Origin of the sequence: secondary endosymbiont of Heteropsylla cubana (assembly GCF_000287355.1) — a bacterium.
Lineage (GTDB): Bacteria > Pseudomonadota > Gammaproteobacteria > Enterobacterales > Enterobacteriaceae.
This window is the reverse complement of the sequence record NC_018420.1, coordinates 749,726-865,068: the sequence shown is the minus strand read 5'-3', so window position 1 is coordinate 865,068 and position 115,343 is coordinate 749,726. Positions and strand designations below refer to the sequence as shown.

The following is a 115,343-nucleotide window of genomic DNA, read 5'->3' as shown; positions in this document are numbered from 1 at the left end:
AATAGCTGACGCTTTAGCTCCGACGTTGAAGAAAAAAGGACTTATCTTTGTTGGACTAGATATAATAGGGCAGCACCTAACTGAAATTAATGTCACTAGTCCTACTTGCGTGTGCGAAATCGAGGCTGCCTTTCCTATTTCTATTAATGGAATACTATTAGATGCAATTGAAAAACGCATAATTTTAAAAAAACGCTAATTTCCGTAAATATGACAGTTCAGTTGTACAATATTACTGATTTGCGCGAATTTCTTTAATATTGAAAGCGCCTACTACATATCGTCTCAAAGTATAAAAATATCAATATATCCTAATAAAAACATCAATTGACAGTATTATTTTCTTATTGCAATGCTGTCACTAGATGACTTATTATTTACACGCTCGATTATTTATGTTTTTAAACATGATAATAAAAGAGCAATAGGACTTATAATAAATAAATCTGTTAAGTATTACTTGTTAAAAATTTTCCTAAAAAAATCAATATTATCCTAAACAATCGAGAGATCGATGTTAACTCAAATGAACCTATATTTTTTTGGTGACTCCTTAGCAGAGGATCGTGGTTCTATTTTACATATGCACCGTGATAAATTGAATGCCAGTATCAACTTTTCTGCTAAAATAATGCTCACTACATCAAAAGATGTTTTAGAAACGCTAGGAGCATCCAAGCAACCCGATGATATTTTAGTGGCATTGGAAATGCTAGTTGGGACAAAAATCAACCTGAGAAAGAATTAATCAATAATGCCTGGTTTACTAGTCCTTCTAAAAAAAACGAGAGTCTATTTAAGACTCCTATTTCAAATTAATGGCAAGCTGCAGCTAAAATCTTGGGAGTTGGTATCCACAATATTACTAATCAAGCTGTTCATGCTTGATTAAAAAAATTGTGATAAAATCTAGTAGTAGTGTTGTGGCATTTGATTTTGGTATGAGTAGTATCGGTGTTGCTGTTGGTCAGCGCATAACCTGTACAGCGCAACCACTAAAAGCATTGAAAGCTTGTCACGGTGTTCCTGATTGGAAAAAAATAGAAAACATATTGAATGAATGGCTTCCAGATACTATAGTTGTAGGGTTACCTCTAAACATGAACAACAGCGAACAACCAATAACTAAATTTGCTCGAAAGTTTTCTAAAGAAATACAAAGTCGATTTTCTATTCAAGTGGTGTTGCACGATGAGCGTTTAAGCACCATAGAAGCTCGAGCGATCTTGTTTAGAGCAGGCGGTTATCGCGCTTTAAAAAAAAGTAACATTGATGCAAAAGCAGCTGTAATTATACTAGAAAGTTGGCTAAAAAAATTTATCTAATAATTAAGATAATACTTTTTAATGGTATATTTTAAATGTTGTAGTACAACATACTCGGAAAGTGGTGCTTTGTTAACATAAAAAATCATAGATATAAAACTAATAACTTGTAATCAATAAAAGCATATGAAACTAAAAAAACAACATTATTACTCACAGATGCATTCATGAAAAAAATTTTCTTATCTTCTCTTAAGTAAAGAACAACTTAGTCAATCCCACCTAATAAATTTATTATACAATTATCATATATATTTAATCTATTCACTCACCATGATTCCAAGCCGTTTTCCGCCTAGAAGATGCATATGAAAATGATAAATTTCTTGTTCGCCATTTTGATTACAATTCACAATTAACCGGTAGCCCTCTTTGTCAATCCCTTCTTGTTGAGCCATCTTTACTGCAACGCTAAATAAGTGCCCTAACATATTTTCATGGTCAATAGTGATATCATTAACAGTGGGAATTTCTATATTAGTAACTATTAAGATATGGATTGGAGCTTGAGGGTTAATATCGCGAAAAGCTGTAACTAAAGAATCCTGATATAAGATATCAGCAGGAATTTCCCGAGAAATAATTTTACTAAAAATAGTTTTTTTACACATGATGATATTTTTTTTATTTTATAAATGAAATATAGAGAATGTGATTGTTAAATCGATATTTCAAACAAATTAATGTTTTTCATGTCTTAAATTAAAATTACTATGCTCATAATTTTATTATTGGCACAAATTTAAAATTAATACATTTAATTGAAAATCGAGAATTCTACTCTCAAAATCCTTTAAAAAGAATATTTTTAATAATTTAGTGCTGATAATACATTATGTTTATATTATTATATACGTCTGCATTGCTAATAAAAATAATATCGAATAATTTGTAATTATATTACTATATATTTGATAATACAAGTATTTTTATACTAAATAATAATTTTTTGAAAATATTAAAAATATTAATTGAAACTTTAATTTTTAATACTCAATTTTAAACATAATCAGAAGTCTTCTTGAGAGCTATTTAAGATATTAAGAGGTAATTCAAAAAGAAATATTTTTTAACTTTTTTTAATGTGTATTAATATTAAGCGATGCTTATTATAATGAACTCATTTTTTATCAAAAATCGATATTATTCTCACATGCAACCTAGCAACTATTAAGTTTAATTATATTAATAATAAAAATTTTCATTTTTATCAAAAAAAATGATTTATATTAAGTTGAGCTGTATTTTACATGTTTTTCAGATTCTGATATAAAATTTTTTTGATAAAAGCATATTCAACAAACAATAACTTTGTTATTAAACACAAACATTAAATTTACCAATAAAATAAACAATTTATAATCATAATACTGAAAATAACTATATCTGCAATGATATATATATTTACTGATTCTTAATATTTTTACCTAAATTAGTAATTTACTAATTAATACGTTAACATCATAGAAACCAGAGATATTTATTCAACTTCACTCTAATAACTGAAAATATGATTTTAATTTTTATATAAAATTTTTTATAAAAAAACAACTACATTGCTAGGGTCAAGTCTGTCAATATATTAAAAATATTACATGAAGAATTTAATAAATATTTATTAATATAATACTGTAAAACAAATATTTTTATTTAAATTGTTTTTAAAAATAAAACATTTAAAAAACATAGTAATAGGATATTTGTTACTAATGTGAAATTCAAATACTTTTTAACATTTGTTGATTTAAATTTAATAGATATCATGTAAATTTCATAAATCAGGGAAATTCTTATTTTAAAGTATATATTACAACAATTATATTTATTATAAATAAGAAATCCTATTAGGAGTGAATATGAATAATATGTGATTTTGTCACTTCGCCATAAAATTTTAAGTCATTTAATATACCTCCTCAGTATTATCTTACCATGTAACTTAAAAGAACTATTAAATAAATTAAATTCATATTTTAAATAGTGATTAATTATACAAAACAATAATCTAGTGATTTTATAAATATTTCAAGCAACGTGAATATCGGTGGCATCCAGAGGAAATAATGAAAAAATATCTGGTGGGTGGAGCAGTGCGTGATAGTTTATTAAAACTCCCAATTAAAGAGAGAGATTGGGTAGTAGTAGGCTCAACACCAGAAGAAATGCAAAAACGAGGTTATCAGCAAGTCGGAAAAGATTTTCCAGTTTTTCTACATCCCAAAAGCCGCGAAGAGCATGCATTAGCCCGTACTGAGCGAAAAATTGGTCAAGGATATACTGGATTTATTTGCCATGCTTCTCAACAAGTAACTCTAGAAGAAGATCTTCATCGTCGAGATCTTACTATTAATGCAATTGCTTGCGACGATAAAGGTCAACTTATTGATCCCTATCATGGAGAAAAGGATCTTCATCATCGTTGGTTGCGTCATATCTCTGATGCTTTTGGAGAAGACCCTCTTCGAGTGCTTCGAGTTGCCAGATTTGCTGCACGTTTCGCTTATTTAAATTTTCGAATCGCTCCAGAAACAATGAAATTAATGTTAAAGATGACCAATGAGCTGCAATTTTTATCTCCTGAACGAGTCTGGAAAGAAACAGAGCAAGCACTTTCAACGTACAATCCAGAGATTTATTTTCAGATTTTGCGTGAATGCAATGCTTTAAAAGTGTTGTTTCCAGAGTTGGATGCACTATTTGACATTCCGGGGTCAACGAAGCGGAATCCAAAAATTAGTGCTGGAATCCATACTTTAATGACAGCATCAATTGCAGCTCGGTTAACGGACGATATTGCTGTGCGATTTTCTGCATTTTGCCATGACTTAGGTAAAACACTTACATCTCAAGAGATCTGGCCAAAACGCCCCATTCATAATTTAGCGGGAGTGAAAGTAGTTGAATCGCTATGTCAACGACTTAAAGTTCCACATTCGATTCGAAATTTAGCTAAGATTGTGGTTCGTTATCACGATTTATTGCATACTGCTAAAATCTTTAGCTCAAAAACACTGATCGCCTTCTTTAGTGAAATTGATGCTTGGCGTCGACCGGTGCGCCTTGAACAAATAATTTTGTCTAGCAAAGCTAATGCTCTTGTCCGTTGCAAATATAACGATCATGGATATTTCCAAGAAGAATTTCTTCGCAAAGCTTTTCGTATAGCGCATTCAGTTAAGGTTCAAGAGATATTAAAGGAAGGATTTATAGGTAAGAAAATTGGAGAAGAGCTTAATCGCCGACGACAACAAGCGATCAAGCGCTGGCAACTCAGGGTGACAACAAGGAACAAGAAGTATTAGATTTTGTATAAAACTTTAAAATTATAATAAAATTAAGTGTATGAATTTATAGCTAATATATTTAATATAATAAAATAACCAATTAAGTTAATCTATTTAATTCAGCATATTCTTAAGATATGTTTAAGTTACAAAATTGAATTAACTCTTTCTAAGAGAGCGGAACAGTTAATAACTATTTTTTTATTAACTGATTGCATAATAAAAGCAAACATTCAATTTTTAAAATCAAATACCTGACAAAAAAATGTAATCGAAAGATTGATGAATCTATCAAAATTCACTTAAAAACATATTAATTACAATACGATTTAATCGTACGTAAAAATTCTTCTCGGGTATTTTGGTTAGATTTAAATAACCCACCACATGAAATAGTTGTTGTTGTGCTAGTGGCATCACATATTCCTCGTCCCTTAACACAATAATGTATAGCATCGATAGAGACAGCAACATTATTTGTTTCAAGTAAGGTCTGCAATGCTAGTAAGATTTGCTTGGTTAGTCGTTCTTGTATTTGAGGTCGTTGAGAAAAAAAATGTACGATACGATTTATTTTTGATAATCCAATAATACTATATTCTGGTATATATGAAACAGAAGCCTTGCCATCAATTAAAATAAAATGGTGTTCACAGGTGCTGGTTAGGGTAATATTGCATATAGTAACCATTTCATGTATCTGCATCTTATTTTCGATAAGAGTAATTTTGGGAAAATTAGCATAATTCAAACCTAAAAAAATTTCTTCAATATACATTTTAGCAATACGGTGCGGTGTTTTTTTTAAACTATCATCACTTAAATCGAGGTTAAGTATAGCCATGATTTCCATCATATGTCCTGCAATGAGTTCTTGTCTGACTATATTAGTGAGCGCTATATCTTGCGGTAATGATTCCAAACCAGCGGCTACTAAAGCTTCACGTACCTGAGATGCTTCTTTTGTCAATGTTAGCATATTGATTTTTCTCCAGGAGGTTAATGTTAAATAACTAGACTTTATATGGTTATCTGGTTTGTGATTAAAGTTACGCGTGTTGTAAGATTAGTTTTTAATAAAAAGAAAGATGTTTAAAATAGTAAGTAGTTTACTTACAAAATAATTATATAGTATTTTCTTTAAAAGATATGATATGATTTATATACAGCTAATTTAGATAATTTAGTTAAGTTATGTAAAATATAAAACACTCCTCTAATGTGTAGTAAAGTACTATACCGGGGTATCTAGAATTTACACTACTTACAATGTAATTAAATATATTAAAATATATACAAACATCAAGTGATGGCAGTTATGTGCTTAATGATGTTTATCAAAAACTTAATGAGATTAAACAAAAAAAAGAGGAGGTAGTATTACTTCTTCCTTAAAGAAGTATTCGGGGAGGAATGATAAATATAATGCAAATTAGTCTGTATGCGCAACTAGATAAGTAAAAAGTAGAATGGAGAAATGATAAAGATAAAGTACCTTTAATATTTAAACATTGATTTTTTAATTAGATATAATTCAATGAAAATTGATATATTTCTTGGATTTCAAAATATTTTTTCGAAAATCATACTGTCGTTATAAGTATTTCAATCTAAAAATATAGTTTTAGAAAGAGAAAATAAATATATTTGTGGTGTATATCGGATTTCTCTTGTCTAGTTTGAGAGGATTACTTGATTATATTTTAAACTTAGGATTAGCAAGAGTTACTAACTCATACATATAGTAACTTCATAGTACAAATTAAAAAATGATATTTAACAAATTAACAATTTTCATTATGATGAAATATTTAAATTTGTTTTATAAAACAAATTTTCTCTCTCGCGGAAAAACATATATCACATAATTCTACGAACACGTCGTAGCTTTTTAGCTATTTAGTTACATCATAAAAGGCAATTTTTAATACTATATTATGTGAAGGTATACTTCATACCATTCTCTGTTGTGATTATCCAGGTATTTATTAAAAATAAACATGTTTTCCTTTCTATAAAATATTTTGATATTAATAAGTGGATAAAAAGATTATTTAAAGTAACGTGCTACTAAATAGCAACTAAATAACACTAAAATTATATATCAGAAAAGATAACTGATCGAAAATTCTAAATTAATGCATACAAGATACAATTTAGAGTAAATAAAAAATAATCCTTCTCTTTACACTTAATAATTACCTTTAATTCTCTTAAAAAACCAAAAGATTTTTTAAGAGTTTATTTTTTTCTCTAGTGTTTTAGTGCCTATGATTCATATATCAAAAAAAAATAGTGTTAGTTATCATAGGCAAAAAAACATGTTATTTTAATTATCATGCTCTCATGGGATTAAGAGTAATGATTTACTAGTTTTTCTTGCCTCCAATGCTTGATGCGCCTGTTTCACTGAAGATAGAGGAAAAATTTGTTCTTTGGGTACGTCAACTTTTATTAAACCTTTGGCAATCATACTGAATAATTTATCAGCAGCATATTTTAGGCTGGCATAATTCGAAATATAGCTATTAATCGATGGACGTGTGACGAACAGAGAACCTTTTTCATTCAATATACTTAAATTCACACCTGTAACAGGTCCTGACGAATTACCAAAACTAACCATTAACCCACGAGGACTCAGACAGTCAAGAGAGGATTCCCAGGTCTTTTGACCGACTGAATCGTATACTACATTCACTTTACTTCCATTTGTCAAGTTTAAAACACGTTCAAATACGTCTTCTTTCCGGTAATTAATTGTTTCCCATGCCCCCGCTTCTTTTGCTAAAGTAGCTTTTGACTCGCTACCGACGGTAGCAATCATCTTTGCTTCTAGCAATTTCGACCATTGACAAGCAATATATCCCACACCGCCGGCAGCGGCATGGAATAAAAAAACCTCATTTGGCTTAACTTTATAAGTTTGATAAAGTAAATAAAATACCGTTAATCCCTTTAAAAAAACAGCAGCTGCCTCTTGAAAAGAAATAGTGTTAGGTAAGTGAACTAATTTATTCGCAGGCACATTATGTATGCTGCTATATGCTCCTAATGGAGCTTGAGCGTACACTACCCTATCTCCTGGAAAAAAAAAATCTACACCGGGCCCAACTTTTTTAACTACACCTGCCGCTTCTGTTCCGAGACCAGAGGGAAGGTTTGTAGAATACAAGCCTTTTCGGGTATAAATGTCGATATAATTAACACCAATAGCTTTATTTTCTATCTGCACTTCTCCCCAACTCGGATTTAAGATCATGAAATCTATGCACTCCATGACTTCTGGTCCGCCGTATTCTCTAAACTGTATACGTTTAGTCATTACATGTCTTCTCCTTAAAAGATCTTTAATATATCATAAAATCTGGCGTGTAATGTGCAAAACACATATGATATCTTCTCGATAGATAATACAAATAGATAATACAAACAACTTTATTAATTTAAAAGAACCTATACTCTAGGCAGAGTACCTTATATATATGTCAGAAAAAAAAATGTTTAAGAAATCACACTTTTTCCGAGATTACCAAATTGAAGGTTTAAAAATACCGCCACATTCGCTAGAAGCAGAGCAATCTGTTCTCGGGGGTTTAATGCTAGATAATGAACGATGGGATAATGTTGTCGAACGACTAACAGGAAATGATTTCTTTAATATTCCGCACCGACTGATTTTTAGCGAAATGCAACGATTATTTGAAATGAAACAACCGATTGATTTAATCACACTAGCAGAATCCTTAGAACAAAAAAAGGAATTAAAAACAGTTGGTGGATTTGCTTACCTAGCAGAACTCTCAAAAAATACTCCTAGTGTTGCCAATATTTTTGCATACGCAGATATTGTTCGCGAACGCGCAATCATAAGAGAAATGATTAGTGTAGCTCATGAAATCGCTGATGCCGGTTATAACCCTCAAGGTCGCAGTAGCGAGGACCTCCTAGATCTAGCAGAATCACGGGTTTTTCAGATAGCAGAGAATCGTGCAAATAAAAATGAAGGGCCGAAAAGTATAGATCGTGTTCTTGAAGAGACGGTAGCACGTATAGAACAACTATACCAAAAACCACATGACGGAGTAATAGGTGTTTCTACTGGGTATCTAGATCTTGACAAGAAAACTGCGGGCCTACAAAAATCTGATTTAATCATTGTTGCTGCTCGCCCTTCTATGGGAAAAACCACTTTTGCTATGAATTTATGTGAACATGCCGCTATGACTGAGACAAAACCCGTATTAATCTTTAGCCTGGAGATGCCTGGTGAACACATTATGATGCGTATGTTAGCATCTTTGTCGCGCGTTGATCAAACGCGCATTCGTACTGGTCAGCTAGACGATGAAGATTGGGCAAGAATTTCCAGCACAATGGGGATTTTACTAGGAAAACGGAATATGTATATTGATGACTCTTCAGCTCTTACTCCAACAGAAGTCCGTTCTCGCTCACGACGTATATTCCGAGAAAATAATGGTTTAAGTTTAATAATGATTGATTATTTACAGTTAATGAGGGTTCCGTCGCTTTCAGATAATCGCACACTGGAAATCGCTGAAATATCTCGCTCTCTAAAAGGGTTGGCTAAAGAATTACAAGTTCCCGTAGTAGCATTATCGCAATTAAACCGTAGTTTAGAACAACGTGCAGATAAACGCCCCGTTAACTCTGATTTACGCGAATCTGGTTCCATTGAGCAAGACGCAGATCTCATTATGTTTGTGTATCGTGATGAGGTTTATCATGAAAATAGTGATATGCGAGGTATAGCTGAAATTATTCTTGGAAAACAACGAAATGGGCCTATTGGCACTGTGCGGCTAAAATTTAATGGACAGTGGTCACGATTTGATAATTATACTGATCCGAAATATTAAACATCAATTATTTTAATTAAAAGGTTCGTTTCTTTAATTGCTTATATATTTTTCGAAATGATTTCAAATCACATTCGTGAATGATCATAAATCTAATCTTTTTTAAGTTAAAAAAATTAAATACGTGATTCTATTTGCATAGAACTATCATTATTTTCAGTTTTTTTGTAGAAGAAACGAAGTTTAAAATAAACAACTAATTGTTTCAATTATATCTTATAAACAAGATAACTCTCTTTGACTAGATCGTTAAAAATAACTAGATATTTTTTTTATTCAACTAGCTTAATAAACTTATTGTAAGTAATTAATCATTTTTCCCTTATCAATCTGCTATAAATCACGTAGATTGCTAATCTATAATTATCGATATTTTTTTAAAAAAATATTATTTTATAAATTAATACGACTTAAGTATACTATTAGTGTAACCCGTTACCGATAAATCATTAAATAGACTTAAAACCTTCGCAACAATAACATTTCACTAAACACTGAATAATTAGGTGTTAATAACAATTACAGTTCCCTGTTTCAACATATTTTTAATTGATCTTGTTTTATATTTAGGATTACCGAATAAATAGTTTTATATTGTTTTTTATTATTATCCATCATAGGTCTTAAGAATGTAAAACAAAAACAAGTTGACAGAGATACACTTCTCTTATGGATACGTAGACTTTTTTCAATATAAAGGATTTTTTTTATAATACATACGCTTATATGACTATTATTTATTTATATGAATATTATTTAATTTATTACTAAATTAATCTTAATTAATAATTTATCGTCATCTTATTTCCGTAAATTTAAGTACATAATATTCTCAAGACTTTATAGCAGATTTAAGTTTAAAAAAAACAAAATACAACATGTATTAGATTAAAATATTAGTAATCTCTATATATCGGTAATTTATTATAATAAAGTTATTGTTTATATGTTTTTAATTCGTGACGCTTATCAATAATCAATATATCTAGAAACGTTCTGAAAGAAACAAAGTACATTACAAAGTGTTTTTTTAATAAACAGTAATTTTTATTTTAGATAAAAACTTATCTGATGAGTAAAAAGATATTAAAAAAAAGACAGTTAAAGAACCATATAAGTTGTATAACAATACAAATTTTAGAATAAAATATAAAGTGGATACGATCTTTACATCATTAAAGGAATTAACATTTTAGACTTGTTTGTGTTCTTAAACTGTTCGAGATAAACACATAACTCTTTAGCGCCGTGAAAGAGTAAGTTTTTGAACTTAAAATTAAATAAATTTTAATATAATATTTATCTATATAATGTTAAAAATTGAATTTGCAAATGATCCCCCAGGAAGGGATATAACGGATGTAACCCCCCTTTCTCCTTATCTAATTGTTAAGATCTTTAGAGGCCTCTATGGAGCTAATTCGCGGTATACATAATTTGCATGCACGCCATCATGGTTGCGTGTTAACTATCGGTAATTTTGATGGTTTTCATCGTGGACACCAGGCTCTCATTTCAGAGTTACGGAGTGAAGGCCAGCGTCGTAATTTGCCAGTAATGGCAATAATTTTTGAACCACAACCGCAAGAATATTTCTCTAAATCTGCTGCGCCGGCACGTTTAACTTTGTTACGCGATAAAGTAAAATACTTGGCAACTGCTAAGGTAGATATAATAGTGTGCGTTCATTTTAATAAAAGATTTTCTTCAATTAACGCATATAGATTCTTAACTGATTATCTAGTAAAAAAAATAGGTGTTCGTCTCATCAGTATTGGTTGTGATTTTCGATTTGGTTCTGGTCGGCAAGGAGATTTTATGCTTCTTCAACAAGTGGGAAAAGAGACCGGATTTGAGGTTATGAAAAGTACTACCCATATAGTAGGTAATCAACGTGTTAGTAGCACTAGAGTGCGTAACGCGTTATCTCAAGATCAGTTAGAAGAAGCAGAGATACTTTTAGGACATCCATATCAGTTATCAGGACGAGTAGTATATGGCGATGCACTTGGACGGACTATTGGTTTTCCAACTGCTAATCTTTCCCTTAATGGAAGAAGAGTAGCCCTTAATGGTGTGTATGTGGTAGAAGTCCTAGGATTAACTAATAAACCGGTTCCTGGTATTGCAAATATTGGCAATCGTCCTACAGTGTCTGGTCTGAATCAGAAAATAGAAGTACATTTATTGGATATTAATAAAAATATATACGGTTATCATCTTGATATAATAATCAAGAAAAAAGTAAGACAAGAAAAGCGTTTTCCTTCACTAGAATCATTAAAACAGCAAATTGCTAATGATGTAATTAGTGCTCGTCACTATTTTGAATTTGAAAAACCTCAAAATTCTATACATTAATAATAAAAAAGAGAATGACATGACTAATTATAAAGATACCCTTAACTTGCCGAATACAGGGTTTCCCATGCGAGGTAATTTACCTAAAAACGAATGTGTCATACTCAACCATTGGTATCAAAAAGATTTATATGGAATTATTCGTCAAGCAAAAAAAGGAAAGAAAACTTTTATATTGCATGATGGACCACCCTACGCAAATGGTAGAATTCATATTGGTCATGCAGTTAATAAAGTTCTTAAAGACATTATCATCAAATCTAAAGGATTGATGGGATACGATTCGCCTTATGTTCCTGGATGGGATTGCCATGGTCTACCAATTGAATTAAAAGTAGAACAACTTATTGGAAAGCCTGTAGACAAAATTGGCGAAACGGAATTTCGAAAAGCTTGTCGTGTTTATGCTGCTAAACAGATAGAACAACAGAAAGAAGATTTTATTCGCTTGGGTGTTCTTGGAGATTGGAATCATCCTTATTTAACAATGAATTTTATTACTGAAGCAAACATCATCCGCGCATTTAGTAAAATCGTTTCTAACGGACACGTATATAAAGGTATTAAACCAGTAAACTGTTGTATTGACTGTCGTTCTTCTCTAGCAGAGGCAGAGATAGAATATCACGATCATATTTCAACTTCCATATATGTTGCTTTTTTAGCTAATGACACCCGCGAACTTGCCCTTAAATTTACTTCCGTAAAATTTCCTAGACAGATTTTTCTATTAATCTGGACTACCACACCTTGGACACTGCCTGCTAATCGAGCAATTTCTGTACATCCAGACGCTGAATATCAATTAATTGAATTTAAAGGAAACGGCTATATTTTAGCTGCTGATTTAGTAGCTACTACAATGGCTCGTGCCGATATTACTACTTGGAGGCTCCTTGGTAGGATAACTGGTAAAACTCTTGAATTTCTACGTTTTCGCCATCCCTTCATGAATTTAGAGGTTCCGGTTATCCTTAGTCGGAATATAACGTTATCAGTAGGTACCGGCGCAGTACATATTGCTCCTGACCATGGGCAAGAAGACTATCTTCTAGCTAAAAAATACGGATTAAAAATGGCTAATCTTGTTGGATTAGATGGTTGCTACTTAAAAGGAACTCTACCTGCATTAGATGGTGTACAAGTTTTTAAAGCTAATGACGTGATCATTGACCTTTTACGCGACAGGCAATCTTTACTGCACACAGAAACACTATCTCACAGTTATCCACATTGTTGGCGACATAAAACACCAATTATTTTCTGTTCTACACCACAGTGGTTTCTTAGCATGGAACAACGTGAACTGCGAAAAAAATCAATGGCAGAGATAAAAAAAGTTCAATGGATTCCAGAGTGGGGACAAGCATGCATCGAAAAGATGATAACTAATCGTCCTGATTGGTGCATTTCTCGCCAACGCGCTTGGGGCGTCCCTATAACGTTGTTTTTACATAACGAAACTGAGTTGCTACATCCAGAAACTATTGAGTTAATGGAAATAGTAGCAAAAAAGGTTGAAAAAAAAGGCGTTCAAGCTTGGTGGGATCTGGATCCCGAAACCATTCTTGGAAATGATGCTGCTCATTATCATAAAGTGATGGATACGCTAGATGTTTGGTTTGATTCGGGATCTACTCACGCTTCCGTAATAGCGACCCGAGCAGAATCTAAAGGTCATACACCTGATCTGTATCTGGAAGGTTCTGACCAACATCGTGGTTGGTTTATGTCATCTCTCATGATTGCTACTGCAATGGGATCTAAAGCACCATATAATCAAGTTCTTACTCATAGTTTTACAGTCGATGGGCAGGGACGCAAAATGTCTAAATCGATAGGTAATGTGGTTACCCCAAATCAAATTATAGAAAAATTTGGCGCAGATGTTCTACGTCTTTGGGTAGCTTCTAATGATTATACTAGTGAAATAACAGTATCTGACGAGATCCTCAAGCGTTCCGCTGATATCTATCGGCGAATTCGCAATACTGCCAGATTTCTTCTAGGCAACCTGGATGGTTTTGATCCGGAACATGACATCGTAACATCAGAAAAAATGGTATTACTAGATCGATGGGCGGTAGAACACACATACGCGACACAAGTAGAGATTATATCCTATTATAATAATTATGATTTCCATAATATCATATCACGTATTATGCGGTTTTGTTCTGTACAAATGGGCTCGTTTTATTTAGAAATTATCAAAGATCGTCAGTATACTAGTAAAGCCAATGGTCTTGCCCGCCGTAGTTGTCAAACTGCTCTATATCATATTATTGAAGCTCTTGTACGTTGGATAGCACCAATTATGTCATTTACTGCAGATGAACTTTGGAAGTTTATACCAGGAAAAAGATCACAATATGTTTTTACTGAAGAGTGGTATAATGGTTTATTTGGATTAGATAATAGGCAAGCTTTGAAAGATGATGATTGGAAAACATTACTTCAAATACGTAACGAGACTAATAAAATAATTGAACAAGCTCGCATAGAAAAATGTCTTGGTGGCTCATTGGAGGCCAGTGTTACACTGTATGCAGAACCTGCGCTTGCTTCATTATTAAAAAAACTTGGAGATGAACTGTCTTTTGCGTTGATCACTTCCGATGCTGTAGTCGAAAACTATCTAAATGCAAGTAACGATGCAGTCCAATGTGACGGACTCCAAGGACTAAAAATATCTTTAGTAAAAGCAAAAGGAAAGAAATGTCCAAGATGTTGGCGTTATGATACAAACATAGGGAAACATTATGAATATCAAGAAATTTGTAGTCGCTGTATTATGAACATCTATGGTGTTGGCGAAGAGCGTAAATTCGTTTGATGTATAACACAATATTTTCTACGGGATTAAGGTGGCTTTGGATTACACCGATTGTTCTACTATTAGATTTAGGCACCAAGCACTGGATAATGACTTGTTTCTGGCTTGGTGAATCGATTAGATTTATTCCCTATATTAATATTACCTATACTTATAATTTAGGTAGTGCATTTAGTTTTCTTGCAAACGGTGGAGGATGGCAGTGCTGGGTATTTTCTGCAATTGCGATCCTGACTACCTCAATATTATTAATAATAATGTATTATTCCTCTCATCAGTCCAGGTTATCTAATATAGCTTATGCTATGATTATTGGTGGGGCATTAGGTAATTTGTGGAACCGTATGGCATATGGTGTCGTAATCGATTTTATAGATTTTTATATTGGTAACTGGCATTGGCCAACATTTAACTTAGCAGATACAAGTATTTGTATTGGAACACTATTAATCTCATTAAAGGAACGTCACTATTCTGCATTTCAATCATTAAAAAAATAAGGCTCAACATTTAATGCATAGTAATCAATAATAATTAATTAACTTATAGTAATATTATATTAATCGTGGGTAAAAGAGAAAAAATCAAGTAAAATTGATTGCTTATAATTTTTGTCAAGACAGATCAGACTTTAAATAGATACCGAATAAACTGGAAACATATTTTATTAAAATAATAATAAAACACTTAAAGACCGTATTTGAATTTGTTATTACTGTTAATTATAGATGGTATTTTTTTTAAAAATTTTTCAAGCTTATTTTCAGATTTTTTATAAATTTATTAAAATATTTACTTTTATGATATATTACATAATAATACAAATATATCTATCAAGCAACAATGTCACTAAAGAATACTCAAATATTCAATTTTGACAAAAACTATATAACACACGATTAGATCAAAAAAATTTAAAGATTATTAATAAGAAATAAATAGAAATTACATTAATATAATTTAATAATGTTTATTAGAATAAAAAATAGATCGACAAAAATATAACTTATAGAGTTGTTTGTATAATTTGCAAGAAGCATTTTACTTTATCTAAAGATAGAATATTTGTGATCACAGTTAAGGATCATAGCGTTATTATGATGTAGAGTACTTATTCTCGTTGATTCACTTATAATATTTTTGACTACAATATTTATATTGTATAGAGTATGACTGAAAAATATACCTATTTCTTAAAAATAAAAAGCATTAGAGATGTGATTATTATCAACCCTGTAAAGCATTCTTGTTAAGAATAGAAGATATGTACTGTAATATTAAATATAATAAGTATTTTTTTTCAGATCAAACTAAGTGTTATTATTCTTTTATCTTTATCTGAAGACACAATATGTCTCTCATACATACATTTTCTTTTTTTTATAAAAAAATCTCATTCGGTAAAATAACCACTCTTTTGGCAAATATACTTTTAGCTATTGTATCGTTTTTCTTTTCTATTTTCAATCTAATGAATCAATATTTTAATATCAATTTGTCAAGATTATATTTTCAGAAAATATTATTTTAATTAGTAAGTTTTAATTACTCTAATAATTAAGAGTCTTTATAAGAATCATGCTATAAATGCTAGTGCTATTAATTAAGTTTTAAGAGGAGGTAAACGAATGTATATACTATTAGCTAATCCACGTGGCTTTTGCGCCGGAGTAAAGCGAGCAATTAGTATTGTAGAATCTGCTCTTAAAATTTATAGAGCACCAATCTATGTTTACCATGAAATAGTCCATAACCGTTACGTCGTTAACATGTTATGCCAACAAGGCGTAATCTTTATTGAAAATATAAATAAGGTTCCTGAAGGTTCTGTTCTTATTTTTTCTGCTCACGGTGTTTCTCAGTCAGTAAGAAAAGAAGCGAATAATCGAAATCTAACTATATTTGACGCTACTTGTCCATTAGTAAATAAAGTACACATGGAGGTAATCCGTGCTAGTCGTGAAGGAAGGGAAGCTATTCTCATAGGTCATAATGGACATCCTGAAGTTAAAGGAACTATGGGACAATACAACAACCTTTCTGCTGGAATATATTTAGTAGAATCAGAGAAGGACGTTTGGGAACTAAAGGTTAAAAGAGTTGATAAATTGAGCTTTATGTTACAAACAACACTGTCATTAGATGACAGTGCAATCATCGTAGATGCATTACGCTTACGTTTTCCTTCTATTATAGGACCCCGAAAAGAAAATATTTGCTATGCCACTAGAAACCGTCAGGAAGCGGTACGCATTCTGGCTGCAAAGTCTGATGTAGTCCTTGTTGTTGGTTCAAAAAATTCTTCAAATTCCAATCGTTTAACTGAATTAGTAAAACGTTCCGGAAAACCGGCTTATCTTATTGATAGAGCAGATGACATTCAAAGTAGCTGGTTTTATAAAAAAGAAAACATCGGGGTAACTGCTGGTGCATCAGCACCGGATATTCTAGTAGAACATGTGATAACACGCCTTCGTTTATTAGGTGCACAAGAACCTATAGAGCTTATTGGTCACAAAGAAAATGTTGTATTTCAAATACCAAAAGAACTTCGTTTACAAGTTAAAATACCTGAATAACTAAATTCTAGTTTAGAATCATAATGTATTTATTTGCTTTATTTATAATATTAAGTATAAGTATTCTTTTCATAAAAAATATTATCTAATAATTGACGCGGATATTTATTTTTTATAAATCAAGAATTTTAGTTATCCTAAATCATAATTGTATTACAATAATTATACAATTTTATTCCATTTACATAGAAACTAACCTTATTAAATTTTAAATGATATTCATAGTAAGCATTTCTTATCTTTTTAGTAAGAAATGCATAATTTGTTAATTATTGTATAATATTTTTACTTTTTGTTGATCTAAAAAGATATGATATAATTTCATTCATAAATTTGATAAATAAAAATAGTATATTTATGTCATATGTTATTATATGTCTATTTTTTTTCTCACTACAATAAATTATTAAATATTTTAAATAAGTGTCCAGGCAATGCTACGATGACAATTTATAGAGATACTAGTATTATAGTAATCTTTGTGAATTACAGTATAACAAATATGTAAATCATTATACTTTAATTAATAGTCAAATTTTTAAAAGATGTTTTAATTCTATTATATAGACTAATTTTCAATTAATATTAAATTCAATTGTGATATTTTTTATTTTTTTTAGCAACAATGAAACAAGATTCTATGTTTTTATTGACTTATACTAACAAGATTAAGTAATTATATGTATATAATAAAAATATAGCGGTTATTACGTTGTCTATTGACTGTGTTTTAATGAGTGATACCAAAAGTTTGGTATTAGTATGCTAAATTAAATACATGAATCTAAAATATCTAAAATCTTTAAAACTTTAAAATAAACTTATTTAATTATTACGATATAGATAATTAAACAAATTAATTTATCAGGTTATTCATGCTATATAAGTATTTTTTTGTTTATTTAAACAATATTTTAAGACAAGAAATATTTCTTATTAAATTTGTACAGTCAGTTGCTTGTTTTTTTTCGAACGAGCTAATTTTTTAGTATTATATTTACTATCTTTTTTTTATTATTGATGGTGTTTAATAAAAAGGCTAATTTTTTTATATAAATGCCTAAAAATAAACTTTATCCTAAATCATTGATCGACGTTTAAAGTAATAATAAAATTAAGAAAAAAATAGACACAATATATACTTATATGGATTTCTGATTATTTCATTTAATTCACTATCATTTACAATAAATAATGAACAAATAGCAAAATTTTTAAAATCAGTGTATTTAAAAAAATAAAAAATTTGCAAGATACGATCTTGTAAGAGATAAGATAATCAACAAGATTGTCTGTATTACTTTAGGTAAGGAAATAAATAAAATTGTTATGTTTTGCTTAAAGATTAGTAATAGGAACACTATGTAATTTGCATGACTGTAAAAAGGTAACTAAAGCTTTCATGAAAAAAGTTGATAAAATAATATTATTAAGAATCAAAAGTAAAATCAGAATCTTATAACCATTAATTTAGTTTTAACCAAGTAGTAAAAGAGTAATTGATAGATTTTTTTTGAACTCAATTTCAACTATATAAGAATTACTTACTAAGTAAGTATATCTATAAAATACTATGCTATTTAATCATTAAATTATATATAAAATTATTTGATTATTTTCAGTTTTTACTATTTTAAAATCCTGATCATCGAAATAATTACGATTATATGATCATAAAATTACTGCAATTCTAAAATAATGTGGATGACATATTGCTAAATCTCATTGCTCTCAATTATAAAACAAATAGAATTCCTGTTCTATATTAAGGTTTTGATCAAGGCGATATTTCTATCATAACGATTTGATTAAAGAAATGTTAACATAATAATATCATTACAAAGAACATTATCTATTTTTTTGTAATGAAAACCTCGTTAAATAGCTATATTCAAAATATAATTTTTTATATAAATCTATTATGTTATAAAAAAACATCTTAACTATTAAGAATGTCTAATTTAAAGTAAAGCTACTAATGAAGAGTCGTAACCTCTAGAACCAATTAATAGATACAGTCAAGAAATAGTAAAAATATGGAATCTACTTTGACCCCCTTGAAAAAAAAGAATCGAAGAAAGATAGGGGGGGGCGAGTAATAGGTACGAATATAGATTGAACAATACACAGTATGACGCGTTTTGCTCTAAAATAGGAAAATCTCGTTATGTGAGTTATAAGAGGCAATATTACTGTAAAACTTTACGGTACTCTAAGGTAGGTTTTTAACCTTTTATCACTATCGCCTCAACACCTTAAGGAGCCTTTGATGGAATTTTTCATGGACCCCTCACTTTGGGTGGGATTGCTAACTTTAATTATACTTGAAATAATTCTCAGTATAGATAACCTTATTTTTATTGCAATCTTAGCTGGAAAATTACCGAAAAAAAAACGTGATAAAGCACGTGTACTAGGTCTTTCACTAGCAATTATTATGCGCATTATGCTACTGTCTTTAGTATCCTGGGTAGTTACATTAACTCAACCATTACTTAGTTTAGGAGATATCTCTTTTTCTGGTCGTGAATTAGTTTTACTTTTTGGCGGTTTTTTTCTTTTGCTTAAAGCTACTAGTGAGCTGCATGAACATTTAGATAAAAAACAATTTGATCGAAATACCGAGTGTGGGTATGCAAGCTTTTTGGCGGTAGTAATTCAAATTGTTATTTTTGATGCAGTATTTTCTCTAGACGCAGTAATCACTGCCGTGGGAATGGTAAACAAACTTCCAATCATGATCACTGCGGTTATTATTGCTATGACACTGATGCTCTTAGCATCTCGATCATTAACTCATTTTGTCAATAGTCATCAAACTGTTGTAGTCTTATGCCTTAGTTTTCTATTAGTTATTGGTCTTAGTCTGATTGCCGAAGGTTTTGGTTTTTATATACCAAAGGGATACTTGTATGCAGCCATGGGTTTCTCCATTATTATCGAAATTTTTAACCAGATAGCCCGCCGTAATCTTATTAAAAACCAATCTGATAAACCAATGTGCAAGTGTTATTCAAAAGCAATTATCCAACTAATGAGCAGTAGGGTGCATTACGAAACCAGATTGGATAAAATAATGAAAACACTTAAAAAAGAATCTTTAACAAAAGAAGAGCTTCAGATGGTTATCGGGGTTTTATCTTTAGAATCGAAAACTTTGCAAAGTTTAATGACACCTCGCAACGAAATTACTTGGTTAGATTGTCAGCGATCAATTGAAGAATTGCGAGTCACTGTGATGAGAACTTCTCACAATGTGTTACCGGTTTGTAACGGCAAGCTAGATCACCTTATTGGGGTTATACGAGCTAAAGATTTGATTGAAAAATTGGGTGATAGTGAGCAGCTGAAAGCTTATGCGATTATTAATCCAGCAATTATAGTATCAGAAACCTCAGAGGTAGTTAATATCTTAAAAGAATTACAAAATGCCAAAAATAGTATTATTATGGTATGCAACGAGCTTAGTGTCATACAAGGTTTAATAACTCCGATAGATGTTTTAGAGGCGATTTGTAATGAGCTATCCTATTGATTAGTATAACATTCTAAAATTACGTTTTACTAAAATATTCGCCACTCATAAGAAAAATAAGTGTAATGTAGATAAAATTTTCAAACAAAAACGAAAATGCATTTAATTAAATGCACAAACGATATGGTATTGCCTTACCAACTGAGTTACTTTGTTTTACTGATCATAGATTGACAATTAGTATTTAGAAGGGAATGGATAACAATAAATAAAATTCTAATTTTTATAACTTAATAATTATTAAAAATATTTTTAATTAACTGACTTTGTATTTTTAACTAAAAGTTAGTTTCAATAAAATTATTTAAATAATAATTAAGTTCAAGAATAGTAATTCTATTTTTTATATAGACTATTTTTTGTTTAACTCAACATTTTTATCTTTTTTTTTAAAACTATAGTTTTTATTGTATATTTTAACTCACTAGAATAAATATGTTTTTTTTCACCTATCTTTATTATAGAACAATCAATCTCTTTCATTAAAATATCAAATCGGAATATATTTATTATCAATGACTTAAAAATACAAAGATTGATTTTTAAAAATATTTGGTTTATTTGTAGTAAAGGTATACATCTAGACTTTAAAATAAAAATTTATCATGGAAATAATACTTCATATGTATTAAATCAATCTTGACGAGATTGTAATTATTTTTATTTGTATGTTTCCTCAAATAAGCACTAAAAAATCAGTTTGATTATATACTATTTAAATTAAAATAATTAATACATAACTTTATAAATTGATAATTCACTATATGAATAATAAGACGATTATCTTTTCGTTAATCGATTTACTAACAGAGAAACATTTATTATTATAAATTTTTATATTTAACTATTCGTTTAGTTTTTATGAGCTAATTTTGTTACTTATTCTTTTTCTAGCCTCAATCGAACTTAAAATAACTTACCTAGTGATCTAATTTGATGTAACTTAGAGTCTCAAACTAAACTTAGTAATGATTAGAATATATTTATTATCATAATCCACGGTTGAAATAAGTTTTTTTTAGAAAGATCTTAAATATTAAGATTATAATTAGGTATTTTACTAAAATTTAATAAAATTATTGTTTAGCATAATCAACTTTAAAGATAAATCTACTAAATCGGAATTTATAATAAAAATTCGATAAAATTATTAAAAGAATTAAAAAAAATATAAAATTCCGGTAAATTTTAATTAAAAAACCGCTTGCTTAATGACAAAACGAAAAACATTAATTTTATTAATAGAACAGTTTCCATAAAGTATAAACATAACATATGAGAGTAAACATTCTCTCGTCGAGAACAATCTTAAAAATATTAGTTATAACTTTATTTAAAAAAAATAGATATTTATTCTATACAACTCTTTAAAATTAACTAAATCAATATATAAACAATATATATCAGGAACACCACCTAAGATCTTAAATCTTAAAATATTAATATAATTTTTTCATAAAAGTAGTTTTGCATTTTATACAATTATTTTCTTTAAGATGCATTAAAAAAAATCTTGCCCTAAATAAACAACACTTTCGTTTTTAAAAAAAGTATATAATTTAAAAAAAAATTAAGAAGGAACTATGCTAGCTATCGTTCGCATTATTCTAGTAACCTTTTGTTCAATTTTGATTTGTATTTTTGGCTTACTTTATTGTTTATTTACACCAAGAAATCCTCGTCATGTATCGACCTTTAGTCGCTGGTTCGGTCGTATGTCTTATTTATTTGGAGTGCGGTTAGAAGTACGCTATCCTGAAGGCTTCACACATGGAAAAACTTGTATTTATATTGCTAATCATCAAAACAACTATGACATGATTACCGCTTCATATGTGGTTCAGCCTCGCACTATTACAGTAGGAAAAAAGAGTTTATTATGGATTCCTTTATTCGGTCCTCTGTATTGGATTACTGGTAATTTACTTATTGACCGAAATAATAATATTCGTGCTCATGAAACACTCACGAAAATAGTAAACATTATAAAAAATCAAAATATTTCTATCTGGATATTTCCAGAAGGAACAAGAAGCCGTGGTCGTGGTTTGCTCCCTTTTAAAACTGGAGCATTTTATGCTGCTATTGCAGCAGGAGTTCCTATCTCTCCAATTTGTATTTCAAATACCTCAAATAAAATCAAGCTTAATCGTTGGTCTAATGGATTAGTTATTATAGAAATTTTAACACCAATAGAAACTTCCTCCTACAACTTAAAAGAAGCACATAACTTGAGAAAAGAATGTCAAAAGATAATGCAAAAAAAACTTGATAAATTAAATGCAGAGGTAACTCAATTAGAATCTTAAAAGATATTACTATAAAATAGAAACAAGATAATCTAACAGATTAGTGGTTTACCTTACTGAAGTATTATTAAATATGCTTTAAAGATTATCTTTATAAGATATTATTTGAATATTTTCAATAATAAGATTTATGTAATGAAATCAATTAAGTCTATTTTCATTAACGATTGGTTGTATTTTACACTTTATAAGATCGAGATTAACAACAAGCGCTATTCTTCATCTAATAAAATGTAATTTCAATAAAGTTAAATTTGGTATCTTTATAAGATAAAGACTCTCTTGTAGATAAACTTTTTTGTTTAGAATAAAGACGTTATAATTTTTTTCGTTATATATAAATTTTTTATAAAAAAGCTTTTTTCTATTTTTATTTTTTAATTTACTAAAAGGGTGTTTGTTTTATATATAAAATTTTTTATACTATTTAGACAGTAATATTAATTGAATTTTATCAGTAAATGAAAATATAAATTATCATAGTAAAATAAAGCTTTTATTTTTGAATATATTTAAATGGTACTAAAATCCTACAGACGAATTATCTATGATTGCTCTAACAAGAGCAATTTTATCTAGTTAATGTTATTTCTTAACGACGGTCTATTGCTAGAGTAATTAAACGATCTAGTAAATCTGGATAATCTAAACCGCTCGCCTCCCACAACTTTGGGTATATACTTAATGAAGTAAATCCTGGTAAAGTATTTACTTCATTAAGTAATATTGTTCCTCGATTACTTAAAAAGAAATCTATTCTTGCCATTACATTGCACTCAAGGACTAAATAAGCCTTCCTAGCGATCTCTATTAGGTCATGAGAAATGTCCATAGATAGTTTAGCTGGAGCAACTAATGTTGCTTGACTATCATTTAAGTATTTAGCGTCATAATCATAAAATTCAGAATTAGGAAAGATTTCACCACAGACACTAACTTCTGGAAAATCATTCCCTAGTAAGGCTATTGAAATTTCTCGACCACATATTTCCTGTTCCACTATAACTTTTGAATCATACGAAAAAGCTAATTCTAGTGCCAATTTAAAATCTGTAGAATAATTGACTTTAGTTATTCCAATAGAAGATCCTTGACGAGCTGGTTTAATAAACAACGGTAAACCAAGTTGATCAATGATAGAATCTATATCAAGTGAAATAGAATCAGCATTACGTAATAACGTAATCGAGGGTGTTACCAGTATTCCCGCGTCTCTTAAAACGCGCTTAGTCATATCCTTATCTATACATATTGCTGAAGCTAGTACATCCGGTCCCACATGAGGGATATTCATTACACGCAGCAAACCTTGCATTGATCCGTTCTCACCGCAAGCCCCGTGCAACAAAGAAAAAACAACGTCAACTGACGGAAATAAAAAACCATTAGCAGAATTAATTAATTGTATTCCAGATTTTCCTGGAACCACTGCGAGACAACAGCGCGATGGACCCAAACAAATAGTATTAAGATTATCAACATTAAGTACATGTTGATTTTCATTGCATAATGTCCAGCATCCATCTTTATTTACTCCAATAAGAGTTAAATCATACTTTTTTCTATTGATCGACCGAACGACGTCGATCGACGAACGCAAAGATACCTGATGTTCAGTAGAGTCACCTCCGAATAGTACAGCGATACGCTGTTTTTCTTTGTTTCGTTGTTTCATTAACTCTTCCATAATTAAAAATTATAAATTTATAATAAGGGGGTCTAAAATAATCTTAGGCATAAATCTACAAAATTAGATTTATCCACAAAGAGATAATTATACAGCTAAAATAGAAAGAAGATACAGTAAATTACTATTTTATAAATTACTTAAATCAGGTTAATAACAATTATTATAATATAGTTAACTTAGTTAATTGATAACCTCTATTTTTAAATATTTATCTTTATTTATTACTCAAATGTTCATCGTGCATTATAATTAGTAGCTACTTTCGTTAATCAAATTAATTTATATAACTATTTATCTTCTTTAATATTTCAACTATTTAACTACTATTAAATCTTTTGTTAATAAAACATTAAAGATTAATGGTATTATATATGTATGATATAACGTAACCTCTAGTAAAATTTTCAACCTACCGAAACTTTTTTTAGTAGTGTTTCTACATTCTATAAAAATATTAGTTAAAATATCCCACATACTTTAAATCTTCTAAATTGTACTATCGATTGATAATTACAGTTTAAAATGTGCTACATAGCAAAAGTAAGCGCGATTAATAATGTTAAGCATTAAAATAGCGAGGTTTTCATAGGTAGATACTAATCTTTTTATGTATTAGTAACATACTGTATAACTTATTTACCCTTTAATATAAATTATTAATTCTGTTATTTAAAAAAAAGTAAATAACTAATATTGCGATTGATAGTATTGTTATATTTATTTAACTATTTTATCTTCATTTATTATTGATAAATAATATGAATATAACATATAGGATTAAGCAATAGATTTCATTAATCCTTTTACACTGTCAAAAAAAATAAAACTATATTATAAGTATATTTACTTATTACGAAAATCTACCAAAATTGGAGAATATTGTTTTTAGTAAGAAACTTCTAATTTATTTGAAATATTACTATCAAGATAATTTAATTAAACACCGTGATATAATTAGTGATTACTTTATATGTTAAAACATTATCCTATTATGTATTAGAAATATACAGTTTAGAATAAAATTCTAAAAATATATTGATCTATTAACTTTTATTTAAAAAAAAGACGATATGCAGTACCAAAAAAAACTATATTAGGAATGGCATATCTTACATTTATATATTATAAACATTAAAATCGATAAGAATCACATTTATCTTCCATGTATTTAAAAACAGGGTTATTAGAATATATCTATGATAATAGTTTTGAAAATTTTAGGATATTTAATATTGTTGTATAGATTTAATCTAATATCATAAACACATTTAAATTATTTAAAAAACTACAGATTTTTTAAAAAAAAGATTGTCATTCTCAATGAAGTAAGCGATAATTTCCTCCATACAAACAAGGAGAGTATGGCGGTTTTATAAATATATTTTTTGAAAAAATATATTAATTTGCTGATTTTTTTATAAATCTACAGAACAATTAAATATAATAACTAAAATTTTAGGCGCGCTGGCAGAGTGGCCATGCAACGGACTGCAAATCCGTCTACCCCGGTTCGACTCCGGGGCGCGCCTTCATTTTAATATCGGTTGTGATGCCCGGGTGGTGAAATTGGTAGACACAAGGGACTTAAAATCCCTCAGCTTTTAGCTATACGAGTTCAACTCTCGTCCCGGGCAATCCTAATTGACACAACAAGCAGATTTTTTTATCAATTTTAAAATAAAATAAATATTTAACATATATTTTCTTACAACATTTCGTTGATTTTGCTTTATAATTGAGTTTTTAATTAAATATATTTTTAATACTACATTTTAACATCACTTTTATATAAAAGTTTTACTGAATAACTTTCTTTATTATATACCAATAAAAAAATACATTTAATGATATTATTATAGAGTATAGTGTTTTACTATATTGGTTAGTAATTAATAAATGAAAATTGCATCGATGTTTTAATTTTATCCAAAAAAATAATATCTTTAATAAAGATTAAAAATATTTTTAAAACACTTTAAAAATCTATTTAAAACTAATATTTACTTGCAAAATTTTTTTTGAAAACATCATTTTATGCGAGATACATATAAACCGTTTCGAGTATCAACTTTAATTATCTCTCCAACATGAACAAATAATGGCACTTTTACGATTGCCCCAGTAGTTAATCTAGCTGGTTTTCCAGTACTATTGGCGGTATCACCTTTTAAACCTGGGTCAGTTTCGATAACTTCTAGTTCTACAAATTTAGGTGGAATAACAGCAATAGGTTGGTTATTCCATAGTGTGAGAATACACTGATCTTGTTCTACTAACCATTTAGCACTTTCTCTTACTACTTTAGCATCAGCAATTGTTTGTTCAAAAGTTTTATTATTCATAAAATACCAAAAACTACTATCATTATACAAGTAAATAAGATTGATATCTATCACCTCGGCCGCTTCAAGCAACTCAGAAGACTTAAAAATTTTTCCTAATACTTTTCCCGATCCGAGTTTTCGTAAACGAACCCGGTTAAATGGCTGACCTTTTCCAGGTTTTACGAACTCATTTTCAATAATAGTGCATGGTTCACCATCTAAAATAATATTAAGACCAGAACGAAGTTCATTCGTACTATAAAATGCCATGTTTTTTCCTTTTAATATATTTTTTTTGAGTATAAAAAAAATTAAAAAATAAGTTAAAATTTTTATTTTAGACAGTTTTTTATTACAACATTCAATTTAAATAAAACTTTAACTACCCAACTTAGATAAGAATGTCGGTATTTAAATATTAATTTAAAATCTAACAACTACTTATTTAAGTAAATTTATCTTAACAAAGAAGTAAATTATTTTAATAATAGTAGAAGTAATATTTTTATCAATATTATTTACAATAATGAATTTTTATAGATTTCTTTATTGTGCTATTATTTATATATTTACATATGATTAATAATCAGAAATACATATAAAAAAATTTTCAATAAAATATTAATTCTAGTTTTTACTCAAAGAAAGAAGTTATTTCATCTCTACTTTATTATAAAAGTATATTTATATTTAATGATATATAAAAATATTATTAATCAAAATTAATAATGTTGATGTATACATATTATATATGTAAATCTGCTTTTTTAGAGAAAAATTATTTCTATAACATAAACTATTATATGCAATTTATATCATATAGTGGTTGTGTCAAGAAAAATGCTATTTATATTCTCTTTACCTTCAGTAATAATGGTTACTCCTAATACATTTAAGAAATCAAATATAATTTAGAATAAACATTCTAATTTATAAACAACGGTGTTTTCTCATAAATCTAAAATAAAAAGTAATCTAATAATTATAAATAATAACTGAAAAGTGTAAAAATATGTCCTTTAATTGCAAAATAGCAATAATAATACAAACAATAATATCAGTTGCAAAAACCATCCAGATCAGGGATGTTGTTTCTATTCCGATTCAACAAGAACAAATTTTTGAATTATATTATTAAAAAGCTCTCTTATTTTCTTTGTTATCTCGTACATGAAGCATTTTTTTTTGTTTAAAATTTTTTTCTTTACCATTTAGATATCATGTTTTAGAATTATGGTGATGATTTAAATCTAATTACATCTATAAATTAAAATTTCTAATATAAATAGAATTTATACACATAAAATATAATATAATTAATAACGTATAAAAAAAATCAAGAACAAGAAAAATCTTTCACGATTTACTGATTCTAAACAAATAGTGACGTATATTGATTATATATAATATATGCAGTCTTGATTAAAAATGGCTTGCGATTATTTAGATAGTATGTAATAACCCAGTTGGGTAAACTGAGGTACAGTTGTGCATATGAATGGCATTTTCAGTAAAGAGGTTTTGCGCACCGATAAATTCGTTGCATACCACTTCTCTGCCGATCCTTATTCTTGAGTGCCTCAAGCAGTAACGATTTCAGTTTGTCTCTATATCGCCAAAAGGCGATTTAAACAGTCCTAAGGAAATATGCAAGATGGCAAAGATTAAAGGTCAAGTGAAGTGGTTTAATGAATCTAAAGGTTTTGGTTTTATCACTCCGGCCGATGGTAGTAAAGACGTGTTTGTTCATTTCTCCGCTATTCAGGGTAACGGTTTTAAAACACTAGCCGAAGGTCAGAATGTTGAATTTGAAATACAAGATGGACAAAAAGGTCCTTCAGCAGTTAATGTGACTACTTTATAGTTCAAATTAATGAAGTAATATTTCTTATTTAACTAACGGATAACGTCTCAATCCCTCCCTGCTGGCTTTATGTTAGAAATGGGAGGGTTAACCTTTTAACTGCTATTAACAACTTAATTACATCTAAAAATTGCCACATCTTAAAATTTAAGATTTTTCACCTAAATTTTGTCTCAATTTTTTTCCGTAAAACAGCAATAGTTTTTAATCGAAAACATAACAAGATTAGTTTTAATATGAAGACAAAAATATAACTAATAGATAAATTAATAATAACTTTAACATTATATGTATAAATTTAACATCGTTATTTTATTTAATATTTTAATTAATTATATTTAAATAAAATTAATTTTTAATAACTTGATTTTCTTAACCAATATCGAGCTAAATCAACATTAAATTATAATCCGTTTTAGATTACTAAGAAATAATCTTAAACTCTTTACTTGTTAGCTTATGAAGATTCCTATAAAACTTATAAATATCACACTTTCACTGTTCATATATTTTAATAAATTTAAATTATTGGAATGTTTATTAGTTTTACTTCAATTTAATACTACATCTTAAAGAACGGTAATTTATTTTATCTTTTAATTTTATTTAAAATAATCAATATTTTTACCTTTCATGAAACAATATAAATATAGCGTTTATATCTTTTCATGAAAAACTTTTGATTTTCTTTATTTTTTAAAAAAAATCATCTGAAATATTTAGTATGCTTAAAACATTTGTATATTAATTTATAGTGTTTATTTCCGCTAACAAGCAAATTTTTTAATCTGAAGATTATTAAATTTAAAAACATATCAACTCAACATTTTAGTATCAAGGTAAAAAACTAATAGAAAACTAAAAATAAAAATATTGATAATAATTTTTGAATAGAAAACTAACCACGGCTAATATTATAATATTACTTTCTTTTATCTATTTGAAAATTCTGAATCTTTAAATTATCTTATTAAAGATTTATGCTTATTTTTTTCTGTATTATAATTGAATTACTTTAATTTTAATATTTTTATTATTATTTAAGAATCATGATATAAATCACATTACTTATATAAGTAATATAAACAGATTATAAGCAACTTTATAAAATTATTAAAATATAGAGAAAATGATTTATCGATAAAATCAATTATGAGAAATGCTTATGTATCAAAATTTAGTCCGAAATGAACTTAACGCCGCATTGAAAACATTGCAAAACTTTATTCTCGATAATCGCAATATTCAATCTATTGAAGACGCAGCTAAACTTATCTCGGATACATTTAAAATTCAAGGGAAAGTACTATCTTGCGGAAATGGAGGATCACATTGTGACGCAATGCATTTTTCCGAAGAGTTAACCGGTCGATATCGTGAGAATCGCATTGGGTATCCAGCGATCGCTATATGCGATCCGAGCTATATATCCTGTGTGAGCAATGATTTCGGTTATGAGCAAGTCTTTTCACGCTACGTAGAATCGATAGGAAAGAAAGGGGATATATTACTCGGTATTTCATCTTCCGGCACTTCGACAAACATTATCCGGGCAATTGATACTGCACATGCTAAAGGGATGCGAGTAATCACTCTTACAGGTGAAAACGGTAGTAAAATGGCAGGTAAAGCTGACATAGAAATTCGTGTTTCTCATATCGGTTATGCCGATCGTATTCAAGAAATCCATATTAAAGTTATCCATATTTTAATACTACTTATAGAAAAAGAAATGACTATATAATTCTATTCCTAATTAACATGGATCCATGATTAAGAGAAGACTTCTCGTATCAAAAAAAATTTTAAACAAGTTTTTATTATCAAATTAAAATTTTGTCTTGTATTCTTAAGATAACTAAATGGTTATCAACATTTTCCTATGTCTAAAAACAATAGTTTTGTTAATTATCGATCATATAACTTAGTTAGGAACTAATCCCCACATAAAAAAAAGAATATAATAAATTTTATCTAACAATTTAATATATGTACGTATGCGCATTTTCTTATAATGTGTGTATTTAATTTTTTCGTACTTTTTAGAGAAACAAGTGGATTCTTAATCCGTGTAAAATAAAAAAATTTATTAATATTACTCAGAAAAATAGTAATTAATCATTGTTAGATTAAGTACTTTAAGTATAAAATACTAATCAAGTTTCATGTTTAATTGTTGATTCAAGTGAATAGATAGTTACTTCGTAAAAAAATAAAATAAATACATGTTTTCTCTATTCAAATCCAGCGAGAACAAAATAATTTACATGTAATCTACAATACATACTATAATGTATAGGCTCAATTTTTCTGTAACATTACTAACTTTTAACAATATTTTTTTATAAAAAAATTTTAAAAAAGTTGTATGAAATGCCCCCCCGCTAGTCATAAAAGAGATAAAACTACCTATGCTTCCCCCCCCCAAAGAGTCAAATAACATCAATGCAATATATATTGCAAATATAAGTAATATATTAAAAAAATCAAATTTCTGGTAATTATTGTTCTGTTTAGCTAAAGATAGTTTAGTATTTTAGCAGTTATACAAACAGCTATAAAAGTCTGTTTGATAATGTTAAATTTTTATAAAAAGTATTATACTTTACATAAGTATATAAAAACATTATGTACTGTAGCAATCCAATTAGTCAATTATACAGCAACTACATATTTTATATGCATTAAAACTATATTGTTTTTATTGTTCATCTCTTGTGTTTTATTAGATTAACAATATTAGAGTTAAATATGTGTAATTAATATTTAATCACCTACTTGTTCAAGTAGGTATTACAAACATCTTTAATAAGATGTTTACTTTATTCGATTGTATCAATATTTAATTTTTAATTAAAACTTTAGAATAGATATCTTAATTTGTAGATAAAATCTAAAAAAATCACTATACCTCACAAAAAAAAGAGAACCTTATGTTTCTCCTGACTAAAAATAATATTTTTTAAAAAAAGCAAAACAAACATTTTTACTTTTTTTTGATGAATATTTTTAAATACAGATCATTTAACCTCTATTCCTTGCATTTGATCGTCTGCATGATAAGATGATCGAACAAAAGGCCCACATGCCGCATGAGTAAAACCCAACTTTAGAGCTTTTTGTTTCATTTGATTAAATTCCTCTGGAAAAACATAACGCTGAACGGGTAGATGCGCTTGGCTAGGCTGTAAATATTGCCCTAACGTTAACATAGTAACTCCATGAAGACGTAAATCTCGCATAACTTCAATTATTTCATCATTAGTTTCCCCTAACCCCATCATCAAACCAGATTTTGTTGGTAAATTCGGATTAGCTATTTTAAAATTTTGCAAGAGTTTTAGAGATCTATGATAATTAGCTCCAGGACGCACTTGATCGTAGAGACGTGGAACGTTTTCTAGGTTGTGATTTAGAACATCAGGCGGCGCAGTCTGCAGAATAGCCAAGGCGCGATCTAAACAGCCTCGAAAGTCAGGAACTAAAATTTCAATGCGAATATCTTTGTTTTTTTGTCGGATAGCCTTAATACAATCAACAAAATGCTGCGCACCACCATCACGTAGATCGTCACGATTAACGGATGTTATTACAACATAACGTAGCCTCATATCAGCAATTGTTTTTGCTAATTTTTCCGGTTCGTTAACAGACGGATTAACAGGACGACCATATGTAACATTACAGAAAGAACAACGACGAGTACAAATAGCGCCTAATATCATAAAGGTAGCTGTGCCATGATTAAAGCATTCTGTTAAGTTAGGGCAAGCAGCTTCTTCGCATACTGAGTGTAAGTCATTTTTACGCATTTCTGTCTTAATTCGATCAATTCGAGTGAAGTCTACTGGTAATTTAATTTTCATCCAAGATGGCTTCTGTAAGGCAGGTGGTTTTTTATCTGGGAGGTGTTTAATAGGAATTAATAATTTTTTTTCATCCTCGTAAGATTTAACAAATCTATTCTCTCGTATCCATTTCACCATTTTAGCATAAGTCCAATTTTAAAATCAAAAATTAAAAGTATATATAAAATAATTTCTTGCATAAAAAAAATAAAAAAAAAGAAATTATATTAATGTATTTTAGTTGTAATTAAAAACATGCTTCTAAATTTTAACATCAATATTTTTCTACCTCTATATTATCCCATTATTATCAATTATAATGATTTGGGTCCCAGTGATAGATTTCAGAAACAGATACTTTCATTAATTGTAGATATTCTTTAAGTAATACTGGTAGGACATCATCGATACCAGTTCCTGGAACGATATCGCTTACTTGAGTCATTTGCAAACCAGGATAACCACAAGGATTAATACGAAGAAAAGGTAAAAGATCCATAGCTACGTTAAGGGCTAAACCATGAAGGGAACATCCTTTTAGGATACGCAATCCGAGAGAGCAGATCTTTTTAGTCTCGACGTATACACCTGGCGCATCTGTTAATGTATCAGCGATAATAGAAAAATGGGACAAAGTATTAACGATTGTATGTTCTAAGAGCTTAATCAGATTTCGTCCACTTAATTGGCGTCGACGTAAATTTACTAAAACGTACATTATCTGTTGTCCTGGAGAATGAAAAGTTACTTGCCCCCCTCGATCACTTTGAATAACTGGAATGTCACCTGGATCCAAGATATGCTCGATTTTACCAGCATGTCCTAAGGTAAAAACATTTGGATGTTGTACTAACCAAACTTCATCAGGAATGATAGCGTTACGTTTATCATTAAATCGATGCATCGCTAGAAAAACACGTTCATAGGGTTGCAAACCAAGTTGGCGAACAATGAGATGTTCTAACATAATTCTCTCTTACCTTATAATACAACACGTACAATCTCAATTGCACTTAACTCATCGTATAAAGTTTCTATCTGATTGATATCAGTTGCTCTAATAGTAATTGAAATAGAATGATAATTTCCTTTTTTGCTTTTTTTAATCAACGATAAATAGTTTCCAGGGGTATAAAATTCTATAACTTTTAATACTTGGATAAGTAATTTAGGCGTAGCAAACCCGATCACCTTATAGGTAAAAAGACAGGGAAATTCAAGTAATTCTTTAAGTTGAGTTTTCATATTGAGCCTCAGTAATAGAGAAGTTAGCCTGTTAAGGTTTCAAAGTTTTAAGGTTGCAACCTTACATCAATAAGTGATTTAAAATATAAATATTTTTAAAAAGCATATAGGTTTATCTTCAATAATTTTTTTTATAAAAGTCGATCACTAGTCTTCTGAATTTTTTAAACAGAATTTTTCTTCTGAAGAAGAAAATAATGTTTTTAAATTACTAAATTACTAAATTACTAATAGTATTATTTTATTAATTGCTACAATAATCTGATTGCCTCAATCCCACCTAAATAGTAGATGATTATTAAAACTAATTTTTTCTAGAAAACATATTTAACTCAATATATTTATAAGTACTAGTATACTCACGTGTATAAGATAGCCTATTTTTCTTAGCTAGTGATTTCTTAACTAACAGTATAAATACTTCAATTTTATATTATCGGTAAAGAATGTCGCATACGACCCATGATCGTAAAAAAATTTGTTAAAAACGGCAATTTATTTTATCTATATTATGCAATTATGCTCATAATCGTCGTTAAATATTACAATCATAGAAAGATTTCTATCTTTGTTTATAACATGATGGATTAAATAACATGAATTCAAGCGTTCAAGCTTAGTTGCAATGCTAGTTAATACATTATACAAAAAAATGATATTGTTTAAATCTGATAAAACTTTTGTTGAAATATTTATATTTAAATTCGAATTAAAAGAAGATTTTACTTTAACATGAAACATATACATACTAATTATGTGAAATATTTTATATTTAATAAACACACAAGAACTTGTCCAGTTTTAAAAAACCAAAAAATAGTTTTATACCTCTATAAAAAACTTGATAATATTAACATAAAATTATATAAATTTATAATTTCACCAATCCATACATCAAGATAGACAATAAGAGCAAATCGTTAAAATTATTCTAGCAAGCAATTACTATTCAACTATAGCTAAAAAGAAAAATCACTATCATTGATATAGTGATTTTTAACAGATTAAGATGAAAGCATATATTTAAATAAACAATAATAGATAATTTTACAACTAAATTAAGTTTAACTGATACTGTTTACTAAAACAGTATCATTAGTTTTGTTGTACTAAAGTAAAACTTTATAGTAGATATTATAAACTCAAACTATTTATTGTATTCTCTATATTTAAATTTTTTCTTATTTATTTACAGCTTTCTGAGGAGAAGAAAACATTGATCTATGCTTTACGCTCAACAATATGAACCTGAACTTAAGTTAAAATCTTTAAGATAAAAAATAGTTTATAATTAAAGTAACCTTATTGCTTTTAAATTTATATTTATTTACAATCAATCATATATAATTTTCGTGTGCTACATTATAATGATCTTATTATCATTATTCTTTATTCTTTAAATCTTCATCATTAATATTTTCTGATTGGTTATTTAATAGACTATGAACCTATTGGATATGAACCGCCAGCAATTGCGAGATTTTTTCCTATCATTGGGAGAAAAAGCTTTTCGTGCTGATCAAGTGATGAAATGGATTTATTGTTATTTCTGCAATGATTTCGATCAAATGACAAACATTAATAAAAATTTGCGAACTAAATTAAAAAATTTAGCAGAAATTCGTGCACCGAAAATTGCTCAAGAAAAACGGTCATCTGACGGAACTATCAAATGGAGTATTATCATAGATCATCAACAAGTTGAGATGGTCTATATCCCCGAAAAAAAACGGGCCACATTATGTATATCAACCCAAGTTGGGTGTGCTTTAAAATGCACTTTCTGCGCTACCGCTCAACAAGGGTTTAATCGCAATCTTCGTGTTTCAGAAATTATCGGTCAAGTTTGGCAAGCATCAAAGATTATTGGTCTAACCAACCCTTTACACCGACGCTCTATTACTAATATAGTTATTATGGGAATGGGTGAACCTCTGTTAAATCTAACAAATGTAATACCTGCAATAGAAATTATGTTAGATGATTTTGGATTTGGTTTATCAAAACGACGAGTTACACTCTCTACTTCTGGCGTCGTTCCAGGATTAGAAATCCTAGGAAAGATGATAGATGTTACGCTGGCTATTTCTCTTCATGCACCAAACAATACTATTCGCAACGAAATTGTTCCAATTAACCATAAATATAATATTGAAGCTCTTCTATTAGCGGTATCTCGTTATTTAGAACACTCACAAGCAAATAAAAACGGTGTTACCATAGAATACGTGATGCTAAAACAAATTAATGATAAGATTGAACACGCTCATGAATTAGCAAAACTTTTAAAAAATATATCTTGCAAGATTAATCTTATCCCTTGGAATCCATTTCCAAATGCACCTTACACTTGTAGCTCGCATAATCACATAGATCGATTTGCTAAGATATTAAGAGGTTATGGTTTTACTGTTATTATACGTAAAACACGCGGTGTTGATATTGACGCTGCTTGTGGACAATTATCCGGAGAAATTATCGACCGAACAAAACGTTTTCTTTCTCAAGAGTATATACGATCAGACGAAAAGTATATGAAATAAAGTTTTTTAAATGGAAATATTTGATATTGCCTATCAACTATCTTACTAAAAAAATAATATAGATTAGCTAATCGTATTATTACTTTTACAAAAATTATTAATTTCTTTATTAGCTATTGTTTATATATTCGCAATATAGATTTATTTCAATGATCCCCCTCTATTGCTGCATATTATCTAGGCTGAAAACTAAATATAGCTTAATTGCTTAAGTATTAGAAATAGATCCTATTTTATAACTGTTAATTTAAAAATTTAATTAATTAAATAATAAATAAAGATAAAAAGTCTATTAATTAATAAAACCGATAAAAACTGCTATCTTAGAATCTAAGAAAATTATCTATAAAATTATGTTACAATAAATACAAACAAGGTGCTTTTTGATATCATTTAAGTTCTTATATACTTTTAAAATTAGCACTTTCTTAAAATTGCATTAATTGTTAATTTTCGATAAAATCGACTAGTATCAGAGTATATCTGTAAATTTTTACAAATCAGGAAGTAGTTTACAACTAAATATTTTCTTTACACGAAAGGTAAAGAAACTACCTTCTACCTAATATATTGTGGAGGTTTCATATCATACATTAATAAATATCAAGCGAAAACTTTAAAGAATAAACGCTCTACGATACATAGTTTTATTATATACTTTTTGCCAAAAGCTAGAAATTGATAATGATACAATTGTTCATCTAAATTAACCAACTTAGAAAATAGTATGTAACGTTTATATGAAAAAGCTTGGGTAAATATTTTATTATCCGAAAATTATCACAGTAATTTCCAACTCATGAAGACTGAAGTGCTTCAAGATACACCACCAATCACAACAGGCGGACGGTTACGTCGAGCTCGAGAAGGTATGGGTTTAAGCCAACAGGTAATAGCCGAACGACTATGCCTTAAACTATCTACTATTCGGGATATCGAAGACGATCAGGTCAACCCTAATCTTTCTACAACTTTTTTACGTGGCTATATTCGTTCTTATGCACGCTTAGTACATCTTTCTGAAGAAGAACTGACTCCCATCATCACGAAACAATATCCAATACAACTATCGAAAATAGAACCACGGAAGTGTTTTTTGTTTAGAAAAACAACTAGAAAACATGAAAATTGGTTAATGAATTTTATATGGATTGTCCTATTTATAGTGATTTGTTTCATGGCTTCCTGGTGGTTGAAAAATTATCAAGAACAACCAGATACTGCTAACATAACAACTCAATCTTCATGTTATTTCGTAGAGATAAAATCATGTCAACAATCGCAAGAACAAATGATTTAAGTTGTCTGACCTCAGCAATAAAATCAGGTCAAGTAACCAATCCTAATTTCTACATGTTTTCTATAATTTATATTAAATCGCTGAAATTAGAATATATTCTCATTAATTTAATGTTAACACTTAGGTTATAAGTTTATTTGGCCAGTATTTTCTAGAAAATTACAATTAAAGATATATAAAAACAGTAATATGCGTTTTAAAAAAAAACCAACTCAATCTTGCAGATAAAGCTTCATATACATTAAAATTGGTAGTCCTTCCATTATTCAAGTGCACTATAAAGGTAAATCGGTAGATTTCAATCGTTTTAGTCGATCATATCACATTATGCAACTTATTGCTTTTTAATAAAAAATCATACTAGTCGGCAAGGGTGGAGAAAGTTTAATGCATAGTTTCATACCTATAATCCGTCGAAAATCAAAGCGTATTTATGTTGGGAAGGTCCCAATCGGAAATAACGCTCCCATTGCAGTTCAATCGATGACTAATACTAAGACTACTGATGTTTCAGCAACAGTTCAACAAATACGGGCGTTAGAGCGCAGCGGTGTTGATATTGTTCGTGTATCTGTTCCAGATATGGATGCTGCGGAGGGATTAAAACTTATAAAACAACAAGTGTCTGTTTCTTTAGTGGCAGATATTCATTTCGATTATCGCATAGCTCTCAAAGTTGCTAAATATGGTGTCGATTGTTTACGTATAAATCCAGGAAATATCGGTAATGAATCACGTATCCGCTCCGTGGTAGATTGTGCTCGTGATCACAATATCCCAATCCGTATTGGAGTGAATGCTGGTTCTCTTGAGAAAAGTTTACAAAAAAAATACGGTATACCTACACCGGAAGCTCTTTTAGAGTCAGCTATGCGACATATAGATATTCTTGACCGACTTAACTTTGATATGTTTAAGGTCAGTGTGAAAGCATCTGATGTTTCTTTAGCTGTACAATCATATCGGCTTCTCGCTTCTCAGATAGATCAGCCTCTGCATCTCGGAATAACTGAATCTGGAGGAGCGCGTAGTGGGGCTGTAAAATCTGCAGTTGGCCTTGGTCTTCTCTTGAGCGAAGGAATAGGTGACACCCTGCGTATTTCTTTAGCGGCTGACCCTATAGAAGAAGTAAAGGTTGCTTTCGACATACTGAGATCACTACAGATTCGTATGCATGGCATTAATTTCATTGCTTGCCCAACGTGTTCACGTCAAGAATTTGATGTTATCAATACCGTCAACACCTTGGAAAAACGATTAAATGACATCCTCACACCCATGGATGTATCTATTATCGGTTGTGTAGTAAATGGTCCAGGTGAAGCGACACTATCTACAGTGGGTGTAACTGGTAGTCATAATAAAAGCAGCTATTATGAACATGGTATTCGCCAAAAAGAACGTTTGGATAATACATTAATCATTGATCAATTAGAAGCTCGAATTCGCAAAAAAGCAGCAATTATAGATAAGAATAATCGTATCACTGTCCATCTAATAGAGAAAGAATAGAGGATATAAATTCAAGATGCCAAAAAAGATCCAAGCTATTCGCGGAATGAAAGACTATTTACCTCATGAAACCGCGCTATGGCAACGTGTAGAAAGTATAATTAAAAATATATTATCTAAGTATGGCTATACCGAAATTCGACTACCGATCATCGAACAAACCCAATTGTTTCAACGCGCCATTGGACAAGTGACTGATGTAGTAGGAAAAGAAATGTATACTTTTCTTGATCCTAATAATAAAAGCTTAAGCCTTAGACCAGAAGGCACGTCCGGTTGCGTACGTGCAAGTATTGAACATGGTTTACTATATAATCAAGAACAACGCATGTGGTATATGGGACCAATGTTTCGGTATGAACGCCCACAGAAAGGCCGTTATCGTCAATTTAACCAAATAGGTGTTGAAATATTTGGTGAGCAAGGACCAGTTGTAGAAACCGAACTTCTTCTTCTCACTGCTCGTTGTTGGCAAACACTCGGAATTACCAAATATGTAGCATTAGAATTAAATTCCATTGGCTCGATTGATTCAAGGATACGATATCGTGAGGAATTAGTAAGATTTTTAAAAAAACATGAAAATCAATTGGATGAAGATTGCCAGCGTCGTATGCATACTAATCCGATGCGAATATTAGATACAAAAAATCCTGATATTCAGGTTCTCCTTCATGATGCACCAGTTTTAACTGATTATCTTGATGATCATTCTCAAATTCATTTTGATACTTTATGTCATCTTTTAGACCGATCTAAAATTACATATACTATTAATCCGAGATTAGTGCGAGGTTTAGACTATTACAATAATACAGTTTTTGAGTGGATTGCAACCTCTTTGGGGTCACAAAGAACTATTTGCGGAGGTGGACGTTACGATGGTCTAGTTGAGCAACTCGGCGGACGAACCACCCCTGCAGTTGGTTTTGCTTTAGGGCTAGATCGCCTCATGTGTTTAATGCACGCAGTGATGCCTAATTGTGCTATCACAAGACATGTTGACGTGTATTTAATTTTAGCAGAAAAAAGCTTACAAAGTGAAGCACTTCAGCTAGCAGAGCAATTAAGGGATGCTCTTCCTTCTTTACGTTTAATTACCAATTACGGTAAAGAAAGTGTAAAAAAACAGTTTATCCATGCTGATAAGTGTAAAGCTAAAATTGTTTTAATTTTAGGGAAGAAAGAAGTAGAATCTGGAAGAGTAGTGATCAAATATCTAGATACAGGTAATCAAGAAATAGTACATCAAAGAGACGTCGCTAATCGACTGGAGTTAATTGTAAATTGAAGAAAAGGTTTTTCATAAAAATGAATCTATGCACAGCTAATAAAAAACGATGCAGCCTATTTTTTCATTTTTTTATTAGTTATAAAAAATCGTTAGCAATAGGAATCGCATTTAGCATTAGCGCTCTGATACTTTGGTGTTATTGGAATCAATATCAGCATAATAATGATGTTATGATTAAAGAATCATATACCTGGCGTCAACTACACACAGCTTTAAATAAAAAAACAGCTGATTCTCGATTATTAAATATCGTGCAATATTATTCTAATATCAAGAGCAATAACTACGATGCGTTTGTCTCAATGGATCTAGCCCGCCGATTTATAGAAAAAGGTGATTTTCTTAAAGCTGAAAATCAGCTGAAAAAATCGCTAATTCAAACTCGTGATTCTAATTTACAATCACTTATTAGATTACGACTAGCGCGATTACAACTAGAACAGAAACATATAAATAGTGCATTAAAAACTCTCACTAAAATTAAGGGTGAGGGGTGGATTGCCCTAGTAGCCGATATCTATGGTGATATACAGTCAATAAAAGGTAACAACAAGGAAGCGCGAGCTGCTTACAAACAAGCCTTATGTTCAGGAGCATTAAAGATGCTTGTCCGCATAAAACTCGATAATTTGCCTAGTTGAGAAAATTCTATGCAATTATATGTAATTAAATTTATAACATTAATGTTAGGTGCTATTTTGTTATATGGATGTTCCTGCTTTAACAAAAAAGAAAATCTGACAAGTATGTCATTATTACCTAAAGTAGAAAACCACTTTGAACCAAAAATAATATGGAGCTACTCATCTGGTTTGGGACATGGCAATATTTATCCTATCGTGCAGTTTGCTTGGCAAGATAACCGCATTTTCATAACAGATCATAAAGGAACAATAAAAGCAATCGATGTTAATAGTGGAAAAGAATTATGGTCCACCAACCTTTTCGTCAAAAAAGGTTTTTTTTCACAAAATGATCTTACTAATCTTTCTGGAGGTCTCGCGGCTACTGCTTCACGATTATACGTTGCTAGTGAATTAGCTAAAGTGTATTCGCTCGATGCAAAAAATGGCACCATTATATGGGAAACAGACATTATCGGAGAAGGTTTATCTAGACCGGTAATAAGTAATAATATAGTAGTAATTCATACTAATAATGGTATTTTACAAGGACTTAATGAAAAAAATGGTTTGGTAAAATGGACTGTCTCTCTTGATGTACCCCTCCTTAAATTACGTGGTGCCTCTACACCAGCAATAGCGTATGGTGCTGCAATCATAGGGAGTGATAACGGGTCTATTAGCGCTGTTATGATTAACAAAGGACATCTAATTTGGCAAAGAAACATTTCACCTATAAATTCTTCTGTGGAAACCTCTCATATAAATACTGTAAAAACAACACCAATTATCATAAATGGTGTAATTTATACACTAACTCATGACAACAACTTTTCTGCGATAGATCTTTACTCTGGTCAGATAATATGGTCGAGAGAAATAGGTCCTTTAACTAATTTTTTGATAGAAAACAATCGAATTTATGTTATGGATAAAAATGACTATATCACAGCACTGAATGTTGAAAATGGAAAAACTCTTTGGTGTCAAAAAGCGCTACTAAATCGTAAACTCACACCACCAACCATGTATCGAGACTATATTATTACAGGTGACGCAGAAGGATACCTTTATTGGCTTCATAATAAGGACGGACAATTTATCTCTAAAAAAAAATTAAATAGTACAGGTTTAATATCTACTTCTATTGTTGCTGGTAACAAACTGATTATTCAGGCAAGAAATGGTAATATTTATGCTATTAATGCATAAATATTTGATTTTAAAGAATATAAAAAAAAAGAAAACAATTACTTAATATTAGAAAAATGTTAAAAGTTAATTTTAAAAAAACAACAAATATTAATAATACAATTAGGATTTAGTGCGATTATAATAATGGCATGATCAAGATTTTATTAATATAAAATATTTTATTTATATGATTTATTAAAAATATAATTGTATATCTTTTTATTATATAACACAATAATATAAATAAATTTCTTTAACAATATCTATATTCTTTTTCGAAAAAATTGATGCAATAAAACAAGCGAAGAGAAACACGTTATTTTAACGATTATTATTTTGATCAAGACCATAAATATTGAGCTAATATTTTTTAGTAAAATTTTTTTATAATAAAACGCGCGCGGTAACGTAAAGATAGGTTGGCTCAATTCACCTATTGCAGCTGTTAAAGATCGATTATTGACTGCTTTCGGCCCTAATTGTAGCACTTGCCCATATCGAGTCGTAATTTTTTTCCAACTTTGCCTGATACAATTAGATTCATTAACCCTTCCCAATCTCGATGCAACTCTAATTTTTCTTCTTTATTCGGGGTTCAGCAATAGTAGATCTAAAATCCGATGGATGCTAAAAGAATCGTATATAACCCTTCAACAGGAATCCAAAGTACCCGCGCTAATTTATAGCCAAATATAAGCACTCTTCCAAGTTATATCAGTATTACGGATCAATGGAGCCATAGCAACGAAAAGTGGCTTCTAAAGGTCGACTAATAGAATCTATTGGAATAGTTTTTAGCTCAACACCAATAGTTTTGAAATCCCGTTCAGATCTACTTCTAGGACGAGCACCAAGATAATGTTCTAATAAACATCCAATCTCTTCTCTATTCTTTATTGCGTATAAGATTAACAGGGATCACTAAATTTGCCTGAATAGATAATTCATCAAGAGTATACCCGCTTAATTATTTCGCACGATAAAAAAATTATTTTTCATCAACAGGTGAGTTATTCAAAGAAATAAATAAAAGCTTGATTATACATCTTACGATCCAGAAGTGCATAAATATTAAAAATAATAAATTAATATTTATTTCAACAAATATAGGTGCAAATAAGCATGATTTTTATCATATAAATAAAAAACTATCCGTTATTATTAAAACTTAAAATAAAAGATAAAAATCTTATTAAATGTAATAAATAAAAACTTTTTATCGTCTAAAAAAATTTTAAATACTTCAAGTAAATCAATACTTTTAAATTGAGCTAGTAAACAGCACGTTTGTTAAAAATTTTTAAATAAAAAAGTTTTAAAAAAAAACATTAACTACTTTTTATAAATTCATGTATATAAAAATAATTACTATGATCAACAGAGTAGTAATTATTTAAATAACTAGCATTATAAATCATTAAACATATTTTATAATTTATTCTAAATTAATAATTAATACCTAACATTATAATATAAATAACAATATTTATTATAGAGAATATGGTTTATTTTTTTTAACATATGTTCATTAAATTATTTCTTATCTATGAATTTATTGATGAGTAAACTCTTCCTTATGACCTAAATTATGATAGAGTCACAGTATGATTTCTTTTCATTTGTTAACAAAATTCGTATATATAAAAACCCATCATCTTTCACAAGTCTAATAAGTTAGCTAATTATTGTACAAATATTCATTTTTTTTTGAAAAATAAATTTATAAAAACAGAAATTAACGTATCATACCTTATCGCATAAAAATAAAAACATTATTAGATATTTTCTAAATGTTTATTGTATGAAAAAATGAGTTTAATGATATTTTTTTATCAAATCTTTTTCTCAACCGCCATTTTGTAGAGGTTTTTTTCTACTTACGTATATATGTTCTAAAAAATGTAAATGGATTTTTAAGCGATATAGTTTATTGTTGTTCTCCATTAAAACAAAACAAATCAAAAAAAATCTTTTAGTTAGTTTTCTTATAATACGATAGAAGAAGAATTCTAGTTAAAATAACAAAAAAAATAAAAGGAATTAATTAAAAATTAAACTAATTATTTTAATTCAAATTAAAATTTTATAAATATTTTTATTGGCAAAGATTAGATCCAATAAGATCTATTGTCTTTTTTTTAAGCTTGATAAAAGGAACCTTAATGGGTCATATAACTAGTATGTCGGTGCTATATTATTATGAAAATTACATCTCTTTCTAGCAATATCACAGATCTTGTTTTTGCACTTCACAATCAAGATGTTATTGCTTATCCAACTGAAGCTGTTTTTGGGTTAGGTTGTGATCCCGAGAAAAAATATGCAGTTCAAGCGCTTTTGAAACTAAAAAAACGATCGTGGGAAAAAGGATTTATTTTAGTTGCTGCACATTATACTCAATTAAAAAAATATATTAATAATGAAGCTTTAAACGAGGCTATAAAAACTCGTATTTTTTCCAGTTGGCCCGGCCCAATTACATGGGTAATACCAGCTCATCCTGCGACTCCAATTTGGATCACAGGAACCCATAAATCTATAGCTGTAAGGGTTAGTGCGTTTGAACCAATACAACGACTCTCTCTTGCATTTGGAAAAGCACTTATTTCTACCAGTGCAAACCTAACAGGTCAACCCCCAGCGATGACTGCCGAAGAAATACGAGAACAATTTGGAACTGCATTTCCCGTTCTAGAGGAAGCGATAGCAGGCCAAAAAAAACCTTCTATAATACTTGATGCTTTAAGCGGAAAGGTAATTAGAAATAATTAGTTACATAAACTATAATAAATAAATCTACTTTAATCTTGATTAGTAAAGAGATCCAGTGCCAATTAACACTACAATATAATTTTAAAATAGACTGCTTATCATAATATTTAAACTTAATATGAGATTAATAACAATTAATATTTAAAAAAAAATAATTAGATTTTATTTAAATATTAATAATATAAGTAAATTATAAATCAAATTAAATCTTTATTACGTTTTAAAATAAAACTATTTAATAAATGATAACATTATCTATATAAATTATATAAACATTAACCTAGACTATGAATTACTTATTAACTGTACTCATGACACTATGAACCTAATTATTATGATTTCTTTCGTAGGCTTTAAAAAAAAGAATATGTATAAAAATTTAATCATAATAAACGATTCATAGATAATATATAATTACTTTTTGTGTGCTGTTTATCAGTAACATGCAAATCCATGTAATTAAAATATAATATATCTTTAAATATACAACAATTTAAACACAAAAAAAAACAAGGAAATAGTTAGATACTAGTAACAATAAATTTGCATATAAAAAAAAGAGCAACTATTATTAATAATAAATAAATACTAATATTCACGCTAATAAATTTGTTTATATCATAAAATACTATGAAACTAAAACATTCGATAAAAATTCAACTTCTACCCATTTTAAGATAGACCTAGATATTAAAAAATTTACTCTAACTCTCTACTTTTAAAATAAACCAATCTTAATAAGATCTATACTTTACGTTAAAGTACTAAGATAATGTACAGCATCAAGAGCCGCCATGCATCCAGTAGCTGACGAGGTAATTGCTTGACGATAGTGATGATCCATAACATCTCCGGCTGCGAAGACGCCTAGAATTGAAGTAGCGGTGGCATTACCATTTATCCCAGATTTAACACGGATATAACCGTTGTTCAAATCTAACTGATTACCGAAGATCAGAGTGTTAGGAGTATGGCCGATCGCAACAAAGATCCCATCAACTGATAAATTTTTACAAATGTTGTATTTCGTGTCTTTTATACGCATTCCGGTAATAGTGTTTTCATTGCCGAGCACTTCTTCTAGAATAGAATTTCTATGTAGGATAATAATCCCATGATTGACCTTTTCTGTAAGTCTATCAATAAGAATCTTTTCTGCACGAAAAGTATCTCGCCGGTGAATTAAATACACTTTCTTAACAATATTTGCTAGATACAATGTTTCCTCTACAGCGGTATTACCACCACCAACAACGGCTACCTTCTTATGACGATAGAAAAAACCATCACATGTAGCACAAGTAGAAATCCCTTTTCCTTTATATGCTTCTTCAGACGGAAGACCTAGATAGGTAGGTGAAGAGCCAGTAGCGATGATCAGAGCATCACAAATATATTCATTATTATCACCAAACAGATGGAACGGACGATCTTGTAAATTAACATCTGTTATATGATCAAAAACAACTTCTACATTATACTTTGTAGCATGAGCATACATACGCTCCATTAAACATACACCACTTACTTGCTCTGTATCTCCTGGCCAATTTTCTATGTGAGGAGTAGTAGTTAGTTGTCCACCTTTAACTTTACCAGTAATTAAAACTGGATATAAATTAGCACGTCCAGCATAGAGCGCTGCAGTATAACCTGCTGGTCCTGAACCTAGTATAAGCAATTTAGTACGTTTCATGGTAGACATCTTTATGCTCCTTGTCTTGTTTAAGACAATTGTTATTTATAGTAAAATTACTTGAGTGTAAAAAAAAAGATGTAAAAATTACTGAAATTTTTATTTAATAGAAAGTTTTAGGTGTTTTTTAATAAAGTAAAGAAGAATGATCTCTAAAGAATTATTGAACAAATTATAACCTTCAAATACAATAAAACATGAGAAAATATTCATAAATTAATTTTATTAACTATTTTTAATATTTTTAAATTTAATTAATTTTTTAATAAAGATTTTATAAAAAATATAAATTTATTATAGTAGTAAAAAATTACTACTAAATAAGTTATCTCTATTAAAGACTGCTCTCTTCAATATATCAAGTAAAAATCAACTTTATTCAATTAGGGGGTATTGCTTTAATAAGTGCAGCTTGACTCTTGTGCTGCAAATTTGCATAATGTTTCGAAAGAAGATATAAATTAACTTAAAGTGTATTGACATACGCCGATATAGCTCAATCGGTAGAGCAGCGCATTCGTAACGCGCAGGTTGTAGGTTCAATACCTACTATCGGCATCACTTTAAAACAAATAAAAAGAAACATATTACTTTGACTGTAATGTTAGTTATAAAGAAACATATTAAAAAAAATAAATGCTTACAAATAAGTTTATTTATAAAGCGTCCTGTTGACTCACTATAATTTTAAATGAATTATATACAAAATATTTAAAATATTAAAAAATTTACGATGTAGTAGACAAATAAATTAACTTTTCGGTTTAATATAAAAACTTTTATTAATATAAATGCAACACAATTGTTAGTAATGCTTTAATAAAATATATTAATACAGGCATAATTAAGGTGCATAGAATCAAATATATCTATATCTTTTATTGTTAAAGAAAGATATAAATATATGTATAATATTTTGTAAAATAATTAATTTTTATATATTCTAATATAGTTAGACAGATAAAATCTAGTAAAAAGATGCTCATTAATTCACTAATTTTTATAAAAATATATTAAGCCTGAAATCTTTCAATAAATTCAGAGAAACATAAAATATATGAGTAATTATTACTAATAATAACAGAATTTATCATAAAATTTTACGTCAATAAAAACTAGTCACTTACTACTTTAGTGAACAAGAATTTTTATTAAAAAAATCAATTCTATTGTTACTCTTTATTATATAAAAAAACTTAATGAAATTAATTTTATTAAAACTATCAACTTAAATATACATTTAAAAAGAAATCAGTATTCTAATAAAAAATCGGTTACACATTTTATAGTGTTTTAACAACAAATATAACTATCTAAATATTTATAAAATTCTTAATAAATTTTAAATATAAATAAAGACTATTATGGCGTTACTGAAAATATTATATTATCCAGATAAGCGACTTCGAAAAATTGCCAAACCCGTCATTAAAGTCAACAAAGCTATTTGTCGCATCGTCGATGACATGTTTGAGACAATGTATTCTAAAAACGGTATTGGTTTAGCTGCTACGCAAGTTGATATTCATCAGCTCATCATTGTAATAGATATCTCTAAAAAACAGGATCAGCGCTTGGTTTTAATTAATCCTACAATATTGGAATATAGCGGAAAAATCAGTACTAAAGAAGGTTGTTTATCGATTCCGTACCAGTACAGCTCCGTTTCTAGGTCTGAGAAAGTAAAAGTAAAAGCACTAGATTACTATGGTAATAATTTTTATTTAGAAGCAAATGATCTGCTTGCTATTTGCATCCAACATGAAATGGATCACTTAATAGGTAAACTATTTATTGATTACATCTCTCCACTAAAACGTCAACGTATTCATTATAAAATGGAAAAACTGGCCCGCATGAAACTCAGAGAAAAAAATAATCTAATAAAATAGGAAATATTGTGTTTGATTGTTTGCGTATTATCTTTGCTGGTACACCGAATTTTGCTGCACATCACTTAAATGCCTTGATTTGTACAAAACATAAAGTAATCGGGGTTTTTACTCAACCCGATCGACTTGGAGGTCGAGGAAAACACTTAAAATCTAGTCCCGTAAAGCAATTAGCCAAACAGTATAACATACCATTATTTCAACCAATATCTTTCTCTTTAATTGAAGAGAAAGAAAATCTAATTCAACTAAATCCGGATATTATTGTAGTTGTAGCTTACGGACTTATCCTTCCCCAAGATATTTTAAATATTCCACGACTTGGCTGTATCAATGTACATGGATCTTTATTGCCTCGCTGGCGAGGAGCTGCACCCATTCAAAGAGCAATATGGAAAGGTGATAATTTTACAGGAATAACAATTATACAGATGGATGCTGGATTAGATACTGGTTCTATATTGAATAGAGTTGTTTATAAGATTCAGAAAGATGATACTAGCGCTTCTTTATATAAAAAACTAGAAAAAATAGGATCCGACGCTCTTATATGTACGCTTGAACAAATTGCTAGAAATCAGATAATAAGAGAACCACAAGATAACACTTTTGCTACCTATGCTACAAAACTTACAAAAGAAGAAGCTAAACTTAACTGGAGTTTAAGCGCTACGCAACTTGAACGCTGTGTTCGCGCCTTTAATCCCTGGCCTGTCAGTTATTTCTATTTAGAAAAACAAATGATAAAAGTATGGAGTGCTGGTGTTAATAAGGAATTATTTCTTTCATACAAACCAGGAACTATATTAGCCACTAAAAAGAAAGAGATTCATGTTGCTACAGGCAAAGACATATTAATATTGAGACAGTTACAGCCACAAGGTAAAAAAATAATGTCAGTACAGGATTTTCTTAATTCTCGACGTCAATATTTTACTCCTGGAACTATAATTGAATAATGATAAACCATACCACTAAAAAATGTATGTGATATCTCATAACAGAATCACATTCTGTCAATAAGAAGCTTAAAAAAAACACTCTGTAAATGCAATTTACGACAATTTAATCTATATAAAAATACTATCTTTTAAAAAGAAGAAAGATAAAAAAATAAAAAATAAGATCATGTCTAAAGTATAGAAACTTTCTATAGGATAAAATCTGTTAAATAACATAAAGAATAATAAAATATTTACTTATCTCATTACAACAGTTACATTTAAACACAACTTCAATCTAATCAGTCAATTATGAGTAAAAAAATTGATGATGATTAAATCGCATTACTTACTTTTAAAATAAACAAACTATTTATTATAATTGATTAAAATCATATTTTAAAAAATCTAGTTTGCCTATAAAATTCGTTAAATTTTAATTCATTACGTTGTATAAAACTACATAGTTATCTTGATTTTTTAATACTTAAAAAGTAAGTTTATTGAAACTAATGAACAATATCCTTCTTTATATAAAATGTTTCGTATAAATATTCATAAAACTAGATTATTAAAGTAAATAAACACTAATATTAACCACTTTATCAAAAGTGTCATAAAAGTTACATTATTATAATGTAATCTAATTTATTTTTAACGAGACGTTATTGCAGAACTCATTAAATAAATTTTTATTAATAAATTTTATAAATAAATTATATCCAAAATATTCTATAAAATATTTAAAAAAAATAATCATAATCTCTTGTCTTGTTAAGACAAACCTGTTATAGTTCTGATTATGAAATAGTAATTTTTAAAAATTTAGTAAAAAAATATTTATAGATGTTGACTTAAAATATTTTATCTATTAAGATAAAACTTAACGACATAAAGTAAATTAATAAAGATTCAAGAAATTGCCTGGCAGAAATAGCGCGGCGGTACCACCTGAATCCATGCCGAACTCAGAAGTGAAACGCCGTAGCGCCAATGGTAGTGTGGGGCTTCCCCATGCGAGAGTAGGGAACCGCCAGGCAATCAATTTCAAAAAATAAAAAATTCTACATTAGAAAGAAACACAACAACATGTTTTATAGACTATAATTAAAAAAAACAAGATCTGAATTTTATAGCGTTATTTAAAACTTAAGTTTTTATATACTACACTTTATTTTCTGAATAAATCCATGATTTCTAGATAAATCAGATTAAAACTATAATAAAAACATTACGCTATATTGTATTCCACTAATAATATTGCTAGACAGGGAGCATCTGATTTTGATCAGATTCTATATGGCAATAATTTTCAACTTTTTTATTAGACTATTAACAAGTAATTATTTCGATAAATCTATTAGAAAACAGATAGTTTTCTTTTTTTTATAACTTAAATTTCCCGAATTATTCTTACAAATAAAAACATTCAACTTTTTTATTTTTGAATAAAAATAAACTATTTTTATAGATTAAAGCTATCAAATTCATCATAATTAAACAGTACTTGCATACTGAATCATTAGTCCAAATTCATTAAAAAATTATTTTTTTATATTACGCAATCTGTAGAAAGAATATAGTAACAAACTACAAATTATGTTTTTATTTAAAAAAACATAGATACTATGGATCTCTTTATAGGATTCCTAATAAAAACCTTTAATTCCATTTTTCATAACTTTAATTAATAAATTATTTAAATATATAAGCACAGTTTTTATAAAAACAAATTAAATACAATCTACCGCAATATAAAAAATTTAAAATATATTTTATTTTAAAGTATAAAGATTACGCCGAGTTGTGAAATGACTAATATTTTTTTTAGGTTATCAACCCAATTTTTTTATTAAAGATATTTTTAATATAAATTGATTTTTATTTTACCATTTTTTTTGAAAAAAAATAAAACTTTTTCTTGTGCAACAAAATATTTTATATAAAAATTTTTTATAAAATAAAACACCAAAAAAAATTAAATTAGCATAAAAATATTTTCTTGTTAAGAATTATTATTCATTTAATGATTAAGATATAAAATCTCTGTTATTCTTTTCGGAAAAAGATTTTTTTGAATTTTTATATTCAAAAAAATCTAGAAAAAGAATATAATGTGATGCATAAAAAACTTTCTTTTAAGTTTTAAAAATTATTAATATAAAAATTTTATATTACTTGCCTGTTTTTGTAAAAAAAAGAAATTACTAATTTTTCAATTGTCGCTATCTTAATGAGATGTCAATAAAAAAATACTGATTTTAATTTAAAAAAACAGATAGTTATTTAAACTATGTATTATAAAAAATAAACCCGGAAAAACCGGGCTTTTATTATAATGAATAAACTCTGTAAATTAACGTTTAGAAAATTGAGGTCGCCTGCGTGCTTTACGAAAGCCAACTTTTTTTCGTTCAACATGACGGGCATCACGAGTAACAAAACCTGCTTTTCGTAAATCCATACGCAACGTTTCATTGTAAGCTATGAGAGCACGAGTGATTCCATGGCGGATGGCACCTGCTTGACCAGAAATACCCCCACCTTTAACAGTAATATACAAATCTAGTTTATTTACCATGTCTACAAGCTCTAGTGGCTGACGAACTACCATACGCGCCGTTTCACGGCTAAAATACTGATTTAAATTACACTGATTAATCACGATATCACCACTACCCCGTTTAATAAAAACTCGAGCAGAAGAGCTTTTTCGACGTCCAGTTCCGTAATATTGAACTTCATCCATTTCTTATAATCCTGATTAAATATCTAGAAATTGCGGTTTCTGCGCCGCATGGTTATGTTCTTCACCAGAGTAAACTTTTAGTTTTTTGAACATAACACGACCTAATGGCCCTTTTGGTAGCATGCCTTTAACCGCGATTTCAATTACACGTTCAGGGCACCGAATAATCATCTCTTCAAAAGTTGCTTGCTTTATTCCACCAACATAGCCAGTATAGTGATAGTAAATTTTTCCTCGACGCTTTTTTCCGGTAACTACCACTTTGTTACTATTTAGTACAATAATATAGTCACCAGTATCTACATGTGGAGTATATTCTGGTTTGTGCTTACCCCTGAGACGACGAGCTAGCTCAGTAGACAGACGACCAAGGGTTTTTCCTGTTGCATCGATAATATACCAACTCCGGTGCACTTTTGTGGGATTTGCCATAAAAGTTTTCATTAAAAGCTTACCTAATTTAAGTTACATATTAGTAAATCACAAAATGCTTCAATAAATCATAAGATTCAAGTATGCGCAATTTATAAACCGTTTTCTATAAAAATTATTAGTACAGAGATTGAAGCGTACAAACTAAATTTAATATTATTTTAAAATATTGTAGAGAAATCTCATAAAAAAATCGACCTTTTATTTAAACCATTAAAGAAGACTCATAATATAAACCGTTTTTAAGCAATTAATAAATTTAGAAAAAATCATTATTCAAATCTAACATCGTTTCATCAAGAAATTTATATCTCTTTGTAAGAAATATTGAGTAATATATATTTTATGTGATTTATATATTTTGTAATTTACTTTTGAGCATTGTTTTCTTATTTTAAGTTTTATACTAATATTGCTTTTATTTTTTTTATTCTAAAGAATTACTTAGGTGAAATATATCTATCAAACTTTTAAAGTAGTAAAATAAGATTATTCTAATCAACGCTTATTCTCTCTAACTTTTCTAAATTATCCTTATTTTATAAATAAAGTTTATCATGTAAATAAACATTTAACTGATTTAAGATAACCGTTAATGCTTTTTATCACTCGATTGAAATCTTGTATTTCAAAACTATATAAAATAGTAGAATGAGTTTACCTATGAATAATTCTTAAAAAATTGAAATTTTGTTCACAATAGTTTAACTAAAGCAAGAGCGTTATATTTTCAGTAGAAAAAACCTCATGAATATAAATCGTATTTTATCTTGTCAAAAAAACCTCGATGAAAATCACTCTTTTTATCCATAGAATGCATATTAAGTGTTTTTATTTTCTTTAGAAAGTTTCGTTAATTCTATATATAAAATCTTAGATTTTTTTTCAAAAAAACATAAAACATAAATTAGGCTTACCAATAAAAAACTAAAAAAAATAAATAATATAAGTTAACTCTACAATATTTATGAACAGTTAGTTCTTCCTAACAAATAGCCACAACAAAAGATACTAAACATATTCAAAAAAAATAAAGAAGAAATACAAAAAAAATCAATAACATGAAGAAGATCATGATGAATATTTTCAGATAAGTCAAAGGTAAAAAAATCTAGTTATATGCGCTAATATATTTTTAAAAATACGGTGAATTATAAGGTCCTACTACTTTTTGCTCAACCAAAGCATACGATCAAAATCGCTTCACAAATAAAATCAGTATCTTTTACTCAAAATTTATCGCAGTATGTATAAATCCAGACAACATGTATTCTTACATTGATTAAACATATAGGAGTGATAAAGTCACATCAAACTATTTAATTACAATACTGAACAAGATCAAAGCTGTACAATAATCTTAACGTAAAACAAATCATCAACAAGTTTATTATATAACAAAATTAACAAACGAGTTTACCAAGATGGTCTCTAGGATAAAAACATGATAAAATGTTTCATTTATTTTGTTCTTATGCTACATCAAATTCAATTGTTATTCGCACCGTGAGAGTTCCATGTCATATAATGCTAAAAAAATAATCGTTGCCATGTCAGGTGGTGTAGACTCCTCTGTGTCGGCTTGGTTATTAAAACAACAAGGATATTTAGTAAAAGGACTATTTATGAAAAACTGGGAAGAAGACGACTGCGATGAATATTGTAATTCAAAAAACGATTTAGAAGACACCCGATCGGTATGCAATACTTTAGGTATCTCATTGCATACTGTTAATTTTTCTGCTGAATACTGGAATAACGTTTTTATTCACTTTCTTTCTGAATATAAAGCAGGACGAACCCCTAATCCAGATATTCTTTGCAATAAGGAGATTAAATTTAAATCATTTTTAGAGTTTTCTGAAAAAGAGCTTGGCGCAGATTATATTGCTACTGGACATTATGTTCGTCAGACTACCATAAATGGAAAAAATTGCTTATTGAGAGGTATTGATAACAATAAAGATCAAAGTTATTTTCTATATACACTTAACCATACACAACTTTCGCGATGTTTGTTTCCAATAGGAACATTACTTAAAAGTACAGTACGTCGTATTGCAAGCGATCTGGGTCTTTCAATCGCCACAAAAAAAGATTCTACCGGTATTTGTTTTATTGGAAAGAAGAAATTTCGCGATTTTCTTGGGCGCTACTTACCGAAAAATCCAGGGTTAATTGTGTCGATTAATGGTCAAGAATTGGGATACCATCAAGGATTAATGTACTATACGATCGGACAACGTAAAGGATTGGGTATTGGGGGGACCCGTTTTGGTAGCGAGAAAGCTTGGTATGTAGCAGATAAAGATATGCACAATAACCTGTTAATTGTTACTCAAGATCAACAACACCCCAAACTAATGTCTATAGGTCTTACGGCCACTCATATACATTGGGTTGAAGAAAAAAATCTTACTGCAACGCTACAATGCACGGTAAAAACTCGTTATCGACAACCTGATATCAGATGTTTAGTAACACCACGAACAGATAAATATTTACATGTACAATTCGACCAACCCGTTGCTGCCGTTACACCAGGTCAATCAGTAGTGTTTTATTTAAAAGAACGCTGTTTGGGTGGAGGTGTAATAAAAAAACGACATCCATTAATTTCTTAAAAATATCTATATGCAAATCGCTTTAACAATTATATTCCCTAATAATTTAAAAAAAATAAACGTATATTTAAAAATATCATTTAAAAATTTTAAGCAATCATCCTTTTATAACACTAACCACTTTTAACATATAAAACAAAATATTAAATTTTAATATATTTAAATTGTAATATTTATAATAAAAATTATTAAGCAATTAAATTTTAGCAATCTAGCTTCACAAATAACTATCTCAATATAGAGTAAACACTACATCTAAATATAATTTTGATAATTTCAGCACAATCCTGACACAGCTCGCTACCATTTTAATCTGGTAAAACTTTTGCCATATTTTAACAGTAAATTTACTGACTGATTAAGCAATCTACAAGAACGCAAATCGAGATCAAAATAACTTATCTTAATGTGGAATCAATACTCTAATTGATAGGTAATCAATTACTTAGATTTATGAAAAATAAGGAAATACAATAAAATAATTCCTAAAAATTAAAAAAAATAAACTTATTTATAAAAAAATTATATGTATTAACTTTTCTTTAGTTATATTATTAATTTCATGGATTATCTAATCTAATAATGTTTAAAAAATTTAAACGAAACACTTTCAAGGCATTTATAAAACTATCTTTAATAGATTAGCTAACTAACAAAATTTCTTATGTCCATTTAAAAAAAAAGAATATTAGAAAAACTTTATATTTATCAAAATAATACTACACACCTAAAGATGATTGAACAATACAATACCAAATTAGTTATAATAAGCTTAAGTATCAAAAATTTAGCTCCCATGCGAACTTAGCAATATTTTTAAGAAAACAAAATCATGTATATAATGCTTATTATTAATTTTTTAGATATAAATATTTCATATTTTTTCTTTAAAAAAAGTCAAACAAAAATAAAAAATACTTCAATTATAAAAAATATTTCTAATAATAGCATTGTTTTTCTTAAAATGTAAAACTATTCAATTAAACTAATAAAGTTTATATTAATATGAATATGTTAAGTTTTTATTGTATATTTCGCCCTAGAGTTTGCTGCTTCTAAATTCATTGTTAGTTTTAGTGATATCTAGATTTATTTCGATTATCTAACTAACATTAAGTATTAATATTAAACATTATAATTTATACTAAGATTCACCTTAAATTAAAAGACTTATTAAGCACACTAACGTAGTAGCGCTAAAAATTATACCATTAATAGAGATAAAAAATAACTTTAAAACGCAATCGTATTAATCGGATGAAATTTTAATGCAACCATTTTAATGATCTGCTAAAAAGCTTTACGTGTTATGGTTAAGATCCACTGCACCACCTTTATATCGTAAACATAAAGTCGTAAGAAAAGAAAAAAATTCAAAATAAAATATTACATTTCTACCCTCAAGAATCCGATCAGCGCATTATAGTCTCACCAGAAAATTACTAACCATGGATTGTAACTTATATTTAGACAAATAAAGATTATTTTTTTAAAATTAAAGATTAAAATTTTTACACAATTAACATTAGGATATAAATTATATGGAATTATCTTTTGTAACTGCCATTTCACCACTTGATGGACGTTACGGTAAAAATGTAGATACACTTCGCACTATTTTTAGTGAATTTGGTTTTTTAAAATTTCGGGTACAAATAGAAATCAATTGGCTAAAAATGCTAGCTACTGATAATGCTATTAAAGAAATACGACCCTTTAATCACTTAGAAGAAGATTACCTTAATTCTATTGTAATGAATTTTAATATAGAAGATGCGGAAAGAATAAAAACCATTGAAAATATAACCAATCACGACATAAAAGCAGTAGAATACTTCTTAAAGGAAAAATTTGCTAACCAGCCTTCATTAATACCAATTAGCGAATTTATCCATTTTGCTTGCACTGCTGAAGATATTAATAATCTTTCCTATGCAATGATGCTAACTAATGCAAGAAGCTTTGTTATCCTAACAGCTTGGAAAGAACTTATTAATGCAATAACAGTACTAGCTAAACGCTATCGCTCTACTCCGATGTTATCGCACACCCATGGACAGCCAGCAACTCCTTCAACTCTAGGAAAAGAAATGGCTAACATTGCATATCGTATGAGAAGACAATATCAACAATTAGAACAAATAGAAATACTAGGCAAAATAAACGGTGCTGTCGGTAATTATAATGCCCATATAGTTGCATATCCTGAAATAGATTGGTATCGATTTAGCGAAAAATTCGTAACAGGGCTTGGTCTTAGTTGGAATTCACATACTACTCAAATCGAACCACATGATTACATCGCTGAAATATTTGACTGTATTATGCGATTTAACACGATTCTTATCGATTTTAACCGTGATATTTGGGGATACCTTGCTCTTAATTATCTTAAACAAAACACCATTGCCGGAGAGGTTGGATCATCAACAATGCCTCATAAAGTAAACCCTATTGATTTTGAACATGCAGAAGGAAATCTTGGTTTTTCAAATGCCATTATGAATCACTTTAGCAAAAAACTACCTATTTCTCGATGGCAACGCGATTTAAGCGATTCAACTGTCATGCGTAATTTAGGTGTTGGAATAGGACATTCACTTATCGCATATCAGTCAACACTCAAAGGAATTAGTCAACTTGATGTAAATGAAGCGCATTTATTGGCAGAGTTAGAGAAAAATTGGCAAATTTTAGCAGAACCAATACAAATGGTTATGCGTCGTTATGGAATAAAAAACTCATATGAAAAGCTAAAAAAACTTACTCGCGGAAAGCGAATTAATATTCAGGATATTCAAGTATTTATTGACAACCTACAGTTGCCAGAACAAGAAAAAGTCCGACTAAAAACATTAACACCAGCTAATTATATTGGCCTAGCTACAAAAATTGTTGATGAATTATAGTGACAATCGAAAAATATTTTTATATTTCCATTCTCTGCTTTTATAATTTATTTGTTTAAAATTATTTAATATCTCAATAGATTAGCGTTACACTCAACTTTTTACTATTTAAAGTTTTAGGTCGTTATAAATTGATATGCAGTGCAATCTATATTGCAACTTAAAGCTTATTATATAATAATAAATTAAGAGATTTGTTATTTACAAATAATTCTTTTAAAAAAAATATTTCACAGATAGTATTCATATACTAGATACGATTCCTTTTATAAGGTTCGTTTATTGGTTTTTTTTAATATATAAGCAGATTTCCGATCTTCTGTTTCAAAAGAAATTAAGCAGTAAGAATAAAACCTAGTCTTTATAGTACTTTATTTCATTAAGTTTGTTTTTATGAAATTTGTTATGAATGTTAATAATCATAGATAAAATACACAGCAACGCCATTGGAGCAAGATTTCTTAGCTTTGTTTTAAAAATCCTCCTAATTTATTAGATCGAATAATATTTTAAGATAAGTTATGAGGGACATGGACTCGAAAAAACGATCTTGTATAGTGAGAATGGAATGATAAGATCTACTTGTGATAAGTCTAATTTTTAGACCTGTTATGACAATAAAACTATTATCTTAAGTAAATATATCGATATTATTTTTTTTAATTAATGGTTTTTAAGTTAAAAGAATATCTGTTTATAACACCTATACCTTTGCAAGTAAACTTAGTTAACAACTTCAACTTTCGAGATAAAGAAAAAACCTATTTTATTGTTAGGGGTGGTTATACTTATATCTATCTAAGATAGCAACCAACATTTGTGTGTAAAATTTCTTTATGATATCTATCAATAATATAATATTTTATTGACTAATTTCATTAAATAGACCTTTAATTATAGAGTATTCTTCTATAGACCACTTTTTGTATTTATATATTTTAAGTTAGATTATTATTAATATTAATGAATAAAACAAATATAGATAATTATAATATAAAATTATTAGTTGGATTAAAATCATTGTAAGTAAGTAGCGGGATTAATAATACTAAATTTACAGAAAAACATTAAATATTTATACAATTCTTATATATAAAAAATTGCTATTTTTATTTTTTATAACAAAACTATAACTTATAAAAATTTTATAACTCATTTAGAATTTTGGAGTAATTTTCCAGCATGTCAACTCTTTTTATCGCAGATATTCATCTTTGCGAAGATGAACCAACGATTACTGCCGGTTTTCTTCGTTTTTTACGATGTCGAGCGATTTTCGCTCGATCCCTGTATATTCTTGGTGATTTATTTAAATTATGGATAGGAGATGACGATCCAAATCCCTTACATTATGAGATTGCTATTGCGTTAAAAAAACTTACTCAACGCGGTATTCCATGCTATTTTATTCACGGGAATCGTGATTTTTTGCTTGGAAAGCGCTATGCTGATTTTTGTGGTATGATACTTTTACCCTCACAGTCAATAATAAAGTTAGATGGACTTAATATTATTGTCTTGCATGGAGATATCTTATGCACAGACGACAAACATTATCAACGTTGTCGGCGATGGACACATCAACATTGGGTTCAAAAACTATTCTTGTTTATGCCTCTAAAATTTAGGCTATTTATTGCTAATAAAATACGTGCAAATAGCCATTACGCCAATACTAATAATATCGTTGACATTATGGATGTAAATCCGCAAACAGTTATAGCAATTATGGATACAACTCATACAACATTAATGATTCATGGACATACTCATCGTCCTGCAATACATAATCTTCTTAAACAGCGGTATCGTGTAGTGCTAGGTTCTTGGAAAAATCAAGGATCAGCTATCGAACTTTCTAACAATAAAGTCATTTTACATGAATTTCCTTTTAGTTTTTAATACAATCTATTCACTCTTAAACGTACTTTATTATTAAATGTTATGTAAAATATTTTTAATCGAAGAAATTACTATAAAATTAAGATGGTGTTAATCATTATCAACAATATTTTTATTTCATAATAAAATTATTTACTAAATAAAATAATTTTTATAAAAAAAATAATATTTAATTTATATTTTTAATATACAACATATAAATTTATTTATTACAAATTACTAATTAATAATCTTCCTAATCTTTACATAGATTTCTTTAAAAAATAATAATGATAATAATAAGTATATTAAGACTCTTGATTGCTCTATTTAATTTTACTAATTCTAACTTATTAAAGATCCTAATCCCACCATGTTCTATTCAGTTCATAAAAATAAGTTAATAATGATTGCTACAATGTTTGGTCTTTTAAAACCATCTTATTATGGTTCTTTCTATTTTATTTTAAACGAAAAAATCACTTTCTTTGCTAAAATAGTTAGAGATACCAGATATAATACAAAAATATATTTTATATTTCTTTAAATTACTTTTTTATTTTGAATTAGTAGATGATTTATTGCTCTTCGAGCAATGCTCTATATATTTTAAATAATCGCATTAAAAATCTATGAGATAGAAAATAAAAATCAACTACCTATTTAGTTTTTTAACATACTATTCAATAGTATATGTATGACAAAATAAGAAAAGTATAATGCTGTTTAAATATCTTCTCCAATTGACAATAATAATAGAAAAATAAAATTATATGCTATATACATATTATTTATAATATATCTTGTTTAATGTAAATTAGTTTATTATATTAAATTTTTTATTTCTTATTGAATGGATTTTTTTAAAAAAATATTACAAATATAGAATAAGCTAAACGACTAACTTTTATAAAAAATATAACCTGGAAAGTCTAGAATGGAATAAAGCATTTATGGAGAAAAAAATGGTTCACCATCCTCGCGCCGGGCAACGAGCTCAACAAAGCGATTTAATCAATGTAGCACAATTAATATCACAATATTATGTATTTAAACCAGATGTTGAGCATAGTAAACAAGTAGTAAAGTTTGGTACTTCTGGACACCGTGGAAGTGCTCAACGATATAGTTTTAACGAACATCATGTTCTAGCAATCAGTCAGGCTATAGTTGATATACGAAAAAAAATAGGAATTATGGGGCCATGCTATGTTGGAAAAGATACCCATGCGCTTTCCGAGCCAGCATTTATTTCAGTATTAGAAGTACTCATTGCTAATGATATAGAAGTTATTATACAAACAAACAACGGTTATACGCCTACACCAGTAATTTCTAATGCAATTCTTGCTTACAATCGTATGGCAATCAAACAGGCTGATGGGATTATTATTACCCCTTCTCACAATCCACCTGAAGATGGCGGTATTAAATACAATCTTGCTAATGGTGGACCAGCTAACAAAGATATTACCCGTCTTATTGAAAAACGTGCTAATTCACTCTTAGGCGAGAATATTAGCAATATTAAAAGAATAACTTTAGAAAAAGCATGGAAAAGTGGAAAAATTTATGCTAGAGATTTGGTTCAACCCTATGTTGAACAGTTAAAAAACATATTGGATATGACGTCTATCCAACATAGTAAGCTAAAACTTGGGGTTGACCCTTTAGGAGGATCTGGTGTTGATTATTGGGAACGCATTGCTGAATATTACCGATTAGATCTCACGTTAGTAAATAAAGAAATAGACCAAACATTTCGGTTCATGCATCTCGATTATGACGGGATAATACGTATAGACAACTCATCAAAATCAGCAATGCGTGGTCTATTAGGGTTATGTAATAAATTTGACTTAGTATTTACTAATGATCCTGACTATGACCGTCACGGTATTTTAACTCCAGAAGGTTTAATGAATCCTAATCATTACTTATCAACTTCAATTAAATATCTTTTTCAGCATCGCCCTCAGTGGGGAAATAATATTGGAATTGGTAAAACTCTTGTATCTAGCTCTATGATTAATCGAGTAGCAAATAGTCTAGGACGACACCTACTGGAAGTTCCTGTAGGATTTAAATGGTTTGTGGAGGGTCTCTATAAAGGAAATTTAGGGTTTGTAGGTGAAGAAAGCGCAGGTGCATCGTTTCTTTGCTTTAATGGCCAACCGTGGTCTACTGATAAAGATGGTATTATTATGTGTCTACTAGCAGCGGAGATTACTGCCATTACAAAAAAAAATCCTCACCAACATTATTTAGATTTAATTCAGCAATTTGGATCTCCAAGTTATAATCGTCTCCAAATACCTACTAATGGAAAAAAAAACATACTTCTACCTAACCTTTTTTCTACGTTAACCAATGCTTTTATTAATCTTGGAGGTGATATAATTACAAAGAGGTTAACTATGGCTCCAAGTAATGGGAAATCTATCGATGGATTAAAATTAATAACTGAAAATAGTTGGGTTGCCGTTCGATCTTCAGGTACTGAAGAAGCATATAAAATCTATTCTGAAAGTTTTCGTGGAAAAAAACATCGTCAGAAAATTGAAAAAGAAATAATTGATGTTATCAATGATATTATGTAAATCTAATATCTCATCATAAATTGATACTAACTAGCAAAATATTTTAATAATTAAACTATAACTTATATTTTATAATAACGTTATAAGTATATTATATCGCTACTCTTTAAAATTTTTTTATTCCATTTGAATTTTTAATAAAAACAATGCTTCATGTGAACAAATTTTATTTGTATAAAAATTATGCTTTGTTTTTTTTAAAGAATTTTATTAAAATAAATTAAGTACATTTTTATTAATTATTTATATCAATTTTCATTAAAGTTCACATAACGTTCTATGATAATTAAAATTGTAATATAAGTATGTTTTAATATAAGTTAATAGGGAAGACTTCCATCTTTTACTTCCATTTTATGAAAAAATAAAAGATAAAATTTATTAAATCAGAATTTGTTTTATTGTAAAAAATAATTAATTTTAGAAAAAAATTAACAAAAACAACATTGTAAATATACAGCAATCATTGATATATATCAAAAAATATATTCCCTAAATACATACTATTAAGATAATGTAAAGACAAAATAGAAAATGTCTAGCTTTTGATCATAATACATTCCTTAGTAATAAATTATGGTTTATTATTAATGAATAATATTAATACCTAATTCTTAGGTAAGCATTATTAATAAAAATAGGATATGAACCCTCTAATAAATTTTATTATATATAAAAATGTAGAGTACATATTATTAAACTATTTAACTTAAAAATATTTAACAATTTCATCTAATCGTATCAATATAATCTGATTATTTTTTTTATTTACTTACGCGCTTAAAAATATTAATTAAAAATTAGTGAATTTCTTCTTTTTGTAATGAAACTATAAGAGCAGAGAATTCTTTCATAACTTGACGATAAACATCTTGTTTAAAAAAAACAACTTGACGCACTGGATACCAAAAACTAACCCAACGCCAAGTATCAAATTCAGGTGTTTTTGCTTGATGTATATTAATATTCGCATCTGAACACAACAGCTGGAGTAAAAACCATTTTTGCTTTTGCCCAATACATAACGGTTTCCTGTCCCAACGCACCAGTCGTTTTGGCAACTTATACCAAAACCAATTTTTTGTCATAGTTAAAATACGCACATCTTGTTGGGAGAGGCCAACTTCTTCAAATAATTCACGATACATCGCTTGCTTTACACTTTCACCCACATTAATACCACCTTGAGGAAATTGCCAGGAATGCTGTCCATATCTTCGAGCCCACAATACTTTCCCGTCTAAATTACAGATTACAATACCAACATTAGGGCGATAGCTATAATTCTTCATCAAATATGAACCTCAATTATATTAAGTATAATATATATTATTTGTTTCATATTTATTAGTTTTGATAAACCACTTAGATTTAGTTAATAAATTAATCCTCTACATAAATACCCATAAATACTTTTTAAAGTAAATTTATTATTAAAACAGTTTATATTATTGTTTATTCGTATAAATGTTTTCTTGTTTTTTTTTCAAGACTAGTATTCTTTCTGTTTTTTTTATTTTTAATTTCTAAGTTACATTTAGTTTACCGATCAAAAATACTTCACTATTTTTCATAAAAATTTTTCTAAAAAGAAAATTTTATCTAATTTTGTTGAGAATTAATATATTAAAAAAAAACAAAAAAATCCTTTAATACCAATGTTGCTAAAAAAATATGAAGTCAGCTAATGTTACTGAAAATGTAGCCGTAGAATTTTAAAAAATTACATCATTTAAACTAATTTATATCATTTAATCGTTTAAACGTAAAGAACTAAAAATGTTCACCTGACTTAATATATTGTAGTTGCATTAAATGCATGAAATTTTTTTTAATACAGTAAGCCAGAATATATAAAAAGTTATTTCAATAACTTAACAAAAGAGATCGAAGGTTATGCAAAGAAAAAAATAAAACCATTTTTTTTCCATTAATATGTTAAAAAATTGAAAAATATTTTCAGTATTTTAAATAAAAAAGCAGAAAAGCGCATTTAATAATAATTAAATTCTATATTAAATAATAACGGTAACCGGGCTCCCGGAGATCTTGGGATACCCGATTATTTTATTAAAACAATGTTCAAAACATTAATAAAGAATGGTATATTTTTAAGAAATAATTTTAGCAACTATACCCGCACCAACCGTACGACCACCTTCACGAATAGCAAAACGTAGACCTTCATCCATAGCAATCGGAGCTATTAGGTTAACAATCATTTTAATATTATCCCCTGGCATAACCATTTCTACACCATCCGGCAATTCAATTGTTCCTGTTACGTCAGTCGTACGAAAATAAAATTGCGGACGATATCCTTTAAAAAATGGAGTATGACGCCCGCCTTCATCTTTATTTAATATATAAACTTCTGATTCAAATCGTGTGTGGGGTTTAATGGAGCCCGGTTTGGCTAAAACTTGACCACGCTCTACGTCATCACGTTTAGTGCCTCGCAATAATACTCCTATGTTCTCTCCCGCGCGACCTTCGTCTAAAAGTTTACGAAACATTTCAACACCCGTACAGGTAGTTTTAGTCGTATCTTTAATTCCAATAATTTCTACTTCCTCACCCACTTTGATAAGGCCTCGCTCTACTCGACCTGTTACTACGGTGCCTCTACCCGAAATAGAAAACACATCCTCGATTGGTAGAAGGAAGGGTTTATCAATGATGCGTTCAGGTTCAGGTATATAGCTATCTAATGCTTCAGCTAACTCAATAATCTTAGCTGTCCAAATTTCATCACCTTCTAGCGCTTTAATTGCCGAACCGCGGATCACTGGAGTTTCATCACCTGGAAAATCATACTGTGAAAGCAGCTCACGAACCTCCATTTCTACTAACTCCAACAATTCTTCATCATCAACTAAATCACATTTATTCATAAATACGACAATATAAGGCACGCCAACCTGTCGACCTAAAAGGATATGCTCTCGAGTTTGTGGCATAGGACCATCGGTGGCTGCTACGACTAAAATAGCACCATCCATTTGTGCCGCACCAGTGATCATATTTTTTATATAGTCTGCATGCCCCGGACAATCTACATGTGCATAATGACGGATCGCTGTATCGTATTCGACGTGAGAAGTATTAATAGTAATTCCTCGAGCCTTTTCTTCTGGTGCATTATCGATTTGATCGAACGCACGCGCGGTACCACCATAGGTATTGGCTAAAACAGTGGTGATTGCAGCGGTAAGAGTCGTTTTACCATGATCAACATGACCAATGGTACCAACGTTAATATGGGGCTTCGTACGTTGAAATTTTTCTTTAGACACGGATATATTCCTTACTCTTATTCGCTCACAAAAGCTGTGAGCGCACGGGGTATTAAACCTGTAAAGATTACTTAGTTCTTCGGGTTTCTATAATGGCTTGAGCAATGTTATTCGGTGCTTCATTGTACTTTAAAAACTCCATGGAGTAAGAAGCTCGGCCCTGAGTCTGTGAACGTAGATCCGTTGCATAACCAAACATTTCAGACAAGGGGACCTGTGCACGAATGATTTTAGCGCTCATGCTGTCTTCCATCCCATCAATCACACCTCGACGACGGTTTAAATCACCAATTACATCACCCATGTAGTCTTCAGGCGTTTCGACTTCAACTTTCATGATAGGTTCTAATAATACTGGTTTTGCTTTCATGAATCCTTCTTTAAAGGCTATAGACCCAGCAATCTTAAATGCCATCTCCGAAGAATCAACTTCATGATAAGAACCATCAAAAGCAGCCACACGAACGTCTACAATCGGATAAGAAGCCAAAACACCGCTTTTTAATTGTTCCTTAATACCTTTATCTACAGCGGGAATATATTCTTTTGGTACAACACCACCAACAATTTCATTTAAAAATTCGTAACCTTTACCACCAGGCTCCATAGGTTCTATGCGTAGCCAAATGTGACCAAACTGACCACGACCACCCGACTGACGAATAAATTTACCTTCTTGCTCCACAGTAGAGCGAATAGTTTCACGATAAGCTACCTGCGGCTTGCCAACATTAGCTTCCACATTAAATTCACGACGCATACGGTCAATAAGGATTTCTAAATGAAGTTCACCCATGCCAGCGATTATAGTCTGACCCGATTCTTCATCATTCCAAACTCGGAAAGATGGATCTTCTTGTGCTAAACGACTTAGTGCTAAACCCATTTTTTCTTGATCAGCTTTAGTTTTTGGTTCTACCGCAACAGATATAACAGGTTCTGGAAATTCCATACGTTCCAAGATAATAGGAGAAGAGATGTCGCATAAAGTATCGCCTGTGCTGACATCTTTTAAACCGATAGCTGCAGCTATATCCCCGGCTCGGACTTCCTTGATTTCTTCACGTTTATTCGCGTGCATCTGTACAATACGACCGAAACGCTCTCGCTTATCTTTAACTGAATTTAATACCGTTTTTCCAGAACTTACAACACCGGAATAAACACGAAAGAATGTTAAATTACCGACGAAAGGATCGCTAGCAACTTTAAATGCTAGTGCCGAAAAAGGTTCTTCATCACTAGAATAACGTTCCGAATAAGTTTCACCATCTTCCAGTACACCATTAATAGAAGCAACATCTGTTGGTGCTGGTAAATACTCAATTACAGCATCTAGCATAGCTTGTACACCTTTATTCTTAAATGCAGAACCGCATGTAACTGGAATTATTTCGTTATTAAGAACACGTTTGCAGAGCGCAGATTTTATCTCCCGTTCAGTTAACTTTTCACCATTCAAGTATTTTTCCATATACTCTTCTGACGATTCAGCTGCGGATTCTAATAGATGCTGATGCCATTTATTGGCTATATCGATTAAATCGATAGGGATTTCTTCATAAGAAAAACTTACACCTTGGTCCGCTTCACTCCAATTTATCGCTTTCATTTTTACTAAATCTACTACCCCAACAAATTTTTCTTCTACACCAATAGGTAACTGTATTGGAACTGGATTAGCGTCTAACCGAGTTTTTAATTGATCTACTACACGAAAATAATTCGCGCCTATACGATCCATTTTATTAACGAAAGCAATACGCGGCACTTTATATTTATTTGCCTGACGCCAAACAGTTTCAGACTGCGGCTGCACCCCACCAACTGCACAATAAAGCATAACAGCGCCATCGAGAATACGCATTGAACGTTCTACTTCAATCGTAAAATCAACGTGTCCTGGAGTGTCAATGATGTTGATTCGGTGCGAATCAAACTGCTTAGCCATTCCCGACCAAAAACATGTAGTTGCAGCAGAAGTAATAGTAATACCACGTTCTTGTTCTTGGGCCATCCAATCCATTGTAGCAGCGCCATTATGAACTTCACCGATCTTATGGTTTACCCCCGTATAAAAAAGAATACGTTCAGTTGTGGTGGTTTTACCAGCATCGATATGTGCACTTATACCTATGTTACGGTAGTGTGCAATAGGTGTTATACGAGCCATTTAAATCCTCGAATCCTTTTGAGCATACATTTCGTGGGTTACCTTAAGCAAAATCGTTACAAAGTCTTCTCTATTTTCAAAATGCTCTTAACAAGTACAATCACCAACGGTAATGCGCAAATGCTTTATTGGCGTCTGCCATACGATGAACATCTTCCCGTTTCTTTACAGCTGTACCTTTGTTTTCTATTGCATCGTAAAGTTCATTGGCTAAACGCAAAGCCATACATTTATCGACACGTTTACGAGCGGCTTCAACGATCCAACGCATCGCTAAGGCATTGCGACGAACTGGACGAACTTCTACAGGCACTTGATAAGTAGAACCTCCAACTCGACGAGACTTAACTTCAACAGTTGGACGAACATTCTCAAGAGCCGCTTCAAACGCTTCAAGGTGATTTTTAGTAGAACGTTGGGATAAAGTTTCTAAAGCAGTATAGACAATTGTTTCTGCAATAGATTTTTTTCCATCAACCATTAATATATTAATGAATTTAGCCAAAAGATCAGATCCAAATTTAGGATCTGCAAGAATTTTACGTTGACCAATAACATGACGACGTGGCATATAAGTACTCCGCATTAAATTCAGGGTTATTCGAAACTCGAAGAATTCATTCAAAAGTTAATAAACGTTTGACCTTACTTATGGATACTTATTAACCTTTTGGTTTTTTTACCCCATATTTCGAACGTCCCTGCTTGCGATCTTTAACCCCAGAGCAATCTAGCGCACCACGTATAGTATGGTAACGAACACCAGGTAAATCTTTTACACGACCACCACGGATGAGGATTACAGAGTGCTCTTGCAAATTATGACCTTCACCTCCAATGTAAGAGGTCACTTCAAAACCATTAGTTAAGCGAACACGGCATACTTTACGTAGAGCAGAGTTCGGTTTTTTCGGGGTGGTGGTGTATACGCGAGTACATACTCCACGTTTTTGAGGACAGGCATCTAGCGCTGGAACGTTGCTCTTCGCAACTTTCATAGAGCGCGGTTTTCGTACCAGCTGATTAATCGTTGCCATTTAATGAAGCTCCAGAGTCTTTCTTTAATAAAGAGGTAACACACCGCTTAATTATCTTGCGGAACAAAGTAAGAGGGAATAAATTTTATTGCTAAGCGATGGATGTGTCAAGAAATATACAATAAGCTTTATCTCACCACATAATCTGTTGTGGTTGTTTCTCTGTTAGACAAACAAAATCATTATAATTAATTATCTTGATATTAGATGCACAACGCTTAATAAGCCCTCGCGCAACAACATCACTCTCTAAAGCATATAACATTAGCGGAGAAGCTGTTAGCAAACACACAGCTGATGAGCCTACAAGCGCAGCTATGACACCATCCGAAACCATTAATAGGTCATCACCTAATCTAGCGATACGCAGAAGCGCTTCAAAATCGCATGCGTAAGGAGAGTGAATGAGAGTGTATAACAAACAAACTCCAGATATTAAAATGTTATTATAGTATTATAGGAACTCAATCGGAAACGCCAATCTAAAGATGATAACCATTGTGCATTTAATATCAAGTTGGTATCTAAATCAAGACCGCGCTTCATTGCTGATTCGGCGCACAGGTATAGCTTATCTAAATCATATACCGAAAGGAGACCGAAAGTCGCAATAAAATCTCTTGATAAAATTTCTTTTGGCTGTTGCTGAGGAAGCAACAGCAGTACACCATCTGAAATAAAAAAAACTCCGATATCATCTATTAGCGCAGAGGCCGCTAAAAGAGCATCGAGCCCTTCACGTCCAGCGGCTTTACCATGAGGACCATGGCTAAAAATAAATGCGAGTTTATTCATAAAAGTCTTAGAATTGGATAAAACGATCGCAGCTAATAGCAGCCAGCCCTAATTGCCCTAAACCGGTCAACTTAAACCCTAACTGAAGATTGTCTCCTTCACGTTGAAGTAACGATGATTGAAGAGCATCACTCACCCCGCGACGAAGTGCAGCAGCTACGCATACATATAATTCTATTTGATGTTGCTTTGCTAATTTACTCCAAGCACGAACTAAATCTACCTCATCGCTAGCTGGTGCACTGAAGCGATTTGCATTATAGACCCCGTCTTGATAAAAAAAAACGGTATCAAGACTATGGCCCCGTTCTAGTAAAGCATAAGAAAATTGTAGTGCTATACTAGCACGCTGATTTCCATAAGCCGGTCCGGTAACCAATAGAGAGTAGAGCAAAAACACTAAGACTTACTCCATACAGTCGAGAGACTGTAACCAAGTAGATGTAAAAATCGACTTTTTCTTAAAGGTTTTAAGATTAAATTATTATAATTAATCATTGTCTTTTTTAGTTGAAATATAGATCATAGTAAATGATCAAAATTTAATAATATATTATATATATTAAATAATATTTTATATATTATGTATTAAAGTAATGATAATTTTAAACTAGTTATCAGATGTAATAATAAAAAATAAAATATTAATTTTTTATTTGATAACAGTATTGTTTAGTAATAAAAAGTGATGGAAATGTTGCTTGAATAACGAGCTATTATCTGCAAACACAGAACATCCGCACAGACATATTATTTAAATTATTAATATCAGATGACTGATTATCACATAAAATTAGAAAATAGAAAACATATTACTAATAATATTACTGATATATTAATTAAATTAATTTTTATTTAATAAGTTGAAAATAAGCTACATATAAAAATGTTATATAATAATATAATTTATACTAAACTTAATTAGTTGGTAATAATAAACGTTATTTTATGATAACTGACAATATTAATTATTTTTTTTCTAGTTAAATTTTTAAATATCTAAAGTCTATTTTTACATTTTTAATGATATTGTTTGGTTAATTAATATTAATATCTCTACTTGTAATTTTTGTTATATTCAAAATGGTATCAAAACAAGTGAAAAATAATCTCTTGAAAAATATTTTTAAAATATAAGAAATGGTTATTATTCTAATTTTAAAAAAACTATATAGACAATTTTATTTGATACGGTCGTAAATCTATTACGAGATTACATGTCAGAACAAACAGATATGTCAGATATATCTAACGAATAAAATATAGGGTATAAGCTATATAGTCAATGTTTTTAAAATAAAATAATTTTTTATATTTTTTATTTTTTTTTGTAATAGTTTTTATAGTTATAAATCGCTATAATTTCCACTGAAATATATAGTCTAAATAAAAACACCTTTATGATTTTTTTTAATTAAAAAATTCTTTTGATTCTTTTTTAGAACTTGTCGTTGGACAGAAAATCTCTAAATACATTTCAAGCGCTTCCTTATACGGAAGAACTACATCAACCATGAAATGAAAATTTACGAATCCCTGTTGTTTTAGTTTATTTGCTTTGTAGGATAAAATTACTTAAAGTGTTTAATGGAAGATTTGTTTTTTTAAATATATAGATTTATTGCTAATTATTATGAAGTTATATAATATACACATATTTACGAAAAGAAAAAATTATTTTTTTCCTCTATATAATATAAAAACTATCTCATATATCAAACCTGACAACAGAAAATTCATTTAAAAGTGCAATACTTCTAAGAGTTATTTTATATTACTTAGATATTTAAATAAAGAATATTCCGTTTGTTTTTAGAAATATCAGGAAAGGTAAACCAGAAAATACAGTCACTCCTAACTATCCATATAAAAAAACAATATTAAAGTAGTGCTAGGATTATTTAATCCCGAAAAACACTACGAAGCAGAATACCAATAACCCCAAGAAACAAAATAGTAAAGATCTTTGACATGCAACTCTATTAAGTCACATGAAGACATAAATATTGCCAAACTACCCAAAAAAATCGCAATGCAAGATGAAAAATCTATATAGAGTTTTTTATTATATTGAATAAATTTATTTAATAAAAATAATAGAAGAATTGCTGGTATCGCATACGCTACAATACCACAAGTAAAAAATAGAGTATCAACATATCATGCTCCTACTCTTCCCTCAAGATTGTAAACCTGCTCATGAGAGGAAATCTGTAACCAACTAGGATCAAAAGGATGAAAAACTTATTAACGAAAGCCCCAAATAAAAACGCAAGAACAACCACTAAGACTATATAGTAGTCCAATTTAAAATTAATGCTGATTGAAGGATTTATAAGCAATTTTTCTATTTTTTAAATATTTTTTATACAAAAAAAACATCCTCGTAATTTTCGCTCATTGATATAATCAATGTACCTATATATTATATGTTCAGTGTTTAGGAGTTATATTTTTTTGATAAAAAACACTATTTTAAAAATCCATATACATGTATAAATGTAACCTTAATACATGTTAATTAAAAAGTTAATTTTGTATTTTTTTATTGTATATAATCTTTAATATGCAAATATAATATAAAAAAAACTGTTTCCTTCACACAATAAATAATCTTTAAAAGATTTCGCATCCATTCTCAATATTCAAATAAAATCACCAAATGTACGCTAAATAGCAAGATAGGTTTTCTAACCTAGCACTATATTCTTTTTAAATGAACTTAAGTACATATTTGAATTTAATTTATAGGTATTAACATTAATGGTATTTTGCTCTACATATCAGTAAAAATGTTTCAAGATAATAGATAAAACTATTTAGTACCACAAAATACTTTTATCTTAATTAAGAGTTATTTTATGTGTGTACAAAACACCCATCAAGTAAAACTACTAATAATTCAGTTATTTTCTTTTATTAATGATAAGATCTTATCTTCTTAATCATTAATAAACTTTTATATTAATTCTACTATTTTGCGTTTATTTATTAATTTGTAATTAACATAAATATTTTATCAAACATTTTACTACATTAAAATCTAAAATTAATAAAAAAAATTGATCAATTTTGACTGAAAAGTCAGATGCGTTTTTTATTGTCAGAATACAAGTGATGTTTTTATCTAAAGTAATATAAAAATATTAATTATTTAAATATTTTTAATCCACATCGATCTAATCGACTAAAACTAATGATAAAGTCATAAAACCATCATTATTTTAATGACATATTATATAATTATACTATTTTTTAGTATAATTTTTCAACTTACTATGTATAGATTCTTCCTTCTACTTCGTAAGAGTAATAAATATCTAATTCTCTCATATTTTAATTTATAGAGAGATTTTAATATGAATAAAGCAGAATTATAAATAAGTGATGCTATAGTAATCTTAAAAAAACTGATAATAATATTACAAGAAAGACCTAATTAAGATTAGGATTATTCTAGGATTTTCTAATAATTTATTTATATTTATTAGTAAAGTTAATAGTTCTTTTTTTTTAATTAAAAATCTCGTATATACATACTAGTAAAAAAAATATTACCTTCCCTAATAAAATCGGGAATGCATATGTTAAAAATAGGTCAAGATAGATGTTAAAAAGACCAATTGAGTTTAAAGGTAGTAATTTTACTTTATCAGTTATTCATCTATATAATACACAGACAGAAGAAATTCGTTTGGAAATAGAGAAAAAACTTAAACAGGCACCTGATTTTTTAAAAAACGCACCGGTAGTTATTAACGTTTCTGCTCTTGATGGAGACACCTCTTGGAAAACCCTTTTTCAAGCTGTCTTGCAAACGGGACTACACGTTATTGGCGTTACCGGTTGTAAAAATAGTAATCTTAAAAAAGAGATTATAGGTAGCGGATTAGCGATTTTAACAGAATTTAAAGCAGAACAATATAGAGCTTCTATCTCTTCTTCCATGAAAACCTCAATTAAAACACTAACAATCAATCTGCCAGTTCGATCCGGTCAACAAATTTATGCGCGTAACAGCGATTTGATAGTTACGGGTAATGTTAGCGCTGGTGCTGAGCTTGTTGCAGATGGCAATATACATATTTATGGAGTGATGCGGGGCCGTGCATTAGCCGGTGCCTCAGGTGATAGAAAATGCCAAATTTTTTGCATTCATCTTTTCGCCGAACTCGTATCTATTGCTGGTCAATATTGGCTAAGCGATCAGATTCCAACTAGCTTTTCAGGAAAAGCTGCACGATTATACCTGGAAAGTAACATCCTGACTATTCATCCTTTACTTTAGACTCTGAGAGGGATTTCATTTATGACACGCATTATAGTTATCACTTCAGGAAAGGGGGGAGTCGGAAAGACTACATCAAGCGCATCTATTGCCACTGGATTAGCTCAAAAAGGTAAAAAAACCGTAGTAATTGATTTTGATATTGGACTGCGAAATTTAGATTTAATCATGGGTTGTGAACGCCGTGTAGTATATGATTTTGTTAACGTAATTCAAGGGATAGCTACTTTAAATCAAGCTCTTATACAAGATAAGAGAATTAAAAATTTATATATTCTTCCAGCATCGCAAACACGAGACAAAGAAGCCTTAACCCGAGAAGGAGTTAGTAAAGTTTTACATGACTTAAGCAACATGGAATTGGATTTTATCATCTGTGATTCACCCGCCGGGATTGAAAATGGTGCACTAATGGCGCTATATTTTGCTGATGAAGCTATTATCACCACTAACCCAGAAATATCTTCAGTCCGTGACTCTGATCGTATTTTGGGTATCCTTTCTTCAAAATCACTCCGAGCTGAACAATCTCTGGAACCAATCAAAGAACAGTTGTTATTAACTCGTTATAATCCTAGACGAGTTAACCGTGGTGATATGATTAGCATGGAAGATATCATTGACATTTTACGTATTCCTTTAGTAGGTGTAATCCCTGAGGATCAATCTGTCCTACGTGCTTCTAATCAGGGAAAGCCCGTTATTCTTGATGAACAATCTGAGGCTGGACAAGCTTACTCGGATATGGTGAATCGCCTACTAGGAGAAGAGCGTCCCTTCCGCTTTATAAAAGATGAGCAAAAGGGATTTTTAAAGCGCCTATTTAGAGGATAAACTATGGTATTGTTGGACTTTTTTCTATCCCAAAAAAAATCGACTGCAAACATAGCTAAAAAACGCCTTCAGGTCATTGTAGCCGAACGACGCAGAGGAGAAAACGAACCACATTACCTACCTCAATTAAAAGTTGATTTGCTCGCGGTAATTAGAAAACATATTAAAATAGAGCCTGAAATACTGTCAGTTCATTTAGAAAAAAAAGAAGGAAATATTTCTATCTTAGAATTAAATGTAACTTTATCGAAACGCGGAAAAAATATACAATACTCACCTTTATTTGATAAGACTAACAGTATTTTGTGAGAAAATTGAAACGTTATAAATACAGAGTAGATGCAAATACTCTATACATACGGATTAGGCTTGTCTATGTTATTATTCATGACAAGCCTAGCTATTTTCTTTTTTTACTTGAGATATTAATCTTAATAAGCAATACCTGCTATCTTGATTTATTAAAATAGTTCATCTATTTTTAATATAATGGCATTTGATAAAATTTCTTCCATCTATAAACAATTTATAGATAAACTATTTTCTACCATATTCCCATTTTATATTAACTTTAAATTAAATTAACGATTTCAAAAAAAACTGAATTATTTTAGTTTTCCTGATAGCGTTTTTTATTAATTACCTCATTATAATTATATTGTTGATATATTATGTTGATACAAACTGTATAGATATTACTTCTGTCAGATTTTAAACAAAACGGTAGTTTTTATCTATTCAATTATCGATAATATTTTTCAAAAAACATTAAATTTTACAAAAAAAATAGATAAGTTACTACTATTTTCTGACACTTGTAGTGTATTTTTAATCTAAATTCTATTCTCTCGCATAGAAAGCAAACATATTGTTCTCTTTTCTGTCAAACTCAAACTAAAAAATATTATTATTACAATAATAAAGAGTAGAAATATCATCTCTACAAGAGATACATAATATTATCTTAAATATTGACTATTCTTGATTTCTTAGCAAGAAGAACTAGTCTAAACATATTTGTTTAATAAAAACTTCTTTAGTTTAAAAAGAAACTTTATGCAGTCTTCTGACTGTCGCATCAAAAAAAATAAAAATATTTCTCTATAACAAAAAATCATATATTTTTACTATTTACAAATAAAAAGAGTAACTTAATATAAGTGGTTAGATGTTTTTCTTTATGCTGCTAAAATAGTAAATTCTTAGTAGTTATCTAAACGAATATTTTTTTTAAATGGATGTTAGAATAAAATTTATTTTTATCTAAAATTATATAGATAAAAAAATATTATCAATATATTTTTATTTAATTACCTACACTTCAGTTAAATACACTATGTATAGCAAGAGCAGAACAACTATACTTTATTCATTTATTGTTTTTTTTGTGCGCGTTGAAAGGATCTAATAATTTCAGATTTTGCTGTTTTAGCATTCTCCCAGCCCTTTAACTTAACCCATCTTCCAACGTCTAAATCTTTATAATGCTCAAAAAAATGCGTAATTTTTTGACATAATAATGGAGATAAATCATCAATATTTTTTATATGATCATATTCTTTTGATAATTTTGTATGTGGTACCGCTATTATCTTCGTGTCGTCTCCAGCTTCATCAAGCATTTTTAAAGCGCCTATAGGGCGACAGCGTATCACGGATCCAGGATATAGTGGATAAGGTGTTGGAACTAACACATCCACCGGATCTCCATCCAAAGAAAGAGTCTGGTTGATATAACCATAGTTACACGGATACAGCATCGTAGTCGACATAAAACGATCAACACACAGAACGTTACTTTCTTTGTCAACTTCATATTTAACAGGATCGGAATTGGCTGGAATTTCTATGATCACATAAATATCTTCTGGAAGATTTTTTCCTGATGGGACCTGATTTAAGTTCATGCTGTTTTCCTAAGCACATATAGCAAAAAAATAATTTTATGATTTTTTTTTATAAAATTAAGTATCATTATACCTAAAAGAGTTTCCTATTTTATTGGGGAGATATTTAAAAAAAATGAAGATCTAGTCTTGATTATAGAATTCTTTTAAAGAAATACCACAATTCAGATTTATATAAAAACTACTTAAATTTCAGAAAATCTATCGTTCTGAGTGTAAGTTTGTATGATTCTCTAAGTATAATATTCAATAATAAATGTTACAGTAATAGACTTTTTATTAATGCTTAATTCAAGTTAAATGTATAATTTATTATTGTTCCCAACATATAAATTTATCATCGTTTATATAAATATCCTAATAAGATCTTTAAAATAAAAAAACCTAACACAATATTGTTTAATAAAACTTAAAACTTTAAATAATAAAATTTAGTTTCTTTTAATGTGATTTATATTTAAAAGTATTACTCTCAAATTATTTTAGCAAAGAAAGAGAAAATAATTTTCATATATTAATTCTATTAACTTATCAAATAGTAGTTATTTTTTTTGAATAAAATTCAGAAGAGATCATTAAAAACTACGTTTTTACCTTGATTTTTTTTAAATAAAAAATATTCTTTTTCTAGATATAGAGATATCATCGAAATTAAAGATATTAAAGTTAATCCTTACAATATATTTAGTAATATTCATATATACCACTATTTATTAAGATAATTTATATGATTTAAATCACTTTAAAGACAAGCAAAAAAAATAAAAATTTTAAAATATCAATTTAATGATTATTCAAACTCATGTATTAAAATAACTGCTTCCTAATTCAGGATTATCACTCTTAAAAAGAATCAATCTAGATCACCATAAAGAATAAATAAGGAGATTTGAAATGTTGATTTTTTATAAATATCGAAAAGTATTACTTTTTTTTAAATAAAAAAAAGATTAAGATTCCAGAGACTAGAATCTTTTCAAGCTGCTATAACTGTAATTAACGTTGTGCCTGTTTAGCCTGAATAGCTGTTAAAGCGATAGTATAAACTATATCATCAACAAGGGCTCCACGCGACAGATCATTAATTGCTTTCTGCATCCCTTGTAGCATTGGACCAATAGATATCACATTTGCTGAACGTTGCACAGCTTTATAGGTAGTATTACCTGTGTTTAAATCCGGAAAGATAAAAACAGTAGCTTGACCTGCTACTGGTGAGTTCGGCGCTTTTAAAACTGCTACATCAGATAAAATAGCAGCATCGTATTGCAATGGACCATCAATAATTAAATCTGGACGTTTCTTTTTTGCCAAATACGTAGCTTCACGCACTTTATCAACATCGTCACCAAAACCAGAGTGACCTGTAGCATAAGATATCATCGCTACACGCGGATCAATACCAAAAAATGCAGCAGAATCGGATGATTGGATAGCAATTTCTGCTAATTGTTCCGAAGTGGGATTCGGGTTAATTGCGCAATCACCATATAGCAATACTTGTTCAGGTAAAAGCATAAAAAAAACAGAGGATACCAGTGAATTTCCTGGTGCAGTTTTGATCAATTGTAATGCTGGTCGGATGGTGTTTGCAGTAGTGTGTACTGCACCTGAGACCAATCCATCTACTATGCCTTGCTCTAACATCATAGTTCCTAAAACCACATTGTCTTTTAATTTTTCTTGGGCTATGACTGATGTCATTCCTTTGTTCATACGCAATTCGACTAAACGAAAAATATATTTTTCTCTTATTATTTCTGGATCAATAATTTCTATCTTATTGCTAAGCGCAATACCTTGCATGGCAGCAACACGTTGAATTTTATCTACATTTCCAAGCAAAATGCAATGAGCAATATTGCGTTCAACACAAATAGATGCTGCTTGTACAGTACGCGGTTCGTCGCCTTCTGGTAATATAATCCGTTTATTTGATTGACGTGCTAATTCAGTCAAGTGATAACGAAACTCTAATGGTGTCAGCTGATTACGAGGTTGTGAGACACTAGACAGTGATTTAATCCAAGATTTATCAATATGATCCGCAATATGGTTTTTTACTTTTTTTAATCGACTATAGTCGTCGTCTGGTACTTTTAGGCTCAACCTTTGCAAAGTTAAAAAAACTTCTCTAAAGTTACTTTGGATAGTAAATATAGGCAAACCAGTATGAAAAGTTTGTTTACATAATTGATAGATACGTTCATCAATATCATAAACATTAGTTAACAATAATCCACTTATTTTTACACCATTTATTGCATGAAGACAAGCTGCCAAAAGAATATCTAGACGATCGCTAGAGATAACTAACAACGATCCAGATTGAAAATCTTCAAGCATATTTTCTAAACTTTTCTCACAAAATTTAATAGATGTTACACGGCGAGTCTGAATATCTCCATCATGGATAATCGTTGCACCTATATTGCATGCTATGTCAATAGCACGCATGACAATAAGGTCTACATTCCACGGAATATACCCTAAAACCGGCAAAGGACTATATTTATATAGTAAACTAGGTTCAATGTTTTTTATCTTTTCTTTATGCGTATGATGGATAATCTCTAAAAAATCTTCCTGTATTAAAGTTTCTCTATCGAAAGGTAGATGTAATTTATTGAAAATAACACCAGCAATCTTTCTATTTTGTTTTCCCCCAAAACTTAAACATAATAGTTCAATATTAGCCACGATCTGTCCCAGAATGTTCGTTTTTATGGGGACAATAAATACAATCTCAGCATTAAGTGTTCGAGCTATTTCATAATTTAAGGAATTAAAATGAGAATTTTTATGGGAAGCAGCAAAACCTTCTAATATGACTACTTCTGACTTTTTGGATTCTGCTTGACAACAAAAAAAAATCTCTTCCATTAAAGAATCTTTCTTGTTAGACGCAAGCATATATTCAATATATTTTATATCTAATGGTTGGTTATAAGGAGTATGAGAATAAGAAGGATTAAAATATGTAATACTATTGATATTAGTATTTTTTAAAGGTGTTTTTATAATAGGTTTGAGTACACTTAGCTTTATTCCTTTTTTTTTCATAACACGACTAAGTCCTAGTCTTATACTAGTCAAACCAATGCCGGAATCGGTTGGGAGCAACATGATTATACGGGACACAACTAAACCTCTTTAAAACGGTTTTTCTCGTATATCAAAGAAAAATTCATTCATTTTTTTCTTACGAGGAAATATAGATCAGGCGGTTAAATATGCAGCATCCCTAGCTATAATTAACTCTTCACGAGATGGAATAACAATGGCGGGACGACTATCATCTTTAGTAATTAATCCTCTATTGCCAAAGCGAGTTGCCAAATTACGTTCATGATCTACTTGAAAATTTAATAGAGCTAACTTTTTTAATGAACGTTCCCGCACCATCGCAGCATTTTCACCAATGCCACCAGTAAAAATCACTGCATCTAGTCGCCCTTCCATCAACGCGCTATAAGAAGCGATATATTTAGATAAACGATGACAATATACATCCATGCTCCGACGAGCATCATCTGTTTTATAATAATTATCTTCAACATAACGGCAATCACTTGTGATACCAGTTAAACCTAGCAAACCCGACTCTTTTGTTAACAAAGTTTTAATTTTTGACCAAGACATATCTAATTTATCATGCAAATAGAACACTATAGCCGGATCGATGTCTCCGCTGCGTGTGCCCATTACTATTCCCTCTAAGGGTGTCATTCCCATGGATGTATCTACACATTGACCATTCCTGATAGCGGATATAGAACCACCGTTCCCTAAATGACAACTAATAACATTTAAATGATTAACCGGTTTGTTAAGAAACTTAGCTGATTCTCGGCTCACATAATAGTGACTGATACCATGTGCACCATAACGGCGGATATCATGATTCTGGTATAAAGAGTAGGGTAGAGCATAAAGGTAAGATTCTTCCGGGATAGTCTGATGGAAAGCGGTATCGAATACTCCCACATTTTTTTTCTTTAGATTTGGAAATTGTTTAAAAGTTTCTCGGATACCAATAAGATGAGCAGGATTATGCAATGGAGCAAAAGGAATAGCATCTTCAATACCTTGTATTACTTTATCATTGATAATTACGGATTGCGTAAAGTGTTTTCCACCGTGAACAATGCGATGTCCAACTGCATTTAAGTTTGAAGATATTTCTTGTTTTTTTTCTAAAATATTAGAAATAATAAACTGCAATGCTTCACTATGTGCACTACCAGGAATTAACGCTGCTTCTTGCTTAATAGAATCCATTTTCCATTTAATTCGTGCTTCTGGCAAGTTTAAGCACTCAGCAAGCCCAGAAAGATATTCTTGATTATTAGTGGGATCAAGAATAGCAAACTTTAATGATGAGCTACCACAATTAATTACTAGTATTAAGTTCATTAACATGGAAGTACCTATTGTGTTTATAAAATATCTTTCATCTACATTAAATAAAACTATGAACTAAAATCTATCTAATGCAAATAAACATTTACCCAATCTGGTTTTGTTATAGTCTTATATAAAACAATCATAAGTAGATTACTATACAATTATTTTTTTATCATCTATTTTATGTCATTTCTCCTCAAAAATAAAAGCGTTCTTTAATTAAAAGTGTGTATAAAACATTATATTTTAGTGAATAAAATGTAAATTTTGTTAAACTATCAACTTTCGTTTTTCAGTATTCTATCTTAGATTAATTAGTAAATTGTAAATAACTTGACTGGATAAATCAGTTAATTTTAACTGAGCTCAGTTTAATAAATTAAAATTTATAACAGTTTAACCAAGGAATTTATTAAAAATCGTATCGCATATAGATATCATCATCAATATACAAATCATTAATATACAAAGAGAGGTCTTTTATTTCATTTAAAAAAAAGCAATATAAACATGGCGATATTTTACACTGATATTGAACATTTATCGACGACTGTTATTTCGGACTTCCGTATTTCAAATAGTAAGGCTTTATATTAAATTAACAAATAAATTTTAAATAAATCTTTACTGCATCATAAAACAGTAAATCTTAACTGTATAAATATAGACAACTAGTCTAATAGATTAATTATCTATATTTATATTGATCAATCATTAAGAATGAACAAGTTGTTTAATTTTTTTTATTAAATAGAATTTTTCTATACTAAATCAGGGTGACTACTACTATAATTAGTCAATCACTTAAATTTAATTAAATCATAAACTAGAAATATTTCAATTTGATAAAAAAAGAAACTATTTAAAATAAAAATCTAGCATCTTGTATGTTTACTAAATAAAAGTAACTATAAAAATTAAACAAAGTCAATTAATTTTGCTTATTGACAAAAAATAGCATAGTAAATATGATAAAAATATATAATTAATATTATTGTATAATATAATCTATCAAAAACCTAAATGCCTGTATCATCAACTATAATAGCTTACTATATAAAACTTTATATTTAGATTTAAAATATCTATTCTCTTACTTAAAACACCTTATTTATTCGCGATAATAATCTTGTCCAAATACAAAAGACAAGCGGCAGTAAAATAATTAAAAACATAAAACTATTTAAAAAAAAATAAAACAATACCCCCTCTATAACAATCCTGCTTAAAAGCAGAAAAAATTGCTTATATAGTTTATATTAAAATCTATATTTTAAAGTAAAATATTTTTTTTCAAAATATTTTAAGTAGTTTTTATATCACTACACATAATATAGTTTGGTTAATAACCATTATCTTATTAATAATAATTTAAATGTTATATTTAAGTAAAAAATTAATATAAAATAAATGTTTATTTTAATTTCATAAACTTTTAAGAAAGTATTTATAATACTCTTGCCTAAAATCGTTCTTTTTTTTTAAAAAAAAGCAGAGCCTGCCTTAATAAAAAAATATTTTTATTACAAACGTAAATCCACTAACTAAAAGTCATAAATATTATGATGGTTATATATTAGATTTTGTTTCCCAGTTATCACGTAATCTAACTATACGGTTAAATATTAGATGCGGAGAACTCGCGTAACAGTTATTAACACAAAAATAACCTTCCCGCTCAAACTGAAAGGATTGACCTATCGTGCACCCCAATACCTCTGATTCTACAAACCCCCGTCGGATAATAAGTGAATTTGGATTTAACATAGAAAGAAAATCTGTTACCCCCTCAGGGTTTTTAACCTTAAACAATTGATCATATAAACGAAATTCAGCTGCTAAGGAACAGGTAGCTGAAACCCAATGAATAACACCTATTCCCTTCTTCTTATCCAAAAAATATTTAAAAAAAGTGCTTTCATCATGAGAACAAAAAATTTTAGTAATTTTTCCTAGAGAATCTTTTTCTATCCGATTAGCTTTAATGATGAAGGCATTACGCAAACGTACTTCTTTTCCTAAGACCAGACGCTTATATTGACATCTAGCTTCCTCTCGAAAATCCGCTTGATCAATATAAATTTCGCGAGTTAATAACACAAGACGTTTTCCCATATCCGGTCTCTTTGGATGATTTTGCATCACGATCTCTTTTTCATACCCTATAGGTAGACTTTCTATAATCACAAGTATAGGATCTATCACTGCCATTACTCGTGGTACGCGATCGTTTAAATCTTTACGAATACAAGCTTCCAAAGCAGATATTTGAATCTGGTTATCCTGCTTAGTTACTCCAATCCGACTACAAAATTCACGAATCGACTCCGCTGTATAACCTCGACGCCGGAGACCAGAAATAGTTGGCATACGCGGATCATCCCAACTCTCGACAATTTTTTCTTTAACGAGAACATTTAACTTACGCTTAGATAAAATAACATATTCAAGATTCAGTCGGGAAAATTCATACTGACGAGGATGTGCTTCAATTGTAATATTTTTAAGGATCCAGTCATATAATCGACGATTATCCTGAAACTCTAAGGTACAAAGAGAATGAGTAATTCCCTCCATTGCATCGCAAATGCAATGACTAAAATCATATGTTGGATAAATACACCATTTTTTTCCAGTTTGATGATGTAAGGCGGATTTTATCCGATAAAGTACTGGATCCCTCATCACTATAAACGGCGAAGCCATATCAATTTTAGCTCGCAAGCAAGCACTACCTTCTTCAAATTCATTTTGGCGCATACGGGAAAATAATACTTGGTTTTCTTTAGGACTTTGATCTCGATACGGACTATTTGTACCTGGGCACGTTAAAGTACCGCGATAATCACGAATTTGTTTTGTCGACAATTGATCAACATAAGCTAACCCTTTATCAATTAACTCAAGCGCATATTCATATAATTTATCAAAATAACTTGAAGTGTACTGAACATCTCCGCTCCACTGAAAACCCAACCATTGTACATCATGCTTGATAGCATTAACATATTCTATATTTTCTTTTAGTGGATTAGTATCGTCAAATCGAAGGTTACATTGACCTTGATAATCCTTAGCAATTCCAAAATTAAGGCAAATTGATTTAGCATGACCTATGTGCAAATAACCATTTGGCTCTGGAGGAAATCGAGTATGCACCAATGTATATTTTCCTGAGGCTAAATCATTTTCAACAACGTGATAAATAAAGTTTTTTAGTTTGACTTTAGCCTCACACATTTTATTTTTCCTTTACAAGATAAGAGAATAGAATTCGTTATAGGTTGCATTTAAATACATCATATTCAAATAAAAAATGTTTTTCTTGCTTAGTTTCTTGCTGTATTAATGTTATTAAAAAATAAAGCACGACTACTAAAAAGACCAATAAATAAGAATTTTTCTCTTACATTGTAAAAAATATTGTTGATATTTTCTATTTTAAATGATGATAAAAGAAGTAGGTGAAGGTAAAATATTAATTTACCACTAAAAAAATAAACTTTATTTCATAAAGCAAACAACCTAGACCCCTTCGAGTGAAATAAAAAAATTAAAGACAATACGGAATCATAAAAAATAAATTTTTTATCCTATCAAAACATAGAAGATATTGTTTTTTAACAAAATTATTCATTGGATATCTTTTTTTTTGTTTTAAACTTACATAAATAAAAAAATATCTATATAATTTGATTATCAGTTTAAAATATCTAGATTATTCGATTAGCTCAGTCAGTAAAAACGATAATTTTAGATAAAAAATTATCTCTATTAAAGAAAATAAAAAAAGCTGCTTTCATTAATATAAGTAAAGCATTTTTATATTTTTAAGTTTTTAAGATTAAAAAAAATAAATATTGTATAATAGTTAACTATAATTCAATCTAATCTATTAGATGATTTATGCTGTTTTATATTACATATCAATTATTCACCAAACCTAAAATCCTGCTCAGTTTTAATAAATCTGCAAAAAAAACAAATCTATAAACATACTAAAACTTTAGATAAGAATTTAAAGAATTTTTTTTATTAAATAAAAATATAAAATTTAATTCAATGAAAACTAATCATATAAAACCATACGAATAAAAGTAATTTAGTATAAAATTATAAGCAACCACCTTGACCTAAAGAATAACAATCTTTACATGTTATGTAATCTAGATAGAAAGAGAATATTACACAGTATGTAAATACTGTCAAAATAAATCTGAATTAAGAAAATATTTATTAGATTCTTCTAAATCTAAATAACACTTTAGTAGTTTGACTTAATATGCGTAGCATGTAATTAAGCATCGCCTTTATTCTTAAGAGAAAAATAATTTCTTAAAGCAAAGTAACCCAACGAAATAATATTGTTCTTCAACTACATATTCTAAATCCACAATATCAATTTAGTGAACCTGATAATATTCTTAATATTATCCAAGTCTTTTCGCATATACGCTTATAGAATCACAATTAAGCAAGCTTTCTCAGTATAAATTAAATATTGAAACATTACTTCCTATCCTACGTTTACTCAACAAGAGCCATTATAAAGATCAAAGTAGAAGTTAGTATGTACTGAATAATATTTTTTACATACTGTATGATATAAAACTCACTAAGTTTACTTTGGTATTCTTTGACTATCCCTTAGGTAATAATTTAAGAAGCATTTATTTTTTTAGATACGTGTAAACAGATATTTTGTATTTTTTATAATCCCTAAGCTCAATAAAGCGACGTTCGCTCCTTTTCAAGCCGACTTTCCATTAAAACTTTTCCGCTGTAACTTACATCTAGCACTTTTCTCTAACGACTACCTCCTGAATACGAGATAAAATCTAATCTAGAAATATTTAAAATTATTTAACTCAATAATTTAAATTGTCCTTCACGATACTTCTAGAAAAAAAATAATCGAATTAAATTTAGCAACTTATCTTAAATCGTAGCACTCTTTTGTTCACCTATTATTTCCTACTCAAGATGTTTTATAGATAAATTTAAAGAACATATAATAGCCGTTAATTATTATTTTAAATCAATATCTACGTTAAAAATATTTTAACAAGAATTTTTTATTATACATAAAAAGAAAAAAGCTTTTTAAAAATTTTATACGATATCAGTCGAATTCTATTTAAAATTTACAACAAGCTTACCTTATATTAATCTTTTTATAGTAAATATTGTTTTGATTGATTGGGCATACATAATGATTTAAAACTACATACTTTAATTAATATAATTTAATATTAGATATCAAAGAATCCTTATACATTGTTTGTTAAATATTAACGATAGAGAATTATAGTGTCTAAGCATTATCTCTTGAACAATAGAAATTATTATCAATAAATAATAGTTATGTTGATCATCTTTACACTACTTTAGAAAACACAATTTTATTTTTTTTAATTAGCATATAGTGATAGTTGTAGATATAAAGAAATTATTATCCAAAAGATAATAAACTTTCAGTAATTTTCTTTAAAATTAGCTTTGCATTTTAATTCATAAGATTAATAAAAATAACTTTACTAAAAAATATAAATCAGGATAATCAATTTGCAGTTTAACATTAAATTTAACTATATTTAAATATACACGCTGTTGGTTCTGATTTATTAATTATTAATTGTTTGCTATTATTGATTATAAATGGACATAGTTTTATAAATGTCGTTATGAAATCTAAGTAAAGTTAATAAAAAAAATACAGCTAATTGACAACTAAAACACCTGTAATATATAAAATTAAAACAGATTACTAATTAACATAAACAATGAAATTCCTTTCTTTTAATATAAATGGATTACGTGCCAGACTTCATCAACTTGACGCTATTATCCGCACTTTAGATCCAGAAATCATAGGCTTACAAGAGACTAAAGTTCACGACAATATGTTTCCTGTAAAAGAAATATCACGCTACGGTTATCATAGTTACTATCATGGACAAAAAGGTCATTATGGTGTTGCACTGCTTAGCAAAAAAAAACCTCTAGCTATATATCGTGGACTCAATACCGATACTTCAGAAGCGCAGTGCCGAATAATTATAGGAAAATTTTTTACTAAACAAGGTATTTTAACAGTACTTAATGGCTATTTCCCTCAAGGAGAAAACCGTAATCATCCGATCAAATTCCCAGCTAAAGAACGTTTTTACATTGACGTACAAGAATATATAGAACACTATTATCAAAATGACTCGCTACTAGTTATAATGGGAGATATGAACATTTGCCCAAATGATATAGATATTGGAATTAGTAAAGAAAGCCGCAAGCGTTGGATTCGTACTGGAAAATGTGCCTTTTTAGCTGAAGAGCGTGTATGGATTCATCGTTTGCTGTCATGGGGATTGATAGACACTTATCGTCATGTCAATCCAGATAAGAATAATTGCTACTCCTGGTTTGATTATCGATCTCGGGGTTTTTATAAAAACAGTGGACTTCGTATTGATTTATTATTAGCATCAAAACCAATGATAAAACTAATACGTAAAAGTGGTATCGATTACAATATTCGAGCAATGGATAAACCATCTGATCACGCACCAGTGTGGACAAATTTTGAGTTATAAATAAAAAAATACTTTTAAGATATTTTTTTAAAAAAATTAACTATACCAATCCTCTTTGACCGATTAGAGAAAATGGTATTTCTTAATAGAGACCTTCTTCTAACTTAATTTAATAAAAAAGTGATTTACCTTTCATGTAATTAAAGTATTTATCTAGTTTATAAGAAGATCTTTTTTTCTCGTAACAAGAAGAAATTCTTGATCTTAATCATTTTTAACTCAATTCATTTTTACAAAAAAAAATAATCAACATACTTAAAATATTAATTATTAACTATCTTCTATATAGTGGAAAGATAGTTAATTATTCTTTAAGCTCTCAGAGCATTCTAAACGTTTTTAGAGTCTTTTATTGAGTAAAATCAATAAAAGTTATAACTTTAAAAGAAACAATTTTTACGCCTTTCTTGGTATTGAATTTAAATTCATAGAATACCCAAATCCAAGAAAACATAATCTCAAAATCAACATAAAAAATAACCAATCTTTTTATAACTTTTATGATCTTCTACCAAGACTCCTATTATTATTAAATTTTATTTGAAACAATCTATTTCAAGATGAATCATCTTGCACTAATGAAAGATTTATTAAACCTGGTAATAATCAGTATACCACCTTACAAAACGTTTTACTCCTTCAGTTATCGAAGTTTCCGGTTTAAATCCAATGGCCTGATATAATGGTTGTATATCGGCACTCGTCTCTAAAAGATCACCAGGCTGCATAGGCAGTAAATTTTTTTTTGCTTTTATTCCTAATGCATCTTCTAACGCTTCAATATAATCCATCAATTTTACAGGTTGGCTATTTCCAATATTATAAATACAATAAGGAGCAGAACTCACTGCCGTCGAGCCAGTTTCTACTGTCCAAGTATTATCTTGAACAGGGATTACACTTTGAAGCCGAATAATAGATTCCACAATATCATCGATATAAGTAAAATCTCGCAGCATTTTCCCACAATTATAGACATCAATACGCTTACCATTAATAATTGCTTTAGTAAACTTAAACAAAGCCATATCTGGCCTACTCCAGGGGCCGTATGCAGTAAAAAACCGAAGACCGGTAGTAGGTAACTTATATAAATGCGCATAAGCATGCGCCATTAATTCGTTAGATTTTTTTGTAGCTGCATATAGAGATATTGGATGGTCGACAGTATCATCTGTTGAGAACGGCAACTTGCGATTGAGTCCATATACTGAACTGGAAGAAGCATATAATAAATGTTGCACCTTATTATGTCGACATCCTTCTAAAACATTAAGGTAACCGATAAGATTTGCATCACCATAGGCTAAAGGATTATCTAAGGAGTAACGAACCCCACCTTGTCCAGCAAGGTGAATTACTTGAGTGAAACGTTCGCCAGAAAACAAACTGATAACACTCGTTCGATCTACCAAGTCTATTTTTTTAAAACGAAAAGTTTTATAAGTACTCAGTTCTATAAGGCGTGCTTTTTTTAAAGCAACATCATAATAATTACTCAAGTTATCAATGCCCACTACCTGATAACCATCATTTAGTAAACGAATGCTCACATGATAACCAATAAAACCGGCAGCACCGGTAACCAAAAATTTCATCGCTTTTCATTATCAATAAGAAACAAGCGCTGCACCGCGGCCGATGCCATAATAAACAAAACCCCGATTTATTAAAACTTCTAGGTCGTATAAATTACGACCATCAAAGATAACGGGTTGTTTCAATTCTGCTTTTATGATATCGAAATCTGGTGCGCAAAAATTTTTCCATTCCGTGCAAACAATCAAGGCATCAGCACCACGTAAAACAGCTTCTTTGTTATCCATCAATTGAAGATCGTTACGACAACCATAAATACGTTGAGCTTCATACATTGCTTTCGGGTCAAACGCCTGAATAGTTGCTCCAGAAGCCCATAGTGCTTCCATTAATACTCGACTCGACGCTTCTCGCATATCATCGGTATTAGGTTTAAAAGATAACCCCCATAGTGCAAAAGTTTTTCCACTTAAATCTTCTCCGAAATGACGATAAATAAAGGAAAGCAGTTTATATTTCTGTTGTTTGTTAACGCTCTCAACTGCTTGTAGTAATTTAGGTTGATACCCAACATGTTCAGCAATATAAATTAATGCTTTTACGTCTTTTGGTAAACAAGAACCACCATATCCACACCCAGGGTAAATAAAGCTATACCCAATTCGCGAATCAGAACCAATACCTTGTCTCACTTTTTCTGCATCAGCACCTAAAAGCTCTGCTAAGTTAGATATCTCGCTCATGAAACTAATCTTATTTGCCAACATGCAATTAGCTGCATATTTTGTCATTTCAGCACTGCGAATATCCATAATAATTATTTTTTTACGATCACTGTTAAAAGGTTTATACAATTCATACACTAAATCAACAACATCCTCATTATCGGTTCCAATGATAATTCTTTCAGGATATATACAATCAGCTACTGCTGACCCTTCTTTTAAAAATTCAGGATTTGATGCTATATCAAAAGTTAAATTGCTAGAACGGTTCTCTAATATTTTACAAATAACGGAGCGGATGTTATCCGAAGTTCCAATCGGAACAGTAGACTTATTTAATATTACTTTATAATCTTGCATATGTTTTCCAATAGCATCCGCTACAGCTGTAACAAACTTCAGATCAACCGATCCGTCTTCTTTTAGGGGAGTTCCTACAGCGATAAGCTGAACCAATCCATGATTAACTCCAGATTCTGCATCTGTCGTAAACTTTAAACGACCAGATTCATAATTTTGAAGAACTAAAGGTGTTAGCTCCGGTTCGTAAATTGAAACGAGGCCTTTTTTTAAATTGTTGATCTTGGAGTGATCTACGTCGACACACAGCACTTCATGCCCCACTGAAGATAATACCGCGGCTTGCACTAAACCGACATAGCCTACACCAAAAACCGTTACTTTCATAATTACTGGATCCTAAGTGTTTCACTCTACAAATTACCACTCTAGCATTTTATCATTTTATTGTAAAAATAATAACTTAATGATCTGCACTTACTAAGCAATTTAATTATTAAAAAATATTTATTTGTATAATGTTCTTTAGAAAATAAAATCTAGTATGATTATAATCTAGATCTCTATCTCAATTAAGTTTTTTGATAAAAAATTTGTTTTTTAATATCATAATTGATAAAGTTACTGTAGTTTATTTGACTAATTAAGAATTTAAATTATATTAAACCTAGTTTAAAAGCTGACGGTATCTTAGCTTTCCACTTCATCAAGTTTAACACAATTGAGATTTAAAAAAAATAACCGTTTCTTTTAATTCTAGTTATCATCTAAATTATCCCCCTAATCTCATTAGATTAATAAAAATTTTATTTAAATCTGAATTTCTTTAACTGGCTTTTAAAATTAACAATAAATCAAGATAGTTATATCAATCAAAATGGAGTAGTTTTTGGTTAATTCCAGTTCCAAGCGCATTGTGTTTTTTGATTTAGATGGAACTTTACATCAAGAAGATATGTTTGGTTGCTTTCTTTGGTATCTTATCGGACATTTACCGATGAATATCATATTAGTTATACCCATGCTAGTTATAGTTGCACTTGGATTCTTAATTGAAGGTCGTACGGCCCGTTGGCCAATGAGTCTACTTCTATGGTCAATTACCTTCGGGCATAGCGAAATGCACTTACAAATGCTCGAAAAACGTTTTTCGGATGTTTTTCGACGACAATTACAAAGATTTCCTCTTGTTTTAGAACGCTTAGAAAATCATCTTGTATGTAAAGACACACAAGTATGGCTGATTACTGGATCTCCAGAATCACTAGTAAAAAAAGTATACTTCGATTCGCTCTTCTTCAAGAAAATAAAACTTATTGGCAGCCGAATAACTCGAAATTATGGAGGTTGGGTGCTCACTTTACGCTGTCTTGGACATAAAAAGGTTACGCAATTAGAAAGTAAATTAGGAATTCCCTTGAAATTATACAGCGGATATAGTGATAGTGTTCAAGACACACCTATGCTTTATTTCTGCAAATATCGCTGGCGCGTAACATCCGATGGTAAACTCAAGCGCCTAAATTAATTGTTATGTTTTTCTAGATTAGAAACATCCTTGATTCTACTTTAAAAGCATCACAATAGATTTAAACCATCTAAATCTTTATAATTTTTAAAAATTTTTAAAAAATTTAATACAATTAAATGCTAAATTAATATTTAATTTATTATTATACAAATATATAGACCTTATAAGGTAAAACTTACTTGTTAATATAAACTTATTATAATCTCTTTACTATATTAAAATAATTAATATAAATACAAAAATCTAAATAAACCTTACCTGTATAGAATACACCTTTAGCCACTCTAAAATCTAATAAGTAACTTGTATTATTTAAATTACTGATTTCTCGATATAAAAACAAGTATTATATGTTTGTTAATAAAAAGTATATTAATGTTTTTAAGTGAAACTAATCAGATGATATTATACATATGCTATCTTCATCTATCTCGGCATCAAATAAACAACAAAGTCTTTTAACATGCATATCATTTACCATGTTTTTCTTCGCCTGTATTACTGTTTCTTTGTAAATATCTTGACACAATTCTAATGGTGTTTTTATCTTCAGATCATTATCTTCCTTTACAATTAATTCAATTGATTTATCCTGATCGATACTTAACGCAATACAAAGAGCATGTTTTGCTGAAAATGAGTTCAAATCACTTCGCGCACTCCGCAAATGTAAACAAATGTTTCCCGTATCTAAATCCTCCTCTTTCCAAGAATTTAAAGCGAGCTTCTGCGCAAACTTTGGCAATGCCAGACGATTTATTTCTGCAGCCCAAGGATCACGAATCAGAAGCTCTTCAGACAAATATAGCACAAGATCTAAATTATTTTTATTAGCTGAAAATGTATTCGATAATATCGGAATTTTTACTTGCTCTAAAACTCTTTCTCTACGTTTCCTTTCATGAAAAAATCTCACTTCTTCTTCTACTATCGGAATAATAGTATTAGAACTTCTACTTATTTTTTTGTCTGAAATCTTATGTTTCCCCGTTTTGCTAACAGCAGTTTGTTTTTTGATAATTACCGGCAATTCATTTTTTTTTTGTCGATTTTCCTTCCGTGTTAATAAAGCGTTACGCGCTTCTAAAATTTGCGTAGTCACTGATTTTGGTAAAGTCTTATATTTTTTTTTGCTTGGTAATAATGAAAAATCTTCAACCTCTATTTCTTTATTTAGATTCATTTTATCTTGATTGTTAAGATTTAATCGATAATCGCATTTCCTACTACTAACAAAAGGTTTTTTTAAATTTATTTCAGTACTTCTCAGGTTGATAAGTTTAGGATCATTTTCCAATGAAGAGATTTTTTGAGAAGTTAATACAATTGAAGAAATAGAAAGACCTTTTCCAGAACAAATATTTTTTTTGGAAATAGGATTGGATATCGACGAAAATGTAGAATTAACTACTTGTTTGCTAAGTTCGTTGAATGTGGTTTTATTTTTTAATACTTTATCTTGTTGCTTTACAAGTAAAACGTCTGCATCAGAAAATAACTTAGGATCATTTTTTTTTGATGTCGCTATATTCCGTTCAGAACATATAATATTTTTATCAATCAATGTATCCGAGTTTAGATTGGAAATAGCTAATGGTAATCTACAATCTGTTGAAACTTTTGTATCAGCAATTTTTTTCTTTGATGTTTTAAAAAAAAATTTTGGTGTTTTTTTTTCTATTATGTCACCTCTAGTTACCACCTGAACATCAGCAGGATGAAAGGCTAAAGCGCGCAATAGTGTCATTTCAACTCCCATACGAGGATCAGGCGCAAACGCTAGCTCTTTTCTACCAACAAGTAAAGTTTGATAATAAAGTTGTAAATCAGATGGTAATACACGTCGACTCAAATCATTCAAGCGCGGTATAATACCGTCTAAATCTTCTTCAGGATTTACCTGATCCTTCATCACTTGCATGAATACTAATCGATGCAGTAAAGCCAACATCTCGATCAGTAAATTTTCCCAATCGACACCGTGAGCGGCACACTTCGCAACTTGTCGCATCATTTTGACGCCATCAGCATTGACTAAGGCTTCTATAATTGCTAAAGGTTTTTCAGTATCAAGTGATCCAAGCATAATACTTACCGAATCAACTGTAATTGATCCACCCCCCATAGCGATCGCTTGATCAGTTAAACTAAAAGCATCGCGCATACTTCCATTAGCTGCACAAGCTAATAACTGTAAAGCGCGTGGTTCAGAAGTAATATTTTCCTTTTTTAAACAAAAAAATAAGTGATTTCGAATCTCATTAACATTAAGTACTTTTAAATGAAATTGAATACATCGAGAGAGAATAGTAAGGGGTATTTTTTTAGGATCTGTAGTAGCTAGTATAAACTTAACATGTGATGGAGGTTCCTCTAAAGTTTTCAATAAAGCGTTAAAACTATGACGAGATAACATATGCACTTCATCAATGAGATATACCTTAAATCGACCAGCAGTTGGAGCATATTGCACATTGTCCAATAGTTCACGAATATCTTCAACTTTAGTTCGTGAAGCAGCATCAAGTTCTATTAGATCAACAAAACGACTATGTTCAATTTCTTGGCAATAATCACAATGACCACAGGGAATATCGTTCATACCTCCAACACAATTAAGACTTTTTGCTAGCAAACGAGCAATCGTGGTTTTACCTATACCTCGAGTGCCAGAAAAAAGATAAGCATGATGAACTCTGTTTAATAAAAGACTATTTGCTAACACCTGCATAACATGTTCTTGACCTACTACATCAGCAAATATTTTTGGACGCCACTTACGTGCAAGTACTTTATAACTCATAACTTATATTTTAATGTTGACATAAAATATTTATGTTTATAACACAGGTATATAGACAAGGATTGAGAGCGTTATTTTAATTTTCTTAATATTGCATTAAAGTTATCATTAAAACAATGTTAAATTAAAAACAAATTTTTCAGGTGATTATTGGTTAGCAAAAATGCTAAAAATTCAAAGTGTTGAGATCCAGAATAAACTATCAATTTTAATATAAGGATTTATATCAATGAAATAAAAATTTTAAATAATGCAGAATTTTTAGATGTTATTGATTATTTATTAATTGATAAAGAAAAACCAAATATGACTCCTAAACTCTTTTTTATCAAATATAAATTAATAATAAAATATATTTTACATTTTAATTTCTCTATAAAACTATCAAAAACAATATTGTTTTTATAAATATTCAATTAAATTTGATTATTAGCTTTTAGAAAGAAGCGTTAAATTAAAAAAACAAATATATTAACTTTTTTAAAAAAATATTTTTCATATAAATAAAGTTAAAATTTTCAATAGAAAATTATACAACTTAAGAAAGAAAAGTTCTTAATAAATTATGATATTTAAAATAAGTATAAATGTGTCATTTTTAAACAAAAATAATTTATTTTATTAGTAAGATTTTAATCTTTCTAGATTAGAAGTTAAAAACTCAATATAATAAAATCTACTTAGGATTTCAAGATATCTTGTTATAGCAATATCAAAAATATTGTAACTTATTAAGATTTTTAAAAGAACCCCTAATCTAAATAACATCTTAATTAAAATAGATTTGTTACAAAACATAGAATACATCACTAATATTTTGATAAGAAACTTCAATAAAAAGAAAAATCAATTTGCATTGACGTCAAAATAAAAAAAAAGAATAGATAATTATTGTTGTATTAAATTTATTTTTTTTATAAAAAAATATTTTTAAATTAAAATATAAGTCAATTTTTCATGCGAAGAATGATGGTGATTTTTTATAAAAATTATCTAACTACAAATTTTACTACGTTTCTTCTTGTGTAATGTGTACTACTAAAATTAGTAAATTTTTGCAAAAAAAACATCGAAATGCATGGTTAAAAGAAACCTAAAATTTTTAAAAATTAAACTTATTCTTAACTTGATGAGAAGATAGTTAATTATCGCAATAGAAGTATTTCAGAAAAAACAAGTATCATCTCTACTATGCTGAAATAGATGATTAATAATCATACGAACAACATTTTAAACTTTTGCAATCATTAATTAAAAAGAAAAAAATTTATAAAAAACAAGGATATTAAATTATAAATCCTTAATCATGATTAATTTTCTTTATTGATGCGGATGTTGTTTTTCCTAAAATCCAACGCATTACAAATAACTTGATTATTCTGAATGAGATCTCACTTCTTAGAATGTAAAATATATAATATTATCTTGTCATTAAAGTATAATAATAACATTTAAATATTATACTTAACCGCATTATTTGAATATTTTAATTTTTATTAGTGTTGAGTAACAAATACAGATAAAATGTAATTGATAATAAAGATTGTCAAAATTACATCATATAAACTACAAAATTATTTTATAACTTTAAACAAAACTTTTCATACAGTTTATTTTCAAGTTGATATTGTCGTGATAATTTTATTGAATTAATATTCAAATACAATATTAAAATAAAAAATATAGTTTTTTACCATTTTTTTTCACCCTCTTAACACTCGGGTAATAATTAAAATAAACTATTGATCCAACTTCTGTTGAATTACGTATTCAATATGACTTTTTAAGATTAAATTTTAACAAAGTGCATCTATATTTAAATGGAAGATTATGATGTCTATTTAATCATCAAAGAACCAATTTATACTATAAATTACATACCAGAAATAAAAAACGATTGATAAAAACAATAAAGATATTTTTTTTAAAATCTCATCTAGAGATATCTGAAAGTTAACTCTTTATGGTATGCAATTTATCAAAATCACTTTTAGTGTGTAGTTATAACGATTATTAATAAAGTTTAGATAATAAATAACCGATACAATTAGCCCCTAATTAACAAATTTATTTCAATAGAGCTAATTAATAGTTTTCAAAAAAAAATACTAATAAAGTACATAATATATAAAAGAAAAACTACATCATCAGAAAACCATGTTTACTATATATAATTCTAATAAATTAGATCACCTTATAAGCGTTTTTGTCTCGTTAATCTCGAAGCAACCATTAGAAAACCCGTTTGAACCAGAAATAATAATCGCACAAAACAATAATATGAATGAATGGTTTCAAATAAAACTAGCATCACAATTTAGTATAGCAGCTAATTTTAATTTTTTTCTTCCTTCCAAGTTTATATGGGAAATGTATACACGTATCTTAAGAAATATTCCTGACAAAAGCTTATTTTCAAAAAAAACAATGACCTGGTATTTAATGCATATTTTTTCTAAAATAAGAAAAAATTCTGATTTTTCGATAATAAACAACTATATACGTCACGACATAGACATGCTTAAATGCTTTCAACTTGCAGATCAAATCACACGCCTATTCAAAACATATTTAATATATCGCCCTGATTGGCTACAAAGTTGGCAGAAAGATAAATTAATTTATGGACTGGATGAAAATCAGCGTTGGCAATCTGCACTCTGGAAAGTTATGTTAACAGAAAAAAAACAAATAGGGGAACATCTGTGGAAACTTGCTAATCTTTATAATCAATTTATTCAAACTCTCGGGAAAACCCCAAATCGACAAAAAATACTGCCTAAAAGAATATTTATTTATGGTATTTCAGCGATCCCACCCCTTTACTTTCAAGTTTTTGAAGCTCTCAGTAAACATATTGATATTCATCTCTTTCTCACCAATCCCCGCCAATTTTATCGGAATGGAAAAGAAAAATCTAATTTTGCTGTTCACTTTATAGAATCTTGTTTCTGCTATAACAATCAGAAAATTAAACTAGACCTTTTCCAGAAGCCTAAAATATTCGAAAACCAAAAGACACAAAAAATTGATAACCCTTTATTTTCTTCATGGGGAAAACAAAGAGAAGACAATCTCCACTTTTTATCGCAAATCCAAGATTTGGTAGAAATAAATGCATTTGTTGAACCAAAAAAAAATAACCTGCTCAGCTTACTTCAACATGACATCTTCATGCTTGAAGATCACAGTACCACCGAAAAAGATCCAAGAATAGGAAAACACAAAAATAAAAAACGAATACTACAGCTAGATGATCGTTCATTAACCTTACATGCATGCCACAACCCTCATCGAGAAATAGAAGTGCTATACGACAATCTGGTAGAAATGCTTTCTGTCGATTCTACTCTACATCCACAGGATATCATCGTTATGATGCCTGATATTCATCAATATAAACCAGCCATTCAAGCAGTGTTTGGTGATATTGATGGAGAACATTGCTTACCGTTTAATGTCATCGATTACCGTATGCACAATCTCCCTTCCATCCTTGTAGCATTTCTTAATATATTAGAATTGCCTCAAAGTCGGTGTTCTTCAGAGCAGATTCTTGGATTACTAGAAATACCCGCATTAGCAGCTCGCTTTTCTATTAACAAGTTAGAACTCCAACTTTTACGTAAATGGATCGCAGAGTCTGGTGTCCGGTGGGGCTTAGACGATGATACATTCCATCAATTTATGCTCCCTGTTTCGAAACAAAATACCTGGCACTTTGGTCTAACTCGAATGCTTTTAGGGTATGCCATGAACAGCAAACACCATAGCTGGCAGGATATTGTACCTTACGACGTATCTAGCGGGTTAATAGCTGCAATAATCGGAAATTTATCAGAACTACTAATGCGGTTACGTCAATGGCGAGACAAACTTACTCCACCTCGTCTAATAAATAACTGGCTAAACTGCCCCCAAGAAATAATTGCAGATTTCTTTATGCCAGATGTCAAAGAAAAAGACACACTAATCTTATTCGAGAATCATTGGAAGCAGTTAATAGAGGGTGGTTTTCATATAGGATATGCCGAATTAGTCCCAGTAACACTTTTAAAACACAAAGTAACAATAAGTTTACAAAATGAACAACTACATCAATCTTTACTTCCTCGAAGAATCAACTTTTGTAGAATAATGCCAATTCAGCATATTCCATTTCGAGTAGTTTGTTTGTTAGGGATGAATGAGGGTGCTTATCCACGTACGAATCTTCCACAAGGTTTTGATTTGATGGTCAAAAACTCCCGACGCGGGGATCCAGATCAACGGAATGATGATTGTTATCTATTTCTAGAAGCATTAACATTTGCACAAGAACGATTCTATATTAGTTTTATTGAGAATGATATGCGGGACAATACGTTGCATTATCCATCAGTTCTAGTTAACGAATTGATCGATTATATTGCTCAAAGTTTTTATTTAAAAGACAGCACGCTTACAGATACTAATAGGATTGCTGAACAAGTACGAACGCATCTTTTAGAGAAACATAGCCGGATGTCTTTTTTGCCAGAATTATTTTTTTCACAAAATAATCATCAAAGGTATTCTCAAAAATCATTAATAACGTCCAACAAAAAAAGTAAGCCGAAAGAAAACTTTATAACTCCATTAAAATCACACCCAAACGACGCTTTAAGCCTAGAAGATCTAATGTCTTTTTATCGACATCCAGTTCGAACTTGGTTTATGAAAGGTCTAAGGGTATCTTTTTATAAAAAATCGCTGCAAATCGCAACAAATGAACCATTTGTTGTTGATAATCTAACGCGATTTCAACTAAATAATCAACTTATTAACTCACTTGTTGACAAAAAAAATTCCAATATGCTTTTTAATAAAATACGTGGTTCCGGGATCTTACCTTACGGCCCCTTCGGAGAACTGTACTGGACTAAACAATGTGAAAACATGGAAATGATAGCTAATCAAGTGCGAAGTTTACGTTTAGGCGAAACTTTCAATCTTGAGATTAACTTGTCACTCGGGAAGATTATGTTTTTTGGTCGGTTATCACAAGTGCAAAAAAATGGTATTCTACGTTGGCGTCCCACGATATTATCAGCCTGCGACGGTCTCTCACTATGGATAGAACATTTAACATACTGCGCTATGGGAGGCAAAGGTGAAAGTAGAATGTTTGGCATTAATAGCAAGTGGCATTTTGGAGCAATCTCCTCAGACCAAGCTAAAAATTTTTTACTATTGCTAACTTCCGGTTACTATCAAGGAATGAAACGTCCTCTTCTATTATTATTTCGATCAGGAGAAGCATGGCTAAAGCACTGCTATAACAAAACAACAAAACGGATTGATTATTTAGATGAGAGTCGACAAAAAAAGGCGCATAACATGCTCCTTAAAGCCTGGATGGGGACTCTCTACACTTTTGGTGAAAATAAAGATCCTTATCTGAGAAGATTAATGCCCCAATTAAATGCGCAACACATTGAAGAAATTATCTTAGCTAGCGAACGGTATTTACTACCACTATTTGTATTCAATCTATCGAAGACTACAATGATAAAAAATAATTAGAAACTTCATACTAAAATTCGATTTTGATTTAACGTTAAATACGTTATACATTCTCAATGTTTATGCTTGTACAATGATATTTTTACAGATTTATTATCGGATTAAATATCAATTTAAATTGATATATTATATTTTTATATACAGATTTTTTGTTTAAAATTATTATGATTTTAATAAATAAACTTTATCGGAATATTGGATATGATTGACATTTTAATAATGATAAAAATTAAATAAAGATATCATCACCTTAAACCAATAAATATCTATATACATAATAACTTTAAAAAAAAATAAATTAAATTGATGAGTATATATCGCTTAAATAACTTCGTTCTCTATAGGAAAAACAAAACTAAAAAGTTAAATGTTTTAGTGATCAGATAAAGTACCATTGAATTTTTCTGTTTAAGTAATCGCTTATCTTAAAGATTCTAGATTTTTTATATACTTTATTAACTTTTTAAGATTTTAAATATCTTATTAAGAATTTTCATATCATTTTCTAATAAAATATACATAAGAATTATATAATTCGCAGAAAAAGCACACTAATATTTTTCTATAAAATAGTGATTATAATATACTATACCTAACTACAGATAACCTCATCAATATAAGATATTTTTAACCAACACAGTTCTTGACTTGACAGAACTTCATTCAAACCAAAACCTACATTCATACCGAAAATTTATAAAAATATCACAATCTATAATTTAAAATAGATTATATATATAAATAATATTTGTATCTTATATTAAAATAATATACTTTCTTTTTCTAAAAATAAAAAACAAACTTAATTAAAATACAAAAAATATCAACAAGAATTATGTTATCTTAAACAAGATATTTGTTTAACATTAAAAACTGAATTGTTAATTTAGCTATCTTGTCATAACCTTATAAACAAAAAAATATCTTTATTCTTAAAATAGACTTTCTATTTAATGATAGATATCATATCTTTTATTTAAGAAAAATAGTAAGAAAACTACCATATATAATATAAAGACTAATTATTCATAATCTATGAATATAGAAAGTTTCTATTAGGCATATCGTACACTCTTTCTAGAAACGAAGGATAGTGCAATGAAATTAGCACTTGGTGTTGAATATAATGGTAAAGCTTATCACGGCTGGCAACGCCAGCGAGGTTTGGCGACAATACAAGGTTGTTTAGAGCGCGCCTTATCAACAATTGCAGAAGAAATTATTACAGTTTATTGCGCTGGTCGTACCGATACTGGAGTACATGCCATAGAACAAGTTGTTCATTTTACAACTAGATCGCAACGATCTGATGATGCTTGGACAATCGGCGTTAATTCTCATTTACCGACTGATATTGCTGTACGTTGGGTAGCAAAAGTAACAGATGATTTTCATGCACGTTTTAGCGCTTTATCTAGACATTACCGTTATATTATATATAATCATCAATTGCGTTCAGCTCTACATAATTGCAGCGTAACTCACTATTCTTTCGAGCTTAATACATTGACAATGGCACGAGCTGCTCATTCTTTATTAGGGATGAATAATTTTACATCTTTTCGTGCTCATGATTGCCAGTCAAAAAACCCATGGCGCAATATATATTATATTCAAGTAATTCGTCAGGGACGTTACGTAATTATTGATATAAAAGCAAATGCTTTTTTACATCATATGGTCCGTAATATTGTGGGTAGTCTTATTGAAGTAGGATCTGGATATAAAGAAGAAAATTGGATTAGCGAATTATTAAAATGTTGCGATAGAAAAAAGGCGGGTCCAACCGCTAGTGCGGCAGGACTATACTTAATAGGAGTAGATTACCCTATGCATTTTTCTCTACCTTTATCTTCACCATGGTCATTTTACTTGTTAAATTAACGATTAGTTTAACGATAATGTTTAGTAAATAAATTTTACAAATAGTTATTTATATAGAGATTAAACTCTGGTAACAATTTTATTAAAAAAAAACAAATTCAGTTTTAATTAGCTATCTTTTTAGATGAGATTTAATAATCTGCGCCTAGTTTTATTAAATACTTTTTTATAAGCATTTAGTAGAGATTAAGACATTTCCAATCATTATTGTTGTAATGCCTTCTTTTCAATACCGTATATTTAATTGATTTATGACATAGTCATAAAAACTTGAATACTTTTTTTCATTTAAGTATTAAAATGAATCTATGATTTTCAGAAACTGCACTATGAACAACAATTCATCTTTACTTATTAACTTATATTTAATATATTTTTTGTTTTTTTTGAAAAACACTAAATAATGACAACCTAGTTAACTATAGGTAACATTTTATAAAAAAAAGATGATAATGATTTAGATATAAATATAAAAAAAATAATCTGGTTTTTATCACAATTTTATCTCATATATATCAAGCATATAACTTATTTATAATAATATGCATGATATAATTTTTCTTTAAAATTGAAAATTAATTAGTTTTCAACTATAAATAAAATAAAAATTAAATTAAGATCGATATTTTAATGAAATTTTTATAAAACTATTTTATTATTAATCTAAATAGTTAATATTTATTTCTTTTTTAAAAAATATTAAAAATAAAGTAGATCTAGGAAAGATCTTTAATAAGTATAGAGATAGTCTCTAAATTTAAAAAATTACTAATCTAATAAAGTTCGTTATTTATTCACGATGTTTTTATGAATTTCTTTATTTTAAATAACCAATATCTTCTAGTACTGGATATGCAGCTGCAATTCGAGCAAGTTCATCACAACGTTCATTTTCTAAATTTCCAGTATGTCCTTTAATCCAATTCCATTGAATAAAATGACACTGAACAACTTTGTCAAGACGTAACCATAAATCAATATTTTTTATGGGTTTCTTATTAGAACTCTTCCAATTTTCTTTTTTCCATTTATATATCCATTTCGTTATCCCCAAGCGGAGATATTGGCTATCGCTCATCAAAACCACTTCACAACTATACTTCAACGATTCTAATGCTATAATTGCAGCCATAAGCTCCATACGATTATTTGTAGTTAAGCAATAACCAGCACTAAATGTTTTTTCATATTTTTTATGACGCAATATGGCACTATATCCACCAGAACCTGGATTACCAAAGCATGAACCATCTGTAAAAATTATAACCTTTTTTCGCATTTCTAACAAACTTATTCTATAAAAACTTGTTTTATGACTTATGCTTTTAAATTAATTATACATAAGTATTCTGCCATTATATAATCTCAACCATCTTAAAAGATGGGCATTATCATTCAATACAACAATTAAATATTATGTATTTTTTTAATAAACATTTTTTAAAAAACGTATATATGTAACTGAACTCAACAAATGTGTTTTTAAAATAAAATATCTATTTTATTCAAAATTACATATTTTAGGATAGTTGATATAATGATATTTAATTTTATTAGGATCAGAACAAGTAAAAAAGTATGAAAAGATGATATAAAAAAAACAAATATATTAAAATATAAAAAAGAAGAATAACTTAAATAATTATTTAAACTTATATTTCATTTAAAAAAATAAGATTTTATTTAATAAAAAACTAAAGAAACTATTATAAAGGAATTTTACAGTCTATTTTATAAAGCATAAAATTATACGAATTGTACTATTTTTTAAAAATGATATTTTTATATATTCAATATTATTGAAGTTATTCGAACGTTACAACTAACCCATTCAAAATAAGTAAAATGTTTAAAAAAATAGTTGACTATTATTTTAATTAAAACAATAGTCAAAAATTTATAAATAGCGGAGCGTACGGACCACAACGCCTCCGCTTATTATCATTTTATTTCTTTTTTATTACATTATAAAAGTATATTAGAACATGTAAGTCATGCCCATTGATAAAATGTTATCAGTAGAAATTTGTGTGTTACGAATAAAGTTTTTCTTATCTAAAAGATTAATTCGATAGTCAACAAAAGTCAACATATTTTTGTTGAAGTTATAAGTAGCCCCCACTTCAATATATTTTTTAATGGTCTGGCTTCTACCTTGATCATCTCCGTCAATTCGTGACTGTAGATAACCTATTGAAGGACGAAGACCAAAATCAAGAGCATATTGCGCAACAAACTCGAAATTATAAGCCATGTCAGCAAAACCACCACTACCACTTTTTTCTTTTTCGCCAACAATTCCATAAGGCGTCATATTGTGTGTTTCGCTATATAATGCTGCAAGATAACAGTTGTTAGCATCATACTTAACACCAAAAGAATAAGCTTCAGCTCTTTTATCTTTATTATCTTTTTTACTATCCAAACGGTTTAATGAATACTGTTGCTGACTTAACGTACGATTACTACTCGTGTAAGCAGTGCCAGCAGAAAGTCCGTTAGAAAAATTATAAGTTACAGATAGGCCATAACCATCGCCATTTGCTTCACTAATACTACGCCCTATTTCATTTTTACCCTGATACTGTAGCGCAAAATTTAGACCATCAAGCATTCCAAAAAAATTAGAATTGCGATAAGTAAATACACTATTAGCTCGCCCTGTCATAAAATTATCAGAAATCGTAGTATCTCCTCCAAATTGCGGCATTACATCTGTCCAAGCACCTATGTCATATAGAACTCCAGAGTTACGGCCATAGTCAATAGTACTTGAATCAGAAAATTTAAGACCAGCAAAATCTAATCCGGAAAAACTGTTTTTTATACCCCCCTTACCCCCTTGGTTTAATCCAATTTCTTGCTTCCAAGAACCAAATCCGATAATACCATCGCCAAGGCGCGCTTCTCCGTTAAATCCATAATGAAAAGAGGAGCGATCTCCATTTTTAGAATCATCACTGGACATATGTCGAATACCATTAAGTTTTCCAAGAAGTTCTAGCTTATTTCCATCTTTATTATAAAGCTCTGCTCCAATAGCGTTACCGGCTATCACCATAGCCGAAACTAGAACAGAAAGATATTGTAGTTTCATTTTAATACCCTTTGTGTGTTTTATTGCTAACAATTGAATACTTGAAAATACTCAAATAAACAAACTAATACTTAAGATTAATATTGAGATCCTTGCTTAATATTGCAGATATTAAACTAACAATAGAATCATACGCGATGCATTTTAACCTTTCAAGCTGTTAAATAGTAACAACTACAAAATAAACATCATAATAACATAAAAAAATAAAACAATTTAATATTCAACTTATTAATGATAAAAGCAACATAAATAAAAAAAATAAAAATAAATAATCCTTCATCAAAAAAACTTTATAATTCTTATAAAACGTAACAAATGAAAATTATTATCTTTTTCATAGAAAACTTACTAGTAACATTTTGATTTTATTCTACATTTTACCAGTTTACAAAATATGAAGAAACTTTTATACTTTATAAAATGTAAAATTTCTCTTACATAAGTTATAACTAAAATATAAATAGTTTAATAACTAGTGAGTTATAAAATCTGCAGTTTTATAACTTTGATTATTTCTTTAAAATATCTTGGAAATTCAATCATACGATGACACGCACATGTTGCTTTAATCATCCTTGATTTTTAAATCAAAGATATATAAATAAGATTAATCTTTTTTAACAATAATAGTAAAGATCAAAAATCTCTTAGACAGTAAAAATCCTTTTTCAGTGATATTAAACTTTTTAAATTTAAACAAATATTTAGAAAAAATTGGTTAGTAAAATTTTCAAGAAAATAAAAGAAAAAAAATAATAAACATGAACCTTACAATGACAAAATTGGTGTAATTTTGATCTACTTAAATAATAAAAATAATAATTGTCTATTAAAGGTTTCTTTCTTTATCTATGCAAAAAAACTATCACGGCATCGAAGCGTATCTCATTAATTCAATCTATATTAGTCATAATAAATTACTCTTCCTTTTCAATACTACCACTCTTTGTTATCCAAGACCGGTGTTCCTCTTATTTGCGAAGGGTAGTGCTATAAGGTACCATCAATTATCATTTATTATACTTAAAAAAAGCTTATACCTATTATGAATCAAGTAACAAAAAAAATCTTGGTAACTTGTGCATTACCTTATGCTAACGGTTCTATCCATCTCGGTCATATGCTGGAACATATTCAAGCAGACATATGGGTTCGTTATCACAAAATGCGGGGGTATCAAGTTTACTTTATTTGTGCCGACGATACACACGGAACAGCAATTATGCTTCAAGCAAAGAAATTAGGAATAAAACCGGAAAGCATGATTAGTAAGATTCTTCTAGAACATCAGACAGATTTTTCTAGTTTTGGTATAAGTTATGATAACTATCATTCAACTCATAGCAAAGAAAATCATAAATTATCAATTTTAATTTACCAACATCTAAAAAAAAATGGCTTTATTAAATCAAAAATTATTTTTCAGTTTTTTGACTCTAAAGAAGGCATATTTTTACCTGATCGGTTCGTAAAAGGAATTTGTCCACAATGTCATTCAATCGAACAATACGGTGATAACTGCGAAGTCTGCGGCGCAACCTACAATCCAACAGATCTCATCAATCCAAAGTCAATCTTATCAGATAGCGTGCCTATTTTACGAGAAACAGAACATTTTTTCTTCGATTTGCCAGTATTTAGTCAAATGCTATCTTCTTGGATCCGTTCGGCTATACTACAAGATGAAGTAAAAAACAAAATGCAGGAATGGTTTGAAGCAGGCTTAAAACAGTGGGATATTTCCCGTGATGCACCTTACTTTGGATTTGAAATACCAGATACTGTAGGAAAATATTTCTATGTTTGGCTAGATGCACCTATTGGCTATATGGGAAGTTTTCAAAACTTGTGCAAAAAGCGTGGAGATCTTTGCTTTGAAGATTTTTGGAAAACTGATTCTCATGCCGATCTATATCATTTTATTGGTAAAGATATTATGTATTTTCACAGTCTTTTTTGGCCAGCAATTCTCGAGGGATGTAATTTTCGAAAACCCAGTAATTTATTTGTTCATGGACATCTAACTATTAATGGTGCTAAAATGTCTAAATCGCGTGGCACTTTTATCACAGCGCGTAGCTATCTTGAACATCTTGATGCAGACTGCCTTCGTTATTATTATGCAACAAAACTATCTTCACGTATCGATGATATCGACCTTAATTTTCAGGATTTTATCCAGCGAGTTAATGCTGATATCGTTAATAAAGTCATTAATTTAGCCTCACGAAATGCTAGTTTTATCAATAAACGATTTGATGGAAAATTAGCAAACACAATAGCTGATCCTCTTTTGTATAGTACTTTTATTAATGCTCAAATGTTTATAGGTGACGCTTTTAGTTCACGTGAAACTAGCCGCGCAATGCGAAAAATTATGACGCTGGCAGATCTGGCAAATCGCTATGTTGATAAAAAAGCTCCATGGGTTATAGCAAAAGAGAAAAACCGAGAAGCAGAGTTGCATGCTATCTGTTCAATGGGTATCCAACTTTTTCGAGTATTAATGATTTACTTAAAACCTGTTCTACCTGGATTAGCAAAACGATCTGAAATATTTCTTGGTGGCCATTTTCTTGAGTGGAATCAACTTTCATCTCCACTTTTATCACATCGCATAAAACCATTCAAAACGCTCTTTACTCGTATTACGATAGAACAAGTGGAAGCTATTATAAAAGCATCACACCTTTAAAATCTATGCCGATTTTAAAAATCGGCGATTCTGAATTAATGGTAATTTTATCAATTTTAATGTAATATTTATATTCTTTGATTATTAATAATTATAGATAAACCTTTTCACGTTAAAATTTCTGTCACATATAGATGAAACAAAGTTTATAAAAAAAACAAACCTCTAGAATTAAAATTCTATTATGATGTATTTATAAAAATTAAATTAATGTTTTTAATAATCTACTTGCTAATTTATTACTTTGATTCTTTATTAAGAAAACTATTTTTTTAAAATAATTTAAATATCATACGTTTTAAAAAAACTCATGAATTTCAAAATAAATCTGAATAAACATATAGGTAATAACATCTTTAAAAAAATATGATGTATTAATTTATAAAAAAACTTAAAATATTTAAATAATGAATAATTTATATAAAACTAGTTTTTTTACTATAGATACATCTAAATATTGTTTAATCTTTTAATAAACAATTATTTTATTTGTAATTTCTATTATTTAAACAAAATTAAATACTTATCTATGATAAACAAATTAAATATTGTATAAAAAATTATCTATCTTAATATAATATGTTGTTTATATGTTAACATGGTTTTGTTACTTAAATGTAATACTGATTAAGCTTTTATATAAATTCAATGTATTAAAGAAGATAAAAAATTTAAAAAAATCCAAAATAAAATTTAATTAATAAAAACAATCATAATATTCCGTATTATCCAAAGCTATGTACATATAACATCACATTTTTACTTTATGGTGGATAAAAGAGACTAAATATGCTAATCAAAGCACTTTACAGATATTTCATCTTTTATCTCAAAAAAATTTTTCTCAGAATATTAACATTTAAACTATTAATATTATATAAAAAAATAATTTACATTTAAATTAATATTGATTTTAGATTTAAAATATATTTCGTGAACTTTTCTTAAAAACACGCAAATCACATGTATTTTACGATTATTTATTACTTAACATATTATTTTATTGTAAAAAATAATTATTTTATGTTAAGGGGATTTTATTTTTAAATGTTTACATTACTAAATAATAAAATCACGTTACTGTAATGATGCTCTTATAAAATAAGCAAATTTTAAAAATTTAATCATGAAATAAATTTTTGTTAAAATATAACTTGTATCCATAATTTTTATCTCACCATCAATAATTTAGTCAATGATAAAATCATCTTTTATCACTTATTTATAAAACATTCAAGGAAGATATGCATCCAAACTTAAAGAACATACCCGACTAAACTTAAAAAAAATCTGTTGTTTTTGTTAAAAAACAAAAAATTTTTGTTATCAAACTAATTACTTTAATTAAAATTAACCTGCTCGTATTCAGAAATTACTAGATAATCCAAGTTGTTAGAAAATCACTGTCCTTATTATTTACGTCACTTATAAATTGCAAATTATTATCTATTGCCTCTATAAATGATTATAAAACTCGCTATTTTGATTGGTAAATAAAATGGTAAACTTTTTGACTACAAGTAACCCAAACAGCTCTAATAATCGTTTAAACATCACAAGTATAAATAAATCACTACCCTAAATATCAATAAATTCTTTTACTATTTAACTAACTAAAATTCATTTAACTCTAATCTTCAGCTAATTTAATAAGTACTCACAAACACATCTCAACTATCAGAGAAAAAAATCACATCTTCAAAAATATATTTTTAATCAGAATATGATTGATATCATCCATATTTAAAAAGAAATGCAACACCTTATAAGAATCATATTCTATAACATGATAAGTTATTTTTTAATCAGGTTTTAAAATGTTTTTATAAGGAAGTACAAGTAAATTCACATATGAACTATTCTTTTCTCTATCATAAAACGCATACAGCCATACATAATAATATTATAGAAAACATAATAATTTTATAATTAGAAAGCAAATTATTTATAAGAATATAACGCTCTATATATGTTATTTTATCCTATAAATAGCAGGATAGTTGATCTAAAATAAATCTGTTAACCTATTTTGTTTTCATATAAATAATTTTAATAAAAAAATTAATCATATATCGAAAGATAGTATACAATAAAAATATTTTTATCTATTAAAATTGCTGGTCTTAGATTAAAGTAAAATGCTCATATCTAGTTTAAGTCTAATGAAATTCACTTAAATTCATAAATAACTTATTTATTATAAATAAAGATAAGAACAAACCAATCAACAAAAAAATATTAACTCATTAATAATATACGCAATATTTTAGTTAAAACAACTAAAGTAGTTTATATTCAATAAAAGCATAAAATTTTTTAAATTAAAATTATAAAGAAAGATTCTTCTTAAATTAGATATAAACGTAAAAACTTGATCTATATAAGAGTATCGTTAATAACGATAATTAATATTAATTCTATTTTTTCAAAAAAATTAGATCCAAAAGAAAATAAAAAAACGCATTTATCTATCATATAAAAAAAAATAAAAAAAGATAAGGAATTTCGTTCTAAGTAACATTAATACTGATCATTTTTGTATTATTAATCTTATTAATTAAACTTGCCTATTAATCTTACGTTGTTTACCTAGTCATTTTCTTTTAACTTACAAATTTATCGAAAAATTACTATTCAGCAATTTATGCTAAAGCAATAGTTAAAATTTAATAAAATAGTTTAACTAAAAACTTGAATTTAAATGAGAAAAAATTTTTATAAAAAAAAGAACGAATTTTCTTCGAAAAAACATCAATTTACTATTTTAAATAGGTAAATATGTGATTGTGATGCTTACTATAAAAGTAGTCTTATTTTAAAGAATTGCAAAAATTTAAAAATTTACGCAACTATTTTATTGATTTCAATTTTTTATTAATAAATTTTAATTCCTTAAATAGTGTTTGTAAAACAGTTATACTTTTAAAGCATTTTTTTAGATAAAAAGTCGTTTTTTTATTCTATAAAATAACAAAATTGTAAAAAAAGAGAGATTTTCAAATAAATAAAAACTAATAGAACTAATAATCTTTTTATATATATAGAAGTTTTTAAACTTTAAAACCACAACTATATATTAATTCATTAATTTATAACGAATTATTATTAATATGTAAAAAACACTTTAGTTTTAAATAAAATTAATATGATTATATTTTTTTTGAATTATTTTTTTTTAAATATACTAGTTGCTCAGTTCTACTGAGCATCTTAGAGAATCTTATTCATATGTTATCTTGTATTAACTTTTTACGAAAGCTATCACTATCTCACGTTAAAATCAAATTTTAAGTTTGAGAAAAGCAAAGGAAGAGATTTATCAATTTTTTTATATATTTAACCCTACTTCATTCAACTACACGTTATATCTCAAAATACTTTTATTTATGAATTTATTGAGAATAATATTTTATTATATAAAAAATTTATATAATATACTGATCTACATGAAGATCATCTGCTAGATCAAGGTCCGATAACCTATCAAAAATATCTTCTCTATTCCCTAATATAGCAACAATATTAAGCATACGATAGATATTATAAATCTATCAATCACTTCACTTTTTATTTTTTGTTAAAAAGATATTACTAAAAACGCATATTTTATATATATTGTTGTTTTAATAAATAACTACTAATAAAATTTACTATATTTTCAATATATTACTACTTTTTAGTAAAAAAATGATCTACATAAAATAGTCTTACAATCATATTTTCGACATAGCAATATTAAGTTTTAACGTAAAAAATAATCGATTATTTTTTTTTGGATAAAGATTAATAATATATAAGATACTTATATTGGAAAATTTACTTCCATTGTTTTTGTAAAACAAAAAACCTATAAAAGTTCTTATATAAACACTATTAAATATATTTAAGTATTACACAAAACTAATTAAAAATAAATATTTAATAAAAATGATATTATTAACTATATTTTTTTTAAATATCTATATTACTTTATTGATAATTTATATTACTTGCTTAATATATAAATAATGAACTAATTTATTAGTTGTATTCTTTTTTTTAATAAATTCTAATTGTTTGTCTCACACGCGCCTTAAAAATTTCAAAAAAAAGAAATTTTATCTCTACTAGAAAATCTTATTTATTTTGATGATAAAAAATAAAAATTTAAATTTGTTCTATATTGTAGTATATAGTAATTATGAATTAATAATATCTATATAAATAATTGTATTTTTTATTAGAATAATAAAAGTTAAAAATACTATACTGTATTTAAATATTTTTTAAATAAAAAATATTTAAATTTCAACTAAAATTAGTTTATCTAAATAATCCAAAAAAAATTAAAACATCTGATTAAATTGAAAATCAATAATATTTTAAACGCAGAAAAACCATATATGCATTTTTATAATTATCTATTGATAATAGATATCTTGATATAAATCAAGTTGATAACTTTTAATAAAATTATGTAGATAAATTTAATTAAGTATGTATATTTTTTATTTAAAAAGTAAAAATCGTTAGTGATGCATTTTTTTAGAGAGTGGTAACCAACAGATAAGAATCATTACACTCATAATGAATGTTATAATTCCTAAGGTAAATTGACCATTATGTGATAATAACGAAGAAAACGCAGCAACAACACCTGAACCAATGTTTTGAAGACCTCCAACTAAAGCACCCGCAGTACCCGAAAGATGTGGATGAGGTTCCATTGCACCAGTCGTAGCTAATGGAAATAACATTCCAGCACCAAAAAAAAACAAGCAAGCAGGAGACAACAAAGTCCAAAGCGTCATAATACCCAACCAGGATGGTAACCACATTAACATTCCTGCAACCAAGCAGCTAATTACTGCTCGCCACATTAGATTACTAAAATGCTTTCTTGCACGACCTGCATACCAGGCCCCCAAAAATGTAAAAGGTAGTGGTAAAATAAAAAGGAGACTAACTTCTCGCGCTGTCATACCCATATTTCCTAGTAATACGCCACTAATAGCTTCAAAAGCTACAATGCCTGAAAGACCACCAACCAACATCATTAGATAATGATTAAATGCTTTTTCTCTTAACAAAAACCAAAAACCAAAGTTACGATTACTTTCAAGTGCACAGATTGGTCGAGTCTCTGGTAATCGTTTCCACACCAAAAAACCAACACTACCACTTAATAGTAACAAAAACATAAAGCAAGAACGCCAACCTAAGCAATCAACAAGTAATCCCCCTATTAAAGGAGCTAGTAATGGACTAATTAAAATTCCCATATTAAGTAACCCGTTAATCTGTCGTAAAGTACTTGAATTGCAAATATCTCTAGGAAGAGTTCGGGCCATCACTCCTCCAACACCAGTACCAATTCCTTGAATACCACAAGAAATTGTAAGAATTAATAAAGAGGAACTTAACATAGCTAATAACGTTCCAATAGAAAAAATGGCCATGCCGATTAATATTATGGGGCGACGTCCAATACGATCAGAAACTGGACCATAAATAAGTTGCGACCCCCCGTAGCACAAAAGATAAGCGGCCATCAAACGTTGTATGGATCCTTCGCATACCATAAGTTCATGAGCAATTAGAGGAATTCCTGGTATATAAATAGTTTGCGCCATCTGTCCAACGGCAACCAGAATAATCAATAAAAACAACACAGATAATGTATGTCGGTTTATCATATAATATTAATTTAGAAAACTCATTAGTTTTTTATGTGTATTAAGTGCGATATAGAGTAAGGTATACTCATAGTTTACATTATAGCATATTTAAGTTTTAAGTCTAACTTAATAATTTAAAAATCTAGAAGGATTCAAGAGATTTGAAGTTTAAATTTATAAATTAAATTACACAATAATATTGTAGTTATTTAGGACATTAAGTTTTCAGAAACATGAAAACGTTAAAAAAACTATACACATCATAACAAATAATAATCTGTATCATGTTGTAATCAGAATACAATATTTAAACAATAAAACCTATCAAGTTAATATTCAAACTTAATATACAAAGAAAACCTATCAACAATCTTTTTAAAAACATATTAAAGTATTTAATAATTTCTTTATGTCATGTTAAATAAATCTTCAATGGTTGCACCTCTTTCCATCTAATGTGAACACTCAATAATGTACTACAAGTCTTAATTCATTATTAAATAATAAAGAATTAAAAAAAATGAAATATTTCTCTTCACAAAAAAATATATCTCATTAATTAATAATGATAAATATTAAAAAAAATAGAAAAGTAATCAGAAGATTTTGATTAATAAACAGACCCCTTGTTTTAATAAAGTTTATTATACGAATATTTTGAAAATATATAAATTAATATTACCACTTATGTTCATTAACAGCTCAATCATTAAAAACAATTATTATATTTAATAAATCACAATATTATACAAATAATATGTTTTACGTCACAATCTAGTTAACTAGATAATTAAAAATTTTAAAATTAGTTTTTCTACCGGAAAATAAATATAGATAAAAAATAATGATTATAATCATTTAAGAGCTAACATACCCACGTGTTCGCATAAACAACATCCTACTAAAAATCAAAACTATTTTTCATGATTATAAAAAACTTAATTAAACATACAAGATCGAACTTAAGAGGATATTTTATCAAAATACACTTTTATTGCTTCCCTTTTTTTTCTAATTAAAACAACTAGTTTTACCACAATTATGCCAAATTTAAAATAAAAGTAACACAGCACCACCAAAACATTCAGAAAAATACAAATATAAACTTTTATCAAAAAAAAAGACGGATAAACCTAAATAATAAAAAATCTAATCATCTCACTGTAAGTATTCTTTATAAAGAAAAAAGAATA

66 protein-coding genes, 3 tRNA genes, 1 rRNA gene and 1 pseudogene (1 of these 71 cut by a window edge) are annotated in these 115,343 nt (G+C 28.9%); 40 read left to right on the top strand and 31 right to left on the bottom strand.

The window, feature by feature from the left end; all coding sequences use genetic code 11:
* The 4 genes from gshB to ruvX all read left to right on the top strand — a co-directional run.
* On the top strand, positions 1–199 hold the 3' end of the coding sequence (gene gshB / locus A35E_RS02320) for a glutathione synthase (protein WP_014889077.1). 758 nt of this gene lie to the left of the window's left edge; the window shows 199 of its 957 coding nt (coding positions 759–957); the start codon falls outside the window, past its left edge; the stop codon is at positions 197–199.
* A 153-nt stretch (positions 200–352) separates the two neighbouring features.
* A complete protein-coding gene (locus tag A35E_RS03355) occupies positions 353–499 on the top strand; it encodes a YqgE/AlgH family protein (RefSeq protein WP_083835077.1) in 147 nt (48 codons plus the stop codon).
* Positions 500–514: 15 nt separating this feature from the next.
* Positions 515–748, top strand: a complete 234-nt coding sequence (locus A35E_RS03155; RefSeq protein WP_014889076.1) for a YqgE/AlgH family protein — start codon at positions 515–517, stop codon at positions 746–748.
* Positions 749–941: 193 nt separating this feature from the next.
* Positions 942–1,325 (top strand): Holliday junction resolvase RuvX, encoded by a 384-nt coding sequence (gene ruvX, locus A35E_RS02310; protein ID WP_044105217.1) that lies wholly within the window; start codon positions 942–944, stop codon positions 1,323–1,325.
* Between the two features lie 260 nt (positions 1,326–1,585).
* Here the strand turns inward: ruvX and A35E_RS02305 are convergent, their stop codons facing one another.
* On the bottom strand, positions 1,586–1,936 hold the full coding sequence (locus A35E_RS02305) for an HIT domain-containing protein (protein WP_014889074.1): 351 nt from the start codon (positions 1,934–1,936) through the stop codon (positions 1,586–1,588).
* A gap of 1,452 nt (positions 1,937–3,388) precedes the next feature.
* On the opposite strand from A35E_RS02305, the gene A35E_RS02300 reads away from it, so the two are divergent.
* The gene (locus A35E_RS02300) at positions 3,389–4,627 is read left to right on the top strand and encodes a multifunctional CCA addition/repair protein (RefSeq protein WP_014889073.1); all 1,239 of its coding nucleotides are present in this window, start codon (positions 3,389–3,391) and stop codon (positions 4,625–4,627) included.
* Positions 4,628–4,922: 295 nt separating this feature from the next.
* Here the strand turns inward: A35E_RS02300 and folE are convergent, their stop codons facing one another.
* Together folE and A35E_RS02290 are read right to left on the bottom strand one after the other, a co-directional pair.
* Positions 4,923–5,588, bottom strand: a complete 666-nt coding sequence (folE, locus tag A35E_RS02295; RefSeq protein ID WP_014889072.1) for a GTP cyclohydrolase I FolE — start codon at positions 5,586–5,588, stop codon at positions 4,923–4,925.
* Positions 5,589–6,953: 1,365 nt separating this feature from the next.
* Entirely contained in the window at positions 6,954–7,934 is a 981-nt protein-coding gene (locus tag A35E_RS02290; protein WP_014889071.1) for an NADPH:quinone reductase, read from the bottom strand.
* A gap of 160 nt (positions 7,935–8,094) precedes the next feature.
* Between A35E_RS02290 and dnaB the strand changes: the two genes are divergently transcribed.
* The 7 genes from dnaB to A35E_RS02255 all read left to right on the top strand — a co-directional run bounded on the left by dnaB (position 8,095) and on the right by A35E_RS02255 (position 23,112).
* Complete coding sequence (gene dnaB, locus A35E_RS02285; protein ID WP_014889070.1) at positions 8,095–9,492, top strand: replicative DNA helicase; 1,398 nt, start codon at positions 8,095–8,097, stop codon at positions 9,490–9,492.
* A gap of 1,410 nt (positions 9,493–10,902) precedes the next feature.
* Complete coding sequence (ribF, locus tag A35E_RS02280; protein WP_014889069.1) at positions 10,903–11,853, top strand: bifunctional riboflavin kinase/FAD synthetase; 951 nt, start codon at positions 10,903–10,905, stop codon at positions 11,851–11,853.
* A gap of 19 nt (positions 11,854–11,872) precedes the next feature.
* A complete protein-coding gene (ileS, locus tag A35E_RS02275; protein ID WP_014889068.1) occupies positions 11,873–14,689 on the top strand; it encodes an isoleucine--tRNA ligase in 2,817 nt (938 codons plus the stop codon).
* Positions 14,689–15,189 (top strand): signal peptidase II, encoded by a 501-nt coding sequence (gene lspA / locus A35E_RS02270; protein ID WP_014889067.1) that lies wholly within the window; start codon positions 14,689–14,691, stop codon positions 15,187–15,189. The genes ileS and lspA overlap by 1 nt, the downstream gene beginning before the upstream one ends.
* 1,128 nt (positions 15,190–16,317) lie before the next feature.
* Positions 16,318–17,268, top strand: a complete 951-nt coding sequence (gene ispH / locus A35E_RS02265) for a 4-hydroxy-3-methylbut-2-enyl diphosphate reductase (RefSeq protein WP_014889066.1) — start codon at positions 16,318–16,320, stop codon at positions 17,266–17,268.
* 2,269 nt (positions 17,269–19,537) lie between these two features.
* Positions 19,538–20,803, top strand: a complete 1,266-nt coding sequence (locus A35E_RS02260) for a TerC family protein (protein WP_014889065.1) — start codon at positions 19,538–19,540, stop codon at positions 20,801–20,803.
* Positions 20,804–22,386: 1,583 nt separating this feature from the next.
* Positions 22,387–23,112, top strand: coding sequence for a 1-acylglycerol-3-phosphate O-acyltransferase (locus tag A35E_RS02255; protein ID WP_014889064.1), 726 nt, complete (start codon positions 22,387–22,389; stop codon positions 23,110–23,112).
* 592 nt (positions 23,113–23,704) lie between these two features.
* On the opposite strand, the gene ddlA is transcribed toward A35E_RS02255, so the two are convergent.
* Positions 23,705–24,787, bottom strand: coding sequence for a D-alanine--D-alanine ligase (gene ddlA / locus A35E_RS02250; RefSeq protein WP_014889063.1), 1,083 nt, complete (start codon positions 24,785–24,787; stop codon positions 23,705–23,707).
* 1,473 nt (positions 24,788–26,260) lie between these two features.
* Between ddlA and A35E_RS02245 the strand changes: the two genes are divergently transcribed.
* Positions 26,261–26,331, top strand: a tRNA-Cys gene (locus A35E_RS02245).
* Between the two features lie 22 nt (positions 26,332–26,353).
* A tRNA-Leu gene (locus A35E_RS02240) sits at positions 26,354–26,436 on the top strand.
* A gap of 393 nt (positions 26,437–26,829) precedes the next feature.
* Here A35E_RS02240 and efp read toward each other — a convergent pair.
* Positions 26,830–27,396: an elongation factor P gene (gene efp / locus A35E_RS02235; protein ID WP_014889062.1), complete on the bottom strand. Its 567-nt coding sequence runs from the start codon at positions 27,394–27,396 to the stop codon at positions 26,830–26,832.
* 1,224 nt (positions 27,397–28,620) lie between these two features.
* On the opposite strand from efp, the pseudogene A35E_RS03230 reads away from it, so the two are divergent.
* From A35E_RS03230 to lpcA, 3 genes and pseudogenes are all read left to right on the top strand, one after another.
* Positions 28,621–28,757 (top strand): annotated as a pseudogene (locus A35E_RS03230) (DUF2627 domain-containing protein).
* Positions 28,758–28,780: 23 nt separating this feature from the next.
* A complete protein-coding gene (gene cspE / locus A35E_RS02230) occupies positions 28,781–28,990 on the top strand; it encodes a transcription antiterminator/RNA stability regulator CspE (RefSeq protein ID WP_014889061.1) in 210 nt (69 codons plus the stop codon).
* A 1,165-nt stretch (positions 28,991–30,155) separates the two neighbouring features.
* Positions 30,156–30,734, top strand: coding sequence for a D-sedoheptulose 7-phosphate isomerase (gene lpcA, locus A35E_RS02225; RefSeq protein WP_014889060.1), 579 nt, complete (start codon positions 30,156–30,158; stop codon positions 30,732–30,734).
* A 1,276-nt stretch (positions 30,735–32,010) separates the two neighbouring features.
* Here lpcA and lipA read toward each other — a convergent pair.
* The 3 genes from lipA to ybeD all read right to left on the bottom strand — a co-directional run bounded on the left by lipA (position 32,011) and on the right by ybeD (position 34,083).
* A complete protein-coding gene (gene lipA / locus A35E_RS02220) occupies positions 32,011–32,976 on the bottom strand; it encodes a lipoyl synthase (protein WP_014889059.1) in 966 nt (321 codons plus the stop codon).
* Between the two features lie 172 nt (positions 32,977–33,148).
* A complete protein-coding gene (gene lipB, locus A35E_RS02215) occupies positions 33,149–33,805 on the bottom strand; it encodes a lipoyl(octanoyl) transferase LipB (protein WP_014889058.1) in 657 nt (218 codons plus the stop codon).
* Between the two features lie 14 nt (positions 33,806–33,819).
* The gene (gene ybeD, locus A35E_RS02210; RefSeq protein ID WP_014889057.1) at positions 33,820–34,083 is read right to left on the bottom strand and encodes a DUF493 family protein YbeD; all 264 of its coding nucleotides are present in this window, start codon (positions 34,081–34,083) and stop codon (positions 33,820–33,822) included.
* 1,442 nt (positions 34,084–35,525) lie between these two features.
* On the opposite strand from ybeD, the gene A35E_RS02205 reads away from it, so the two are divergent.
* From A35E_RS02205 to bamB, 6 genes are all read left to right on the top strand, one after another.
* Positions 35,526–36,626, top strand: coding sequence for a bifunctional tRNA (adenosine(37)-C2)-methyltransferase TrmG/ribosomal RNA large subunit methyltransferase RlmN (locus tag A35E_RS02205; RefSeq protein WP_014889056.1), 1,101 nt, complete (start codon positions 35,526–35,528; stop codon positions 36,624–36,626).
* Positions 36,627–37,425: 799 nt separating this feature from the next.
* Positions 37,426–37,926 carry a helix-turn-helix domain-containing protein gene (locus tag A35E_RS02200; protein WP_014889055.1) on the top strand — a complete coding sequence of 167 codons (501 nt, stop codon included), beginning with the start codon at positions 37,426–37,428 and terminating at the stop codon, positions 37,924–37,926.
* A gap of 387 nt (positions 37,927–38,313) precedes the next feature.
* On the top strand, positions 38,314–39,438 hold the full coding sequence (ispG, locus tag A35E_RS02195; protein WP_014889054.1) for a flavodoxin-dependent (E)-4-hydroxy-3-methylbut-2-enyl-diphosphate synthase: 1,125 nt from the start codon (positions 38,314–38,316) through the stop codon (positions 39,436–39,438).
* A 16-nt stretch (positions 39,439–39,454) separates the two neighbouring features.
* Positions 39,455–40,729, top strand: coding sequence for a histidine--tRNA ligase (gene hisS, locus A35E_RS02190; protein ID WP_014889053.1), 1,275 nt, complete (start codon positions 39,455–39,457; stop codon positions 40,727–40,729).
* Between the two features lie 20 nt (positions 40,730–40,749).
* Positions 40,750–41,373: a YfgM family protein gene (locus tag A35E_RS02185; RefSeq protein ID WP_014889052.1), complete on the top strand. Its 624-nt coding sequence runs from the start codon at positions 40,750–40,752 to the stop codon at positions 41,371–41,373.
* A gap of 9 nt (positions 41,374–41,382) precedes the next feature.
* On the top strand, positions 41,383–42,567 hold the full coding sequence (gene bamB, locus A35E_RS02180; protein WP_014889051.1) for an outer membrane protein assembly factor BamB: 1,185 nt from the start codon (positions 41,383–41,385) through the stop codon (positions 42,565–42,567).
* Between the two features lie 245 nt (positions 42,568–42,812).
* Here the strand turns inward: bamB and A35E_RS03350 are convergent, their stop codons facing one another.
* Together A35E_RS03350 and A35E_RS03345 are read right to left on the bottom strand one after the other, a co-directional pair.
* Positions 42,813–43,106, bottom strand: coding sequence for a PDDEXK family nuclease (locus A35E_RS03350; protein ID WP_407635086.1), 294 nt, complete (start codon positions 43,104–43,106; stop codon positions 42,813–42,815).
* A 163-nt stretch (positions 43,107–43,269) separates the two neighbouring features.
* Positions 43,270–43,359, bottom strand: coding sequence for a hypothetical protein (locus A35E_RS03345; protein ID WP_407635089.1), 90 nt, complete (start codon positions 43,357–43,359; stop codon positions 43,270–43,272).
* 1,389 nt (positions 43,360–44,748) lie between these two features.
* Between A35E_RS03345 and A35E_RS02175 the strand changes: the two genes are divergently transcribed.
* A complete protein-coding gene (locus A35E_RS02175; protein ID WP_014889050.1) occupies positions 44,749–45,321 on the top strand; it encodes a Sua5/YciO/YrdC/YwlC family protein in 573 nt (190 codons plus the stop codon).
* Positions 45,322–46,072: 751 nt separating this feature from the next.
* Here the strand turns inward: A35E_RS02175 and trxB are convergent.
* A complete protein-coding gene (gene trxB, locus A35E_RS02170) occupies positions 46,073–47,026 on the bottom strand; it encodes a thioredoxin-disulfide reductase (RefSeq protein WP_014889049.1) in 954 nt (317 codons plus the stop codon).
* Positions 47,027–47,502: 476 nt separating this feature from the next.
* On the opposite strand from trxB, the gene A35E_RS02165 reads away from it, so the two are divergent.
* The 4 genes from A35E_RS02165 (at position 47,503) to rrf (ending at position 50,889) form a co-directional block, all read left to right on the top strand.
* Positions 47,503–47,575, top strand: a tRNA-Thr gene (locus A35E_RS02165).
* 806 nt (positions 47,576–48,381) lie between these two features.
* Entirely contained in the window at positions 48,382–48,909 is a 528-nt protein-coding gene (gene def / locus A35E_RS02160) for a peptide deformylase (RefSeq protein ID WP_014889048.1), read from the top strand.
* A gap of 8 nt (positions 48,910–48,917) precedes the next feature.
* Positions 48,918–49,868: a methionyl-tRNA formyltransferase gene (fmt, locus tag A35E_RS02155; protein ID WP_014889047.1), complete on the top strand. Its 951-nt coding sequence runs from the start codon at positions 48,918–48,920 to the stop codon at positions 49,866–49,868.
* A 905-nt stretch (positions 49,869–50,773) separates the two neighbouring features.
* A 5S ribosomal RNA gene (rrf, locus tag A35E_RS02150) occupies positions 50,774–50,889 on the top strand.
* Positions 50,890–52,206: 1,317 nt separating this feature from the next.
* Here the strand turns inward: rrf and rpsI are convergent.
* Together rpsI and rplM are read right to left on the bottom strand one after the other, a co-directional pair.
* A complete protein-coding gene (gene rpsI / locus A35E_RS02145; protein WP_014889046.1) occupies positions 52,207–52,599 on the bottom strand; it encodes a 30S ribosomal protein S9 in 393 nt (130 codons plus the stop codon).
* 15 nt (positions 52,600–52,614) lie between these two features.
* Entirely contained in the window at positions 52,615–53,043 is a 429-nt protein-coding gene (rplM, locus tag A35E_RS02140) for a 50S ribosomal protein L13 (RefSeq protein WP_014889045.1), read from the bottom strand.
* Positions 53,044–54,548: 1,505 nt separating this feature from the next.
* On the opposite strand from rplM, the gene mnmA reads away from it, so the two are divergent.
* The 4 genes from mnmA (at position 54,549) to pgm (ending at position 63,045) form a co-directional block, all read left to right on the top strand.
* Complete coding sequence (gene mnmA / locus A35E_RS02135) at positions 54,549–55,655, top strand: tRNA 2-thiouridine(34) synthase MnmA (RefSeq protein WP_014889044.1); 1,107 nt, start codon at positions 54,549–54,551, stop codon at positions 55,653–55,655.
* A 1,541-nt stretch (positions 55,656–57,196) separates the two neighbouring features.
* A complete protein-coding gene (gene purB / locus A35E_RS02130; RefSeq protein ID WP_014889043.1) occupies positions 57,197–58,564 on the top strand; it encodes an adenylosuccinate lyase in 1,368 nt (455 codons plus the stop codon).
* Positions 58,565–59,746: 1,182 nt separating this feature from the next.
* On the top strand, positions 59,747–60,466 hold the full coding sequence (locus tag A35E_RS02125) for a UDP-2,3-diacylglucosamine diphosphatase (protein ID WP_014889042.1): 720 nt from the start codon (positions 59,747–59,749) through the stop codon (positions 60,464–60,466).
* Between the two features lie 944 nt (positions 60,467–61,410).
* Positions 61,411–63,045 (top strand): phosphoglucomutase (alpha-D-glucose-1,6-bisphosphate-dependent), encoded by a 1,635-nt coding sequence (pgm, locus tag A35E_RS02120; protein WP_014889041.1) that lies wholly within the window; start codon positions 61,411–61,413, stop codon positions 63,043–63,045.
* A gap of 800 nt (positions 63,046–63,845) precedes the next feature.
* On the opposite strand, the gene rppH is transcribed toward pgm, so the two are convergent.
* The 8 genes from rppH to tusD form a co-directional block, all read right to left on the bottom strand.
* The gene (rppH, locus tag A35E_RS02115; RefSeq protein WP_014889040.1) at positions 63,846–64,337 is read right to left on the bottom strand and encodes an RNA pyrophosphohydrolase; all 492 of its coding nucleotides are present in this window, start codon (positions 64,335–64,337) and stop codon (positions 63,846–63,848) included.
* An 819-nt stretch (positions 64,338–65,156) separates the two neighbouring features.
* Positions 65,157–66,341, bottom strand: coding sequence for an elongation factor Tu (gene tuf, locus A35E_RS02110; protein ID WP_014889039.1), 1,185 nt, complete (start codon positions 66,339–66,341; stop codon positions 65,157–65,159).
* 67 nt (positions 66,342–66,408) lie between these two features.
* The gene (gene fusA / locus A35E_RS02105; protein WP_014889038.1) at positions 66,409–68,514 is read right to left on the bottom strand and encodes an elongation factor G; all 2,106 of its coding nucleotides are present in this window, start codon (positions 68,512–68,514) and stop codon (positions 66,409–66,411) included.
* Positions 68,515–68,614: 100 nt separating this feature from the next.
* Positions 68,615–69,085, bottom strand: a complete 471-nt coding sequence (gene rpsG / locus A35E_RS02100) for a 30S ribosomal protein S7 (protein ID WP_014889037.1) — start codon at positions 69,083–69,085, stop codon at positions 68,615–68,617.
* Positions 69,086–69,176: 91 nt separating this feature from the next.
* A complete protein-coding gene (gene rpsL / locus A35E_RS02095; protein ID WP_014889036.1) occupies positions 69,177–69,551 on the bottom strand; it encodes a 30S ribosomal protein S12 in 375 nt (124 codons plus the stop codon).
* A gap of 133 nt (positions 69,552–69,684) precedes the next feature.
* Positions 69,685–69,972 (bottom strand): sulfurtransferase complex subunit TusB, encoded by a 288-nt coding sequence (gene tusB / locus A35E_RS02090; RefSeq protein ID WP_014889035.1) that lies wholly within the window; start codon positions 69,970–69,972, stop codon positions 69,685–69,687.
* A gap of 14 nt (positions 69,973–69,986) precedes the next feature.
* Positions 69,987–70,346 (bottom strand): sulfurtransferase complex subunit TusC, encoded by a 360-nt coding sequence (gene tusC / locus A35E_RS02085; RefSeq protein WP_014889034.1) that lies wholly within the window; start codon positions 70,344–70,346, stop codon positions 69,987–69,989.
* Positions 70,347–70,353: 7 nt separating this feature from the next.
* On the bottom strand, positions 70,354–70,740 hold the full coding sequence (gene tusD / locus A35E_RS02080; protein WP_044105208.1) for a sulfurtransferase complex subunit TusD: 387 nt from the start codon (positions 70,738–70,740) through the stop codon (positions 70,354–70,356).
* A gap of 3,213 nt (positions 70,741–73,953) precedes the next feature.
* Between tusD and minC the strand changes: the two genes are divergently transcribed.
* The 3 genes from minC to minE are packed head-to-tail and all read left to right on the top strand — an operon-like array spanning position 73,954 to position 75,777.
* Positions 73,954–74,634 carry a septum site-determining protein MinC gene (gene minC, locus A35E_RS02075; RefSeq protein ID WP_014889032.1) on the top strand — a complete coding sequence of 227 codons (681 nt, stop codon included), beginning with the start codon at positions 73,954–73,956 and terminating at the stop codon, positions 74,632–74,634.
* A gap of 21 nt (positions 74,635–74,655) precedes the next feature.
* On the top strand, positions 74,656–75,468 hold the full coding sequence (gene minD, locus A35E_RS02070) for a septum site-determining protein MinD (protein WP_014889031.1): 813 nt from the start codon (positions 74,656–74,658) through the stop codon (positions 75,466–75,468).
* Positions 75,469–75,471: 3 nt separating this feature from the next.
* On the top strand, positions 75,472–75,777 hold the full coding sequence (gene minE, locus A35E_RS02065) for a cell division topological specificity factor MinE (RefSeq protein ID WP_014889030.1): 306 nt from the start codon (positions 75,472–75,474) through the stop codon (positions 75,775–75,777).
* 1,064 nt (positions 75,778–76,841) lie between these two features.
* Here the strand turns inward: minE and ppa are convergent.
* The 4 genes from ppa to glnS all read right to left on the bottom strand — a co-directional run bounded on the left by ppa (position 76,842) and on the right by glnS (position 85,022).
* Positions 76,842–77,375: an inorganic diphosphatase gene (gene ppa, locus A35E_RS02060; RefSeq protein WP_014889029.1), complete on the bottom strand. Its 534-nt coding sequence runs from the start codon at positions 77,373–77,375 to the stop codon at positions 76,842–76,844.
* Between the two features lie 996 nt (positions 77,376–78,371).
* Positions 78,372–80,516 carry a phosphate acetyltransferase gene (gene pta / locus A35E_RS02055; RefSeq protein WP_014889028.1) on the bottom strand — a complete coding sequence of 715 codons (2,145 nt, stop codon included), beginning with the start codon at positions 80,514–80,516 and terminating at the stop codon, positions 78,372–78,374.
* A 78-nt stretch (positions 80,517–80,594) separates the two neighbouring features.
* A complete protein-coding gene (locus A35E_RS02050; protein WP_014889027.1) occupies positions 80,595–81,797 on the bottom strand; it encodes an acetate kinase in 1,203 nt (400 codons plus the stop codon).
* Between the two features lie 1,554 nt (positions 81,798–83,351).
* On the bottom strand, positions 83,352–85,022 hold the full coding sequence (glnS, locus tag A35E_RS02045; RefSeq protein ID WP_014889026.1) for a glutamine--tRNA ligase: 1,671 nt from the start codon (positions 85,020–85,022) through the stop codon (positions 83,352–83,354).
* A gap of 2,543 nt (positions 85,023–87,565) precedes the next feature.
* On the opposite strand from glnS, the gene xthA reads away from it, so the two are divergent.
* Positions 87,566–88,372: an exodeoxyribonuclease III gene (gene xthA / locus A35E_RS02040; RefSeq protein WP_014889025.1), complete on the top strand. Its 807-nt coding sequence runs from the start codon at positions 87,566–87,568 to the stop codon at positions 88,370–88,372.
* 590 nt (positions 88,373–88,962) lie between these two features.
* Here xthA and A35E_RS02035 read toward each other — a convergent pair.
* Together A35E_RS02035 and A35E_RS02030 are read right to left on the bottom strand one after the other, a co-directional pair.
* A complete protein-coding gene (locus A35E_RS02035) occupies positions 88,963–89,970 on the bottom strand; it encodes an NAD-dependent epimerase (RefSeq protein ID WP_014889024.1) in 1,008 nt (335 codons plus the stop codon).
* Between the two features lie 12 nt (positions 89,971–89,982).
* Positions 89,983–91,323, bottom strand: a complete 1,341-nt coding sequence (locus A35E_RS02030) for a UDP-glucose dehydrogenase family protein (protein WP_014889023.1) — start codon at positions 91,321–91,323, stop codon at positions 89,983–89,985.
* A 502-nt stretch (positions 91,324–91,825) separates the two neighbouring features.
* Between A35E_RS02030 and yfhb the strand changes: the two genes are divergently transcribed.
* Positions 91,826–92,464 carry a phosphatidylglycerophosphatase C gene (gene yfhb / locus A35E_RS02025; RefSeq protein ID WP_014889022.1) on the top strand — a complete coding sequence of 213 codons (639 nt, stop codon included), beginning with the start codon at positions 91,826–91,828 and terminating at the stop codon, positions 92,462–92,464.
* A 394-nt stretch (positions 92,465–92,858) separates the two neighbouring features.
* Here yfhb and dnaX read toward each other — a convergent pair whose 3' ends face one another.
* Complete coding sequence (gene dnaX / locus A35E_RS03145; RefSeq protein ID WP_014889021.1) at positions 92,859–95,270, bottom strand: DNA polymerase III subunit gamma/tau; 2,412 nt, start codon at positions 95,268–95,270, stop codon at positions 92,859–92,861.
* A gap of 2,157 nt (positions 95,271–97,427) precedes the next feature.
* Here dnaX and recC point away from each other — a divergent pair.
* Entirely contained in the window at positions 97,428–100,814 is a 3,387-nt protein-coding gene (recC, locus tag A35E_RS02015) for an exodeoxyribonuclease V subunit gamma (protein ID WP_014889020.1), read from the top strand.
* Positions 100,815–101,912: 1,098 nt separating this feature from the next.
* Positions 101,913–102,698 (top strand): tRNA pseudouridine(38-40) synthase TruA, encoded by a 786-nt coding sequence (gene truA, locus A35E_RS02010; RefSeq protein ID WP_014889019.1) that lies wholly within the window; start codon positions 101,913–101,915, stop codon positions 102,696–102,698.
* A gap of 817 nt (positions 102,699–103,515) precedes the next feature.
* Here truA and rnhA read toward each other — a convergent pair.
* Both rnhA and A35E_RS02000 read right to left on the bottom strand, forming a co-directional pair.
* Entirely contained in the window at positions 103,516–103,977 is a 462-nt protein-coding gene (gene rnhA, locus A35E_RS02005; protein WP_014889018.1) for a ribonuclease HI, read from the bottom strand.
* Positions 103,978–104,676: 699 nt separating this feature from the next.
* Complete coding sequence (locus tag A35E_RS02000; protein WP_014889017.1) at positions 104,677–105,795, bottom strand: porin OmpC; 1,119 nt, start codon at positions 105,793–105,795, stop codon at positions 104,677–104,679.
* A gap of 1,048 nt (positions 105,796–106,843) precedes the next feature.
* On the opposite strand from A35E_RS02000, the gene metG reads away from it, so the two are divergent.
* Entirely contained in the window at positions 106,844–108,493 is a 1,650-nt protein-coding gene (metG, locus tag A35E_RS01995) for a methionine--tRNA ligase (RefSeq protein WP_014889016.1), read from the top strand.
* A 4,508-nt stretch (positions 108,494–113,001) separates the two neighbouring features.
* On the opposite strand, the gene emrD is transcribed toward metG, so the two are convergent.
* A complete protein-coding gene (emrD, locus tag A35E_RS01990) occupies positions 113,002–114,168 on the bottom strand; it encodes a multidrug efflux MFS transporter EmrD (protein WP_014889015.1) in 1,167 nt (388 codons plus the stop codon).
* Positions 114,169–115,343 lie beyond the last annotated feature (1,175 nt).

What these genes read in the sequence shown, in the direction of transcription:
- A35E_RS03355 (WP_083835077.1), top strand. Translation starts at nt 353, where the DNA reads ATGCTGTCACTAGATGACTTATTATTTACACGCTCGATTATTTATGTT.
- A35E_RS03155 (WP_014889076.1), top strand. Translation starts at nt 515, where the DNA reads ATGTTAACTCAAATGAACCTATATTTTTTTGGTGACTCCTTAGCAGAG.
- ruvX (WP_044105217.1), top strand. Translation starts at nt 942, where the DNA reads ATGAGTAGTATCGGTGTTGCTGTTGGTCAGCGCATAACCTGTACAGCG.
- A35E_RS02305 (WP_014889074.1), bottom strand. Translation starts at nt 1,936, where the DNA reads ATGTGTAAAAAAACTATTTTTAGTAAAATTATTTCTCGGGAAATTCCT.
- A35E_RS02300 (WP_014889073.1), top strand. Translation starts at nt 3,389, where the DNA reads ATGAAAAAATATCTGGTGGGTGGAGCAGTGCGTGATAGTTTATTAAAA.
- folE (WP_014889072.1), bottom strand. Translation starts at nt 5,588, where the DNA reads ATGCTAACATTGACAAAAGAAGCATCTCAGGTACGTGAAGCTTTAGTA.
- A35E_RS02290 (WP_014889071.1), bottom strand. Translation starts at nt 7,934, where the DNA reads ATGACTAAACGTATACAGTTTAGAGAATACGGCGGACCAGAAGTCATG.
- dnaB (WP_014889070.1), top strand. Translation starts at nt 8,095, where the DNA reads ATGTCAGAAAAAAAAATGTTTAAGAAATCACACTTTTTCCGAGATTAC.
- ribF (WP_014889069.1), top strand. Translation starts at nt 10,903, where the DNA reads ATGGAGCTAATTCGCGGTATACATAATTTGCATGCACGCCATCATGGT.
- ileS (WP_014889068.1), top strand. Translation starts at nt 11,873, where the DNA reads ATGACTAATTATAAAGATACCCTTAACTTGCCGAATACAGGGTTTCCC.
- lspA (WP_014889067.1), top strand. Translation starts at nt 14,689, where the DNA reads ATGTATAACACAATATTTTCTACGGGATTAAGGTGGCTTTGGATTACA.
- ispH (WP_014889066.1), top strand. Translation starts at nt 16,318, where the DNA reads ATGTATATACTATTAGCTAATCCACGTGGCTTTTGCGCCGGAGTAAAG.
- A35E_RS02260 (WP_014889065.1), top strand. Translation starts at nt 19,538, where the DNA reads ATGGAATTTTTCATGGACCCCTCACTTTGGGTGGGATTGCTAACTTTA.
- A35E_RS02255 (WP_014889064.1), top strand. Translation starts at nt 22,387, where the DNA reads ATGCTAGCTATCGTTCGCATTATTCTAGTAACCTTTTGTTCAATTTTG.
- ddlA (WP_014889063.1), bottom strand. Translation starts at nt 24,787, where the DNA reads ATGAAACAACGAAACAAAGAAAAACAGCGTATCGCTGTACTATTCGGA.
- efp (WP_014889062.1), bottom strand. Translation starts at nt 27,396, where the DNA reads ATGGCATTTTATAGTACGAATGAACTTCGTTCTGGTCTTAATATTATT.
- cspE (WP_014889061.1), top strand. Translation starts at nt 28,781, where the DNA reads ATGGCAAAGATTAAAGGTCAAGTGAAGTGGTTTAATGAATCTAAAGGT.
- lpcA (WP_014889060.1), top strand. Translation starts at nt 30,156, where the DNA reads ATGTATCAAAATTTAGTCCGAAATGAACTTAACGCCGCATTGAAAACA.
- lipA (WP_014889059.1), bottom strand. Translation starts at nt 32,976, where the DNA reads ATGGTGAAATGGATACGAGAGAATAGATTTGTTAAATCTTACGAGGAT.
- lipB (WP_014889058.1), bottom strand. Translation starts at nt 33,805, where the DNA reads ATGTTAGAACATCTCATTGTTCGCCAACTTGGTTTGCAACCCTATGAA.
- ybeD (WP_014889057.1), bottom strand. Translation starts at nt 34,083, where the DNA reads ATGAAAACTCAACTTAAAGAATTACTTGAATTTCCCTGTCTTTTTACC.
- A35E_RS02205 (WP_014889056.1), top strand. Translation starts at nt 35,526, where the DNA reads ATGAACCTATTGGATATGAACCGCCAGCAATTGCGAGATTTTTTCCTA.
- A35E_RS02200 (WP_014889055.1), top strand. Translation starts at nt 37,426, where the DNA reads ATGAAGACTGAAGTGCTTCAAGATACACCACCAATCACAACAGGCGGA.
- ispG (WP_014889054.1), top strand. Translation starts at nt 38,314, where the DNA reads ATGCATAGTTTCATACCTATAATCCGTCGAAAATCAAAGCGTATTTAT.
- hisS (WP_014889053.1), top strand. Translation starts at nt 39,455, where the DNA reads ATGCCAAAAAAGATCCAAGCTATTCGCGGAATGAAAGACTATTTACCT.
- A35E_RS02185 (WP_014889052.1), top strand. Translation starts at nt 40,750, where the DNA reads ATGAATCTATGCACAGCTAATAAAAAACGATGCAGCCTATTTTTTCAT.
- bamB (WP_014889051.1), top strand. Translation starts at nt 41,383, where the DNA reads ATGCAATTATATGTAATTAAATTTATAACATTAATGTTAGGTGCTATT.
- A35E_RS02175 (WP_014889050.1), top strand. Translation starts at nt 44,749, where the DNA reads ATGAAAATTACATCTCTTTCTAGCAATATCACAGATCTTGTTTTTGCA.
- trxB (WP_014889049.1), bottom strand. Translation starts at nt 47,026, where the DNA reads ATGTCTACCATGAAACGTACTAAATTGCTTATACTAGGTTCAGGACCA.
- def (WP_014889048.1), top strand. Translation starts at nt 48,382, where the DNA reads ATGGCGTTACTGAAAATATTATATTATCCAGATAAGCGACTTCGAAAA.
- rpsI (WP_014889046.1), bottom strand. Translation starts at nt 52,599, where the DNA reads ATGGATGAAGTTCAATATTACGGAACTGGACGTCGAAAAAGCTCTTCT.
- rplM (WP_014889045.1), bottom strand. Translation starts at nt 53,043, where the DNA reads ATGAAAACTTTTATGGCAAATCCCACAAAAGTGCACCGGAGTTGGTAT.
- mnmA (WP_014889044.1), top strand. Translation starts at nt 54,549, where the DNA reads ATGTCATATAATGCTAAAAAAATAATCGTTGCCATGTCAGGTGGTGTA.
- purB (WP_014889043.1), top strand. Translation starts at nt 57,197, where the DNA reads ATGGAATTATCTTTTGTAACTGCCATTTCACCACTTGATGGACGTTAC.
- A35E_RS02125 (WP_014889042.1), top strand. Translation starts at nt 59,747, where the DNA reads ATGTCAACTCTTTTTATCGCAGATATTCATCTTTGCGAAGATGAACCA.
- pgm (WP_014889041.1), top strand. Translation starts at nt 61,411, where the DNA reads ATGGTTCACCATCCTCGCGCCGGGCAACGAGCTCAACAAAGCGATTTA.
- rppH (WP_014889040.1), bottom strand. Translation starts at nt 64,337, where the DNA reads ATGAAGAATTATAGCTATCGCCCTAATGTTGGTATTGTAATCTGTAAT.
- fusA (WP_014889038.1), bottom strand. Translation starts at nt 68,514, where the DNA reads ATGGCTCGTATAACACCTATTGCACACTACCGTAACATAGGTATAAGT.
- rpsG (WP_014889037.1), bottom strand. Translation starts at nt 69,085, where the DNA reads ATGCCACGTCGTCATGTTATTGGTCAACGTAAAATTCTTGCAGATCCT.
- rpsL (WP_014889036.1), bottom strand. Translation starts at nt 69,551, where the DNA reads ATGGCAACGATTAATCAGCTGGTACGAAAACCGCGCTCTATGAAAGTT.
- tusC (WP_014889034.1), bottom strand. Translation starts at nt 70,346, where the DNA reads ATGAATAAACTCGCATTTATTTTTAGCCATGGTCCTCATGGTAAAGCC.
- minC (WP_014889032.1), top strand. Translation starts at nt 73,954, where the DNA reads ATGTTAAAAAGACCAATTGAGTTTAAAGGTAGTAATTTTACTTTATCA.
- minD (WP_014889031.1), top strand. Translation starts at nt 74,656, where the DNA reads ATGACACGCATTATAGTTATCACTTCAGGAAAGGGGGGAGTCGGAAAG.
- minE (WP_014889030.1), top strand. Translation starts at nt 75,472, where the DNA reads ATGGTATTGTTGGACTTTTTTCTATCCCAAAAAAAATCGACTGCAAAC.
- ppa (WP_014889029.1), bottom strand. Translation starts at nt 77,375, where the DNA reads ATGAACTTAAATCAGGTCCCATCAGGAAAAAATCTTCCAGAAGATATT.
- A35E_RS02050 (WP_014889027.1), bottom strand. Translation starts at nt 81,797, where the DNA reads ATGTTAATGAACTTAATACTAGTAATTAATTGTGGTAGCTCATCATTA.
- glnS (WP_014889026.1), bottom strand. Translation starts at nt 85,022, where the DNA reads ATGTGTGAGGCTAAAGTCAAACTAAAAAACTTTATTTATCACGTTGTT.
- xthA (WP_014889025.1), top strand. Translation starts at nt 87,566, where the DNA reads ATGAAATTCCTTTCTTTTAATATAAATGGATTACGTGCCAGACTTCAT.
- A35E_RS02035 (WP_014889024.1), bottom strand. Translation starts at nt 89,970, where the DNA reads ATGAAATTTTTGGTTACCGGTGCTGCCGGTTTTATTGGTTATCATGTG.
- A35E_RS02030 (WP_014889023.1), bottom strand. Translation starts at nt 91,323, where the DNA reads ATGAAAGTAACGGTTTTTGGTGTAGGCTATGTCGGTTTAGTGCAAGCC.
- dnaX (WP_014889021.1), bottom strand. Translation starts at nt 95,270, where the DNA reads ATGAGTTATAAAGTACTTGCACGTAAGTGGCGTCCAAAAATATTTGCT.
- recC (WP_014889020.1), top strand. Translation starts at nt 97,428, where the DNA reads ATGTTTACTATATATAATTCTAATAAATTAGATCACCTTATAAGCGTT.
- truA (WP_014889019.1), top strand. Translation starts at nt 101,913, where the DNA reads ATGAAATTAGCACTTGGTGTTGAATATAATGGTAAAGCTTATCACGGC.
- rnhA (WP_014889018.1), bottom strand. Translation starts at nt 103,977, where the DNA reads ATGCGAAAAAAGGTTATAATTTTTACAGATGGTTCATGCTTTGGTAAT.
- A35E_RS02000 (WP_014889017.1), bottom strand. Translation starts at nt 105,795, where the DNA reads ATGAAACTACAATATCTTTCTGTTCTAGTTTCGGCTATGGTGATAGCC.
- metG (WP_014889016.1), top strand. Translation starts at nt 106,844, where the DNA reads ATGAATCAAGTAACAAAAAAAATCTTGGTAACTTGTGCATTACCTTAT.
- emrD (WP_014889015.1), bottom strand. Translation starts at nt 114,168, where the DNA reads ATGATAAACCGACATACATTATCTGTGTTGTTTTTATTGATTATTCTG.